Genomic DNA, 112573 nt, shown 5'->3' on the forward strand with positions numbered 1-112573 from the left:
CCGCTCTGCGCCGATGGTAGTGTGGGGCCTCCCCATGCGAGAGTAGGTCATCGTCAGGCACTTATACCGAGAAAACCCCGGGCATTCAGTTGCTCGGGGTTTTTTCATGTTGGAGGCTTGCCGAGATGACGGTGCAGTCCGAGCGGGGAATAGGAGAGGCTGGTAGAATCAGTGCTCGTTCCGTATCGCAGCAGGTCGTCATGCAAGCCACCTCTCGCCGCATCGTTACCAATCAGGCGGGTCCTCACCAGGGCCTCGAGACACGCGTGGCGCGTGCCCTGGAGTATCCCTGGCGCAAGCCTGTCGCCGAGCATACTCGAGAAGCCTTTGCCTCCGCCGCTCGATGGAGGGAGGCACGCAGCGACATGCCGTTGATCCTGGATGCCGGCTGTGGTGTAGGTCTTTCGACCCGTCGGCTGGCGGAGGCCTTCCCCGATCATGCCGTCATCGGGGTAGATCGCAGCGAGAGCCGGCTGAGTCGAGATCATGGCCCCTTGCCGACGAATGCCATGCTGGTCAGGGCCGACCTGGCTGACTTCTGGCGGCTTGCCTTCCAGGCCGGCTGGCGGCCGGCACGTCACTACCTGCTCTATCCAAACCCTTACCCCAAGGCGTCACTTCTCAAGCTGCGCTGGCATGGCCATCCGGTCTTCCCGTTTATTCTGGCGCTGGGTGGACGGCTGGAGTTGCGCTCCAATTGGCGGCTGTATGTCGAGGAGTTTTTGCTGGGGTTAGGGTATGCAACCGGTACTGCCGCCGAGATCGAGGCGTTGGATCCAGCGGGAGAGTATCTGACGCCCTTCGAGCAGAAATATCATCTCAGTGGTCAGCCACTATGGCGCCTGGCGCTCGAGCTATCATATCGCCCGGAGCTGATTGCGAAGGCCTGGGCGGTGCGATAGCCCTGCAAGTGCTGGCCCCGAAAGCAATGTGTTGATGGCAAGGAGAGACCGATGCGTTCTTGGCGAGAGCGCCTGACTCATATGGTGCTGTTCGAAGCATTAGGACTGGCGATCGTGATCCCGGCAAGCAGCGCGCTGACCGGTCACGATAGTGGCGCCATCGGGGTGCTGGCCGTGGGCCTGGCCAGTGCGGCGATGCTGTGGAACCTGATCTGGAATCGGCTGTTCGATAGCTGGGTGCCGACTCGGCGTCGCAGCGTGTGGCAGCGAATCGCCCAGGCGGGCGGGTTTGAGCTGGGGCTGTTGATCATGACACTGCCGGTGGTGGCGTGGTGGCTTCAGATCGGACTGGTCGAGGCATTCTGGCTGGATCTTGGTTTTATGTTGTTCTTCTTATGCTATGCGCTGGTCTTCAATACGGCCTTCGACCGCATCATGCACCGCCGGCTGACTCAGGAGAGGTGTCGATGAGCTATCTGTACCTGGCCCTGGCCATCGTCGCCGAGGTGGTGGGGACTACCGCTCTCAAGGCCTCTGAGGGTTTCACCCGATTGGGACCGAGTGTGGCCGTGGTGGTGGGCTATGGCCTCGCCTTCTACCTGCTAGCCCTTGTCCTGCGCACTGTGCCGGTGGGGATCGCCTACGCCATCTGGGCGGGGCTAGGCATTGTGCTGGTGACCATGGCAGGCGTTCTGCTCTATGGTGAGAAGCCGGATCTACCGGCACTGTTGGGGATCGCCATGATCATTGGCGGTGTCGCGGTGATTCAGATTTTCTCTACCGTCTCTGCCCATTGAAGGCCCACATTCACCCGCCAATGAGCCCTGTCATGCGCTGTTGCCTGCGTTCTGCCGTTGCCCTGCTGTTGCTGTGTCTCATCCTGCCTGTCCACGCTTCCGACTTCGAGACTCTCTCACGTTTACTCGACAAGGGGTTCCGGATCAGTGCCGAAGCCAGGCTGCTGGATGAGGATCGTGTACTGGCCGCCATCGAACCGCAGCGCCTGCTGTCCCCCGCGTCGGTCAGCAAGAACTACCTCGCCGCGGCCGCGCTGGATCGCTGGGGACCACAGCACCGCTTCACCACTCGACTGGTCAGTACACGGGAGCCAGATAGCCATGGAGTTCTGCAGGGCGATCTAATTCTCGATGGCGGTGGTGACCCGGCGTTGACCAGTGAAGATCTGTGGCGTCTGGTGCAGCGTCTCTATCAGGCGGGAGTGCGCAGGGTAAACGGCAGACTGTTGGTCAGCCAGTGGCGTTTCGGTCCCGTGGAGTGCCTCACCTACGACCGTTGTGAGGCGCGAGAGCGCACGCGCCATGCCTACAGTGCGCTGCTCTCCTCGGCCGGGGTCAACTACGGCAACTGGTGTGTCAATGTGGCTCCCGCGGATACACCAGGAGAGCCGGCGATTGTCACCGGTTGTGATAGCCAGGTGGCCATTCTGGCCATCGACAATGGGGTGGTGACCCGACCGGACAACAGCGGCACCGAGATCAGCGCGGTGCGTATCACCCGCGATGGCCGCGACGTGATGCGGCTGAGCGGCCAGATCTCCACCAATGCCCATCCTCGCGATATCTATCGGGCCAGCGCCGATCCGGCCGACCAGATGGCGTTGACGCTGCTGGCGATGCTCGACCAAGCCGGCATCGCCGTGAGTGGCGGGGCGGATACGACCCAGCAGGCTCCATCATCCGAAGCGACTACGCTGGCCGCCGTGGATGGCAAGCCGCTGCAGGAACTGCTGCTTCGCACCATGAACTACTCCAACAACTATATGGCCGATATGCTGGCCCTTAACCTGGTCGAGGCGCCACGTGCTGACCTGCGCTCGGCTGGGGCCGCCATCGAAGCCTTCGTGGCCGGCATTCCCGAACATGGGCCGGTGACCCTGTTCAGCGGGAGTGGACTGACCCCGGAGAATCGCACCTCGGCGCGTGGCGCCAATGCCCTGCTGGATAGCCTTTACCACCGCCCCTCCCTGTTCCCCAGCTTCGTGGCCACCCTGCAGTCGCCGGCCAATGGTGTCATGCGCTTTATTCGGCGTGGCTCCGATACCTTCCAGCGGCACGTGATGCTCAAGACCGGCACCCTCAACCAGCCGGTGACGGTGAGGGCCGTGAGTGGCTACTTTCGCACCGCCCGCGGTCGCTGGGGCGCCTTCAGCGTGCTGATCAACGGTACCGACAGCACTCCCTACCTGAGCTGGTCCGAAGTGCTGGATCCCCTGGCGGTGGACCTCGAACGCATGATCGACAATCACTGAATGAGCTGATCAACGCTCCAAGCAAGATACAAGGAAGAGACGATGAAACCCGGACATACCGGCTGGCGTCACCTGGTGCACTCCACCCGATACTCGATAAAGGGGATGAAGGCTGCCTGGTTTCACGAGGCGGCATTTCGACAGGAGCTGGTCCTGTTCCTGCTGCTGCTGCCGCTGGCCGGATGGCTCGGCGATGGGCCGGTGGAGTGGATCCTGCTGCTGGGTAGCGGCCTGGTCGTGCTGGCCGTGGAGCTGCTCAACAGCGCGATCGAGAGCATCGTGGACCGTATCGGCCCCGAGCATCACGAGCTCTCCGGGCGTGCCAAGGATCTGGGATCTGCCGCGGTCATGGTGTCGCTGCTGCTGGCCGGCCTGACCTGGTTGCTGCTGCTGGGTCAGAAACTCTTCGGCTGATACATCGACCAGGCGGGTGCCAGCGGGGGCCTCGCTTCGCTATGCTGGGGGTATTCGCCACCCTGGACGCGAGACGCCGATGCCTCTGCCCGAAGACTTCCTGCCACTGAACGACATTCCCGAACCCCTCAGGGCGCCGCTGGAGCACACTCGGGAGCGGCTCGCCGAGGCGCTGGGGGAGGCCGAACACCTGGCGGAGATGACCGACCGCGACTCCCCTCTGGAAGACTGGCTCGGCCTCGCCGAGCCGCGCCGCGAGCAACTGGCCCGGGTGCTGGCCATATCGGATTTCGTGGCCGAGACGCTGGTGCGCTATCCCGACTGGCTCATGCACCTGGACGCCAGTGGCGAACTTGACGCCTCCCCGGATCCCGACGCCCTGCACGGCTGGCTCGAGGAGCGCCTCGAGGAGGTCGAGGATGAAGCCTCCATGCATGCTGTCATTCGGCGCTTCCGTCGCGCGCGCATGGTGGGCATCGTCTGGCGTGACCTGACACGACCCGTGGATACCGACATGTGGACCACCTCGGCGGCGGTGTCACGGCTGGCCGAGACCTGTCTGGAGGCAGCGTTGACCTGGCTGGAGACGTTCCTGACGCCGCGCTGGGGTCGTCCCGCCCCGCGCCGCGATGGCAATGAGCAGCGCCTGGTGGTGCTGGGCATGGGCAAGCTGGGGGCCGGCGAGCTCAACCTCTCCTCGGATATCGACCTGATCTTCGCCTTTCCCGAGGGGGGCGATACGCAGGGCGGTCGCAAGTCCCTCGAGCATCAGGAGTATTTCACCAGGCTGGGGCAGCGCTTGATCGGCGCCCTGGATGCGGTCACTGCCGACGGCTTCGCCTTCCGGGTCGATATGCGCCTGCGCCCCCTGGGCGACGGGGGGCCGCTGGTCGGCAGCTTCAACTCGCTCTCGAGCTACTATCAGGACCAGGGGCGCGAGTGGGAGCGCTACGCCATGCTCAAGGCGCGGCCGGTGGCCGGCGATCTGGATGCCGGTGCCGAGCTGCTGGCCGGCCTGCGTCCCTTCGTCTATCGCAGATATCTCGACTTCGGGGCCATCGAGTCGCTGCGCGAACTCAAGGGCATGATCAATCGCGAGGTGCGCCGCAAGGGCATGGAGGGCAACATCAAGCTCGGCCCCGGGGGCATCCGCGAGGTGGAATTCGTGGTTCAGGCCTTTCAGCTGATTCGCGGTGGGCGCGACACTGAACTGCAGGTGACTTCCTTGAAGACCGCCCTGGAGCGCCTGCCCGAGTTGGGACTGCTGCCCGTCGAGGTGGTCGAGGAGCTGATGCCCGACTATGTCTTCCTGCGCGACCTGGAGCATGCGCTGCAGGCCCTGGAGGATCGTCAGACCCAGTGTCTGCCCGACGACGAGCTCGATCGAGAGCGGGTCGCGCTGGCGCTGGACCTGGAGGGGTGGCCGGCACTGATGGCGTGCCTCGACGAGGTGCGCGGCCGGGTGCGTCATCACTTCGATGCGGTGATCGCCGAACCCGAGGAGGAGGTGGAGGAGGTCGCCGACGAGACCGCCGGCGGCATTCCTCTGGAGCAGTGGCGAGCACTGTGGCGGGGCGAGCTCGACGAGGAGGAGAGGACCGTGCTCCTGGAGGAGGCGGGTTTCAACGACCCCGCCGCCGCGGCACGACGACTCGGGGCGCTCTATCACTCGCGGCAGGTGCAGGGCATGCAGCGCATCGGCTATGAGCGCCTTGAGGCCCTGCTGCCGCTGCTGCTCGATGCCGTCGCCGTGAGTGACGCGCCGGATACTGCCCTGGAGCGCGTGCTGCCACTCATCGAGTCGGTACTTCGGCGCACCGCCTATCTGGCGCTGCTGCGCGAGAACCCCGATGCCTTGGGGCACCTGATGACGCTCTGCTCGGCGAGCCCGTGGATCGCCGAGCAGCTGGCCCGTTACCCGATCCTGCTCGACGAGCTGCTGACGCCCGATACCCTTTACACTCCCGCCGACAAGGCAAGGCTCGCCGACGAGCTGCGCCAATCCCTGGGCCGTATCCCCGAGGAGGACGAGGAGGCTCAGCTGGAGGCCCTGCGAGTCTTCAAGCACGCCCAGACGCTGCATGTGGCCGCGTCGGATATCGCCGGGACTCGTCATCTGATGAAAGTGAGCGACTACCTCACCTATATCGCCGAGGTGATCCTCGAGGCGGTGTTGTCCATGGCCTGGAAACATCTCACTCGCAAGCACGGCTTTCCTCTGCTGGCCGATGGCAGCCGCGCCGATGCGACGCCGGCCTTTCTGATCGTGGGTTATGGCAAGCTCGGCGGCATCGAGCTGGGCTACGGCTCCGACCTGGACCTGGTGTTTATCCACGATGGCGCTCCCCAGGGGGAGACCGATGGCAAGCGCGTGCTGGACAATGCGATCTTCTACACGCGACTCGGTCAGCGCATCATCCATCTGCTCACCGCGGTGACGCCCGCGGGTACGCTGTTCGATGTGGATATGCGGCTGCGCCCCTCGGGCAATTCCGGCCTGCTGGTCACCTCGCTCAAGGCTTACGCGGACTACCAGCGCCGCGAGGCCTGGACCTGGGAACACCAGGCGCTGGTGCGTGCTCGGGTCGTGGCCGGGGATGCACGGCTGGCCGAAGGCTTCGACGACGTGCGTCGCGAGATTCTGGGGCGTGAACGTGACGTGGCGCTGCTGCGTGAGGAGGTCACCAAAATGCGTCACAAGATGCGCGATCATCTGGGTGGCAAGAGCGCGGAGGGAGAGTTCGATCTCAAGCACGATCCTGGCGGCATGATCGACCTCGAGTTCCTCTGTCAGTACGCCGTGCTGGCCATGGGGCATGAGACACCGGCACTGCTCGAGTGGAGCGACAACATGCGTATCCTCGAGACGCTGGAGGGCAGCGAGCGACTGCCGGCCGAGGAGTGCCGGCGCCTGCGAGAGGCCTACCTGGCGCTGCGCAGCGCCGCCCATCGTGCCTCGCTTACCCGCGAGCCGGCACGCGGTCGCGACGAGGCCTTCCAGGATCATCGCCGGGCGGTCATCGAGGTGTGGCAGCGGCTGCTCGAACCGAACGAATAGATGGAACAGCCCAAGGGTTTATTACCAAGGATATCTAGCAATGAACAAGGCACTGGTCCTGCATGGCCCCAACCTCAACCTGCTGGGCACTCGCCAGCCCGAGGTCTATGGCCATGAGACCCTGGACGACATAAATAACACGCTTCATGAGCAGGCGGCCCTGGGTGGTTGGGAGATCACCTGTCGGCAGAGCAATCACGAGGGGGAGCTGATCGACTGGATCCAGGCGGCGCGCCTGGACGGGACCGCGGCGATCATCATCAACCCGGCGGCCTATACCCACACCTCGGTGGCGATCCTCGATGCCCTCAACGCCTTCGACGGCCGGGTCATCGAGGTTCACCTCTCCAACGTGCACCGGCGCGAGAGCTTCCGCCACCACTCCTATGTCTCGCTGCGTGCCGATGGTGTCATTGCGGGGCTGGGCAGCCAGGGCTATCGTGCCGCCCTGGAGGCGGTGATGCGGTCGAACTAGGTGGCTAGATGGGCAGCAGGCCGACCTGGGTCAGCAGCCAGATCGACAGGCTGATGGTAAGGAAGGAGGCCAGGGTGCCTACCATCAGTGCGGCGGCACTGGTGTCGCCCTGGTCGAACTGCTTGCCGAATAGTGGATAGACGCTGATCATCGGCGCGCAGGCGAACAGCAGGCCGCCTGCAATCATCATCGGGTCTGGCTCGGGAAGCAGAAGCAAGAAGGCCAGCACCGCCAGGGGGTGTAGCAGTAGCTTGCCGATCACTATCTGCCCCATATCGGCCGCCATGCCACGCGCCTTCAGGCCATGCAGCATGCCACCGATGGTGAAAAGGGCGGCCGGCCCGGCCGCCTCGGCGAGCATATCGATGGCCTTGTTCAGTGGGGTAGGCAGCTGCCAGCCGGTCAGGGCCAGGGTCACGCCGGTCAGCAGGCCGATCAGCACCGGATTACGCGAGAGCCTGGCGAATGTCTTGCGGACGACTCGTGAAAGCCCGCCGCCGTTGTGGCGGCTGGCCTCGGCCAGGGTGAGGGCCATGGGGATGATCAGCAGGGTTTCCACGACCATGTTAAGCGCCATGAATATCGCCGCCGGTGCGCCGATAACCATCACCGCTACCGGGTAGCCGATAAAGCCGCTATTGGCCGCCGACATGCCCAGGGCGTGAATGGCCGCGGCGTCCAGCGCATGGCCGCGCCAGCGCGACAGGGCGAGTCCCGCGGCGAATACCAGCATCGAGCCAAGCCCATAGGCCAGCAGGTAGCCGATATTCAAGGCTTCTTCTAGCGGGGTGGCGGTCAGGGCCCGAATCAACAGCGAGGGCAGGGCGAAGAACATCACGAAGGTCGCGATGCCCTGCATATTGTCGCGACACAGCAGCCCGCAAAACGCCGCCAGGAAGCCGACGCCGATCAAGACGAAGATCGGTAGTGTGATCGTCAGAATTTCCAGCATGGGGCCTTCCTTGGCAGATCAGCTGATGGTGGTGCGAATCACCTGGGCCTTCTGCTTCAGCAGTGGCAGATATTCCTCTATCAGAGTGTCGTGATCGATCCGGGCGGCATTGGTACTGATATTGATGGCGCCCAACAGCTTGCCATTGGCATCGAAGGCGGGGACCGCCAGTGAGCGCAGTCCGGAGTCGAGCTCCTGATCGGCGATGGCGTAGCCCTGGCGGCGAACCTCGAGGATGCAGCGCTTCAGCTCACCCTTGTCGGTGATGGTCTTGTCGGTATGCTTCTCCAGCGTGACGCGGGCGAGCCAAGCATCCAGCTCCGCCTCGGGCAACTGGGCCAGCAGCACGCGCCCCATGGAGGTATGGGCCGCTGGCAGGCGGGTACCGACCGAGAGTGTGATGGCCATCAGGCGATGTGGTGAAGAGGAGCGGGCCACGTAAGTTATCGCCTCCCCGTCGAGGACCCCCAGCGAGGAGGACTCACCGCACTGCTGGGTGATATCTTCGAGCACCTGCTGGATCACGCTGCGATAGTTGTTGCTGGACAGGAAGGCGTAGCCGAGCTGCAGTACCCTAGGGGCCAGTTCGAAGTTTCGCCCCTGCTTGCTGACATAGCCCAGGGCATGGAGGGTCAGCAGGAAGCGCCGGGCGCGGGCGCGGTTCATGCCGGTACGCGCGGCGACCTCGCTGAGCGTCATGCGAGGGTGGGCTTCGTCGAAGGCCAGGATCACCTCCAGCCCGCTAGCCAGGGCGGTGACAAAATCGCGGTCGTCGGGGGTTAGCACGTCTTCCTTGGGTGTCATATTCGCTCCATCCATGCGGCATGCTGGGTTGCTCGGGGTCGATCTCCAATCTAGCATGATGTTCGAATCGCGAACATGTGTGCGTGGTTGGGCTTTAGTCGATTGGCCAGGCCAAATCGCCCAGGGCCGATTCCGAACAGACCCGATCCGAACGATATCGAGAGACCACTATGCCTGCCTCACTGCTGCAGCATCCCTTTATGAGCCAAACCGCACTGAGCCAGTGCACTTCCCAGGCCATGGTGGAGGCCATGCTGGCCTTCGAGCTGGGCCTCGCCGAGGTTCAGGAAGCCCGCGGCGCCGTGCCAGCCGGTGCCAGTCGTTCCATGCGCGAGAGCCTCGAGGCGCATGTCTTCGATAGCGAGGCGATCGTTGCCGGCATCGGCAGCGGTGGCAATGCGGCCATTCCCTTCGTCAAGCAGGCACGGGCGGCACTGCCCGATGAGCTCAAGCGTTACTTCCACCAGGGAGCCACCAGCCAGGACGTGGTGGACTCGGCATTGATGCTGCTGCTCAAGCCCCGCCTGGCGGCACTGGATCTCCTGCTGGTGCGATGCCGCAGTGCCGCCATCTCGCTGATGGAGACCCATGCCGGCACGGTGATGGTGGGGCGAACGCTGATGCAACAGGCGCTGCCGATCACCTTCGGGGTCAAGGTGGCACACTGGGCGGTCGGACTGGAGCAGGCGCGTCGCCGTTTGGCGTCAGTCGAACTGCCGGTACAGTTCGGTGGGGCAGTGGGCGTGCACTCTGGTTTGGAAGGGGCTGGGGGGGACAACCTGGGGCTCGCCTTCATGGACGCCCTCGCCGTACGGTTGGGGCTCGATGTTCCGATACTGCCCTGGCATACCGACCGCCAGCCAGTCCACGCCTTGGGGTCAGCCCTGGATGCGGTGGCCGGAGCCGCCGAGAAACTTGCCCTGGATGTGTCGCTGCTGACCCAGACGGAGGTCGGCGAGGTCGCCGAGCCTTCGGCTCCAGGCATGGGGGAGTCCTCCTCCATGCCCCACAAGCGCAATCCAGTGCGCTGCGCGCTAATTCGCGGTGCGGCCCGCCAGGTACATGGCCATACCACGGTGCTGCTCAACGCCGCTGCCCAGCCGCTGGAACGGGGTTTGGGAGAGTGGCATGCCGAATGGTCACCGCTGATCGATAGCACCCTGTTGCTGGAAGGGGCGCTGGAGCAGGCGGCAGTGCTGCTCGAGGGCCTGGAGGTGCATCCCGAGGCGATGCGTCGCAATCTGGCGGTAACGGGCGGGGGCATCATGGCGGAATCGGTCGCCAAGCTGCTGGCGCCGGCTTTGGGGCCCGATGTTGCCAAGCGGATCAGCGCCGAGGCCGCCGAAACAGCGCGTCTTCAAGACATTGCCTACGCCGAGGCCATCAACTGCCACCCCGAAGTGCAGGGACGACTGGAAGCCGAGACGGTCGCCCGGGCAACGAATCCCGCCTTGTACCTTGGTAGCAGCAGGGATCAGGTGCAGCGTGCCAGGAACTGGTTGCTTGGTAGTTAAAATATTAGAAAATAAAAGGAAGTTAACCGTTTGGTACGAGGGAGGCAGAGCCTCCCTCGTGTGATTTCAGAGGCAGTCAAATTGACGATGGGGGCAATGGCGGAGTAGATTGTTCGTATCACAAATCAAAGTTCGCTAAGCGAACTTTGGCAAGAGCAACCGCCAGGAGATAGACCCATGGCTGAGTTCCTGAGCCTGCATGATGCGGTGGCGCGCTACGTCGAGGACGGTGCTACCGTGGCCATGGAGGGCTTTACCCATCTGATTCCCTTCGCCGCGGGCCACGAAGTGATCCGCCAGAAGAAGCGTGACCTGACCCTGATCCGCATGACGCCCGACCTGGTGTATGACCAGCTGATCGGCGCCGGCTGCGCCAAGAAGGTGATCTTCTCCTGGGGCGGTAACCCCGGGGTGGGCTCCTTGCATCGCCTGCGCGACGCAGTAGAAAAGGGTTGGCCTCATAAGGTCGAGATTCTCGAGCATAGCCATGCCGCCATGGCCTGCGCCTTCGAAGCCGGTGCGGCGGGGCTGCCACTGGCCGTGTTGCGTGGCTATGTAGGCAGTGAACTGCCGAGCGTTAATGACCAGATCAAGTTTATCGAGTGCCCCTTTACCGGCGAGCGACTGGCCGCGGTACCCTCGGTGCGTCCGGACGTCTCCATCGTCCATGCTCAGAAGGCCGATCGCGCCGGCAACGTGCTGGTGGAAGGCATCGTCGGCGTCCAGAAGGAGGCGGTACTGGCCGCCAGAAAGAGTATCGTTACGGTCGAGGAGGTCGTGGAGGATCTGCGCAGCGAGCCGGGCTACCACCCCAACGCTTGCATCCTCCCCGGCTGGGCCATCGACGCCATCGCCGTGGCCGAGCAGGGCTCGCTGCCCTCCTATGCCCATGGTTACTACCCGCGCAACAACGCCTTCTACAAGGAGTGGGATGCCATCGCCAGGGATCGCGACACCTTCACGGCCTGGATCGAAGAGAATGTCATGAACGCAGGAGGAAACGCCTGATGAGTGCCGCCGATAAGCGTCTGGACTACACCTCTTCCGAGATGATGACAGTGACTGCGGCCCGTGCCCTGGAGAACGGCACCACCTGCTTCGTTGGTATCGGCCTGCCCTCAGAGGCAGCCAACCTGGCGCGCCTGACCCACGCCCCTGACGTGGTGCTGATCTATGAGTCCGGGACCCTGCAGACCAAGCCCGATGTGTTGCCGCTCTCCATCGGCGACGGCGAGCTGGCCGAGACGGCCCTGACCACCGTGGCGGTGCCGGAGATGTTTCGCTACTGGCTGCAGGGCGGCAAGATCGATGTGGGTTTTCTAGGCACCGCCCAGATCGATCGCTACTGCAACCTCAACACTACCCTGATCGGCGACTACCGAGAGCCGAAGGTACGCCTGCCGGGTGGCGGGGGAGCGCCGGAGATCGCAACGAATGCCGGTGAAGTGTTTATCACCCTGAAGCACTCCAGGCGTGCCTTCGTGGACGAGGTCGACTTCGTCACCACGCTGGGCTTCGGTCGCGACGGCAAGGGCCGTGAGGGCGTACCCAATATCGGCAAGGGGCCGACCCGGGTGATTACCGACCTCTGTGTGATGAAGCCCGACCCCGAGACCAGAGAATTGGTCGTGGTCTCGCTCCATCCGGGAGTCACCCCCGAGCAGGTCCAGGAGGCCACTGGATGGGAGATTCGCTTCGCCGAGGTGCTTGAGAATACCCCCGAGCCCAGCGAGAAGGAGCTTGAGATCCTGCGCGAGCTGAAAGCGCGTACCGAACGAGCCCATGCCGGCCAGTAAGCCGATCAGGAGAGTCACATGACCGACGTATTCCTCTGCCATCCACGCCGCACCGCCGTGGGCCGCTTCGGCGGTACCCTGGCAAGCGTGCGCCCCGACGACATGGCCGCCACCATCTTCAAGGCGGTATTGGCCGAGGCGCCGGGCCTTGAGCCTGCCGCCATAGAAGAGATTTTCATGGGTTGTGCCAACCAGGCCGGTGAGGACAACCGCAATGTGGCACGCATGTCCGCGTTGCTGGCGGGCCTGCCGACCTCGGTGCCGGGTACCACCCTGAACCGCCTGTGCGGCTCCGGCATGGATGCCGTGGGCACGGCCTTCCGTGCCATCAAGGCCGGCGAGATGGACCTGGCCCTGGCCGGTGGCGTGGAGTCCATGTCCCGCGCCCCCTATGTGATGGGCAAGGCCGATAGCGCCTTCTCCCGGGGGCAGAAGATCGAGGACACCACCATCGGCTGGCGCTTCATCAACCCTCAGATGAAGAAGGCCTATGGCGTGGACTCCATGCCCGAGACCGCCGAGAACGTGGCCGAGCAGTTCAGCATCTCCCGTGAGGACCAGGACGCCTTCGCCCTGCGCTCCCAGCAGAAGGCCGCCGCGGCACAGCAGGCCGGGCGGTTCCAGGAAGAGATTACCGCCATCGAGATCCCGCGCCGCAAGCAGGAGCCGCTGATCTTCGACCAGGATGAGCATCTGCGCGCGACCAGCCTCGAGAAGCTTTCCGGCCTGCCGACTCCCTTTCGTGAGGATGGCAGCGTTACCGCCGGCAATGCCTCCGGTGTCAACGACGGCGCCGCCGCCATGCTGGTGGCAAGTGCCGCCGCGGTCGAGCGGCATGGGCTGACCCCCATGGCGAAGATTCTCGGCATGGCCACCGCCGGTGTCGAGCCGCGCATCATGGGCTATGGTCCGGTGCCGGCGGTCAACCGCCTGCTCGACCGCACCGGCGTGTCCCTCGATGAGATCGAGGTGATCGAGCTCAACGAGGCCTTCGCCGCCCAGGCGTTGGCCTGCATGCGCGACCTGGGAATTGCCGACGACGACCCGCGGGTCAATCCCAACGGCGGCGCCATCGCCCTGGGGCACCCGCTGGGCATGTCCGGTGCGCGCCTGTTGCTGACCGCCGCCCATGAGCTGCAGAAGAGCGGCAAGCGCTACGCGCTATGCACCATGTGCGTGGGCGTGGGCCAGGGCATCGCGACTCTGATCGAACGGGTATGACAGGAGACTTCTTATGGCATTTCTGACTATCAACGGGCGCAGCGTCGCCTATCGTCTGCTCGGTGCCGAGGCCAATCCTCTGGTTGTACTGGCGCATCCGCTGGGCATGAGTCAGGCGGTATGGGATGACGTGCTGCCGATGCTGCTGCCGCGCTATCGCGTGCTGACCTGGGACCTGCCCGGCCATGGCGCCAGCCAGGCCTGGGGAGAAGGGGCCATCACGCCTGCCGCACTCGCCGAAGAGGTTCTGGCTCTGGCTAGCCATGCCGGCGCCGAGCGTTTCCACTATGCCGGCACCTCCATCGGAGGTGCGGTGGGCCAGCAGCTGATCGCCGAACATGCAGAGCGCCTGCTTACCGCCACCCTGACCAACACCGGAGCCGTGATCGGCAACGCCGAGCTGTGGAACACCCGAGCTGGCCGGGTGCGCCAGGAGGGACTGGCGGCGATGTCCGAGGAGATCGTCCCGCGCTGGTTCGCCCCCGCCTGCTTCGAGGCAGAGCCGGCCCTCAAGGCGGGCTGGTGCACCCAGATGGGGCGCGGTGACGACGAGGCCTACGCCAAGCTCTGCGAGATGCTGGGTCGCGACACCTTCACCGGCAAGCTGTCGGGGAAGGGGGTCAAGGTACAGCTGCTGGGTGGAAGCGAGGACCTGGCCACCCCGCCGGCGACTCTCGAGGCCCTGGCCGAAGAGCTCGATGGCGCTCCTCTGGAGATCCTCGATGGTGTGGGTCATGTGCCCTCCGTGGAGGTTCCGGAGCTGTTTGCCGAGAAGCTGCTGGCGGTGCTGGCCGTGGACCTGGGGGACGTGGGTGCCAGAGGCGTCGACTATGCCACCGGTCTCGCTACTCGCAAACAGGTACTGGGCGAGGAGCATGTGGCACGCTCCACCGCGAATGCCAACAGCCTGGACGCCCCCTTCCAGCAGATGATCACCCGCCTGGCCTGGGGGGAGTTGTGGAGCAACGAGGACCTGACCCGTCGCGAGCGCAGCATGATCACCACCGGCATCCTTGCTGCCCTGGGGCGTGAAGAACTGACCCTGCACCTCAAGACGGCGAAGCGTATCGGACTATCCGAGTCGGAGTTGCGCCAGGTGCTGATGCATGTGGCCATCTATGGCGGCGTGCCGGCGGCCAACCACGCCTTCGCACTGGCCAAGGAGCTGGGGTGGGGCGAAACGGCGGAGTGACCCCCGGTCTGCTTCGATATCAGGCCAGCGTGTTGCCCAGCGTATGGCATGTGGCAATACCGTAAGGTCGCCATCTCGATAACAGGAGGTCTGATGTGCTCAATGCGCGGATCAAGCTCCGTCATATCCAGGCCTTCCTGGAGGTGGCTCGCCAGCGAAGCTTTGCCCGGGCCGCCGAGCGGATGTCGATCACTCAGCCGGGAGTCTCCAAGACCATTCGGGAGCTCGAGGAGATCACCGATGCCAGCCTCTTCGAACGGACCCCCCGTGGCGTCTCCCTGACAGAGGCCGGCCTGACCCTGTTGAGGCATGCCGGCCCGGCGCTGCGTGCCCTGGAAGAGGGAGTGGGTGCGCTAGGCGAGGAACATGCCGGCAGCTGGTTGCGTGTCGGGGCTCTCTCCACGGTGGAGAGCCGGTTGCTACCGGAGGCGATCCTGCGTTGGCAGGCGAGCATGGAGGGTGAGAGCGGGGTCAGTGTAGTCACCGGCCCCAGCGCCTTCCTGCTCTCTCGGTTGCGCCGTGGTGAGCTGGACCTGGTGGTGGGGCGCATGACCGAGGCGCGGGAGATCCTCGATCTCTCCTTCGAGCACCTCTTCTACCAACGCCTGGTTCTGGTGGTACGAAGCGGACACCCGCTCGCCGACAAGGCTCATCTGGAACCACATCAGTTGATGCGCTTCCCCTGGGTGCTGCCGCCCCCTCAGACCACGCTACGCCAGCGGGTGGACAGCTTCTTCGTGCGTCATGGTTTGGAGCTGCCGACGAGCCAACTCGAGACGCTTTCCCTTCCAATCGGCCAACACTACGTTCAGGGGAGCGATGCCGTCTGGGTGGCACCGGAGGAGGCCGCATGTGAGGCGGTCGACGCGGGAGTGCTTGCCGAGCTGGCCCTGCCCCTGGAGGAGCGAGGGGGATCGGTGGGGTTATGCATCAATACCAGCCTGGCGCCCTCGCTGGCGCTGGAGACATTCTGTGAGACGCTGCGAGGAGTGGCATCGGGCACCCCATAACTCCTGGGTTATGGGTGGGGCCCAAGGTGTCAATTGGCAGCCCGTGTGACTACCGTCAGACTGATCTGGGTCAATGTAATCTCCCCTGAGAGGAATGAAATGCAATACGACAGCAAGCGATTCGTCGAGCGCGACCGCAACTGGCACCCGCCGGCCTATGCCCCGGGGTACAAGACCTCCGTTGCCCGGTCACCACAGCAGGCTCTGGTCAGCATGCAGAAGCCCACGGTATCGGAGCTTTCCGGCCCCGACTTTCGTCAACTGCGAATGGGCCCACACGATAATGACCTGCTGCTGAACTTTCGTCAGGACCAGAACCAGGGGCTACCCCAGGGCGAGCGCATCATCATGTTCGGCCGCGTGGTCGACCAGTTCGGCAAGCCGGTTCCTCATACTCTGGTGGAGATGTGGCAGGCCAACGCCGGTGGTCGCTATCGCCACAGAAATGATAGCTACCTGGCGCCGCTGGACCCCAGCTTCGGTGGTGTGGGGCGCACCCTGACCGATGAGCAGGGCTGGTATCGCTTTCGCACCATCAAGCCGGGCCCCTACCCCTGGCCCAACGATCCCAACAGCTGGCGCCCCTCGCATATTCACGTGTCGGTGATGGGCCCCTCGATCTCCACACGCCTCATCACCCAGATGTACTTCGAGGGCGACCCGCTGATCCCGCTGTGTCCCATCGTCCACACCCTCAAGGACCCCGAAGCCGTGGAGACCATGATAGGTCGCTTGGACATGGCCCGCAGCAAGCCCATGGACTGCCTGGCCTATCGCTTCGACCTGGTGGTACGCGGCGAACTGCAGACCTACTTCGAAAATCAGTAACAGGGGTGACGAGATGAACCAGCCGAATTCCCGACCCACCAGCGAACTGATGCTGCGTGAGACCGCCTCCCAGACCGCCGGCCCCTACGTGCATATCGGCCTGGCCCTGGCCGCTGCCGGCAACCCGACCCGCGACGAGGAAATCTGGAACGAGATGGCTCGCCCCGAGGCCGAGGGTGAGCATATCGAGGTGGTCGGCACCGTGATCGATGGCAATGGCGACCTGGTCCGCGATGCCTTTATCGAGGCCTGGCAGGCCGATAGCAACGGCGAGTATCAGCCGGAATTCGACCTCGAGAAGCCGTTCAACAGCTTCGGAAGAACCGCCACCACCTTTGATCATGGCAGCGAGTGGTCACTGACTACCGTCAAGCCGGGCCCCGTGGCCCACGCCAGTGGTCAGTCCCAGGCGCCGCACATCAACCTGGCGATCTTTGCCCGCGGCATCAATATCCAGCTGCAGACTCGCCTCTACTTCGATGATGAGGCCGAGGCTAATGCCGCGTGTCCGGTGCTGTCGCGCATCGAGTCGCCGGTACGTCGCCAGACCCTTATTGCCAAGCGTGAAGAGGTCGATGGCAAGGTGCGCTATCGCCTCGACATTCGCCTGCAGGGTGAGGGTGAAACGGTCTTCTTCGACTTCTGACCCGGCGCCCTGGACCTCCAGGGTTCCGGTCATCCGCGCCGCCCACCGGGGCGGCGTTCGGCGTCTTCGGCGTCGAGCACACGCCACGGGGGGAGACGCCCCCTGATGATAATGAGCCATGGTACCGCTTCGGTACCAAGAGAGGTCGCCATGTCCAACCCCTGCATCATCTGTGTCGCCATCACCGGCAGCCTACCGCGCAAGGAAAACAACCCGGCCGTGCCGATTACCGTCGAGGAGCAGATCGAAAGTACCCAGGCGGCCTTCGAGGCTGGGGCGACCATCGCCCACTGTCATGTGCGCAACGATGACCAGACGCCCAGCTCCGACCCGGAGAAGTTCGTTCGCCTGCTGGAAGGCTTGAACAAGCACTGCCCCGGCATGATCGTGCAGCTTTCCACCGGCGGTCGCTCCGGGGCGGGCGAGGAGCGTGGCGGCATGCTGCCGCTCAGGCCCGACATGGCCAGTCTCTCGGTGGGCTCCAACAACTTCCCCAACCGCGTCTACGAGAATTCGCCCCAGCTGGTCGACTGGCTGGCCGAAGAGATGCTCAAGTATGGCGTCAAGCCCGAGATCGAGGCCTTCGACCTGTCACACATCCACCAGGCGGTGAACCTCTCCAGGCAGGGCAAACTCAAGGCGCCACTCTATGTGCAGTTCGTGATGGGGGTGAAGAACGCCATGCCAGCGGACAAGCCCACCTTCGATTTTTATATCGAGACCCTCAAGCGACTGGCGCCCGACGCCCAGTGGTGCGGTGCCGGTGTCGGTTCCAACCAGCTCAAGCTCAACGAGTGGTCCATCGCCGCCGGCGGTCATACTCGCACCGGCCTCGAGGACAACGTGCGCCTCGATCGCGACACCCTGGCGCCCTCCAACGCGGCCCTGGTCGAGCGTGCGGTGGCGCTGTGCGAGAAGTACGAGCGCCCGGTGGCGACCTGGCAGCAGGCCCGCAAAATACTCGATCTTTCAATGACTTAAACAGTTAAGGGTTCAGGTTGATATGGCCGATGTGCGTCAGCGGCAAGGCTACCTTTGCTATTCGCCCGGGCGGCTATCGGCCTATCGTGCTTGATACACTCGAAGCGAACCGAACCTGGCATCCGATAGAAACCCTTTTCCGAGATGGCTTTTTAGGAGAGTGATATATGGGCACTGCATACTGTGACTTGCAGCTTCAGCCTATCGCGGGTGAGTGGCGCGAGGGCTCAAGCGAACGTCGTGTCGAGGTGACCAATCCCTATGATGGCAGCGCGCTGCTCGATATCCGACTGGCGGACCATAGCGATCTCGATGCCGCCTACCTGGCGGCCGAGAGGGCCCAGAGCGAGTGGGCGGCAACGTCTCCAACCGAGCGTAGCGCCCTGCTGCAGCGAGTGGTAGGGATCTTCGATGCGCGCAAGGAGGAGATTATCGACTGGTTGATTCGCGAGTCGGGCAGCACCCGCCTCAAGGCCAACGTGGAGTGGGGTGCGGCCCGCGGCATCACCCAGGAGGCCGCCAGCATGCCGGGCCGCGTTCATGGCATGACGCTGGCCTCCAACGTGCCGGGCAAGGAGAACCGCATCTACCGCAAGCCGCTGGGCGTGGTTGGCGTGATCAGCCCTTGGAATTTCCCACTGCACCTCTCCCAGCGCTCCGTTGCCCCGGCGCTGGCGCTGGGCAACGCCGTGGTCATCAAGCCGGCAAGCGATACTCCGGTCACCGGTGGCCTGCTGCTGGCCAGGATCTTCGAGGAGGCCGGGCTGCCCAGGGGGCTGCTCAGCGTGGTGGTGGGCGCCGGCAGCGAGATCGGCGACGCCTTCGTCGAGCATCGGGTGCCGCGGATGATCTCCTTCACCGGCTCGACCCCGGTGGGGCGACGCATCGGCAGGATCTGCAGCGGCGGCGAGCATATCAAGAAGGTGGCCCTGGAGCTGGGCGGTAACAGCCCCTTCGTGGTGCTGGATGACGCCGATCTCGATCAGGCAGTGAATGCCGCGGCAATGGGCAAGTTTCTGCATCAGGGGCAGATCTGCATGGCCGTCAATCGCATCATCGTCGACGAGAGCCGCTACGACGACTTCGTGGAGCGCTTCGTGGCCAAGGTCAAGGGGCTTGCGGTCGGTGACCCGGACGACATGGCCACCGTGGTCGGCCCGGTGATCAATGACAAGCAGCGCGAGGGCCTCGAGGCGAAGATCGCCACCGCCAGGGAGGAGGGTGCCACGGTGCTGCTGGAGGGCGAGATCGATGGTCAACTGGTCCCCCCCCATGTGTTCGGCGATGTGACTCCCGACATGGAGATCAGCCGCGAGGAGATCTTCGGGCCGCTTGTGGGCATCCAGAAGGCCCGCGACGAGGCCCACGCCCTGACGCTCGCCAACTCAAGCGAGTACGGCCTCTCCAGCGCGGTGTTCACGGCCGACCTGGCCCGCGGGGCACGCTTCGCCCAGGGCATCCAGGCCGGGATGACGCACGTCAATGATATGCCGGTGAACGATGAGGCCCACGTGGCATTCGGCGGCGAGAAGAACTCGGGGCTGGGACGCTTCAATGGCGACTGGGCCATCGAGGAGTACACCACCGATCAATGGGTCAGCGTCCAGCATACGCCGCGTGGCTATCCCTTCTAGTCCAAGTTGTCTTTGTCCGGCCACTTCTTGCGGCCGGACTTCCCGCGTATCACTGTAAGGAGATGGAACGATGCAGATTCAAGCGGCCGTGACCCAGGGGTTGGGAAGTGACTTCGAGTGGCAGTCGGTCGAGCTGGCCGCTCCAGCCCTGGGCGAGATCCGTGTGCGTATCGTGGCCACCGGTGTTTGCCATACCGACGCGGTGGCCCGTGACCTCGGCATCGCACCGTTCCCCATCGTGCTGGGACACGAGGGTGCTGGGGTGGTGGAGGCCCTTGGTGAGGGGGTAAGCGGTCTCGAGGTGGGCGATCATGTGGTGCTGTCGTTTTCCCACTGCGGTAACTGTGGGCACTGCCTGACCGGGCATCCTACGGTCTGCGATACCTTCAATGAGCTGAACTTCGGTGGCGCCATGGACGATGGCAGCCAGCGTATCACCCGAGGTGATGAGACGCTGGCCACCTTCTTCGGCCAGTCGTCGTTTGCCAGTCACGCCGTGGTCAGCGCTCGCAATGCGGTCAAGGTGGATCCGGAGGTGGACCTGGCGCTGCTCGGCCCTCTGGGCTGTGGCATCCAGACTGGTGCCGGTACCGTGCTCAATCGGCTCAAGCCTGAGTTCGGTGCCAGCCTGATCGTCTACGGCTGTGGTGCCGTGGGGTTGTCCGCCATCATGGCGGCGCGTATTGCCGGCTGCCGTCACATAATCGCGGTTGATGTCCACGACAGCCGCCTCGAACTGGCACGGGAGCTGGGGGCGACTCATGCCATCAATGGCCAGGGTGAGGATACCGTCGCGCGGGTACGCGAGATCACCGGTGGCGGCAGCGAGTTCGCGGTCGAGACCACCGGGGTGCCGGCAGTGGTGCGCCAGTCGCTGCAGGCGCTGCGTCCACTGGGTATCTCGGCCATCGTCGGCGTCACCCCCGAGGTGACGCTTGATGTGCATCACGACCTGATGGCCGAGGGCAAGTCGATGATCGGGGTGATCGAGGGTGACTCGGTACCGCGGGTGTTTATCCCGCAGCTGGTGGCCTACTTCAAGGAGGGGCGCTTCCCCTTCGACCGCCTGGTGAAGTTCTATGGCCCCGAGCAGATCAACGAAGCCTTCGCGGACTCGAAGAACGGCACCACCGTCAAGCCGGTGCTAAGAATTGGCTGATCCAAAAGTACGCTTATGATCATATCTCCTTGATAGCGTTCATTATGGACTCGCAAAACCAACGCTGGGCAGGTGAGCGGCTGTAGCCGGCGTGCCAATAGAGAGTCACGTCAAACTCTGGAACGGAGAAGGGGAGTTCGTGATAGTCCAGCTTACAGTCGTGAATGAATTCCTTGGCAATTTGCATTGGAACAATGGCTAACAAATCGCTGGCGAGTAGCAACCGGGGCAGTACCGAAAAATGCGGAACTTCCAAGCTGACTTTCCGTTGATAGCCGTTGCGTCGCATTACATCCTCGGCCAGACCGTGGCCAGAAGAGCTGGCTACCAGTGCATGGCGTATGGCTAAAAATTTCTTCAGCGAGATTGGCTTTGGGCCCAAAAGCTCGGTACGCCCCAGGCACACATAGCGGTCACGCAGTATCACACACTGCTCCAGGCTCTCGGTCATGATGGGGCGGCTGCAGATGACCGCATTCACCCTGCTGCTGAGTAACCACTCCTCCACACGGTCGATCTCCAGAGGCACCACCTCGAGTTCGATGCATGGTGCTTGTTTCTGAAGCTTCTGATAAATAGCAGGAAGCAAGGCCATTTCGCCAAGGTCGGTCAATGCCAGGCGGAAGCGCTGTGAACAGCTGGCTGGGTCGAACACCTGCATGCTTTCAAGTGTCGCTTCAAGCTGACCCAGAGCATCACGTAGTGGCGGGTAGAGTTGCCGGGCTGTCATCGTAGGGCTCATTCCGTGCCGGGCGCGAATGAAGAGTCGATCGTCGAACTGCTGCCGTAGGCGAGCCAGAGCGTAGCTGATGGAGGGTTGCGTCACATTGAGGCGTTCTGCAGTTGACGTGACGCTTGCCGTCTCGTATAGCAGGACGAAGACACGAATCAGATTGAGGTCAGGAAGAGACATAGATACCATTTATTTTTTATAGAAACAGCATTGATTTGATCAATTATTGTAGAGCAGCTAGCGTAAAGGTGTTAACCGATTGCGGAGCTGTCAATGTCTACCGTCCATTCCATATCCTATTCGCTGCTTCGTCACCAGGGTATGACCACCATTTTTGGCAATCCCGGCTCCAATGAGCTGCCTTTCCTTAGAAATTTTCCGGATGATTTCCGCTATATCCTTGGCCTCCATGAAGGTGTGGTCGTAGGAATGGCGGATGGTTATGCGCTAGCCAGCGGCAAGCCTGTACTCGTTAACCTGCATGCTGCAGCGGGGACAGGAAACGCCATGGGGGCACTGACTAACGCGTGGTATTCCCATTCCCCCTTGGTGCTGACTGCTGGCCAACAGGCGCGTCCGCTGATAGGTGTAGAATCGATGTTGGCCAACGTCGATGCGACACAGCTACCTAAGCCTCTGGTCAAGTGGAGTTATGAGCCGGCCTGCCCTGGGGATGTGCCACGGGCTCTCAGCCAAGCAATTCATATGGCAAGTCTACCGGCTCGCGGCCCTGTCTATGTTTCGATTCCTTACGATGACTGGGGGCATGACGTCGATGCCGATGCTGAACTCCTGGTAGAGCGTGACGTGCGGTCCGCCGGTGCCCCCTCGGACTCACAACTTGAGTGGTTCAAAGAGCGACTCTCCCAAGCGGAAAATCCTGTTCTGGTACTTGGGCCGGAGGTTGATGCATGCCGAGCTAACCACCTGGCAGTATCACTTGCCGAGCGATTGAGTATGCCTGCGTGGATTGCACCTTCCGCGCCACGCTGTCCTTTTCCCACGCGACACCCATGTTTCCGCGGAGTGTTGCCGGCCTCTATTTCGGGAGTATCTGCAAAGCTAGAAGGCCACGATCTTATTCTGGTCATTGGTGCTCCGGTCTTTCGCTATCATCAGAATTCGCCAGGTCGTTACTTGCCGGCCGGTGCGCGTCTCATGCACTTGACCAGTGACGTTCAGGAAGCGGCAAGATGTCCTGTGGGGGATGCATTAGTAGGGGAACTGGAGGTGACACTCCAAGCATTGCTTTCGCTGTTGAATCAGAGTGACCGAAAACTACCTGAAGCATTGCCGGTACCGACGCCAATGCTGGACTCACCGGGACGCCTTGCGCCAGAGGTCATTTTCGATGTGTTAAATGCTTTAGCACCTGAAGACACTATTTATGTCAAGGAGTCGACCTCGACGGTAACTGCATTTTGGGAGCGTGTGGAAATGCGCCACCCAGGTAGTTATTACTTTCCAGCCTCTGGAGGGCTTGGGTTTGGTTTGCCGGCAGCGATAGGTGTTAAGCTCGCCGAGCCTGAGCGGCCTGTGGTTGCAGTTATTGGAGATGGTTCTGCGAACTATGCAATAAGCGCACTGTGGAGCGCTGTCCAATACAGACTTCCAGTGATATTTATCATACTGAAAAATGATACTTATGGAGCCTTGCAGTGGTTCTCACGGATGCTGGACGTCGATGATGCTCCAGGGCTAGATATCCCGGGTATGGATTTTTGTGCCTTGGCGAAGGGCTATGGTCTTGACGCTGTGCTGGCTGATACTCGTGAAGCCTTTGAGAGGGCCTTAGTAAAGGGGTTTTCTGCGGATAAGCCGCTGCTGGTTGAGGTCCCAACTACTACCATTGAGCCCTGATTTCGAGCCTTTCTAAAGAAGTATTGATCACTAATAGTATAATGATAAGAGGTTTTTGGATATGAAGATTGCTGTGTCTCCCTTAATGTGCGCGCTGTCAACGATCGCGCTGTCTGTGCCGGCTCTGGCGGAGGCCCAAACGTTACGTATGGCACATCTCTGGCCATCGGGGTCGACCGTTAACCAAGAGATCTATCAGGCTTGGGCCGACCGAATCGAACAAGAGTCTGAAGGTCAGCTACAGGTTGAAATCTATCCCTCGCAGACCTTGAGTAAAGCTGACCAATCCTACGAAGCGGCTGTGAATGGAATCGCTGATGTCGCAGTAACGCTACAGGGGTATACGGCAGGACGGTTTCCGTTAACAGAGATTGTGCAACTCCCCGGTGTTGTAAATGATGCATCACAGGGAAGCTGTATTCTGCAATCTCTCTATGATGAGGGAGACATTGCGGCGGAATATGATGATAGCCATGTTCTCTTCATGTTCACGACGGGGCCGGCTTACATACACACCAAGGCAACGGAAATCAAGTCGCCCGAGGACCTTGCAGGGTTGCGTATTCGCCGACCCAGCGACGTAGCGGGTGAGATGCTGTCCAGTATGGGGGCCCAGCCCGTTGGGATGCCCGCACCGGATATCTATACCTCTCTGCAGCGCGGCGTCATGGATGGGCTCAGCTTTCCTTGGGAAGCCATGAGCGTTTTTCGCATCAATGAACTGGTGAACTATCATCTTCAGGTGCCTTACTACGCTGGTGCGATAGTGGCCACGATGAACAAGTCGGCCTATGAGCAGCTTTCTCCAGACATGCAGGCCGTCATCGATCGGAACAGTGGCATGGAGTGGGCGCAGATTGCTGGTGATGTTTTCGATAAACTGGACAAACGAGGGCGTCAGGAGGCCCTCGAACAGGGTGATATCATTCATACCGTAGAAAACCCACTCGATGACTCCGAGTGGGCTCCCCCTTTGAAAAAAGGGACAAAAAACTACCTCGAACGTCTCGAAGAGCGCGGTCTTGATAATGCCAGTGAGGTCTATCAAAAGGCACTCTCGCTGCAAGAGCGCTGCTCCTCCTGATGCTATTTCACTCTAGGAATATGGAAGTGTTATGAATACGTTGGATTTGCTGATAGGCGGTGAGAGCCGTCCTGCCACCGGGGGCCGGATTTTCAAGCGCGCGAATCCTTTCGCTCAACATGATGTAACTCAAGCCGCTGCAGCGTCTGTTGAGGATGCGCGTGAGGCTGCGAAGGCTGCCCATCTGGCCTTCGTTAATTATTCTCAAACTGGCCCTAGTATGCGGCGCCTCAAGCTGCTCAAGGCGGCGGACTTGATGGAGGACCGTCAATCCGACTTCATCGAACGAATGATGGATGAGACCGGTGCGACCTCCGGCTGGGCCGGATTTAATGTGAAAGTTGCTGCCGCCACGCTGCGTGAAGCTGCCGCTTTGACGACTCAGGTCCAGGGAAAATTAATTCCTTCCGATGTGCCTGATAGTCTCGCCATGGGAGTACGAGCCCCCTGTGGAGTCGTAGTAGGCATCGCACCTTGGAATGCTCCCATAATCCTCGGCACTCGTGCCATTGCAACCCCTTTGGCTTGCGGTAATAGCGTGATTCTCAAGGCCTCGGAGCAGTGTCCAGCTACTCACCATCTGATCATCGACGTACTGCAAGAAGCTGGATTCATGGAAGGAGTGGTCAACCTTATCACCAATGCCCCGGAGGATGCAGCAGAGGTGGTGGAAACTTTGATCGCTGATCCGGCAGTGCGCCGAATCAACTTTACTGGGTCTACCGGTGTAGGGAAGATTATTGCAGAAAAAGCAGCGCGTTATCTTAAGCCTGTACTGCTTGAGCTCGGTGGGAAAGCGCCTTTTTTAGTGCTTGAAGATGCGGATATTGATGCTGCAGTGGACGCAGCGATATTCGGCGCCTTCTTCAATCAAGGACAAATTTGTATGTCCACCGAGCGGCTTATCGTGGACTCCACAGTAGCAGATACTTTTGTCGAGAAGCTGGTGGCGCGTGCAGAAGAGCTCGAGGTTGGTAATCCGCGAGATGGTGATTTTCAGCTTGGCACTCTTATCGATTCGAAATCCGGAGAAAAACTTAATTCCCTGATTGATGATGCTTTAGATAAGGGCGGCCGACTTGCCTGCGGCGGCAGGGCTGAAGGTGTCATGATGCCCGCTACCGTAATCGACGAGGTGACACCAACCATGCGGCTATACACAGAGGAGTCTTTCGGGCCTTTGGTGTCCGTGATTCGTGTCGACGGTGAAGAAGAGGCTCTGGCGATTGCCAATGACAGCGAGTACGGCTTGTCTGCAGCGGTGTTCAGTCGTGATACCGCTCGAGCCATCAAGCTGGCAGGACGCGTTCGTTCTGGTATCTGCCATGTCAATGCGCCAACCGTGCATGACGAGCCTCAGATGCCTTTCGGCGGAGTTCAGGCTAGCGGCTATGGACGGTTTGGAGGTAACGCGGGAGTCGAGGAGTTTACTGAGCTACGCTGGGTGACGGTGCAGCTCGGTCCGAGGCACTATCCTATCTGAATACCTTCTCCACTCGGTGGTTGTCAGGCCCATCGAGAGCGGTTTGTCTTTCCTCGTGCCTGATATAGATGCGTCCCCTCCACAACAGTACGGGCTAATGTGAAGCTTCGGAGGGACGTTTCATCTTGAGTGTGGTTCATATCATGGGCCACCGGGATCTTGGAGCATGTGCTCAAAATAAGACTAAAGTCGCTTTTCGCGTCCCGGGTCGATGGTATATTTTTGCACTATTCTGCGAACTGATGTTCACTATGCGAACTTGGCGTGCAGAGACAATAACTCCCGGAGGATTACCATGAAGACAAAGCTCATCGCCTGCCTGCTGGCTGCGTCCATTGCTGGCCTGACCGCGACTTCTGCCCAGTCGGCCACCACGCTTCGCATGGCCCACTTTTGGCCGGGTGCTTCCGGTATCAACAACGACATCTTCAAGGAGTGGGCGGCTACCCTCGAGGAGGAGTCGGGGGGCGAGCTTAAGGTGGAGATGTTCCCTTCCGGGACACTGGCCAAGCCAGACTCTCTCTATGAAGCGGCGTCCAAGGGAATCGCCGATATCAGTGCGACAGCGCAGGGCTATACCGCCGGTCGCTTCCCGCTGTCGCAGATCGTGGAGTTGCCCGGGGTAGCGACCAACGCCACTCAGGGGGCCTGTGTACTGCAGACGCTCTACGAGGATGGGCACCTCGACGATGAATACGCCGATACCCGCCCGCTGTTCTTCTTTACCACCGGCCCCGGGGGGATTCACACCATCGACACCGATGTGAAGGTGCCGGCTGACCTTGAAGGTCTACGTATCCGTCGTCCTACTGCAGTGGCGGGGGAGATGCTCGAGAACATGGGGGCAACTCCCGTGGGTATGCCGGCACCGGATATCTATACCTCCATGCAGCGTGGCGTCATCGATGGCCTGAGCTTTCCGTGGGAGGGGCTCAAGGGGTTCCGTATCAATGAACTGGTCGAGTACCACACCGAGGTGCCGTTCTACACCCTTATCTTCGTGGCGACCATGAACCAGCGCGCCTACGACCGCCTTAGCCCCGAGCAGCAGGCGGTAATCGATGCCAACTCCGGAATGAAGTGGGCGGAGAATGCCGGTGCGGTATTCGACCGTCTCGATGTGGAGGGCAAGCAGGAAGCCAAGGAAGCGGGGCATACCATCCGCGAGATCGAAAATCCTCTGGAGAATGCGGACTGGCAGAAGCCGCTGCAGGACGGTATCGAGAGTTATCTGGCCGAGCTCGAGGAGCGTGGCCTGCCTGGACGCGAGGTCTATGAGGCGGCCCTCGCCGCCAGTGACTCCTGCGCGACCGACCAGGAGTAAGCGAGGATGCAGTCGACTCTCGAGAGGGCCAGCCACTGGCTGGCCCTGTTGTGCAAGTTGGTCGCTGGCATCGCCCTGCTGGGGCTGCTGGGGGTCACCATCGTTGATGTCACTACCCGCTATCTAGCGCGGCTCACCGACGGGAGCGTGGCGTTGAGCGTGACCGGTAGTGTGGAGCTGGTGAGCTATCTGATGCTGTTCTCGCTGCTGGCGGCCATGGCCGCCAATGTGGAGAAGAGCCAGGTGGTGGTGGAGGCCTTCTCCCATGGCCTGTCACCCACCATCAAGAACCGCCTGCACGGCGTCTACCTTCTGGGTTTCACGGCCCTTGGCCTGGTGCTCTTTTACGGTCTGCTGGAGTCCGGCAGTTCGGCTGCTCGGTATGGTGAGGTGACTCAGGACCTGCGGATTCCCATGGGGCCCATCTATTACGCCGCCGCCGTACTCAGCCTGATGCTGGGACTGCGGAGCCTGGTCCATGCCTTGTTGAGTGCCATCTTCGGCGTCGAAGGGGAGGTCTCTCATGGGGAGTGAGATGATCGGGGCCATCGGCCTGGGCCTCTTGTTGGTACTGATGATGCTGCGGGTGCCGGTAGCATTGACCATGTTGATTGTCGGGGTGGTGGGCTTTGCCCAGGTGATCAGCTGGGATGCCGCCATCGCCCAGCTCAAGACCGTGCCGGTAGAAGTGCTATCCAATTACAGCTTCAGTGCGGTACCGATGTTCATCTTCATGGGAGTGCTGGCGGCACACTCCGGCATGGCCGGCAAGCTGTTCCACTCTACCCGGGTGATCTGTGGTGGTTGGAAGGGTGGCCTGGCCATCGCTGCCGTCGGCTCCTGCGGCATCTTCTCGGCGATCTCCGGTTCCTCGCTGGCTACCGCCAGCACCATGACCCGTGTCGCTCTACCCGAGATGGAGCGCTACGGCTACAACCGGGGCCTGGCCACCGGAGCACTGGCGGCCGGGGGAACCCTGGGCATCATGATTCCGCCCTCCATCGCCCTGCTGATCTACGCCATCCTTACCGAGCAATCGGTCGGCGACATGTTCATGGCCGGTCTGGTGCCGGGGCTGATGGGGCTGGTGATGTATGCGCTGACGGTCAGCGTGGTGATGCGGATCAAGCCATCACTGGCGGTGGCCGGCGAGTCGACCACCTGGACCCAGAAGCTGGCTTCGCTCTCTGGCCTGGTGCCCTTCTTCGCGGTCTTTCTGGTAATGATTCTGGGCATCTACTTCGGCGCCTTCACCCCTACCGAGGGGGCCAGTGTCGGCGCCTTCGCTACCCTGCTCTACGCCCTGGTCAAGGGCATGCGCGCCGCCGAATTATGGCGCAGCGTGCAGGAGACCCTGGCGCTCTCGGCAGTGGTGTTCTTCATGCTGGTAGGTGCCGAGACCCTGGGCTACTTCATCTCGGTGTCACGGATCTCCTTCTCGATTACCGATCTGCTCTACGGCATGGAGCTTTCGCCCATGGTCGTGGTGCTCTGCATCCTGCTGCTCTATTTTGTGCTGGGGATGTTCATGGATGCGATCGCCATGCTGGTGATCACGGTGCCGGTGGTATACCCGATTATCCAGGCGTTGGGCATTGACCCCGTGTGGTTCGGCATCATCACCGTGCTGACCGTTGAGCTGGGGCTGATAACTCCGCCGGTGGGCATGAACGTGTTCGTGATCAAGGCCATGGCGCCTCATGTCGGGTTGGGCGAGATCTTCAAGGGGGTAGCACCCTTTATCGTCTCGGACTTCGTACGATTGGCCTTGCTGATCCTCTTCCCGGCGCTGACGGCGCTGTTCCTGATGTGAGCCGCAGAAGGGCCCCTGACCGATCTCTAGACTACCAAGTGCCCCCGAGAGCCATGCTCGCGGGGGCGCTGTCGTTTTTGGGGTACTGCCGCGGGCATGATATCGGGGTCGCGCTTAGGACTGGCGCCTCCGAAACTCACGCGGTGCCAGGCCGGTCAGACGCTTGAAGAAGCGGGTGAAGTAGGCGGGTTCCGAAAACCCAAGGCTATCCGCAACCTGAGCGACCGTCATGTTGGTGTAGGTAAGCTGGCGCTTCGCCTCGAGCAGCAGGCGCTCATGCAGCAGCTGCAGGGCACTGCGGTTGGCGAGACGCCGGCACAGCAGGTTGAGGTGGGCGCTGGTCATGCCGAGCTGCTCGGCGAACCGTTCGACACTAGGCTGCTGACGAAACTGCTTCTCGATCAGTGCCTGATAGTTCTGCAGGTGGATCACCCCTCGCTCCTGGGGCCGAGGAGCACTCGTGCTGCCGGTGTGGTTCGGTCTCGCGATCAGGCGGGAGATCTCGATGAACAGCGCCTCGGTGAACGCTTCCAGGATGCGCTCGCGGCCGGGGGCGGGGTGGCGATACTCGTCTCCCAGCTGGTCCACCAGGGTCGCGATGCGCCGGGCCGGTCGATCGGCCTCGAGAGGGTAGGCGGTGGCCAGTGACATCGCTCCCGCCTGGGCACCCAGCTGCTGCTCCAGCCGTTCGGCCAGGGGGCTGGCCAGGGTGATGATATGGCCCTGGGTATCCGGCGAGAAGTGGAAGCCATGGATGCTCATGGCGGGCACTACGATGATCAGGGGAGCCTTATGGGAGCGCTGGCTTCCCTCCAGCTCAAGGCTGACGCGGCCGGTGCTCAGATGGAGCAGGTGCAGCAGGTCGGTATGGCGGTGAGGCTGGATTTTCCAGTCGTGCAGCCGGCTGCGCTCGGCAATCGATTCCCAGTGGAGTAGATCCGGGGTTGGCCAGTGGCGCGTCTCGCCATACAGCTTGAAGACGGGGACGGCGTTGGTGGACATAAGCTTTTCAGCAGGCATGTGACTAAAGTTGCAGGCTTGTATTGTGATTGTCCATATTTAACTGCCAATATTGCCTTATTCGGGGCAGGTTTTCAGTAAAAAATACAATTCATATAGCGAACATCTGTTCACCATTCCAAACAGTGGAGTCTCCCCGTCATGAAAACTCAGGTCGCGATCATCGGTGCCGGGCCCTCGGGCCTTCTGCTTGGCCAGCTGCTGAGCCGCCAGGGAATCGACAATATTATTCTCGAGCGCAAGAGCGGTGAGTACGTGTTGGGCCGTATTCGTGCGGGTGTACTCGAGCAGGGCATGGTCGATCTGCTGCGCGAGGCGGGTGTCGACAAGCGCATGGATGAAGAGGGTGAGGTTCATGATGGTGTGGAGCTGGCCCTGGACAATCGTCGTGTGCGCGTCGACCTGGCCGGGCTGACAGGGGGCAAGACCGTGATGGTCTACGGCCAGACCGAGGTGACGCGTGATCTGATGGAGGCGCGGGAAGCGATCGGAGGCACGACCATCTACGAGGCCTACAACGTGCAGCCCCACGACCTCGAGAGCGATAGTCCCTATATCACTTTCGAAAAGGATGGCGAGACTCACCGTCTCGATTGCGACTACGTGGCAGGTTGCGACGGCTTCCACGGTATCTCGCGAAAGTCAATCCCGGCGGATCGCATCAAGGAGTTCGAGAAGGTCTATCCCTTCGGCTGGCTGGGCCTGCTCTCCGATACTCCGCCGGTGGCCGACGAGCTGATCTATGCCCGTCACGAACGTGGCTTCGCCCTGTGCAGCATGCGGTCATCGACCCGCAGCCGCTACTATATTCAGGTGGGGCTGGACGAGAAGGTCGAGGACTGGTCCGACGAGCGCTTCTGGGAGGAGCTCAAGCGGCGTGTTCCCGATGATGTCGCCGCCAAGCTGGTCACCGGACCGTCTCTCGAGAAGAGCATTGCCCCGCTGCGCAGCTTCGTGGTCGAGCCGATGCAGTACGGCCGGCTGTTCCTGGTAGGGGATGCGGCACATATCGTGCCGCCCACCGGGGCCAAGGGGCTCAACCTGGCGGCAAGCGACGTCAACACTCTCTATCGGTTGATGGTTCAGGTCTACCAGGAAGGGCGTACCGATCTGATCCCCAACTACTCCGCGACATGCCTCAAGCGGATCTGGAAGGCCGAGCGCTTCTCTTGGTGGATGACTTCGATGTTGCACAAGTTCTCCGAAGAAGAGGACTTTAATACTCGCATGCAGCAGGCCGAGCTCGACTATGTGACAAGCTCCGAGGCGGGGCTGACCACCATCGCCGAGAACTACGTCGGGCTACCCTACGAGTCGCTGGAATAAGCCTGCTCTCTGGCGACCCTTGATGTGGAGCTATCGTGATACGGGCCCGCCTGATGGCGGGCCCGTATGGTTATATGCGCTATTTAGCGCTTCTGCTCCTCGTCTCCCTTCACCTCGTAGTCTCCCTCCAGCACCTGCTGTTCGTGGTGGCTTCCTCTGGAGGAGTGCGTCTCGCGATAGCGGGTCTCGCGGTAGCTGAAGCCGCCGCTGACATCTTCGGCCTGATCGGCGCGCATCTGCTCCATGCGCTTCTTCAAACGGTGGCGCAGCAGCGGCATCAGCGCCCAGCCCAGCAGCATGAAGATCAGGCCGAAGACCATGGCCACGATCATCAGGGTGCCGAACAGCAGCCAGGCGAGCAGCATCTTGAGGCTGTCGAGCAGGCCATTGCCCTGGCGCTGTCGAGCGCGCTGCTGCCACTGCTGGGCGGCACGCCAGGCGGGGTTCTGGCGGGGATCTCGCTGCGGGCCTTGGGAATCGGGCATGTTAACCTCCAGAGGTCGCGTCGGATGTGACGCTAGATGAACTGCCCCTTGGAAAGCCCGGGGACAGGGTTCGTTCCTTATAGACTACCCCCTCCACACGTCGGCAACGATCTCGTAGCTTCTCAGGCGGTCCTCCAGGGCATAGACGTCGGTGTTGAGCATCAGTTCGTCGGCGCCGGTCTGCTCGAGGAAGGCCTCCAGCCCCTGACGCATGGTCTCGGGACCGCCGACGATGGCGGCTCCCAGGAACTGTTGCAGCTGGGCCTCCTCGATGGGCGACATCTCCAGATGCTCCACCGGGGGCTTGGCGCTGGTGCGTCGACCACGAATCATGCCCAGAAACTTCTGGCGCATGGTGGAAGCCAGGTAGTCGGCGTGGGCATCGGTCTCGGCGGCGACCACCGGCAGCCCGACCATGGCGTGGGGACGCTCGAGGACCGCAGAGGGCTGGAAGTTGTCGCGGTAGAGTCGCAGCGCCTCGAACAGATAGCCTGGGGCGAACTGGGCGGCGAAGGCGAAGGGTAGGCCGAGGCGTGCGGCGAGCTGGGCGCTGTAGCCGCTGGAGCCCAGCAGCCAGAGGGGGACATGGGTGCCCTGGCCGGGAACCGCGAGCACCCGCTGGTCGGGTCGCGGGTCGTCGAGAAAGCCTTGCAGCTCCTCCAGGCGTTGCGGGAAGTCGTCCACCCCGGCATAGGGGTCACGGCGCAGCGCCGCCATGGTGGCACCGTCGGAACCCGGTGCGCGGCCCAGCCCCAGGTCGATACGCCCGGGGTAGAGGGTTTCCAGGGTGCCGAACTGCTCGGCGATCACCAGCGGCGGATGGTTGGGCAGCATGATGCCGCCGCTGCCCACACGGATGCGCTGGGTGGCACCGGCCACATGGCCGATCAGCACCGCGGTGGCGGCGCTGGCGATGCCCGCGATGCCGTGATGCTCGGCGAGCCAGAAGCGGGTAAAGCCCAGGCGCTCGGTCAATTGGGCCAGGGCCACGCTTTCACGGTAGCTGTCGGCGGCGCTGCCACCCTCGCGGATGGGGGCCAGGTCGAGAACGGATAGAGGGGTGTCGGCGAGACGGGACATGGCGGCTCCGATTGAGGGGGCGAAAAAAGTTAGCCTGCTGAGAGTATTGATGGGGGCGCAGCGTCTTCGATGCAATGCCGGTCTTTTCGAGGCCGATTCGCCGAGCGGAGAAAAGAAGCCTCGTCAGATCGGTCCCAGTGTGTTCTGTCAGCACATCCCTGACTGTGAGGTCATCTCGTCGCTGGCCTACCGCTGGCCCAGGCCGTAAGCTTTGGGTATCTATGGTGAAATCGGACTTCCGCCATGCCTCCCATCACTGTTACGGGTGAGCGTCGCCGTCGGGGAGCGACTCGAAGGCGACACTCCGCCGCCCGGTATACCCGCTTCGATCGTTGGCTCGATCGCGTGGTCGATATCGCCGTCATCATCGCCTTGCTGGTGGGGGGCGTCGCTCTGTTGCTCTCCTTGCTGCGCTAGGGCGGCTGGCCTTCGCCATCTCGTGCGGTGGATAAGGGGCTGCTATGGTGGGGACCCTTCATCCACAGGGACGCTGCGATGAGCACGACCGACAGCACACCGCTACCAAGAGTCCGCGCCTCTCGCCGCGAAATCTTCGGCTGGGCGATGTTCGACTTCGCTAACCAGGCCTACACCCTGCTGATCATCACCGTGGTCTTCGGTGAACTGTTCACCACGGTGATCGTCGGTGAGCGCGGGGGTGACTACCGGCTGGCCAACTTCCTGTGGAGCCTGGCACTGGCCATCAGTTACCTGCTGGTGGTGGTCACCGGGCCGCTATGCGGAGCGGTGATGGACTACCGTGCCGAGAAGAAGCGCTTCCTGTTTGCCAGCTACCTGGCCACGGTGGCCGCCACCGCAATGCTCTACTTCGTGGCGCCGGGTTACGTGCTGCTAGGCCTCATGTTGATCGTAGTCTCCAACTACGCCTACTCCATGGGCGAGTCATTTATCGCCGCCTTCCTGCCCGATCTGGGGCCACCGGAGGATCTGGGCAAGATCTCCGGGTTCGGCTGGGCGCTGGGCTATGTCGGCGGGCTCTTCGCCGCCGGCTTCACCCTGGTGGCGCTGGGCGAGGCGACGGCGGAGAATTTCGAGCGTATTCGCTGGGTGGGACCCTTCGCTGCCGGCTTCTTCCTTATCACCGCCATTCCTACCTTCCTGTGGGTGAAGGAGCGTGGCACGCCGCAGCCCGCCGGCAAGCGCTACCGGGATATCGCCCGAGAGCGTGTCTCGACTACCCTGCATGAGCTGCGACGTTTTCAGGACCTGGCGACCTTCCTGGTCTCGCTGCTGTTCTCCATGGCCGGGGTCTATATCATCATCGCCTTCGCCTTTATCTATGGTGCCCAGGTGATCGGCTGGGACGAGTCGATCCGCAACCTGATGTTCATCATCGTGCAGGTCACCGCGGCGGCCGGTGCCCTGGGCTTCGGCTTTATACAGGATCGTTTCGGTACCAAGCTGACCTACCAGTTCACCCTGGTGCTGTGGGTGGCGGCGATACTTGCCATCTGGGCCACCCCCGAGGTCACGGCCCTGCTCAATGGACGCTTCGGGCTCGGCTGGGAGGCCCAGCACCTGTTTCTCGTCGTCGGCTGCCTGGCGGGGCTCTCGCTGGGCTCCAGCCAATCCGCCAGCCGTGCCCTGGTGGGTCTCTTCTCGCCGACCCGCAAGGCCGCCGAGTTCTTCGGTTTCTGGGGGCTAGCCAACAAGCTGGCCGGTGTCTTCGGCATCATCGCCCTGGGGCTGCTGCAATCAGTGGTGGGGCTGCAGGCCTCCATACTGCTGTGTGCGGCGCTGTTTATCGTTGCCATCCTGATCTGTCTGTTCGTCGATCAGACCCGAGGACAGCGCGTTGCTGAGGCCTGGGAGACACGCAATGGTCGTTGAAGGGGGGGAGGGCCGGTCCGTTCCGGCCCCCAGGGCAGTAAAGATCAGCGGGCCAGGAAATCGCTTAGCTCGTTCCCGGCCTGGTCGATAGCGAGCACGCCGTCGAGGTGACCACGGGTTCCCTCAAGCGGCAATAGCTTCACCGGCGTGCCGTCAGCCGCTATTAGCTCGGCGGTGCGCTTGACGCTTTGAGGGGCGAAGACCAGGTCATCTTCGCTGTAGAGCATCAGCGTTGGTGCCTCGATGGCCGCCAGTCCAGCTTCCAGGCTCTCCCCATGGCCTGCCATGAACGTCTGATTGGCTCTGACCAGATAGAGTAGATGATTGGCATCGGCCACTTGCGCGCGAGCGGTTGCGATATCATCCAGTGTTTGTTCGATAGCGTAACGAGCCTCCAGACTACGGGAAGGGTCGGCGTTCTCCTCGGCCCAGCTGCGGTCGAAGGTCTCGTTGGCCCACTGCCAATGGTTGGCATTTAGGGTAACCAGCTTTAGCGATTCACGAAGGCCATCCAGCGGCGGTGTATCCGAATAGTAAGCCCCGTCATTCCAGTTGGCATCTAGACGGATAGGAGCCGCCCAAGCACTGAGTGTGGCGAGTAGCCAGGGGTCGGTCATTCCGGAGCCAATCACCGGAATCAGTCGCTCTACCTGCTCCGGGTAGCGGCTCGCCCACTCATAGGCTTGCAGCGCCCCCATGGAGGCGCCCATCACGGCATGCAGACGCTCGATGCCCTGACTCTCCAGTAGCGCCTTCTGAACGTCGACAAAATCACCAATGGTGACCACCGGGAAGTCGAGGCCCCATGGCTCTCCGGTTTCGGGACGAATGGATGCCGGGCCTGTCGTTGTTACGTTGGGGGCATGAGCATTGAGATTGACCAGGGTATCGGAAGCGATGATGTAATATTTATCCGTATCCAGTGGCTTGCCGGGACCGATGATACTGTCCCAATACCCCCTGGCGCCGTCTTCGTCATAACGACCGGCTGCCTGGCTGGTGCCCGAGAAGAAGTGGGTGATCAAGATAGCGTTGTCCTTCTCCTCGTTAAGGGTGCCATAGGCTTCCCAGCCCACCCTGACCGGAGCGATGGTGTCACCTCCACGGGTGGTGTACTCCTCCATCAAGAATTCCTGCTTCTCTACCAGGCCGTCCCAGGCCTGAGCGCTAAGCGTCAGCAACAGGGCGGTGACTGTGCACAGGCCGGTGGCGAAGGGGCGGTACGAACGTATAGGGCGCGAGAGACGGCGACTGTCCTGCATGGCGCGTTATCCTTGTGATTATCTTGTTGTCGAGATGAAGCTCAACCATTGGAGCCGCCGGCGTTCAGAGTGTCAATGTAACCACAATTTTCACCATCGTTTCCGGAGGCCGGGCATGACTAACGACAAGCAGTCTGTACGCCGTACCGGGCTTGGCATGATGCTGCTGTTCTGGGTGCTGTTCATCGCAACCGGTACCTGGTGGTTCCAGGGCCTTGTGGAGCGCCAGCGCAACCCCAACAGCCATCTGGTCAGCGCCGTGGAGGAGGGGGCGCCGGTGGTGCTCGAGCGCAATCGCGGTGGCCACTTCGTGGCCACCGGGCGAATCAACGGCGAACCGGTGGAGTTCCTGGTGGATACCGGTGCCACCTACGTGGCACTGCCGCGGCAGATGGCCGAGCGGCTGGGGCTCGAGGCGACCGGTAGCGCCTGGTTCAATACCGCCAACGGCCGGGTACGCGGTGACCTCACCCTCCTCGATGAGGTCAGCCTGGGCGGCTACGTGGCCCGTGATGTGCGTGGCTCCGTCAGCCTGGGGCTGGAGGGCGATACCGCCCTGCTGGGCATGAGCTTCCTCGACCATTTCGACATCCGCATCCGGGGTGCCCAGATGGTGCTGGAACCAGCCGCAGACTGAGGCGTTAACCATCTCGCAACAGCCACCGCGCCGACCTTTGCTGAAGAGGCTGCGCTGTGCCCAATGTCGTCTTGCCGCGAACAAGAGGGGGCACGCAGACTGTAGCGACACTCATCCCCGTGACGGAGCCTGACATGACCCTGTCGCCATCTCTGCATCAGCGTCTCGGCATCGAGCTGCCTATCCTCCAGGCACCCATGGCCGGTGCCCAGGACAGCGCCCTGGCCATCGCCGTGTCGCGAGCCGGAGGGCTGGGGGCACTACCCTGTGCCATGCTCTCGCTCGAGGCCATGGGCGAGGAGCTCGCGGCGTTCCGCGCCGCCACCTCGATGCCACTCAACGTCAACTTCTTCTGCCATGTTCCTCCCGAGCCGGACCCTGGCGTCCAGGCGCGCTGGCATAAGGCGCTCGCGCCCTTTTTCGCCGAGTTCGGCCTGGATATCGATGCCGTGACCCAGGGGCCAGGGCGTTGCCCCTTCGACCATCAAGCCTGTGATGTCCTTGAACCCTTTCGGCCCGAGGTAGTGAGCTTTCATTTCGGTCTGCCCGGCGACGCCCTGCTCGAGCGGGTCAAGGCCTGGGGCGCCACGGTGCTCTCCACGGCCACCACGGTGGAGGAGGCTCGCTGGCTCGAGGCTCAGGGTGCCGATGCGCTGATCGTCCAGGGGCTGGAGGCTGGAGGGCATCGCGGCATGTTCCTTAGCGAGGAGATCACGACCCAGATGGGTACCCTTGCCCTGTTGCCTCAGGTGCGTGATGCCGTTGACCTGCCCCTGATCGCCGCCGGGGGGATCGCCGATGCCAGCGGGGTAGCGGCGGCCCGGGCGTTGGGTGCCGATGCCGTGCAGATAGGCACCGCTCTGCTGTGCTGCCCCGAGACCACGATCTCGGCAATCCACCGTCGCGCGCTTCAATCGGAGGCGGCGCGTCATACGGCGCTGACCAACCTTTATAGCGGTCGTCCGGCCCGAGGCATCGTCACCCGGCTGATGCGAGAGCTGGGACCCATGGCCGAGGTGGCCCCGGCCTTTCCCCTGGCCACCTCGGCAATCGCGCCGCTACGCGCCGCCGCCGAGGCCACGGGCAGCGGCGACTTCTCGCCACTCTGGGCCGGGCAGAACGCCAGTCGCTGTCGTGCCATTCCCGCCGCCGATGTCATCGCCGAGCTTGCCGTCGGGATGTGAATCTGCCGATAGCAACTGACAACATCGATAAACGAGCAACATCAATAAACGAGCAAGGCAAGGAGAGTGCTGCGGCTTACCCAACGCAACGGAGGTGGCTATGGCCAAGCAGACACATGGGCGTTGCGCCAGCAAGCCCGGTCAGATCCCCGCGGGTGGCTGGCTGGATATCCTGTGGCGCGTCAAGCAGGAGGTCGCCCAGGATCTTGTCGCCATGATGGCTGCCGGTATTGCCTTCAATGCCATGCTGGCGCTCTTCCCGATGATCGCGGCCATCATCTCGATCTGGGCGCTGGTGATGGATCCTCAGGACCTGGCGGGTCAGATCATTCAGCTGAGCCGTTACCTGCCGCCCGAGGCCTCCAGCCTGATCAACGATCAGGCACGCAAGATCGGCGAGAGCACCAGTACCGGCCTCAGTCTCACGGCACTGGGCAGCGTGCTGTTAGCGATGTTTATCGGCTCCAAGGGCGTGCTGTGGATGGTGATGGGGCTGAATGTGGTATATGGAGAAGACGACAGGCGCGGAGCGTTGCACCGCGGCTTGATCGTCGCGGCCCTGACGCTGGGGCTGATCCTCATGCTGCTGGTCACCGTTGTCTTTATCGCCTTCTTCCCGCTGGCCATTGGCATGCTGGGGCTCGATACCCTGCTGGTATGGGCTGTCGCCTGGCTGCGCTGGCCGGCACTCCTGGTGGTGATGATGCTGGTGATCGCCGTTTTCTACCGCTTCGGGCCCTATCGGCGGTCACCACGCTGGAGGTGGCTCAGCATCGGTTCTGTCGTCGCCACCTTGATGTGGCTGATCGGCTCCATTGGACTGTCGCTCTACTTCGGTCGCGTGGTCAGCGTAAGCGAAATCTATGGGTCACTGGGCGCGGTGGTGGTGCTGATGCTGTGGCTCTGGCTCTCGGCCTTCGTCGTGCTGCTCGGGGCAGAGTTCAACGCGGAAATGGAGCGCCAGACCTATCGTGATACCACCGTCGGTGAGCCTCGCCCTCTCGGGGAGCGCGATGCCTATGCTGCCGACACCGTGGGCCATGGGGGGCCGTGGCGTGGAGTCAGTCCTGGGGAGTGCAAGAAGGCCTCCGATCCGGATGATTCCTTGTGACGCTGCCCCGCCATCGATATTACTGCCTTGAGCTGTCGCAGATGACAGTACCGCCCAAGACTTTTCCGGCGACTGGCCGTCGTTGGAGGAGTGAGTCTGCCCCTTTCGGCTGATATCATGGATATATGAACAGTAATCAAGCCGTCGCCGCCCCCCTCGAAGACCCGCTGTACTACCTGGCAAACTTCGAGCATGTGCTGGCCTGGGTGGCCGAGCGCCACGGCGACCTGCTCAGCGACGTTGAACACAACTTCCTGGCTCTGTTTGCCGGCCTGCCGCTTGGTTCACGGGCGCTGCTGGTGCGCATGGTCATGCGCAAGGGCGAGCACTTTCGCCCCTCGCGGCTGGTCTATCCCGAGATCGGCAATACCGAGTCGGCGCTGGCGCCGCTGGTGGCGGCCGGGCTGGTGGAGGAGGCGCCGGTGCTCGATGTGGCGACGCTCTTCACCCAGCTGCGACTTGCCGAGCTGCGTCAGGCCCTGGCGACAGAGATCGCCGAGGCGGGCCTGCCTGCGACCGTAGGCAAGGGAGCCCTGCGCGAGGCGCTGCTGGCGCGAGGGCTGATGCCGCGACCGCTGAGCGCCTGGTGGCCAGAGGCCCCCGAGCGGGTGGTGCGGGTGTGCATCATGGCGAGCTGTGATCGTCTGCGGTTGATGTTCTTCGGCAACCTGCGCCAGGACTGGTCGGAATTCGTGCTTGCCGAGCTTGGGCATCAGCGCTTCGAAGCGGTGGCATTCGGTGCCGACTCCCGGGCCTTTCACCGGCGTGACGAGGTCGATGCCTATCTGGCACTGCATGATCTGCGGCGGCGGCTGGAGGAGGGCGAGGCGCCTGCGGATCTGGCCGAGGCGCTGCCCGCCAGACCCGATAACCCCTGGCTGGCGTCGCGACATGCGCGGCTGTGCCTCGCGCTGGGGCGTCGGGCGGAGCGTGACGGGATGGCCGAACTGGCATTGACGCTCTACCGCCGAGCCGGCTGGCCGGCACCCGAGGCCAGTGGAGAGGGGCGAATTCGCTACCTGCGTCTGGCCGAGCGTCAGGGGCGCTGGCGTCAGGCGCTGATCCTGGCCGAGCCGCTGGCGCGTGTCACCCGCGACGATGTGGAGGCCCAGGCCCTGGGTCGGCTGCTGACGCGGCTGCGCCGCCGCCTGAGTCTGGTGCCGGAGACGCCTGCTCCCGAACCCGCCCCCGAGCGCTTCACGCTGCGCCTGCCAGGCCCCGGCCGTGTCGAGCAAACGGTACGAGAGCATCTGCATCGCGAGGCGGCACCGGTCCATTATGTGGAGAACACCCTGCTGACCGGCCTGTTCGGCCTGCTGTGCTGGGAGGCGCTCTTCACGCCGTTGCCCGGTGCCTTCTTTCATCCCTTCCAATCCGGCCCCGCGGATCTCTATCGAGACGACTTCGTGACCCGTCGCCGTGACCATTTCAAGGCGTGTCTGGCCCGGCTGGATGATGGTCGATATCGCCGGACGATCCTGGCTACCTGGCGCGACAAGCAGGGGATCGCCAATCCCTTCGTGCACTGGGAAGCGCTCGATGAGGCGCTGCTCACCCAGGCACTGGCCTGTATTCCCCCCGCCCATCTACGTATCTGCTTCGACCATCTGCTGAGCAACCTGCGAGCCAACCGGGCGGGCCTGCCGGATCTGATACAGCTGTTTCTCGAGGCCTCGCCGGGTGGGCCGCGCTACCGACTGATCGAGGTCAAGGGCCCGGGGGATCGGCTGCAGGACAACCAGCGGCGCTGGATGACCCTCTTCCATCGCCATGAGATCCCGGCAGCGGTGTGCCATCTGGAGTGGGTGAGAGAGAGATGAGTGACCCGCAGCCGCTGCGCGTCGGGGTGCGCACCCTGTGCGATGTCACCGCCCGGGAGGGAGACCTCGACCATCGCTTCACACCCTCGCCCAGTGCCCGGGAGGGACTCGAGGGGCAGCGCGAAATCGCCAGGCGTCGGGGCGCGGACTACCTCACGGAAGTGGCACTGGCCGGCGAGGTGGCGGGGCTCGTGGTGCGTGGGCGCGCCGATGGTTACGATCCGCTAGCCAATCGTCTGGAGGAGATCAAGACCCATCGCGGTGATGTCGCGCGACTGGCAAGCAACCAGCGCGCCCTGCATCGTGCCCAGCTGCGCAGCTACGGCGCCCTGCTATGCGCCGAGCGTCATCTCGAGTCGGTCGAGCTGACACTGGTTTACCTGGAGGTGGGCAGCGGGCGCGAAACGCGGGTCAGCGAGCATGTCACCGCCGACGCCCTGTGGCAGGAGCTGGCCGAGCGCTGCCGATGCTATCGCGCCTGGGCGAAACGGGAAGCGCAGCATCGCCGCCAGCGTGACGCCGCGCTGTGCGAGCTCGGCTTTCCCTTCGCCGACTTCCGCCCCGGACAGCGTCATCTGGCCGAGGAGAGCTACAAGGCCGCCGCCACCGGTCGGGTGCTGATGGCTCAGGCCCCTACCGGTATCGGCAAGACGCTGGGTACGCTCTTCCCGTTGCTCAAGGCGATGCCGCGGCACGGACTGGACCGACTCGCCTACCTGACCATGAAGACGCCGGGGCGACGCCTGGCTCTCGAGGCGCTGACACGGCTGGGCGCCCACCCGAAGCAGGACGGCCTGGCCCTGCGTGTGCTGGAGCTGACCGCGCGGGAGAAGGCCTGTGAGTATCCGGGGCGCGCCTGTCATGGCGAGGCCTGTCCGCTGGCCGCCGGCTTCTATGACCGCCTGCCGGCGGTACGCGAGGCGGCGGCCGAGCGCCGCTGGCTCGACCGCGAGTCATTGCGTGAGCTGGCCGTCGAGCATGAGGTCTGCCCCTACTATCTCGGACAGGAGATGGCGCGCTGGAGTGATGTGGTCGTCGGCGATGTCAATCACTGGTTCGATGATCATGCGCTGCTCCACGGTTTGGCGCGTGAGCAGGGCTGGCGCGTCGGGGTGCTGGTGGACGAGGCCCACAACCTGATAGCCCGGGCGCGAGGCATGTACAGCGTGTCCCTCGCTCAGCACGACCAGGGAAGGCTCAAGCGCAGCGCCCCGGAGCGGCTCAAGGCCCCGCTGGGGAGGCTGCAGCGGCAGTGGCAGGTTCTGGTGCGTGAGGCGGGACTCGGAGAAGGCGGAGGGCCTGGTCGTCCCGCGGTACGGCATCTGGAGTCCCTGTCGTCCTCGCTGCTGGGTAGCCTCCAGGCGCTGGCCTCCGCACTCGCCGAGGCCCTGGGAGAGCATCCTGCACTGGGGGCCGAGTGGCAGGAGCTGCTGTTCGAGTCCCTGGCGTTCCTGCGCCTGGCCGAACGCCTTGGCGATCACACGCTGTGTGAGCTGACCCGTGAGGGGCGGGGACGCGCGCGGCTGGCACTTCACAACCTGATTCCGGCGGACTTTCTCGCGGCGCGCTTTGCCGCGGCGCACTGTGTGGTGCTGTTCTCGGCGACCCTGGGGCCGGCCGATTACCAGCGCGATCTGCTGGGGCTGCCAAAGGGGAGTGTCTGGCGAGAGGTGCCATCTCCTTTTGCCGCCAGCCAGCTGGAGGTCTCCGTTCGCGCCGATATCTCGACGCGACTACGCGACCGCGGAGCCTCGCTTGCCCCTATCGTCGCCGAGATCGCCGCGCAGCATGCGCGGCGCCCCGGCCACTATCTGGCCTTCTTCAGCAGCTTCGCCTATCTGGAGGCGGTGTTTGCCCACTTTGTCGCCTGTCATCCGCAGATCCCCGCCTGGGCCCAGGAGCGTCGCATGAGCGAGGCGGCACGCGATGCCTTCCTGTCACGCTTCACCGCCGATGGGCATGGCATCGGGTTTGCGGTGCTGGGAGGCGCCTTCGGTGAGGGCATCGACCTGCCCGGTGAGCGGCTGGTGGGGGCCTTTGTCGCGACCCTGGGGCTCCCACCGGCGGACCCCATCAATGAGGCACTCAGAACGCGGCTGCAGGCGCGCTACGGACGTGGCGACGAGTATGCCTATCGAGTCCCGGGGATGGTCAAGGTGGTGCAGGCGGCGGGGCGGGTGATTCGCGACCCCGCGGACAGTGGCACGGTGGTGCTGATGGATGATCGCTTCGCTCGCAACGAGGTACGCCAGCACCTGCCTCGCTGGTGGGGGGAGCCGCTCGTCAGGACGGCCGGGCCGACAGGGCATGCGCCGACCTGATGCCGGTGCAGGAAAAACTTAACAAGGGGTTACTGTACCCCCTGCCAGGGCTGTGCTAACCCTAAAGGTGTCAATTCACATCAATGGAAGTGACAAGGAGGTACAGGCATGGGTATCGAAGTGACCGGTCTATTGGGTCTTGTCTGGCTGATCATCGTGATCTGGGCCATCGTCAAGGTGGCCAAGAGTGCGGCCAGTGGCCTGGCCAAGGTGATCTGGATCATCGTGCTGCTGGTCTTCCCGCTGGTGGGATTGATCGTCTGGTTCCTGTTTGGCCCCAAGGGATAGCCATGCCAGGAACCCAGTGACTTATCGGGCCGCCTTCGGGCGGCCCGACTTCATTCTGGCTCAGGCGGGGGGCGGGTTGTCACGTGGTTCGCTACGGTCGCACTTGACGCATTCGAGCGGCAGACCGAGACGCGAGCGTCGCCCCGCCGCGGTGATGACCCAGGGGCGCTCCACCCAGGGCGGCTGGTGGCGTACATGCTGGTTGTGGCCACAGGCCAACTCGGCCACCCAGTGACCCTCCGAGTCGCGATGGTAGCCGATGATAGGCTGTTGCATGGTGTCAATACGGTTCCGGTGGCGCCTTGTAGTGGCCCGGAACCGTGACGCGTTCGCCGCTTGGCAGGGTACGCACATGGGTGGGAACGTAGATCCGCTTGATGACACTCTTGCTCATGCTGGACTCCCTGTGTCGAGTCTTGTGCTGTCGAGACACTTTCAGTGTGTGCTTCAGGGCCATGGCAGGCAATACCTCTCTAGGGCTATACCTCACCGGGGCTAAGCCGCGAGTCCCGTGCCGCTGCATTCATGCAGGCGCGAGTTGTAATTTCAGGTATCCTTTGACTAAAGGCGGCTGGACACTTTGGCAAGGCTGCTACCCAGCAATCAATGGAGCGTATACGAGAATGGTTGATAGCCTGCAGCCCAGGGAGCAGGATCACGTGCTGATCGTCGAGGATGATGAGCGCCTGGCGAGTCTGACCCGCGACTATCTGGAGGCCAACGGCTTTCGCGTGACACTGGAGGCCGATGGCGCGCGCGGGGTCGACAGTATTCTTTCCCTGCAGCCGGATCTGGTAATTCTCGATCTGATGCTGCCCGGTGAGGACGGCCTGTCGATCTGCCGGCGTGTGCGCGACGACTATCCCGGACCGATCCTGATGCTCACCGCCCGCACCGATGACATGGATCAGGTGCTCGGGCTGGAGATGGGGGCCGATGACTATGTCGCCAAGCCGGTGCAGCCGCGAGTCCTGCTGGCGCGCATGCGTGCCCTGTTGCGGCGCTCCGAGCCCGTCGAGGAGAGCGGAGAAATGCGCCTAGCCTTCGGCGATCTGGAGATCGACAACGCGACTCGTGAGGCGTGGCTGACGGGCGAGCGCATCGAGTTGACCAGCGCCGAGTTTGACCTGCTGTGGCTGCTGGCCAGCAATGCGGGCAAGGTGTTGACGCGCGAAGAGATATTCTCTCAGCTGCGCGGCATCAAGTATGACGGTCAGGACCGTTCCATCGACGTGCGTGTCTCGCGTATTCGCCCCAAGATCGGCGATGACCCCAATCAGCCGCACCGCATCAAGACCGTGCGTAGCAAGGGCTACCTGTTTGTCAAGGATGCTTGAGCCATGCGCCGAGTCCTGGCCGACAGCACTTTTCTGCGTGTTTACCTGCTGCTGGCGCTGGCGCTGCTGCTGACCTTTGGGCTTGGCCTGCTGGGCGTGGCGCTGGTGGATCAGGTACGCCGAGAAGCTCATCGCGAGCAGTTGGCCGAGGCGCCGATGCATTTGCTGACCGAACAGCTCTCGAGGCTGCCGACCTCGGCGCATCAGACCTGGCTGGAAGCTCAAGGGAGGCGGCTGGATATGCAGGCCAGCATCGGGCTGCTGGAGGAGACCTCGCTGGGCTACTTCTCCCAGCGTCGCCTGGTTAATGGCAAGGTGCTGGTTCAAGCGCGCGACGATCAAGGCTGGCGGCTATATTCGCTGCTGCCCGGCGGTGAGCGCCTGCTGTGTGTCGAGCTCGTCAATCTGAGCGAGCATCAGCTGCGTGGCCTGACCGAGCTGTTTGGTGAATGGTTGATGGCGTTGCCGCCCTCCGAACGTCATTCGAGTCTCGAAGACATGACCCGCGGTAGCCTGTCGGTCTCTCTGCAGGAAGCGCCTCCCCAAGGGCTGGATGACTACCAGCTGCGCCGACTTACCGCCGGTGAGGTAGTGATCGAGTTGCTGCCTGGGCGCTGGTCGGTCGCGATCTATCTGGCCCTTCAAGAGCTTAGCGGCGATGCCAGTTGGCTGATGATCGGCCCGGTCCAGGCCTTTGAACCGATGCCGGGATCGCTGCAGCTCCTGCTCGTGCTGATCATGCTGGCGGTTCTGGGGGTGACCATCTATCTGATCGTGCGCGGCGTGGAAGCACGCATGGTGCGTCTGGAGCTGGCCGCGTCGCGCATCGCCGCCGGACGACTGGATACCCGGGTCAAGGTGGAGAGTGCTGACTTTATTGGACGTCTCGGCATGGCACTCAACGGCATGGCGGCTCAGGTGCAGTCGCTGCTGCGCGCCCAGCAGGACATGATTCGTGCGGTTTCCCACGAGTTGCGTACCCCGGTGGCTCGTATTCGCTTCGCCGTGCAGATGGTCGAGGACATGACCGATGACTCGGCGGTGCGTCGGCAGCTTCAGGGAGTCGATGGAGATATCCAGGAGCTCGATGATCTGATCGACGAGATTCTCACCTATGCTCGACTTGGCAGCGAGGCCATCAATGGTCGCGATATGAGTGCCGTGCCGGTGGAGTGTCGCGAGATGGCCGAGCGTGTCATCGAGGCGTTGGGCCTTCTTCATGACCGGCTGGCGCTCGACCTTGCCGAGGGGCCGAGAGTGGAGGTGCTGGCCGAGCCACGCTATTTACAGCGCGCGCTGCAAAATCTGGTGGCCAACGCCTGCCGCCATGCTCGCTCTCGCGTGCTGATCCGGCTGCAGCGTGAACCTGCCCTGGTCAGAATCGATGTGGAGGATGATGGGCCTGGCGTGCCGGTGGTCGAGCGTCAGTCGATCTTCAAGCCTTTCGCGCGTCTCGATGACAGTCGCACACGCAGCGCCGGCGGCTATGGCCTAGGGCTGTCCATCGTGCACAAGGTGATGAGCTGGCACGGTGGCAGTGTAAGCGTTGACGATAGCCCTGAGCTTGGCGGGGCGCGCTTCACCCTGCTGCTGCCCCAGCGAAGTGAGTTCGATTAGCCTCAGGCCGGCTTGATGCCATCGAGCACCGCGAAAGACGTTTCGCGAGCGGTTCGCAGGAAATCCTCCATCCATGGCGCCTGACGCGTCTCTTCGCGAATCGCCGCAAACAGCGTGCTCCAGACGCCCTTCTCGCCGAGTGTCACGGCCTTCACGTAGTCGCGCTCCAGGTACTCGGTCAGTGCCCAGTTGGGTAGTGCACAGACACCGCGGCCGCTGGCCACCAGTTGCATCATCATGATGGTCAGCTCGGCGGTGCGTACCTCCCTGGGCTGTATGCCTGCCGGGTCGAGGAACTGGGTGAAGACATCCAGACGCGAGTGTTCCACCGGGTAGGTGATCAGGGTCTCATCGCCGAGGGCCTCGGGGGTGACGAAGCCCTTGCCAGCTAGACGGTGTTGACGAGCGACTGCCAACAGACCCTCGTAGCGAAACAGCGGTTCGTAATGCACCCCGGGGAGCGGCTGGGGATCGGCGGTGATCACCAGGTCGAGCTGCTCTCGGGTCAGAGCCGGAAGTGGGTCGAAGTGGTGCCCGCCGGGGATATCGATCTCCACCTCCGGCCAGTGATCCCGGAAGTGGTCGATGGTGGGCATCAGCCACTGAAAGCAGCTATGGCACTCGATGGCCATATGCAGGCGCCCCTGTTCGTTGCCGGCGAGTCGTGCCAGGTCGCGCTCGGCCATTCGCACCTGGGGCAGCACCTGTTCGGCCAGGGTCAGCAACCGCTGCCCGGCTCGGGTGAACTCCACGGGACGCGTCTTGCGCACGAACAGCGGGCTGCCCAGGCGCTCCTCCAGATCCTTGATCTGGTGAGAGAGGGCCGACTGGGTCAGGTGCACCCGTTCGGCCGCCTCCACCAGGGAGCCGGCGTCGCGCAGGGCGATCAGTGTGCGGAGGTGTCGCAGCTCGAGCATGGGTGAGTCGCTTTCATTTTAAAGACTTGGAAGCTTAGTTTGATTCACTGTTAATGGCCAGTCGGAATCCCTCATATGCGCCATGTGAATCGATGTAGTCATGATAAAGGGCCATGCCCCTGGCCATCATGGAGGAGCGGCCGCTGAACGGCGGCGTCGCCAGGGCCGAGATCATCACCCGGGCCGTGATGGAGGCCGGGGGTTGTGGGGGCTGTTATGCTTGGCTCCGTCATGAAATCCTGATTCTCGCGAGGAGATGCCGTGTTCCGCCTTCACGTATTCGCCGCCCTGGGCCTGTCACTGCTGCTGACAGGTTGTGCCACCGCCCCGGCGCCGATCACCACCGATGCGCATGCACCGCTGTTGCCCTCGACCCTCTTTCCCGGCGATGCCGAGGCCTTTACCGCCTGGCGGTGTTCGCCGGACCAGGGAGTGGTAACCGCCGCCGCCGAGGACGAGTTGAGAGTGTGGTCGACCCATGGCGCCTGGCGGCTCACGCCTGCGGTGGTCGCCGGTGGGGAGCGCTACGAGCAGGGGGAGTTGAGCTTCTGGCGCACGGCCGATGGTGCCGTCGTCGAGTCGCCGCATGGGCGGCTGATGTGCCAGGCGAGCATGCGCCGCCTGGCGCTGACTCGCGAACAGCGCCCCGGAGTGATGTTCCATGCCCGCGGCAATGAACCGGGCTGGATGGCAAGCCTTGCCCACGACCGACCCGAAGTGCTCCTCAGCCTCGATTACGGCAGTCGTGAGCAACGCCTTCCCTACCGTGTCATCCAGATGGATAACGAAGCGGGGAGGGTGGTCCTCGCCAGCGGTCGTGGTGATACCCCCTTCGAACTGCGAATCGAGGCGCGGGCCTGCTTCGATGATATGAGCGGCGAGCCCTTCCCGTCCCGTGTCACCCTGAGCGTGGGGGGCGAGCAGTATCGAGGCTGTGGTCAGGGTATTGCCCCTTGAGCGAGGAGACCCCTGGGGGCGAGGCTTGTCTGTTCCGGCCAGACCACTGGCCGGCTGGACGAGGGTGCCCCCGATAATAGCCTTTTGTTCGTTTATTTCGAACATATCGCGCGTTTTTATGCGCTTTTTATTTCACTTCGTTCATCTATCATGGTGGTCATTCACTTTCATCTGATCCAGGGAGACCTCCATGACCACTCGTGTCCTAATGCTTACCGCCTCCATTCTCGCCGAAAATGGTCAGTCGAAGGCCCTCGCCGACCACTTCATCGCCAGGACCGAGGCGCGTGATGGAGTGGAGGTCACCCATCGCGACCTGGTGGCCGAGGAGCTGCCGCATCTGGGGCTGGCCGAGCTGGGTAGCTGGCAGGTCCCCGCGGAAGAGCGCAGCGATGAACAGCGTGAGCTGGTCGCTCGCTCCGACGCCCTGATCGCCGAGCTTCACGACCACGACGTGATCGTCCTGGCGGTACCGATGTACAACCTTGGCATCCCCAGCCAGCTCAAGTCCTGGTTCGACCGCGTGATGCGCGCCGGGGTAACCTTCCGCTACACCGAGAATGGCCCCCAGGGTCTGGTGGAGGGCAAACGGGCGGTGATCCTGGCGGCGCGGGGCGGTCAGTATGCCGGCACCGAGAAGGATACCCAGACACCGCATCTCAAGCTGATGCTGGGCATGATGGGCATCACCGAGGTGGACAGCGTGTTTGCAGAGGGGCTCAACATGGGTGGGAATCATCGCGAGAACGCGCTCAGGGAGGCCCGTCAGGCCATCGATGGCCTGGTGGATCGCCTGTAACTCCAGTTACCGGCCCTTGAGCTGGAGCACTCGGACACAACACAGCGGGGCGGCCATCGGGCCGCCCCGCTGTGTGTCGGCTGTTCATTGGCGGCGTGGGCAAGCGGACCGGCTCAGCTGCGGGTCCAGGGTGGGGCGGCTGCGAGGATGCGCGCCTGCACCGGGCAGTCATCACGGTGGGCGCCGGGCAGGTAGCCGGTACTCATCAGGAATTCGCCGGTGATCTCCGGACCGGTGAACTTGAAGGTGCGCTTGAAGAGCCTGACCCAGTCGCCATGACTCAGTGGGTGGTGCTGATCGAGCCAGCCACGAAAGTCGCCGTGGCGAGCCTGCAGGGTCTGGATAACGCCGGCGTTGTGGATGACCGCCTCGATCTTGAGGCGGTTGCGGATGATGCCGACATCGTCGAGCAGCCGCCGGCGTTCCGTCTCCCCGTAGCGCGCCACCCGATCGATGGAAAAATCCTCGAAGGCGAGCCGGAAGGCCTCGCGCTTCTTCAGTACGGTGAGCCAGGAGAGCCCTGCCTGGTTGATCTCCAGCGCCAGGCGCTCGAAGAGGGCATCATCGTCGCCCACCGGGAAGCCGTACTCGTGGTCGTGGTAGGGGCCGTGGAAGGGGTGCCCTGGGGCCAGATCACAGTACTCGCTCATGGACGGGGTCCCCTCTCTGAGTAATCCATCGAGTCATTACACCTCCCTTCTGTTGGGGTTTACACTGGGTGCTTACGCTACACGACAAGGAGTCTCACATGCAGTACCTGCATACCATGGTGCGCGTCAGCGACCTCGATGCGTCGCTGCGTTTCTATTGTGACCTGCTGGGCCTCAAGGAGGTGCGTCGCAAGGAGAACGACAAGGGGCGCTTCACCCTGGTCTTCCTGGCCGCCCCCGAGGATGAGGCCCGCTCGGCGGAGCTCAAGGCGCCGGAGCTGGAGCTGACCTACAACTGGGACCCCGAGGAGTACGATGGTGGGCGCAACTTCGGCCACCTGGCCTACCGCGTGGATGATATCTACGCGCTCTGCGAGAAGCTGCAGGAGGCCGGCGTGACCATCAATCGCCCGCCCCGAGATGGCCATATGGCCTTCGTGCGAAGCCCCGACGGCATTTCGGTGGAGCTGTTGCAGAAGGGCGAGGCACTGCCGCCCCGCGAGCCCTGGGCATCCATGGAGAACACCGGCACATGGTAACCGTGACGCGCATGACCCGGGCGCGCATGATCCGGGCGGTGGCATCACTGTCGGCGCTCTCTGCGCTGGTCCTGCTGGCCGGCTGTAGCAGTCATGCACCGGCGCCTGGCGAGCCGGTCGACGGTGAGCTGAGCGGCCCGGTGGTGGAGCAGCGCTGGAATCTGCTGCTGGTGGGCACCAGCGAGCGGCTGTCGATGCCCGAGACCCCCTGGTTCGAGATCGGCCGTGACGGTCGCCTGGTCGGCAGCGACGGCTGCAACGAGATGCATGGCCAGGTGCGTCTCGGGGATAGCCAACGCATCGAGGTCACCGAACTTGCCACCACCCGTCGTGGCTGCCCCCAGCTGGATGACGCCGCACGGGTCACCACCATGCTGGAGAGCGCCTACCGCTACCTGATCGATCACGATCGCCTGGTGTTCTTCGGTCCCGACCAGCGGGTGCTGGGGGGCTGGCGAGAGGCCAACTGAGACGGTTCCGGGGCCTGTGTTCCGGCCTATGGGAAACGGAAAAGGGAAGCTGAAAAGAGAAGCGCCCCGCCGAGCTGACGTTCAACTGCTTGGCGGGGCGCTTGCGTTGCGGCTTGTCGGCATGTTGCCTACGGCAGCTCTTCGGCCTCCGGGTCCTCCTTCTGTGCCGGGATCAGATCCTCGCGATTCAGCTTGATCGCGATCAGCAGTGCCGAGGCTACATAGATGGAGGAGAAGGTGCCGATTACCACGCCGATGATCAGGGCGATGGCGAAGCCCTCGATCATGTCGCCACCCAGCAGCAGCAGGGCGACCAGCACCAGCAGGGTAGTGCCGGAGGTGGCGAGGGTGCGCGACAGGGTCTGGTTGAGCGAGTCGTTGAAGATCGCCGGCATGTCGTCGATGCGTGACTTGCGGATGTTCTCGCGGATGCGGTCGTAGACCACGATGGTGTCATTGAGCGAGTAGCCGATCACCGCCAGCACGGCAGCCAGCACGGTCAGGTCAAACTCGATCTGGAACAGCGAGAAGGCACCGACCACGATGATCACGTCATGCATCAGGGCCAGCAGTGCGCCGACCGCGAACTTGTACTGGAAGCGGAAGGCCACGTAGAGCATCACGATGCCCAGCGCCACCAGCAGCCCGAGACCGGACTGGTCGCGCAGCTGGTCACCCACCTGGGCGCCGACGAACTCGGCGCGAACCAGGCTGACCTCCTCGCCGCCATGGCGCAGCAGCTCCACCACACGGTCGCCGACGTCGGCATCGAAGGCCTGCTGCAGACGAATCAGTACCTCATTGGCGGCGCCGAAGGTCTGCACCGAGACGTCGCGGAACTCGGCGGATTCCAGCGTCTGGCGTACTGCATCCAGGGAGGGCGCCACGGCGTAGCGCACCTCCACCAGAGTGCCGCCGGTGAAGTCCAGGCCCAGGCTGAGCTGCTGGAACAGCAGCGAGACGAGGGATGCCAAAATCAGCAGGGCGGAGATCCCGAAGGCGATCTTCCGCTTGCTCATGAAGTCAATCTGTCGATTGGGCAGGCTTTTCATGATCACCTCTTATATCCAGAGCTTCTTGACCGGCTTGCCGCCATAGACGAGATTCACCATGGCGCGGGTCACCATCAGGGCGGTGAACAGCGAGGTGAGAATACCCAGCGACAGGGTCACGGCGAAGCCCTTGACCGGTCCGGTGCCGATCGAGAATAGAATCACCGCCACCAGCAGGGTGGTGATGTTGGCGTCGACGATGGAGGTGAAGGCGCGCTCGTAGCCTGCGTGTATCGCCTGCTGTACCGAGAGGCCCGTGCGCAGTTCCTCGCGTATTCGCTCGAAGATCAGCACGTTGGCGTCCACAGCCATGCCCAGGGTCAGCACGATGCCGGCGATGCCGGGCAGGGTCAGGGTGGCGCCGAGCATCGACATCGCCGCCACCAGCAGGGTCAGGTTGAGGGCCAGGGCCAGATTGGCGAAGATGCCGAACACCTTGTAGCGGATCAGCATGAACAGCACCACCAGCAGCAGGCCAATCTGCACCGACATCACCCCGCGCTTGATGTTCTCCGCCCCGAGGCTTGGGCCGATGGTACGTTCCTGCACGAAGTAGATCGGCGCGGCCAGCGAACCCGAGCGCAGCAGCAGCGAGAGCTCCGCCGCCTCGGTGGGCGAGTCGAGCCCGGTGATGCGAAAGCTGTTGCCCAGGGCGCTCTGGATGGTGGCCAGACTGATGATGCCGCGTTCGGTATAGGGGTCGCGCACCACCGTCTTCTCGCCATCGACCACCTTCACGCTATCGCGGGTCTTGTGTTCGATATAGACCACCGCCATGTTGCGGCCGATGTTGGTGCGGGTGGCGCGGTTCATCAGGGTGCCGCCGGTGCCGTCCAGGTTGATGTTGACCTGGGGGCGGCCGTTCTCGTCGAAGCTGCGGTTGGCGTTGGAGACCTGGTCACCGGTGATGATCACGTCGCGCATCAGATCGGCACTGCGCGAAGGCGTATTCCGAAACGCCAGGGTCTCTATCTCGCTGTCGGGCGTATCGGGACGTGCCTCGAGGCGGAACTCCAGGTTGGCGGTGGCACCGACGATGCGCTTGGCCTCCGCCGTGTCCTGAACCCCGGGTAGCTCGACCACGATGCGATCCGGCCCCTGGCGCTGTACCAGCGGCTCTGCCACGCCCAGTTCGTTTACCCGGTTACGCAGGGTGGTCAGGTTCTGGTTGATGGCGTAGTCCTGAATCGCGTTGACCGCCTGGTCTGTCAGGGTCATGGCCAGGGCGGCACCGCGCCCATCCCCGAGGTTCTCGTACTGGAAATCGGGGAACTCGCGGCTGATCAGGCTGCGTGCGGTGTTGCGGTCCTCGGCATCGATGAAGGTGAACGTCAGGGTTCGCCCATCGATCCGGGTATCACGGTAACGAATGCGCTCGTCGCGTAGTTGTTCGCGTATGGCGCTGGCATTGACTTCCAGGCGCTGATTCACGGCGGCCGCCATGTCCACTTCCAGCAGGAAGTGCACGCCACCACGCAGGTCGAGCCCCAGGGTCATGGGGGAGGCGGAGAGCGACTGCAGCCACGCCGGGGTCGATTCGGCCAGGTTGAGGGCGACCACATACTCTTCGCCGAGCATCGCGGCGACGCGATCGCGGGCGGCGAGCTGGGCATCGGGGTTGCCCAGACGCAGCAGGGTGCTGGTCGGACTGCGTTCGACGTTCTTGATCTCGATGCCGGCATCGGCCAGGGATGACTGGATGCGCTCGAGCTGGCGCTCATCGACGGTGGCATCACCGCGCTCGCTGCTGATCTGAATCGCCGGATCTTCAGGGAACAGATTGGGTAACGAGTAGACCAGGCCGACGAGCAGGACGATGAGTATCAGCAGATACTTCCACAGGGGATAACGGTTGAGCATGCGGGCCCTGTCCTAGGTTGCTGACGAAGGGGGAGCTGACGCGATCACACTACGGTCGCCACCGGCATGGCCGGCGGCGGTCGAAGGTCGGCGCCGGCGTGCGAGATGCCGGCACCGGGCAGGAAACGGGTCAGATGGACTTGATGGTGCCCTTGGGCAGCACGGCGGCCACGGCGTTCTTCTGCACGTTGACCTGGGTGCCCTCGGCAATCTCCATGGTCAGGAATTCGCTGTCGTCGCTGACCTTGGTGATGCGGCCGAGCATGCCGCCGCCGATGACGATCTCGTCACCCTTGGCGAGGCCGGCGATAAGCTGCTTGTGCTGCTTGGCACGCTTGGCCTGGGGGCGCCACAGCAGGAAGTAGAAGATGGCAACGAAGCCGACCAGCATGACGATCTGGGCGATGCCGCCACCGGCGGGGGCATCCTGGGCATAGGCCGGGGCGATGAAGAAATCCAGCATTGATGAGGGTCTCCTGATTGGGGTAGGTAAGGGGGCTGTCTCTTTCGCGAGGCAGTCGAAACCGGTACCGGGCCCTGAAGAACCGGTACCGGTTGCCGTCAATTCGGGGCGGGAGGCACCGGCAGGCCGCGCCGGGCATAGAAGCCTTCCACGAAGTTCGCCAATGTACCCGCTTCAATGGCACCGCGCAAACCGGCCATCAGTCGCTGGTAGTGGCGCAGGTTATGGATGGTATTGAGCATCGAACCGAGCATTTCACCGCAGCGATCCAGATGGTGCAGATAGGCACGGGAGAAGTGCTGACAGGTATAACAGTCGCACTCTTCATCCAGCGGGCCGGTGTCGTGGCGGTGGCGGGCGTTGCGGATCTTCACGGTGCCCGTGGCGGTAAACAGATGGCCGTTGCGGGCGTTGCGGGTCGGCATCACGCAGTCGAACATGTCGACGCCGCGGCGCACGCCTTCCACCAGGTCCTCGGGCTTGCCCACCCCCATCAGGTAGCGGGGCTTGTCCTCGGGCATCCAGCCGGGCAGGTAGTCGAGTACCCGGATCATCTCCTCCTTGGGTTCGCCCACCGAGAGCCCACCGATGGCCAGGCCATCGAAGCCGATCTTGATCAGCCCCTCGAGGGAGCGTTCGCGGAGTTCGGGATACATGCCGCCCTGGATAATGCCGAACAGGGCCGAGGGGGAGCTGCCATGGGCATCGCGTGAGCGTTCTGCCCAGCGCAGCGAGCGCTCCATGGAGAGCCGTGCTTCCTTCTCGGTAGCCGGGTAGGGGGTGCACTCATCGAAGATCATCACCACGTCGGAGCCCAGCGAGCGCTGCACCGCCATGGACTCCTCGGGGCCCATGAAGACCTTGGCGCCATCCACCGGCGAGCGGAAGTGGACGCCCTGCTCGGTGATCTTGCGCATGGCGCCCAGGGAGAAGACCTGGAAGCCGCCGGAGTCGGTAAGGATCGGCTTGTGCCACTGGGCAAAGTCGTGCAGGTCGCCGTGGCCCTCGATCACCTCCATGCCGGGGCGCAGCCAGAGGTGGAAGGTATTGCCGAGGATGATCTCGGCGCCGATCTCCTCGACCGACTGGGGCGTCATCCCCTTGACGGTGCCATAGGTGCCCACCGGCATGAAGGCAGGGGTCTCGACGCTGCCTCGGGGAAAGGTGAGGCGGCCGCGGCGCGCCCGGCCATCGCTGGCCAGGCGCTCGAAGGTCATGAAGCATTCGTTACGCATGTGAGTCTCGAAATTGGGCGCATCGGGTGCGTTGACGGAGCAGGAGGTTGGGCGAGTCAGGAGCCCTGGCGGGTCAAAAACATGGCATCGCCATAACTAAAGAAGGCGTAGCACTTGGCGACCGCCTCGCGATAGGCCGCGAGGGTGGTGTCGTACCCGGCGAAGGAGGCCACCAGCATCAGCAGGGTGGACTCCGGCAGGTGGAAGTTGGTGATCAGGGCATCGACGCAGCGCCATTCGTAGCCCGGATAGATGAAGATATCGGTCTCGCCGCGATAGGGGGCGATCTCGCCATCCGTGCTCTTGGCGCAGGCACTCTCCAGGCAGCGTACGCTGGTGGTGCCCACGGCGATGACGCGGCGGCCGGACGCGCGGGCGGCCTCTATCTTGGCGCAGGTCTCCTCGCTCACCTCCAGCCACTCGCTGTGCATCTGGTGTTCGCGGATATTATCGACGCGTACCGGCTGGAAGGTGCCGGCCCCCACGTGAAGGGTGACGAAGGCGCGCTCGATACCCTTTTCGGCCAGCCGCTCGAGCAGGGGCTCGTCGAAGTGCAGCCCCGCGGTGGGGGCGGCGACTGCGCCATCGCGTCGTGCATAGACGGTCTGGTAGCGCTCGCGGTCGCTGCGCTCGTCGTCGCGGTCGATATAGGGCGGCAGCGGCATATGGCCATGGCGCTCGAGAAGCTCGATCAGCGGCGTCTCGCCGAGGAAGCGCAGCTCGAACAGGGCGTCGCGGCGACCCTCCACCACGGCCCGGACGTCGCCCTCGAAGACCAGCTCGGTGCCGGGCTTGGGTGACTTGCTGGAGCGCAAGTGGGCCAGGCCGCGGTGAGCATCCAGGAGGCGCTCGAGCAGCATCTCCACCCTGCCTCCGCTGGCCTTGTGACCATGGAGCCGCGCCGGGATCACCCGGGTGTCGTTGAACACCAGCAGATCGCCCGGTTCGAGAATCTCGAGCAGATCCGGGAAGCGGCGGTGGGATAGCTCCCCGCTCGGGCCATCCACGCACAGCAGCCGGCAGTCGGTACGCTGCTCGGAGGGGTAGCGGGCGATAAGCTCGTCGGGAAGCTCGAAATGGAAGTCGGCTCGCTGCATGCGGTTCGGGGTCCGGTGGTGTCTGGCAAGCCGCCTAGGATACCGGCTTGGTCGCCTGAAGTCAGGTCCGCGATTGACCTGCGGCCGGGTGTACGTATAATGCCTCGCGCGTTGCCGGCGTGGCGGAATTGGTAGACGCAGCGGATTCAAAATCCGCCGGGGGCAACCTCTTGTCGGTTCGAGTCCGACCGCCGGTACCACTTCCAGAACAGCCGCCTACGAGCGGCTGTTCGCGTTTCTAGCCCTTCTCTTTCACCTTGCCCCGCCCTCGTGCAGTGTCCTCTTCTGCGCCGACTCGGCCATCGGGTGCTGAGTAGCGTTCACACCCACTCCCGGGGGGGGAGGCGTGCATGAATCAGTCGACGCTGGTGTCCCGAAAGGCGGCGTTGATCAGGCAGTAGAGGCCGTAGCTGAACAGGCCGAGAGCCACTGCACCGAGCAGCCAGGGACCGAAGGGACGGGCGGCCAGCACCGTCAGCGCGCCACCGAGGCCCTGGGCCTGGCTGGGGTCTGTTTGCCAGGCCGCCAGGCACAGGAACAGGCCGATGATCATGAAGACCACGCCCCGTGCCAGGAGGCCCCAGCGGGTAATGCCCTCGAAGAAACGGCGCTGGCCGGTCGACATCTGGCGATGATGCCAGTTGTCGAGGTAGCTTCGGGTGATGGCTCGCCATAGCTGGCGCAGGCCGACTCCCAGGAATGCCAGGCCGACACAGAAGACCAGAATGACACCTCCCTGGTGACTCATCAGCAGGGCCGTACGGTCCTGGGCGGCAGTGTCGCCCGATGACATCGCCGCATTGCGCAGCAGGTCGATGCAGTAGACCCCGAGGCTGGCGTGGGTCAGGCTGCTGACCGTGAAGCCCAGACGCGTGACGACGCCCTTGGCTCCGCGGCCAGCGTCCTCGCTGTCCAGCAGGGCCTGCAGCAGTCGCCAGAGAGCATAGGCGAACAGCCCGGCGCCGAGCAGTCCCACCATGGTGTCCCCGAATGGACGTTGGATCAGCTGGTTGATGGACTCCTTGGTGCCCGCATGCTCACCTCCCAGGCCGGTTGCGGCCAGCACGGCCAGGCCCCCGATCAGCAGATAGACGACTCCCTTGGCGATATAGCCGATGCGCGCCGCCACGGAGAGCCCCCGCTTGAGATGCTTCTTGGGATGAGAGCTGGGAGGTGTCATGGGGACTCCGTATCGCAGGTGTGACTCAGGTCAGGCTGAAGACGACCACGGCCAGGGTGCCACCGGTGAGCAGATAGCCCGCCAGGGCGAACAGGCCATCGTCGGCGAGCAGGGCCAGACCGAACAGGGTCAGCGCGAGACCGGCGCCGTTGGCACTGAAGGGGATGAACTCCATGGGCGGCATGGCCAGTGCGATCACCAGGCAGACCACGGCCACGACAACATGGGCCGGGGGGCGGGTCAAAGCGGTCAGGCGCTGATGCAGCAACCGGTCCGTCCAGCCGGCGGGGTGTTCCAGCCAGCCCAGCAGGCGGTGAAAGCGCTCGCGCGAGATGCGGCGCTCCAGCAGCCATCGCGGTAGCCAGATGCGTCGCCGCCCCAGCAGGAGTTGACCGCCCGCCAGCAACACCAGGCTCGCCATCAGTGTCGGCATGCCCGGGATATCGCCGACCAGGGGAGCCAGCGTTATCAGGCCGGCGAGCAGCAGGAAGGGAGCGAAACTGCGACGCCCGACCGTCTCCAGAATGGCACCAAGGCTGATGCTGCCTTCATGCTGGCCGGCCTGTCTGACCCGTGCCAGCAGGCCGCTCAGACTGGTGGGGCCGCGCTCAGCGTCCACGGCGGGTCACCAGTAACAGGATTCCCAGCAGGATCAGTGCCGGGCCGACGAAACCGGCAGGGCTGGCGACTTGCCAGCCCATGATGGGAAGCAGTATGCCCAGTCCGATCATCAGCCAGGCGAACGGTCGAATTGACATGACATCTTCCGTTTTCAAGTGGGCTTCCATTCTAGTCGGTCGCATAGCAGGCTGCAGCCCGCCATGCGGGGTGAACTGCGCGCGAATGGACTGAATGATGCAAGGACTGTTGCGGCGTCGCGGGATGTCGTATGGTGGAACTTTGCAGTCCTTCGCCCACTCGCGGGTGAGGGACTGTCTTTGTTGGTTTTCTTGGTAAGCGCCAATGATCGTTTATCAGCGTGCAGGAGGTGTCATGCTGTCTCGTCCCCCTATTACCATCAATCGGCTCGATGCCGATCGTCTGCAGCGTCTCATTGATGAGGCCAGCGACAAGGACCGCTTTGTGGCCGATGCTCTCGAGGAAGAGCTCGAGCGTGGCGAGGTGGTAGATCCCGAGGAAATTCCCGAGGATGTGGTCAGCATGAATAGCCGCGTCCAGTTCACCGATCTGAAACGCGACCGTCAGATGACGCGCACCCTGGTCTACCCCCATTCGATGGGTGAGGTGGAGGATGCCATCTCGGTGATGGCGCCGGTAGGTGCCGGTCTGATCGGCCAGCGGGTCGGTGACACCATCGACTGGCCGCTGCCCGACGGTGGTCAGGTGCATCTGCGGATAGATGCCGTTCTGTGGCAGCCCGAACGCGAGAAGCAGTACCACCGCTGAGGCCGCCGCGATGCCTTTCTCTCTATGGCTCTCTCTGGCGGCGGTATGTGCCATGGGGGCCATGTCGCCGGGCCCCAGCCTGGCCATGGTCCTGCGCCATACCCTGGGTGGCGGTCGTGCCCCTGGCGTGGTGGCAGGGCTCTCGCATGCCCTGGGCGTCGGCTTCTATGCACTGCTCACCGTGTGGGGGCTGGGCGCGCTGATCGTGCGTCAGCCGATGCTGTTCCAGATCATTGGCTGGGGCGGTGCGGCGTATCTGGCCTGGATGGGCATACGAGCGCTGCGAGCCGGGCGCCACGGCCCGCTGGAGGCGGGGGTGGTGGCGACCACGCGCCGCCAGGCGGCTCGCGATGGTGTGCTGGTGGCGCTGGGTAACCCCAAGCTGATCCTGTTCTTCATCGCCCTGCTCAGCCAGTTCATCAGCCCGGGCATGAGCCTGATGGCTCAAGGGGTGATCGTGTTCACCGCCATGCTGATCGATGGCGGCTGGTACGTACTGGTGGCCCTGGGGCTTTCCCACTCCCGGGTATTGCCCTGGTTGCAGCGACATGCCCACTGGATCAATCGCGCCACCGGCGTCATGCTCCTGGCCCTGGCGGCGCGGGTCGTCGCCGGAGCGCTGCCGGGCTGAACACTTGGCCTGACTGAACGCCTAGCCTGGCAGGCGTGCGAGTATCTCCGCGATTGGAGCTCCCATGGGCAGCACGCCATAGGCGGGGCTCGCCTCGCTGCCCAGCCGCGTTCGGCAGAAGGTTTCGCCGACCGCGTTCGGGGCATGGCGCAGCAGCAATGCCCCCTGCAGGCACTGAGCCAGGCGCTGGACGAGCCAGCGCGCCCGTAGCTCCCGCTCCGGCGGCGAGGCGTCGAGCAGTCGCTCCAGATCACTCAGGGCGGCGTCCAGCTCGCTCTGTTGTCCACGCACCGGGGCCAGCTCCTGCCATAGCGCCTCCAGCACCTCGGGGTGGCGTGCAAGCGCCCGAAGCACGTCCAGGCAGATGACGTTGCCCGAGCCCTCCCAGATCGAGTTGACCGGTGCCTCGCGGTAGAGGCGCGCCAGCGGTGCCTCCTCCACATAGCCGATGCCACCCAGGCACTCCATGGCCTCGGCGATGAACCCGGGCCCCCGTTTGTTGTGCCAGTACTTGGCCAGTGCCGGCATCAGCCGGGCCAGGGCGCGTTCGCTGGGATCGCCCCGGGCCGCGCCGTCGAAGGCGCGGGCGGTGCGCAGCGAAAGGGCGACACCGGCCTCCACCTCCAGCGCCATGTCGGCGATCACCGTCCGCATCAGCGGTTGCTCGGCCAGCACCCGGCCGAAGACGTGGCGGCCCTGGGCGTGGAGCCAGGCCTCGACCAGGGCCTGGCGCATCATGCCCACCGGGGCGGTAGCGGCATCCAGACGGGTCTGCTGCACCATCTCGAGGAGGGTGGCGATGCCGCGATCGGGTGCCCCGATGGGCTCGGCCCAGGCACCGTGGTACTCGATCTCCGCCGAGGCATTGGCACGATTGCCGCACTTGTCCTTGAGTCGCTGAATCTCGATGGTATTGCGTTCACCATCGGGGGTGAAGCGCGGTACGAGAAAGCAGCCCAGCCCAGCTCCGGTCTGGGCCAGCGTCAGGAAGGCGTCGGACATGGGGGCGCTGCAGAACCACTTGTGGCCGGTCAGTCGCCAGCCGCCCTCGGCGGGCTCTCCCTGAGGGGTGGCGCTGGGCTGGGCCTGGGTTGAATTGCTTCTGACATCGCTGCCGCCCTGCTTCTCGGTCATGGCCATGCCGAAGGTCAGCCCCTGTTTCTGGCTTGCCGGCAGGGCACGAGAATCATAGTGGTTGGCCAGCAGCCCCGGTACCCAGCGGGCCGCCACGCCGGGCGAGTGGCGCAACACCGGCATGGCGGCATGGGTCATGGTCACCGGGCAGCAGAACCCCGGCTCGGCCTGGGTCATCAGATAAAGGGCGGCGACATGGGCCTGGTGGCCGCCACGGCCCTCCTGCTGCCAGGCCACGGCGTGCCAGCCGCCCTCGATGGCCAGGTCCATCAGCTGGTGATAGGCCGGGTGGTAGACCACCTCATCGAGCCGCCGCCCATGGCGGTCGAAGAGCCTCAGCTCGGGGGGGTGACGGTTGGCCTGCTCACCCAGGTCACGAACGCGCTCGCTGCCGATCTCGCGCCCCAGCGGGGCCAGATGCTCGGCGACCCAGGGCGGCGCCTCCCGGGCCAGGGCCTCACGCAGAGGAAGATCATCGATCAGCAGGTCGCGGTCGCCGCCCGGGGGCGGTTGGTTGGCTACCTCGTGGGTAATCAGGTGAATACGGGGGGCGTGATCGGGCATGGCGGCTCTCCGCGTCGGCGGCCTAGCTTGAGCATGGAACTCGCTGGGCGCGCGGTCAACGTGACGTCACGCCCGGGACTGGTTAGGCTGAAGGCATTTTTTCGGGAGCACAGCCATGATCGATGATTCGCGTCTGCCGGCGCCGCATATCGCCCGCGAGCGCATCCAGCTGGTGGATTCCCGCAATCGCCCATGCGGCAGTGCCTGGCGCGCCGAGATGCGTCGTTTCCGCTTCTGGCACCGTGCCACCTATGTGGTGGTGTGCAATGCTCGTGGCGAGCTCTGCGTCCAGCGCCGCACCCTGACCAAGGAGGTCTTCCCCGGCGGGCTCGACCTGGCCGCCGGTGGCGTGGTGGGGGCCGGGGAGGCGGTTCATCTGGCGGCCCGTCGCGAGCTCGAGGAGGAGCTGGGCATCCACGGTGCGACGCTGATGCCGGCGGGAGACTTCGTGCATGCCCGGGATGGCAACCATATCTTCGGGAGTCTCTACCTGGTCGAACATGATGGGCCCCTGGCCCTCCAGGCGGAGGAGGTGGCCGAGGCGTTCTGGCTGCCGCCTGCCGAGGCCCTGGCCCTGGACGGCATTACCCCGGATACCCGACAGGCCGTTGAGGCTCTGCGTGACGCGGGGCTGCTGGAGGGCGCTGCATGAACCGGCCCGTGAACCTCACCGACCTGGACGCCGTGACGGCAGCCCTCGAAAGGGTGGTGCTGGGCAAGTCTCGCGAGGTGCGACTGGCGCTCTGTTGCCTGCTGTGTCGTGGACATCTGCTGATCGAGGACCTGCCGGGCCTGGGCAAGACTACCCTGGCCCAGGCCCTGGCCAGGGTGACTGGACTGGGCATGCAGCGCCTGCAGTTCACCAGTGACCTGCTGCCTGCCGATGTGCTCGGTGTCTCGGTGTTCGATCCGCGTGAGGCGCGTTTCACCTTCCATCCCGGGCCAATCTTCCACGGCGTGGTGCTGGCCGATGAGATCAACCGCGCCACCCCCAAGACCCAGAGTGCTCTGCTCGAGGCCATGGAGGAGGGCAGGGTGACCGTGGAGGGGGAGACCCGCTCGCTGCCGGACCCCTTCTTCGTCATTGCCACCCAGAACCCCCAGGAGCAGGCGGGTACCTTCGCGCTGCCCGAGTCTCAGCTCGACCGCTTCCTGATGCGTCTCTCGTTGGGGTACCCCGATGCCCGGGCAGAGCGCGAGATCCTGAGCGGTCGTGCGGGTCGCGAGCATCTGGCCAGGCTGCCGGCACTGCTGGACGCCGAGCGGCTCCGCGCCTGGCAGGCGAAGCTGGCCGATATCCATGTGGCCGAGCCGCTGCTTGACTATGTGCAGGCGCTGGTTGCCGCCAGCCGCGACCATCCCGAGCTGGCCTGGGGGCTCTCGACTCGCGGCGCCCTGGCACTGCTTCAGGCGGCGCGAGGGTGGGCGTTGCTCGAGGGGCGCGACCACGTGCTGCCCGAGGATGTGCAGGCGGTATGGGGGGCGGTGGTGGGACATCGCCTGAGCAGCGGTCGGCGGGAGGAGGGCGAGGTCCTGGCCAACCATCTACTGGGCCGCGTGGCGGTGATGGGATAGTCGTGCTCACCCGGTCGGCGGGGCGGCGCTGGTGGCGACGCATGGCGATCGCGCCGGGCATGGCGCTGCCCCAGCGTCGCCTCTTTCTGCTCCCCACTCGCTTCGGGGTGGGCTGGGCGGTGCTGGTCCTGCTGTTGCTGTTGCTTGGTATCAATTACCAGAACAGCCTCGCCTACGCTCTCTCCTTCTGGCTGTTTGCCGTGGCGAGCGTGGCGCTGCTGCGGACCTGGCGCAATCTGCTCGGCGTGCGTGCCACCCTGCGCCTGCCCGCCGAGACCTTCGCCGGCGACGAGGTGCGCCTCGGTGTGGTCCTGGAAGGAGGGCGCCCGCGCCATGCCATCGAGGTGCATGCCGCAGGGGGGAGGGTCACAGAAGAGAGTGCCAGGGCAGGGAGTACCACCCTGGATCTTGCCACGGGGCGTGGCGAGGCCACCCTGCGTCTGCCGGCCTGCCCCCGAGGGGAACAACGCCTGCCGCTGCTGCGCCTGGAGAGCGCCTGGCCGCTGGGCCTGGTCCGCGCCGTCGCCTGGCTGGCGAGTGACGAGGCGCTGCTGGTCTACCCGCGCCCCCGGGGCGAGGAGATTAATGAGCACCGCCATGCCGGGCCGGGTCTCGAGTCGGGCGATTTCGCCGGTCTGCGCCGCGCCGTGCCGGGTGACAGCCCGGCGCGACTGGCCTGGAAGCAGTGGAGCCGCACCGGTGTGCTGACGGCCAAGGTCTTCAGCACACCGCCACGCCAGCAGCTCTGGCTGGATTACGATGGCTGTCGTGGTGATCTCGAGACGCGCCTGTCGACCCTCTGTGCACGGGTGCTGACCCATCACCAGGCCGGTGATCGCTTCGGACTGCGCCTGCCGGGGGTGACCCTCGCTCAGGGCGAGGGGGCTTCCCAGCGCCGCCAGGCGCTGACGGCGCTGGCGCGCTTTCGTTCCGGCAGCAACCCGGGAGGCACACCATGAGTCGACGCGCGGCGGGGGCGGTGGTGCTGGCTGATGGTCATACCCTGAGTGCGTCCATGCTGCGCCGGCTGTTTGTCGGTCAGTGTCTGGTGCTGGCCCTGCACCTGACCTACATGCCCGCCTGGCTGGGCGGCCTCGCTGCCCTGGTAGCCGGTTACCGCTATCTTCAGCTGCGTCGTCGCCTGCCTCGTGCCGGGGTCGTGCTGCGCCTGGTCGGCGTCGCGGCCCTGGCCGGTGGCCTGTGGCTGCACTACGGCACCCTCGGGCGCATGGAGGCGATGATCGGCCTGCTGCTCGGGGTCTATCTGCTCAAGCTGCTCGAGACCCACAGCCGCCGTGACGCTCGAGTGGTCGTGCTGATCGGCATGGTCGCCACCACGGTGGCCTTCCTGCACAGCCAGGGCATCGCCATGGCCGCCGTGGCACTGCTGGCGGTGGCCTGGCTGATCTACTCGTTGGTGTGGCTGGCTGGCGCTGCCAATGCGCGGCAGGCGTGGCACGAGAGCGCCTGGCTGCTGGGGCTGGCGGCGCCGCTGATGGTGCTGCTGTTCCTGGGCTTTCCGCGCTTCGGCCCGCTGTGGAACCTTCCCCAGGCCGACCGTGCCGCCACGGGGCTGACCGATGAGATCGCTCCTGGCGATATCGCCGACCTGTCGCGCAGCGACCGCCGTGCCTTCAGGGCGCGCTTCGAGGGGGACGAACCCGCTCCGGGTGAGCGCTACTGGCGGGTCTACACCCTCTCGGAGTTCGATGGTGAGCGATGGCGACGGGCCTCGCCGTCGCGCTTTGCTACGGCGTTGGAACAGGGAGAGTCGCCCTGGGTGGCAGAAGGGAGGCGCTCCCCCTGGTCGTCGGTGACTGCGCCGCACTTCGAGGCCGAGCTGCTGCTCGAGCCTGATAGACGCCCCTGGCGTCCCTCGCTGGGCACTCCTCAAATCAGCGGCGAGCGACTGCGCTGGCTGGCCGACGGTACCGTGGAGGGGCTCACGCCGCTCGCCTCGCGTGGTCTGCTGCACCTTTCGAGCAGCGGCATGGCCCCGAGCTGGCTTGAGCCCCAGGGGATCCATCGGCACACCCGACTGCCCGCCGAGGGCAATCCACGCAGCCGAGAGCTGGCCCAGCGCCTGTGGCAGCAGGCTGGGGGCGAGCCTCGGGCCTTCCTGGCGGCCCTGATGTCGCGTTTCGGCGAGGCGCCGTTCCGCTACACCCTGTCCCCACCGCGGCTGACCTCACGCGATCGGGTCGACGAGTTCCTGTTCGAGAGTCGTGCCGGCTACTGCACCCACTACGCCTCGGCCATGGCGGTAATGGCCCGCTCCGTCGGGTTGCCGGCACGCATCGTGGCGGGCTTCCTGGGCGGTGAGCGCCACCCGGACGGTCACTTCACGGTGCGCGACTACGACGCTCATGCGTGGGTCGAGGTGTGGCTGGACGATAGCTGGCGGCGCCTGGATCCCACTGCCGCCATCGCACCTGAGCGTATCGAGCAGGGCGCGGCGGCGGTGGAGGGGGCTGGCGATGCCTATCTGGCCGACGCCCCCTTCTCGCCGCTCCATCTGCGGGGCGTGGGTTGGGTGAATCGCCTGCGGCTGGACTGGGAGCGTCTGGAATACCGCTGGCAGCGTGGCGTGATCGGCTACCGCGACGAAGCGCGCAGCGCACTGGTGGCTCGGGTGGTCGAACGGCTCCAGGCCTTCTGGAACGCCCTGCAGGAGCAGCTCTCCAGCCGCGCCCCCCTGACGTGGCTGATGGGCTTGGTGCTGGTGGGCGTGGGGCTATGCGGATTGCTGGTCGGGTTACGGGCCGCCTGGCGAAGGCACCGCGAGGGGCGCGACGAGGCGCTCAGGATCCGTCGGCTGCAGGCCTGGCTCACGCGGCGTGGCATGCCGCCCCACGGTGGAGAGTCGCCGGCCGCTCATCTGCGCCGCCTGGCCGGTTCCGCCGAAGCGGCTGGCCCCGCCCTGTGCGACTGTGCCCACCAGTTCGAGCGCCTGCGCTATGCACGTCTGGGGCCCGGCGAGCGCCGCAGCCGCCGCCAGATCCTGGGGCGTCGGGTCGCCGAGGTGAAGCGGCGATTGGCCAGTCAGGGTCGCCCGGGGTAGCGCCGCCGTGGGCGGCGTGGCATCGTGAAGGATATCGACTATCGGGGCCCGCGCATGACCATCCACGATCAACAGTGTCGCACCGCCCAGGGCGAGCCCTTCAACTTCGGCGCGCTGCGTGGCCAGGTGCTGCTTATCGTCAATGTCGCCAGTCGTTGCGGCTTCACGCCCCAGCTGCGTGAGCTGGAGCGACTCTATCGACGTTATCGCCAGCGTGGTTTCATGGTGATTGGCTTCCCCTGCAATCAGTTTGGCCGCCAATCGCCGGAGTCCGCGCAGGAGTTCTGCACCTTGAGTGCGCGCGACTACCAGGTCAGCTTTCCGCTGATGGAGAAGGTGAAGGTCAACGGCGGTGATGCCGACCCGCTGTTTGTCGAGCTCAAGCGCCAGGCACCCGGACTGCTGGGCACCGGCATGATCAAGTGGAACTTCACCAAGTTCCTGGTGGGGCGTGATGGCCGGGTGATCCGTCGCTTCTCGCCCCGTGACGGGGAGGATGAGCTACGCATCGCCATCGAGCTGGCCCTGGATGAGACCTGAGGGGGCTCGAGATCCTCTCGTTCCAGCCTGACGTTGCGAGAGCCTGTTCATCATGGAGGTGTCTCGCCGCGCTCTACCATCAGGCGGCCGATCAGTTCGTTCCAGCGATGCCGCGTCATCATGGTCGTCAGCCCCGAGAAGAGCGCCCAGCTCTTGCGTCGCCACCCCTTGAGCCGCAGATTGTGGGCCACCAGCTGCTTCATCAGCGCATGGTCGTCGAAGCGCCGCCACTCGCCGACCACCGACATCTGGTGGCGCGCCAGGACCGGCGCCAGCTCGATGCGAAACACCCACTCCAGTTCGTTGACCGTAAGCCCGTGGCGTTCGATCACCTCGAGCATCTGCGCATAGTCGCGCTCGCCGGGTTCACGCTCCAGCCATAGCGGTGCAAGCGCCAGCCACAGTTCACCGCGTTCATCGACCAGGGTCTGGGCATCCATCGTTTGCTCCCGGGGGTTAGGCAAGGGTAACCAGCTTCAGGACGGCATCCTGCCCCAGCTACCGGTCGGGCTCAAGGGCGGACAGCGGTGGATGTGAACGGCTAGAATAGAGCGATTACCACTCCATGACAGGGTGGCCGAGGCCGCCCACCACACAAACAGCGAGGTCTGACGTGATCATCAAGCCCAAGGTACGCGGTTTCATCTGCACCACTACCCACCCCGTCGGTTGCGAGAAGAACGTGCTCGAGCAGATCGAGGCGACCCGGGCCCGCGGCCTGGACAAGGCCCTCGGTGACGGAGAGCCGCGCCCCAAGAAGGTGCTGGTGATCGGCGCCTCCAGCGGCTACGGCCTGGCGGCCCGCGTCACCGCCGCCTTCGGCTACGGCGCCGATACCCTGGGAGTGTTCTTCGAGAAGCCCGGCAGCGAGAAGAAGCCGGGCACCGCCGGCTGGTACAACAGCGCCGCCTTCGACAAGTTCGCCAAGGCCGAAGGACTCTACAGCAAGTCGATCAACGGCGATGCGTTCTCCCATGAGGCCCGCGAGAAGGCGATCGAGCTGATCCAGCAGGACCTGGGGCAGGTCGACCTGGTGGTCTACTCGCTGGCTTCACCGGTACGCAAGCTGCCCGACTCGGGCGAGCTCAAGCGTTCCAGCCTCAAGCCGATCGGCGAGACCTATCGCGCCACCGCCATCGATACCAACAAGGACACCATCATCGAGGCCGAGGTCGAGCCCGCCACCGAGCAGGAGATCGAGGATACCCGAGCGGTGATGGGCGGTGAAGACTGGGAACTGTGGATCGATGCCCTGGATCGTGCCGGCGTGCTGGCCCCCGGTGCCCGCAGCGTGGCCTTCAGCTATATCGGTACCGAGATCACCTGGCCGATCTACTGGCATGGTGCCCTGGGCAAGGCCAAGGAGGATCTGGATCGTGCCGCCGGCGAGATCAATCAGCGTCTTATGGCCACCGGCGGTGGCGCCAATGTGGCGGTGCTCAAGTCGGTGGTGACCCAGGCCAGTGCGGCCATTCCAGTCATGCCGCTCTATATCGCCATGGTCTACAAGGTAATGAAGGAGAAGGGGCTGCACGAGGGCACCATCGATCAGCTCAACCGGCTGTTCGGCGAGCGTCTCTACCTGGGCGAGGGGCAGGGCGACAGCGCCGAGACCGATGAGGCCGGCCGTCTGCGCCTGGATGACTGGGAGCTGCGCGATGATGTTCAGCAGGCGTGCAAGGAGCTCTGGCCGCGCGTGACCACCGAGAACCTCTTCGAGATTACCGACTATGCTGGGTACAAGCACGAGTTCCTGAAGCTGTTCGGCTTCGAGCGGGATGATGTCGACTATGATGCCGACGTGGATCCCGTGGCGGAATTCGATGTCGTAACCCTGTAAGGGCAGGGCGCCTCCCGGCGGCCTGCCTGATACTCGCAGACCCGGAGGGCGCATGGATACCCGTCAGAGCCAGACCCCCGAAGAGGAACTGCAGCACCTCAAGGAAGTGAACGAGCCCGAAGACTTCGCCCACCCCGAGCCCGATGAGACGCAGCCCGAGGCGCGCGAGCCCTCCCGGGGCCTGCCTTGGCTGCTGCCGCTGGTCATCGTGCTGGCGGTTGCCGTGCTGGGTTATCTACTGGTGGTGGGCATGAGCGGCTAGCCGTGCGCGACCGGTAGGGCTGCCGCGAGTCGGGGCTTTGGCTACAATGGGCGATCCTGTTGTTTCGAGAGTCCCGCATGCCCGATATGCCAGCCACCTCCACCGCCTCACCCCTGCGTCGGGTAGGGGTGGTGGTAATGCCGGGGTTCTCCCTGCTGTCCGAGGCATGTGCCACCGAGCCGTTGGCGGTGGCCAATCGGCTGGCCGACACTCCTCTCTATTCTCTCGTCACCCTGGGGCTGGATGATCGTCCGGTTCCCAGCGGTTCGCGTCAGGTGCTGACTCCCGATCGCGCCATCGCCAAGGATGACGCCCTCGACCTGCTGTTGGTCTGTGCTCCCTGGGGCGAGGCACCGGAGCCGACGCTGCTTGTCTGGCTACGGCGGCTGGCCGCCCAGGGACGCAGCCTGGCGGGCATCGGTGGTGGTGCCGAGCTGCTGGCCAGTGCCGGCCTGCTCGACGGTTATCGGGCCACGGTGCCCTGGCCTCGGTTCGAGGCGGTGGCGGGCGCTCATCCGAGGGTCCGCCTCTCGCGTCAGCTGTTCGAGATCGACCGCGACCGGTTGACCTGCGGCGGCGGTACCGCGGCCATGGACATGATGATGACCCTGATAGCGACGCATCATGGCAGCGAGCTTGCCGAGCGGGTCTCGGCGCACTTCGTGCTGGAGCGAGTGCGCATGGCCGACGAGCCCCAGCCATCGGCGCCGCTGGCCGGCGCTCCTCAGAGCCTGGTCGATGCCGTGACCCTGATGGAAGCCAATATCGAGGAGCCCCTGACGACCCATGAGCTGGCCGAGCACCTGGGGGTCTCCCGTCGCCAGCTGGAACGCCTGTTCAAGAAGCACCTGCAGGCGGTGCCCAGCCGCTACTACATGGGGCTGCGGCTGCAGCGGGCCCGGCGGCTGCTGCGCGAGAGCGACCGGCCGGCGGGCGAGATCGCCCTGGTGACCGGCTTCTCCTCGGCGGCGCACTTCTCCACCACCTACCGAAATCACTTCGGTCTGACGCCGCGAGAGGAGCGCCTGAGCTGATCAGGCCGGCCTGGCCAACAGGGCGCGAACCAGCGAGCCCATCATCACCGGCGTATCCTGCTCGATAACGAAACCGCCTGCCTCGAGCAGCGGGCGGGCCTGACGGGTAATGTCGGTGGCGATGGCCGAGGTCAGGGCGTTGAGGGCCCGGCGACCCACGCCGGAGGGGCGATCATCGGCCTGAAACTTGTCCAGCACGCAGAGCTGGCCGTCCGGCTTCATCACCCGCCTTGCCTCGGCCAGACCCCGCTGCGGGTCGGGCATCACCGCGAGTATCAGGTGCATCACCACCACATCGAAGTGGTCGTCCGGGTACTCCAGGCACTCGGCATCCATCACCGTGGTCTGGACGTCCATGCCCAGCGACTCGGCGCGGCGCGCGAGACGCCGCACCATGGCCGGTGCGAGATCGCTGGCGTGGAGTTCGACGTCCCGGGGCAGGAAGTAGAGGTCGAGCCCGGTGCCGGCACCCACCACCAGCACCCGCATGCCGCGCTGCCAGTGCACCCGGGAGAGGGCGATGCGGCGTGCACGGCGGAAGGCGCGCCGGGCCACGGCGTCGTAGATGGGGGCGTAGAGGTTATAGCGCCGTCGGTTCCAGGTGGTGGTATTGAACATGCGCGGCTCCTCGCAGGGGAACGTCTCCAGCCTAGCCCAACCAGCCGGAGTGAGGGGCTTTTTCACAAGTTGGCGTCCCAACGCTGAAAGCGGTGGATGGCGCGCCTCTCTATACTCGAGGGCTGGCGCATCCTGAATGCGCTTTCCCGACTTCACAGGAGGATGTCATGAGCCAGACCCCGACCCGCGCCGACTTCGACCACTACATGGTGCCGAACTACTCCCCCCAGCAGGTGATTCCGGTGCGCGGCGAAGGCAGCCGACTGTGGGACCAGCAGGGCCGTGAGTATATCGACTTCGCCGGCGGTATCGCCGTCAACGGGCTTGGGCACTGCCACCCGGTACTGGTCGAGGCCCTCAAGGAGCAGGCCGACCGGCTCTGGCACCTCTCCAATGTCTATACCAACGAACCTGCCCTCAAGCTGGCGCGTACCCTGGTGGAGCGCACCTTCGCCGACAAGGTGTTCCTGTGCTCCTCCGGGGGAGAGGCCAACGAGGCAGCGCTCAAGCTGGCCCGGCGCTGGGCCTTCGACCAGGCCGGTGAGCACAAGCACCGTATCGTCTCCTTCTCCCAGTCCTTTCACGGGCGCACCTTCTTCACCGTCAGCGTGGGCGGCCAGCCCAAGTACGCCCAGGGGTTCGGCCCGGTGCCCGGCGGCATCGTCCATGGCGAGTACAACAATCTCGACAGCGTACGTGACCTGATCAACGACGATACCTGCGCGGTGATGGTGGAGCCGATGCAGGGCGAGGGTGGGGTGCTGCCCGGTCAGCGTGACTTCCTGCAGGGGCTGCGCGACCTGTGCGATGCCCACGACGCCCTGCTGATCTTCGACGAGGTACAGACCGGCGTGGGCCGTACCGGCTCGCTCTATGCCTACCAGCAGCTCGGCGTGACCCCGGATATCCTCACCAGCGCCAAGGCCCTGGGCGGTGGCTTCCCGGTTGGGGCCATGCTGGCCACCGATCGCGTCGCTTCTGCCTTCACCATGGGCACCCATGGCTCCACCTATGGTGGCAACCCGCTGGCCTCGGCGGTGGCACTTGCGGCCATCGAATATATCGATACCCCCGAGGTGCTGGAGGGCGTGAGGCAGCGTCACGACCTCTTCCGTGAGCACCTGGAGGCGATCAACGCCAAGTACGGGGTGTTCCGCGAGGTGCGCGGCATGGGGCTGCTGGTCGGTGCCGAGATGAGCGAGGCGTGGCGTGACCGGGCCAAGGATATCCTGCCGCTGGCCATCGAGGAGGGCGTGATGGCCCTGGTCGCCGGGCCCAATGTGCTGCGCATGGCGCCCTCGCTGGTGATTCCCGAAGCCGATATCGCCGAGGGCATGGCACGCCTGGGGCGAGCCGTGGCACGCCTGGTCGACGCCTCGTGAGCGAGAGAGGAGACGCCACCATGCTCGTCGTGCGTCCTATCGCCGCGGCCGACCTGCCCGCCCTGGAGCGGCTGGCGGGGGGTGCCGTGCCGCGGCTTACCAACCTCCCGGTCCATCGCGACCGTCTCGAGGAGCGTATCGCGCGCTCGCGTCAGGCCTTTGCCAAGTCGGTGGAGTGCCCCGGTGACGAGCACTACACCTTCGTGCTCGAGGACCTGGTTCGTGGCGAGGTAGTGGGTACCGCCACCGTGCGGGCCCAGGCCGGCGCCCAGGATGCCTACTACACCTATCGCCAGGAGACGCTGATCCACGCCTCCCAGCAGCTCAACGTGCGTCGTGAGGTGCAGACCCTGGCGCTATCCCACGAGGTCTCGGAGGCGAGCCTGCTGTGTGCCTACTCGCTGGCGCCGCGCTACCGCGGTACCAGCGCCGAGAGCCTGTTGCGCCGAGCACGCCTGATGCTGATCGCTCAGTATCCCGAGCGTTTCGCCACACTACTGGCCATGGCCTTCCCGGGTTATCTGGACGCGGATGGGGAGTCGCCCTTCTGGAACAGCGTGGGGCGCCACTTCTTCGTGCGGGACTATGAGGAGATCAATACCCTGGCCGGGATTCGCTCGAAGAGTTTTATCGCCGAGGTGATGCCGCAGTTTCCGCTTTATCTGTCGCTGCTCACGCCCCAGGCGCGGGCCGCCATCGGCCGCGAGCATCCCGACCACGAGGTGGCCCTGGCGGAGATGCTGGGCGAGGGATTCCAGCGCTCCCGTCATGTCGATATCTTCGACGCCGGCCCGGTGATCAAGGCCGAGCGGGAGCGCCTGCAGAGCTTTCGGCGCGCCGCCTGGCATCCGGTGCGAATCCGTCCCGCCCACACCCTGCCCGACGCCGAGCCGGCCATGGTCGCCAACCAGCGTCTGGCCGACTTCCGCTGTGTAGTCGCGCGCTATGCGCTATCCCCCACCGGCCAGCTGATGCTCTCGCCGGAGCATGCCGAGGTGCTGGGCGTGGAGGAGGGGCGCGCGGTGCTGGCCGCGCCGCTCTCCCTGCCCGGCGGCGAGGACCCGGCTACCGAGGCTCTTGACCCGGGCTATGACGAGGGGGAGCTGTAATGCGTATTCGACCCATCGCCGAGGGTGATCTGGAGGAGCTTCAGGCACTGGCCCGGGAGACCGGCGTCGGCTTCACGTCGCTGCCCGACAATCGTGACTTTCTGGCCGCGAAGATTGCCGCCACCACCGACACCTTCCTGGAGCGTACGCCCCCCGGGCGTCGCAACTACTTCTTCGTGCTCGAGGATGAGGTCAGCGGTCAACTCGCCGGCTGCTGTGCCATCGAGGGTGAGGTGGGGCGCGAAACGCCCTTCTATCACTACCGTCTGGGCACCCTGGCCCACTCATCGGTGCAGCTCGACCTGCATCGCACCATCGACACCCTGTTCCTGTGTTCGGATCACACCGGTGACGCGGAGGTGGCCTCGCTGTTTCTGCGCCCCGCCTACCGCGGCGGCGACCACCGACACGAGCGTAACGGCGCCCTGCTCTCCATGGTGCGCTGGCTGTTCATGGCGGAGTTCCGTGACCGCTTTCCCGACAAGGTGCTCGCGGAGATGCGCGGGGTCTTCGACGAGCAGGGCAAGAGCCCCTTCTGGCACTGCCTGGGCAGCCACTTCTTCCCCATGGATTTCGACGAGGCCGACCGCCTGACCGGGCTGGGCCAGAAGAGCTTTATCGGTGAGCTGATGCCCAAGTATCCGATCTACACCCCCTTCCTCTCCGACGAGGCGCGGGCCTGCATCGGCAAGGTTCACGAGCAGACCCGGCCGGCCCTGGCCATGCTAAAGAAGGAGGGACTGCGCTGGGAAGGCTACATCGACATCTTCGATGGTGGCCCTACCGTCGAGGCCTATCTCGATGATGTGCGAGGAGTGCGCCTGTCACGACGCTGTGTGGCGGAGATCGACCCTGGCCTGACCGAGCCAAGCGAGCGTCCGCGCTGGCTGGCGGCAACCACCGAGATGGCTCACTTCCGTGCCGCCTGGGTGGGGCGCGGTCCCGATGCGGATGGCACCCTGCACCTTACCGCCGCCGAGGCGGCCCGCCTCGAAGTGGAGACGGGCGCGACTCTGCGAATCCTGGATACCGAGGAGGATGCATCATGAAGCCGACCCAGGCGTTGCTGATCGGTGATCGCTGGCGCGAGGGTGCCGCTGCACCCTTTGCCAAGCTCGATGGGGTAACGAACGAGGCTCTGTGGCAGGGCGGAGGTGCCAGCGCCGAGGACGTCGCCGCCGCGGTGGATGCGGCACGCGAGGCCTTCCCGGCTTGGGCCAGGACCTCCTTCGCCGAGCGCCAGGCGCTGGTGGAGCGTTTCCGGGAGGTGCTGGAGAGCCACCGCGAGGATCTGGCGGCGGCCATCGCCCACGAGACCGGCAAGCCGCTGTGGGAGGCGCGCACCGAGGTGGGTGCCATGATCGGCAAGGTGGCGATCTCGCTGCGTGCCTGTCAGGAACGTACCGGTCAGCGCGAGCGTGACCTGGGAGAGGCGCGTGCCGTGCTGCGTCATCGGCCCCATGGGGTGATGGCGGTGTTCGGTCCCTATAACTTCCCGGGGCATCTGCCCAATGGCCATATGGTGCCGGCGCTGCTGGCCGGCAACAGTGTCGTGTTCAAGCCCAGCGAGCAGTCGCCGCTGACCGCCGACCTGACCCTGCAGTGCTGGCAGGAGGCGGGCCTGCCGGCCGGGGTCATCAACCTGGTGCAGGGCGGAGCGGAGACCGGTCAGGCACTGGCCGCCCACCCCGGTATCGATGGCCTGCTGTTCACCGGCAGCGCCAAGGTGGGGGGGATCCTGCACCGTCAGTTCGCCGGCCAGCTGGACAAGATCCTGGCGCTGGAGCTGGGCGGCAACAATCCGCTGGTGGTCCGGGACGTGCCCGACCAGGATGCCGCGGTGCTGACCATCCTGCAGTCGGCCTTTCTCTCCGGCGGCCAGCGTTGCACCTGCGCGCGTCGCCTGATCGTGCCCGAGGGGGAGGTGGGCGACCGCCTTGTCGAGGCGCTGGTGGATGCCATCTCGCGGTTGCGGGTCGCCGCCCCCTTCAGCGAACCGGCCCCCTTCTACGGCGGCCTGGTCAGCGTGGCCGCCGCCGACGGCCTGCTGGCGGCCCAGGCGGCCCTGGAGGCGCAGGGTGGCACGGTGCTGGCGCGCATGGAGCGACTCGAGGAGGGCACCAGCCTGCTCAGTCCGGCGCTGATCGATGTCACCGGCCTGGAAGTACCCGACGAGGAGCACTTCGGCCCGCTGCTGCGGTTGCACCGTTACCGTAGCTGGGACGAGGCGCTGGAGCTGGCCAATGCCACGCGCTACGGGCTCTCCGCCGGGCTGATCGGTGGCACGCCCGCCGACTGGGATGACTTCCTGCTGCGCATTCGGGCGGGCATCGTCAACTGGAACCGCCAGACCACCGGCGCCTCCGGCGATGCTCCCTTCGGCGGGGTGGGGGATAGCGGCAACCATCGGCCGAGTGCCTACTACGCGGCGGACTACTGTGCCTATCCGGTGGCCTCCATGGAGAGCGAAGACCTGCACCTGCCCGACCAGCTGCCCCCGGGAGTGAGCCTGTGAACGAGAACCTGAAGCCAGAGCAGGGTCTCACGGATTACCGTGAGGTCAATTTCGATGGCCTGGTGGGCCCCACCCACAACTATGCCGGCCTGGCGCTGGGCAATGTGGCATCGATGCGCCATGGAGGCCTGGAGGCCAACCCCAGGGAGGGGGCCCTGCAGGGGCTGGCCAAGATGAAGGCGTTGATGGACGCGGGATACCCCCAGGGAGTGCTGCCGCCCCAGCAGCGCCCGGACCTGGGCGCGTTGCGAACGCTGGGCTTTAGCGGCAGTGATGAGCAGGTGCTGGCTCGGGCCGCCGGCGAGGCGCCGCAGCTACTGCGCGCGGTATGCTCCGCCGCGAGCATGTGGACCGCCAACGCCGCCACCGTGACACCCAGCCGGGATGCCCCCGATGGCCGCGTGCACTTCACCCCGGCCAACCTGCAGTCGAGTTTCCACCGCTATCTCGAGCCCGCCACCACCGGGCGGGTGCTGGCGGCGATCTTCCGCGACCCGGCGCGCTTCGCCCACCATCCGGTGCTGCCCGCCACCCCGGCCTTTTCCGACGAGGGGGCGGCCAACCATACCCGCCTGGCCGGCGAGCATGGCGAGGCGGGAGTGCATCTCTACGTCTATGGCCGCACCGCCTTCGGCTGGGAGAACGAGAAGAGCCCGGCGCCGCGACGTTTCCCGGCGCGCCAGACCCTGGAGGCGAGCCAGGCGGTGGCGCGCCAGCATGGCCTCTCCGCGGCGCAGACGGTATTCGCCCAGCAGCACCCCGAGGCCATCGACGCCGGGGTCTTCCACAACGATGTGATCGCGGTAGGCAACGGCCCGGTGCTGCTCTACCACGAGATGGCCTTCCTGGACGAGGAGGGCACCCTGGAGGCGCTGCGCGAGCGCATGAGCACGCCGCTGATTCCCCTGCGAATCCCCCGAGAGGCGGTGAGTCTCGAGGATGCGGTGGGGTCGTATCTCTTCAACTCCCAGCTGCTCTCCAATGCGGATGGCTCCATGACCCTGGTGGTGCCCGGCGAGTGCCGGGAGAACGAGGGTGTCTGGCGCACCCTGCAGGACCATCTGCTGGCGGGGGCCAACCCCATCGGCGAGGTGGTGGTCAAGGACGTCAAGCAGAGCATGCGCAACGGTGGTGGCCCCGCCTGCCTGCGCCTGCGGGTGGTGCTGGCGGCCGAGGAGCGTGCCGCGCTCTCCGGTCGTGTGCTGCTCGATGACGGACTGCATGCCGAGCTGGTGGGCTGGGTGAAGCGTCACTACCGCGACCGCCTCACCCCCGAGGATCTCGCCGATCCTGCCCTGGCCAGGGAGACACTGACCGCACTCGATGAACTCAGCCAGCTGCTGGGTATCGGCAGCGTCTATCCCTTCCAGCTGGAGGGGGCGTGACGCAACAGAAGCGTGATGAGGCGTTGGCTGATGAGACGCTGAGTGATGGGATGTCCCGCCGGCCTCTCGTGACGAGTACGCCGTTGGCCGCCTATCGTCATGCCCTGGCCCACCAGGGGTTCGTCGAGGACAGGCCCCAGCGGGTCGCCGCCGAGGCCCTCGAGGCCTGCTTCGGTGTCGTGCATGACGCGGCACCGGCGGCCCGGGTGTCGGGCGTCTATCTGTGGGGACCGGTGGGGCGCGGCAAGACCTGGCTGATGGACGCCTTCCATCGGGGCCTTCGCGTGCCCGCTCGACGGCAGCACTTCCACCACTTCATGCGCTGGGTGCATCGTCGACAGTTCCGGCTCGGCGGCACCCCGGACCCGCTGGTCGCCCTGGCCCGGGAGCTGGCGGCCGAGATACGCGTGCTCTGCCTCGACGAGCTTTTCGTCAATGATATCGCCGATGCCATGCTGCTTGGCGGTCTCCTGACGGCACTCTTCGAGCAGGGGGTCGTGCTGGTCTGCACCTCCAATCAGGCGCCTTATCAGCTGTATGCCGACGGCTTCAATCGCGAGCGCTTCCTGCCCGCCATTGCCGCCATCGAGCGCCATATGCGTACCGTCGACCTCGGCGAGGGGCAGGATCATCGTTTGCATCCCGGGCGCCGCCATCAGCGATACTGGGTCGTCGAGAGCGGAAGCCCCAGGGCGCTGCCCACTCTCTTCGACGAGCTGACTGCCGGCGAGCAGACGACCCAGGCTCCCATCGAGCTGGGACATCGCACCATCGCGGTGCGTGGGCGCAGCGACTCGGTCGTCTGGTGCGGCTATACGGAGCTCTGCGAGCAACCCCTGGCGGCGCTGGACTTCATCGAACTGGTCGACCGCTTTGGGCATATCCTGCTCGATGACGTGCCCTGCCTGAGTGAGGCGCCTCCGATAAGAGGCATCGCGAGGGGAACCGAGGATGGGGTCAGTCGTGTCGAGGCGGGAGATCGTGAGCTGCCACCACTGACGCGCCGGGACGATGGCGTGCGGCGTTTCATCGCCCTGGTCGACGAGTGCTATGACCGACGCACGCCGCTCTATCTGGAGGCGGAAGTCGCCATGGAGGCGCTCTATCCCCAGGGGCACCTTTCCTTTCCCTTCCGACGCACCCTCAGCCGATTGCGTGAGATGCAGCTGGCCCGGTTCGGTACAGCAGGGCAGTGATTACGTAGGCGCCACGTGAAATGGTCTATGCTGTGCGGCCATTCGAGGCGCAGCAACGCGAGGAGGCGTGCGGTGAGCGAGTTGATCTACTGGCTGGACATGGCGGGAGTCATCGTCTTTGCGTTGTCGGGGGTGGTGCTGGCTTGCCACTCACGCATGGACCCCTTTGGCATGCTGGTGCTTGCTGCAGTGACCGGCATCGGTGGAGGCACCCTGCGCGACCTTGTGCTCGGCGTAAGACCGGTGTTCTGGGTCACCGATCCTACCTATCTATGGGTCATCCTGATCACGGTGGGGAGCGCTATTCTCGGGTTTCACTATATCCATCGCCTCTCGCGCGGTTTCCTGCCGGTGGCAGATGCCTTTGGGCTGGCGTTGTTCGTGGTGATCGGTGCTCACAAGGCGCTACTGCTGGGTACGGGCAGCCTGGTTGCCGTGCTGATGGGCATGATGACCGGGGTGGCTGGCGGCATGGTGCGTGATGTGCTGGCGCGCCGTGTGCCGATGGTGCTGCGTGAAGAGATCTATGCCACCGCAGCGATCGCCGGTGGCGTCGCCTATGTGAGTCTGGATGCGTTCGGGGCTCCCGGCCCCCTGGCCATTGCCCTGTCGCTGCTGACGACCCTCGGCATCCGTCTGGCCGCCATTCACTGGCGGCTGGCACTGCCGACCTTCGCCTGGGTGGAGATCCCTAGAACTCCCGAGCCACCTCCGCCGGTCGCCCAGGGCGAGCCGCCGGCACCGCCTGCCGAGCCACCGCGGCCCAAGGTAAGAGTCCGCATGATTCGGCCCGAGCAGTCACGGCGCAGGAAGAATCGCTCATGAGCCTGCCCAGCCTCCACGCGCGGCTGCTGACATGGCTTGCCCTCTGTGGGCTGGTGTTGCAGCTTTCGGCCTGTGCCGTGCAGCAGCCCGATGCCGGCCCGGCCGAACACCACCGGCTGGCGGCGGAGCGAATCCGGGCGACCTATGAAGCCGTGCTCCCCGAACTCTCCAGCGGCAAACGCCGCCACTTCGCCCAGCGCCTCTACCGGGTGACCGGCGAGGAGCGCTATCTGCCGGCCAACCGCGAGTACATGCTGCACCTGGCGGGGCGCCTCGAGGCCGAGATTGCCGAGCTCACAGTGCCAGGAAAGATCGAACGGCTCGCCAGAGAGAGCGTCGGGGGGTACCCGCGGCGCACCGCAAAGCAGCGTGCCCGGGCCGAGATGTTCTCCCGGTGGGGCGAGTTCGCCTATGCCAAGGGGCTGCTGTTCCGACTGGTGCAGGCCCACTACCACGGCCTGCTCGAGACCATTCCCGGTCACCAGTGGGCGCTGGACTATCTGGAAGATCTACCCTGGGAGGCGTTCCTGACCGACCCGGAAGTGCTGGAAGTCTATGCCGCCCAGGTCGCCAATCAGGTGCACTTCCTTCACCAGCTCGGTGTGATGGATCTGCGTCGGGAGGTGGAGGCCGCGTTTCGTCGGCGTTATCCCCCTGAGAGGCTGGAGGATCTGTCGACGGCCGAGTATCGCAACTGGCTCTACGGGCTGACTCACTTCATCATTGCCGCGAGCCGTTACTACCAGCAGAAAGTGGATGACGAGGAGTATGCCTGGATACTCGAAGCATTCTCGGAACAGTCCGAGCGGATCATGCGCGACGCCACCGAGGATATCCAGGCGGAGGTGGCGTTGAGCTTCCTGCTCGCCGGCCAGGAGGAGCATCCGCTGGTCAGGCAGATTCGTGACCTCCTGGCCGCGGCGGTGGAACCCGCCAGCGGCATGATTCCCTCGCCGGACCGCAGCACCAACCTGGAGGAGGGCGAGCACCGCAATGTGTTGGCGATCATGGTGCTGGGGTGGCAGGGGCGGTTGTATCCGGGGCCTGCCTGGCCGGCTCTCTAAAGATTGGTCGCCGCTGTTTGCGGTAGTCGGCTTGTTGATTCGAGCTGTTCAGACAGCTGCTTCTGTATGTGCTGGTATAACGGGACGAGTTGAGGGGTCATGCCGGCTTCGGCCTGTTTCCGGCTAATGCAGTAGGCGCGTCTCTTGCCGTGGAGATCGATCTCTCCCCCCACCTGGGTGAAGTGGAACCCCGACATGGAAAGAAGACGGTGCAACCGTGGCTCCATCATGGCGTAGGCCAGGTGGGTGCCGGTCAATCGGCCAACGGCACACCCCGAAAGGAAGAGAGCGTTGGCCAGAAAGGAGAAGGTTCGCCTGTCCCTGAAGCGGGCCTGGTCAGGCGAGGATGAGTGCCCGCAGGCCTGCTTGCCCTTCAGTGTCGGCCTGAAGTGTGGCGATATCGCCAGCCGTGAAATTTCATAGAAGCTTCCTCTTGTCGCCTGGTCAGGATGCAGGGGTGAGTCGTACAGGCTCTCCGCCGCATAGGATTGCAGAGGAAGCCTGTCGAGGGGAGCGTCGGCTCCGGATAAGGGGGTGACGAGTCGGGTGCAGGCGGCAGTCAGACCGGTGGGGCGATGACGAACCAGGCAGTGCAGTGCCTCATTATCGAAGATGTCGTATTCCAGACGGCGCACGGGATCCGTGGGTGGAATGCCTTTGATTTCTTCGCAATACACGTCATGGCGCAGTCGAAAAGCCTGCTCCCTCTCTGCTTCACTGCGGGCGATCTGGAAGCTGAACTCTGTCATGAAACGTGCCAGCAAGAGGGTCGTGTCCTTTGCGGCTTGGTTATCAGGTGGCAGGCTCTTCATTCAGGCTGCTTAGTAGTGATGGGGAGTGTCTGAGCGGGGGGGAGTGTCTGAGGCAAAGTCATGGTTCTCGTTGAGTGCAAAGGCTGTGCTGGCTTTTATCGGGCTACCGAGATAGTAACCTTGGCCATAGGAAATTCCATAGGAGGCCAGGATTGGCAGCTGAGCTTCCTGTTCGACGAATTCTGCTACGACCTGCTTGTCGAAGCCGTTGGCGATATCGGCAATAGCCTTGACGATAACACGGCTTTCGTTGTCGTCCAGCAGCTGACGGATAAAGCTACCGTCAATCTTGATATAATCGACCGGCAGCCGGCTCAGATAGTGGAAGTTACTGAAGCCTACGCCAAAGTCATCCAATGCAGTACGACACCCCAAATCGCGCAGCGACTGCAATACACCGCGAGCGGTGGCGAAATCAGTGACTGCGGCCGTCTCGGTAACCTCCAGGATCAGCTGCTCGGGAGCAACACCACTGGTGATGATCTCTTCGGCAAGATATTGCTTCAGATCTTCATCGTGGAGCGAGGGACCGGAAAGGTTGATGGCCAGGCTGATCTCCTTGCCCTTCAGCTTGGCCAGCACGTCAAGGGCCTGATGGATGACCCATCGATCGATCTGAAGGATCTGACCGCTATGTTCGGCCACCGAGATAAACGCGCCCGGAGAGATCAACTCGCCGCTATCGTCCTGCATCCGGATCAGCACTTCATAGTGGCGGATATCGCGATCCCTAAGCCGCACGATGGGCTGCACCATCAGTACAAAGGCGTTCTCTTCCAGGGCGCGATGAATGCGCTCCTCCCAGTAGACGCGTTCCTTGAGCTCACCGCGGGCATCCTCGAGCGTCGATAGCAGGTGCCAGCGCTGACTGCTCGACTCCTTGGCCTTGTACATCGCCATGTCGGCACTGGCCAGCAGGTCGGTCGCGTTGTCGCCATGCGTCGGGAAGAGGGCAATACCCGTGCTTGCCGCGATCCGGTGGCGTCGCTCGCCCAGCTCGAGCGTCACGGTGGCGAGGAGCTGATTGATCTGCTGCGCGATACGGGTCGCCAGGGTTCTGTCGGCACCACCCACCAGCAGGGCAAACTCGTCGCCGCCGAGGCGTGCCAGAGTACCGCGGTGCCCCAGCTCCTCCTGCATTACCCTGGCTACCTGGCGCAGAAGCTGGTCGCCGGCCTGGTGGCCGCTGAGCTCATTGACATCCTTGAACTGGTCAAGGTCCAGCAGCAGCAGGGCACCCGGATGGCCCTGTCTTATCGCCTTGTCGAGGGCTTCCTTGAGGTAGCGGCGATTGTAGAGCCCGGTCAGCGGGTCGCGCTCGGCCAGCCAGGTCAGCCTGGCCTCGGCCATCTTGCGTTCGGTGATGTCGAGTCCGACGGAGATCCTGCCTGCCGGCTCCCCGGCAATGCCGGGCAAGGGGGCGTGATACCAGGCGATGGTGTGTTGGTGCCCATTGGGAGTGACCAGCAGACGCTCCTCCTGGCCCCTGCCGTCGATGCCGACTAGCGGCTGGCTATGGGGGCCGAACACATCGTCGAAGAGTCGCTTGAGCAGCAGCTTCTCGTTTACCCCCATGACGGATAGCGCATAGTCGTTGACCAGGGTGATGCGGTCGTCGGCATCCAGCGTGATGATAAAGACTCGAGCGGTATCGAGCAGACTGCCGATGAAGTCACGCTCCTTGGCGAGCTCCTCCACACGTGCCGCCAGCTCGTCGCCACGAATGCCGACCTCCTCTTCGAGATCCTCCAGCTGGTTGGCCAGATGCAGGGTCGCGCCTTCGAGAATGTCGATCTCGTCCGGGAACCGGCTGTCAGGGCGAGGAATGGACCTCCTGGCGCTGGCGAACTCTCCCTGGGCCAGGCTCGGCAGGATGCCCGAGATGCGGCGCAACCGTGCCATGGGGCTGAGCAGGATGGCCAGCAGCAGCAGTTCGGCGGCCAGCCAGCCGCCGAGGCCGATGGTCGCCAGGATGCGGGTGTCCTGGCGGATGGCTCCGACCTGCTCGGTGATGTCGTTGGTGAAGAGGATATAGCCGGCACCCTGCTGGTCGCCGTCTCCGCCCATGGGCACGGCACTCACCTCGATCTCGCGACCTGCATGACGAAAGCGGTAGGGGCGGTCAATGAGGCTCTCGAGGTCTGTCTCGCGGGAGGCTAGACGCAGAGCCGGCAGGCTCTCCTCCTGCCCGGTCAGGGCGATCAGCTGCCCCTGCCAGTCAGGCAGTCGGCGCGCCTCGGGTAGCTCGCCATCCTGCCCCCCTTCGACCAGCAGCAGACCGACATCGCCCTGAGTGATCTGGTGGGCCTGACGCATGACGTCGGCCAGGGAGCGTGACAGGACCACCACCCCGACGCTTCTGCCTTCGACCAGCACCGGTACCGCCGCATACTGTCGGCAATCGCTGCTGCAGCGCAGGGAGGTCAGGGGCATGTCGGTATCGATGACCCGCTGGACCCAGCGCTTTACCGGTCGTTCATGCGATGACTGAGTGGAGCCCCAGCTGGCCGTCTGTGCGCCTCTGGCGTCGAAGAGGAGAATCTCGTCGATCCCCGACTCCAGCTGGAGGGTCGGCCATTGGGGCTCCAGGGTCTCCGGCAGGGTCTCACCCCCGTGATCGGGGAGGGCATCGCCGAGCCCCTGGGTAGCGGCCACCAGCGAGGCGAGTTGGCGAACGCTCTCCTCTGAACGCTGAATGGCCTGATGCATTTCACTGGCCTGACGTTGAGCGTTTTTCAGCCTGCTCTGCTCGAACTGTCGCGACAGATTGGCATGGCCGATCCATGAGAACGCCAGTACAAGACCCAGCACCAGCAGACTGCTCAAGGCGATGACTCGCCAGGTCAGGCTGAGGCGTTGACGGCGTGCTGGGGGTTGGTTCGCTGATCTCATTCTGCCGGGGCGTCCTGATTGGGTTCAGGCGCCTAGAAGCGCAGGGAGAGCTGGAAGAGCAGCATGTTCCAGCGCCGGGTGGTGGCGGATGGGTCCGGGTTGTCCTGCGCGGGTAGCCACCCCGTGCCATCCACGTGGTGGTACTCGGCCGCCAGCTTCAGGCGGTGGCTTACATTCCACTGCAGCCCCAGTGTGATGTCATCGGCAAACTGGCTGTGGGCAGGACCGGCTCCACTCGACTCATAGGCTTGACCGGAGCGATCATCGCGATTGCTGATCAGGCTGTCATAACGAACCAGCCACTGCCAGTCGTCATGAAAGCGGCGAGCATACTGCAGGTACCAGCTCTCGCCGGTCACGTCGAAGTTCAGGAAGGGATTGGCGAAACCCTCGAGTGTCGATTGGCGAATCGCATATTCCCCGGTGAGACTCCAGAGTTCCGCGTTGTACTGCAGCGACAGGATCCAGGGTTGGAAATGAAAGTCGCCACTGTTCATCCCGGAGGTTCGTGGTTCGAACCTGGCCTTGGCACTCGCTGCACTGAGTGCGGCGATGATTCTGCCACCATCATGTTCGTACTTGATCTGGGCGATGGTGGACTCACGCGGCTCAAGCTCACCTGGCGTGTCCTCCAGGCGCATGGTTCGGCGCAGATCGTCCTCAGCCTGGGGCTTGCCAAAGCCTATCTGTGTTCTCAGTGTGCCGTGTGGCAGGCTCTCTTCGTGATAGAGCGTGACGCCGTCACCGGAGAGTGCCAACGAGCGTGTCCTGTCGAAATAGATGGACTGGGGCAGCAGGATGCTCGGACGTGTAAAGGCGACATCACGTGTCTGGTTGTAGAAACCGAAAGGATTCTTGCTGCGCCCGAGCTGAATGCCGAAGGTCCGTTGCTGACTGGATACCATCTGATAGTCGAGCACCCCGTAGTCCAGGACTGGCCTGGCGTCTCTGCCGTCGCCGCCAGCCCGTCGACTGAGTACCTGGGCGGCAAGCAGCAGATCCTGATGGGGGCGAAGCGAGACATTGGCTCCGATCTCGGTATATTTAAGGCTGCCTCCGTCCTCGCTGCTGGGACCAAAGACATTATTGTCATCGGTGATCACCAGCGCCTGGCTAAGGAAGCCATGCATCTGCAGGGTATCCAGCACGCCATTGCCGGCCAGAGCCTGTCCCGACAGGCTCGTCAGGGCCGTCACCAGCAGGGGCGCGAGGCGTCTTTCAATCCATTGAAATGACTTGGACACGTTCATCCAGGTACTCCCTTTCCAGATAGCCTATTGCGCCGGGTGTGGTGGCGATGCGCTCGAGCATCTCGGTCTGGTGCCTCACGCGGTCCGGCGCCTGGCCGGTGCCGGAGAAGACCATGCGATCCCAAGCCAGCTGCAGTTGATGGGGATAGACAGTCAGGCGCTCCTTGACGAAGCGTTCATGGACCGGATGGCCGTTGGGCAGCACGAACACTCGAACAGCCTGACCATCCGGCCAGGTACGCTGGCGCATGGCAAAAATGGCTCGCGTGGTATCCCGCGTAAGGTGCTGAGTGGTGACATCGGCATGAGCGACAAGCAGTAACGTCTGATCGCTGGCAACGCTTCTTCCCCCCGCCAGGGCAATCAGACAGAACAGCAGGGCAGCCTTCAGCCACGCCATGTCACACCCTCGGATCGAGTGGCATCGCGAAACGGCAGCGAGGCGAGATGGCTGAGGAGTGTCATCTGCAAGGGAACTCTTGTCACGTCATGGGGCGGGTAGGGCGCTGAATGCCGCGGAGGTCCGGGGCAGGCTTCGGCTCATAAGCTACATGACGCGAAGGAGATGTAAAGCGGGACCTTCAACGTGGCTGCCCGGCGACGGTGCCGCCGGGCAGTGCGCTCAGCCGAGGACCTGAAAGCTTCCGGCATTGATCCACAGGTGCACGGCAATGCTGGCGGCATAGCCCAGCGCGATCACCGGGGCCCAGCGCAGATGGCCCATGAAGGTGTAGTTGCCGCGAGCCTGGCCCATCAGCGCCACGCCGGCAGCCGAGCCAATGGAGAGCAGGCTGCCGCCGACACCGGCGGTGAGAGTGATCAGTAGCCAGTGGCCCTGGGACATCTCCGGCTCCATGGTCAGCACCGCGAACATTACCGGGATGTTATCGACCACCGCCGAGATCAACCCCAGGGCGATGTTGGCCCAGGTGGCATCCCAGCCGGTGTAAAGCGCCTCGGAGAGCATCCCCAGATAGCCCATGTAGCCCAGACCGCCGACACACATCACCACGCCGTAGAAGAACAGCAGGGTATCCCACTCCGCGCGGGCGACACGATTGAAGACATCGAAAGGCACCACGCTCCCCAGCTGGGCGAGCTTCTTGTCGTCGCCGCGGCGAGCGTAGCGGGTACGCTTCTTCTCCAGCGAGCGGGGCAGGGTGCGACGCAGGAAGTAACCGAAGAACTGCAGATAGCCAAGCCCCGTCATCATTCCCAGGACCGGCGGCAGATGCAGGAAGGTGTGACAGGCCACCGCGGTGGCCACGGTGAACAGGAACAGCAGCACGATGCGGCGTGCACCGCGCTTGAGCCAGACCTCTTCCTCGAGGCTGTCCGGCTTGCGGTTCTTGATGAACAGGGTCATCACCACCGCCGGGATCAGGAAGTTGACCAGCGAGGGGGCCAGCAGCACGAAGAACTCCTGAAACTGGATCATGCCGGCCTGCCATACCATTAGGGTGGTGATATCGCCGAAGGGGCTGAAGGCACCGCCGGCGTTGGCCGCCACCACGATGTTGACGCAGGCCAGGTTGATAAAGCGCTTGTCACCCTCGGCAACCTTGGTCACCACGGCACACATCAGCAGCGCGGTGGTCAGGTTGTCGGCGATGGGCGAGATCACGAAGGCCAGGCCGCCGGTGATCCAGAACAGCTGACGATAGGTGAAGCCCTTGCGTACCATCCAGCTGCGCAGCACGTCGAAGGCGCGGCGCTCATCCAGGGCGTTGATATAGGTCATCGCCACCAGCAGGAAGAGCATCAGCTCGGTGAACTCGAGCAGGGTCTCGCGGAAGGCGTGCTCGGCCTCTGTGGGCATGCCGGCCTGCACATAGACCCAGCCGATCAGCGCCCAGATGATACCGGCGGCGACCAGTACCGGCTTGGACTTGCGCATGTGCAGCTTCTCCTCGCCCATGACGAGCGCATAGGCGAGGACGAAGATGCTCACGGCGACAAGGCCGACCACGGAGCTGGTGAGATCCAGCTCGCCGGTCACCGCGAAGGCGGCGGGGCTGAACAGTAGACAGACAAGCACGAGACATCCCGACCACCAGGCGGTTTGCCGGGGCCGTAGGGTGGGGTATCCGTAGGATGACATGGCGTTGGGTTCCGAAAACGAGGTTCGTGGGAAGGGTGAGAAAGCGCGCCCATTCTAACACCTGTAGTGCAGCGCAATATAGGCGCAAAGCCTTACCACCAAAGGAGTAGCGGTGCGGTCAGATGACCTCGGTCTCCCCCCGAGGCCGTTTTATGGCATCATCTGCCCTCCGGCAGCCGCCGGCCGCTTTCGGATCGCCAACGACGCAGGCAAGTCACGCATGTTTCTCGATGAATTTCATACGCTGGCAGGAGACCGCATCACCATCTCGGCGGAGCAGGCCAGCCGATTCGCCAAGGGAGTCGCCGGCGACTACAACCCCATTCATAACCCCGAGGCACGCCGCTTCTGCGTCCCCGGAGACCTGCTGTTCGCGCTGGTACTGGCGCGCTTCGGCCTCTCCCAGCGCATGGAGTTTCGTTTCCTCAATATGGTCGGCGATGGCACACCGCTCGGCTTCCAGGAGGGGGAGGATGGGCTGATTCGTGTCTGCGATGACGCCGGCAAGTGTTATCTGGAGGTCTCGCGCGGCGGGGCGACTACCCACGACGAGGCGGTCGTGGAGGCCTTTACGCGCTGCTATGTCTCGTTCTCGGGCAAGAACTTTCCACACTACCTCAAGCCGCTGATGGAAGAGCAGGGCGTGATGTTCAATCCGCGCCGACCGCTGGTGATCTACGACAGCATGGGCTTCTGCCTGGAGCGCCTCGAGGGTCTGGCACCATCACTGGAGCTGCTCGACTCCTCGCTGGAGGTCAATGGCAAGCGTGGCGACACCCTGCTCGAGTTCAGCATCCAGTCGGGAGACGAGCAGGTGGGCACGGGTTCCAAGAAGCTGGTGGTCAGCGGCCTGTGTGACTACGACGCCGAGGCCATGGACGAGATCGTCGCCGAATTCTATCGTCTCAAGGCCGCCTACGAGTCCTGAACAGGGCCGTAACATTACACCTTCACCTTGCCCCGCAGGGCCTTGGTCTTGCCCTTGCGGGTCTTGCTGTCCACCCGGCGACGCTGGGAACCGCGGGTCGGGCGGGTGGGCTTGCGCACCTTGTGCTGTTTCACCGCCTCACGGATCAGTTCGCGCAGCCGAGCCAGGGCATCCTCGCGGTTCTGCTCCTGGGTGCGAAAGCGCTGGGCCTTGATGACCACCACACCCTCCTGGCTGATGCGCTGGTCGCCGAGCGCCATCAGCCGCTCCTTGTAGAAGGCGGGCAGGCTGGAGCGCTGGATATCGAAGCGCAGATGGATCGCCGTGGCCACCTTGTTGACGTTCTGGCCGCCGGCACCCTGGGAGCGGATCGCATTCAGCTCGATCTCCCAGTCGCCAAGCTCCACGCTGTTGGAAATTTTAAGCATAAGTGTTCTCTGCAGGTCAGGCGCCGCGCAGCGGCTCGAGCAAGCCGCCCAGGCCGTTGTGATCGATCTCGTGCATCAGCGCAAGCAGGCGCCCCAGCTCGCTGTCCGGGAAGCCCTCCCGGGCAAACCACGCCAGGTAGGGCCCCGGCAGGTCGGCGAGCAGCCAGCCCTGGTACTTGCCGAAGGGCATGCGCAGCCTGACCAGGGTCAGCAGGTCCTCGGGGTTCACGTTGTCTCCTCGTCGATGGTGGGGTTGCGGCCATGCTACCGGGGTCGGGTCGCCTTGCCCATGGCCGGCAGCTCCACCAGCAGGGCCTCTCCCGAACGTCCCTGGGCCACGCGGCTGGCGAGTATCTCGAGGATGCCGGCGTGCTCACCCACCAGGCGTGTGGTGGCCACGCGCAGGCCGGGAGAGGCGGCCATGGCCTGTTCACAGATCTCGGCGATATCGCCGCCCTCGCCGGCATGGCGCCCCGGGGAGAGAAACAGCATGGCCAGAATCACCTCGCGCCCGGCCAACACCTTCGAGGCGAGCAGGTCGGCCAGCAGCGGCTCATTGAAGCGATACGCATCGCCATCCCGGCGCTCCATGGAGGCGTAGGTCACGCAGCCGACCTCGTCGGCCAGCAGCACGCCGAGCTGCCCGGCCACATAGTTGCGCACCGCGGCGACCTCGGGAACCGGGCTGCCATGGTCGACCAGCACCACCGTCGGTGGCTGCCTTTCGCTCATCTTGCGGCGCGCCATGACCTCACGCACGTTATCGGCCAGCAGCCTGGCCAGGCGCAGGTCGAGTCCTGTGAGGGTGTCCACCAGTGGCGCCGTTACCTTGATGCCGAGGTTCGGGTACCTTTCCTGCACTTGTGCCAGGCGCTCCGGCAGATAGCGGGTCAGTGCCTGGCTGGGACCGAAGAAGAAGGGCACGATCACCAGTTCGGTTACCCCCTCCGCCGCCAGGCGCTCGGCCAGCGGGCCCAGCGTCACCGCCGACTCGCCCTCCAGTTGCTCGGCCGGAATCTTGTGGGAGTGCAGCAGCGAGGCGGCTTGCACCGGTTCTCCGGTTGCCCTGGCCAGGGCTTTGGCCAGGCGGCGCAGATTGAGTGTGGCCTGGGGGCGCAGTGAGCCGTTGTCGACGAGCAGGATGCGTGGCATGGGAGCCTCGAAGTGATGGCACAAGAGGCTTCACCCTAGCCGTTGACGCTGGTGCTGGAAAGCATGCTGGAGCGAGACGGTACAAGAGGAGCCTGCATCGTGGAACAATGAGTCCGTTAAGCAACATCATGTGATGCGATGGCACACCAAGAGAGTGAGTGCGTCAACAGAAAGGCACATCAACCCAGAGGTCCCATGAATCCTACAATCGAGTTGCTCAAGTCCCACCGCTCCATCCGCAAGTTCACCGACCAGCCGGTCTCCCGGGAGCTGCTGGAGGAGCTGGTGAGTGCCGGCCAGGCCGCGGCCACCTCGAGCCATGTGCAGGCCTACAGCATTATCCATGTGAAGAAGCCCGAGAATCGCGAGGCGATCGCCGAACTGGCCGGTGGTCAGCGCTATGTGGCTACCTGCGGGGCCTTCCTGGTGTTCTGTGCCGACATGAAGCGTCCCACCGAGGCGGCCGAGCGCACCGGGGCGCGGGTGGTGCGCGGCATGACCGAGCAGCTGCTGGTGGCCAGCGTGGATACCGCGCTGATGGCCCAGAACATGGCCGTGGCCGCCGAGTCGGAAGGGCTGGGCATCTGCTATATCGGCGGCATTCGCAACAACCCTCAGCAGATCAGCGATCTATTGGGTCTGCCCGAGCATGTCTATCCGGTGTTCGGCATGTGCCTCGGCTACCCGGCCCACGACCCCGACGTGAAGCCGCGCCTGCCGGTGGAGGCGATCCTCAAGGAGGATAGCTACCAGGACGACAGCGAGCTGGTGGCGGCCTACGACGATGCCATGCACGCGTATTACCAGTCGCGAAGGGGCGGTCCCAAGGACTCCACCTGGTCACAGAACCTGACTCCACTGTTCGATACCAAGCTGCGTCCCCATATGCGTGACTTCCTGGTCAAGCGCGGCTTCGAGATGAGGTGACCACCATGCAAACGCTGCTCGATACCCGCACGGAAGTGACCCAGGCGGCGCTGGCCGCCATCGCCCATATGCCCACCGCCAGCCTGCCGGCGCTGATGGATGAGGACTTCGCCCGCCGCCTCACCGATGCCGACTTCATGCGTATCGCCGTGCTGCTGGCGCAGAAGAGCTTCGATGAGGGGGGCTGCCCCATCGGGGCGCTGATCATCGACAACGCCACCCGGCGCATCGTCGGCAAGGGCCACAATACCCTGGTGCAGGAGAATCACCCCTACCACCATGGCGAGACCTCCGCCATCCGCGATGCCGGGCGGATCGATTTCAGCCAAACCACGCTCTTCACCTCGCTGAGTCCCTGTGAGATCTGTGCCACGCTGGTCAGCATGCGCGGCTTCAGCCGGGTCGTGGTGGGCGATGTCACCAACGCCTCGGGCACCGAGCCGCTGCTCCAGAGCCGGGGTGTGCGGGTCGATATCCTCGAGGATTCACAAGGCATCGAGCTCTACGCGCGCTTCCGCGCCGAACGCCCCGAGCTCGATATCGAGGACTGGAAAGGGGTTGGTGCGGTCCGCTGCTGAAGACGACGATGGCCATGAGGGAGCAAGCCGTGCAGAGGCCTGGCACGGCTCATCCCGGGCCACATTTCCAGCTATCCGTTCACTCGAGGAGGACCAAGGCATGGAGATCCAGGACGCTACCGACCTCGCTCCGCGTCTGAGGGCGTTGCTCGAGTGCCTGCCCGCCGAGCAGCTGCCGATTACCTACCAGCAGGCCGCCGAGGCGCTGGGTCTTTCGCCGCCGCGCACCATCCAGCGCGTCGCCCTGGGCCTCGAGGCACTGATGCGCGAGGACGTGGCCGCCGGTCGCCCGCTGATCGCCGCCCTGGTGATCAGCCGCCGCGGTGACATGCCCCGGCAGGGATTTTTCGAGCTGGCCGTCGAGCTCGGCCGTCTTCCCGCTGACCCGGCCGAGCATGAGGCCGCCTATCGTGAGGAGCTCGAAGCGTTATTGGGCGAGAAGCGATAGCCCAGCAGCCGCATGGCATTCAGGGTCACCAGCACGGTGGCACCGGTATCCGCCATCACGGCAATCCACATGCCGGTGAAGCCCAGCGCCGTGGTGGCCAGGAAGATGGCCTTGAGTCCCAGGGCCAGAGCGACGTTCGTCTTCACGTTGTTGAGAGTGGCGCGAGACAGGTCGATCAGCTCGGCGATGCCGGTCACGCGGTTCTTGAGCAGGGCTGCATCGGCGGTCTCCAGCGCCACATCCGTGCCACCGCCCATGGCGATGCCCACGTCAGCCGAGGCCAGGGCCGGCGCATCGTTGATGCCGTCGCCCACCTTGCCGATGGGGCCCCGGCCGGCGGCCTGCCAGTCGCGAATATGGCGCGCCTTGTCTTCTGGCATCAACTTGCCGTGGGCCTCGATGCCCAGGCTGTCGCCGATGGCCCTGGCGGTGCGCACGTTGTCACCGCTGAGCATCACCGCCTGTACGCCGAGGCGCGAGAGGGCCGCGAGGCCCTCGCGGGCATCGGCGCGGGGCTCATCGCGTACGGCGATCAGGCCGAGCGGGCGCTCGCCCTCCATCAGCACGGCGAGGCTCTTGCCGGCCTCCTCCAGTGCGTTGACCTGTTCGCTCTGCCTATCGTCGAGGAGCCCCCGGTCGAGGAGGTGATGGGGTGGTACCAGGCCAAGCTCACGCCCCTCGACCCGGGCGGCAATCCCGCGACCCGCCACGGCGCGGCTCTCGCTAACCCGGGGAAGCGTGAGACCCTGCTGCTGGGCATGCTCCAGAATGGCCCGAGCGATCGGGTGGCTGGAGTCCTGCTCCATCGCCGCCGCCAGGCGCAGCACCTCGTGTTCGCCATGTTCGCCAGTCCAGTCAGCCACATCGGTGACACGAGGTGCACCGACGGTGAGCGTGCCGGTCTTGTCCAGCGCCACCAGGCGTAGCTTGCCCAGCTGTTCGAGCACGGCGCCGCCCTTGATCAGCAGCCCACGACGCGCCCCCGCCGAGAGGCCGGCCGCGATCGCCGCCGGGGTCGAGATCACCAGGGCACAGGGGCAGGCGATCAACAGCAGCGCCAGGGCGCGATAGATCGACTCCGACCAGGCCATGCTCGAGGCCAGCGGCGGCACCACCGCCATCAGCAGGGCCAGCCCGACCACCGCCGGCATGTAGTAGTAGGCGAAGCGGTCGATGAAGCGTGCCACCGGCGCCTTGGCGGCCTGGGCCTCCTCGACCAGGCGAATGACCCGCGCGATGGTATTGTCCTCGGCACCACGGGTCACCTCCACCTCGAGGGCGGCGTTCAGGTTCACCGTGCCCGCCAGGACCTCGTCGTCGACCGAGCGCGTGCGGGGCACGGACTCGCCATTGACCGGTGACTCGTCCAGCTCGGAGGTTCCCGCCAGGATGCGACCATCGCAGGGAACGCGGTCACCCGGCCGAATCATGACGCGCTGGCCCGGTGTGAGGGAGGAGGCCGACACCTCGCGAGTTCCCTGCTCATCGATCAGCCTCGCCGTCGACGGCGCCAGGTCGGCCAGGGCCGAGATGCTGCGTCGCGCGCGGGAGGCGGCCACGCCTTCCAGAAGCTCTCCCACGGCAAACAGGAACACCACCACGGCGGCCTCGGCGGCGGCATCGATCGCCAGCGCGCCCAGGGCGGCGATGCTCATCAGCATCTCGATGGTGAAGGGGTTGCGCATCTTCAGCGCCCCCCAGGCGCCCTTGATGATGGGCACCAGGCCCACCACGGTGGCCGCCACGAAGGGCCAGTTGCCCAGGGCCGGAAAGGTCATGCGCAGGATAAAGGCCAGCGCCAGCAGGCCACCCGTGACCAGCACCAGCCGCCCCTTGGCGGTTTGCCACCAGGGGGCTGGCGAGTCACTCGCCTGATGTCGCTGGTCACCGGGGACGACCCGATAGCCCAGCTCGTCGAGGGTACGCTCGATTGTCTCGTGGTTCGGAGAGCCCTGCGATGCCGGGACAATCTTCACCGAGCCGGTGACCGAGCTTGCCTGCACCTGCTCGATGCCCTCCAGGCGCCCCAGGGCGGACTCGACCTTGCGCTCGCAGCCGCCGCAGTCCATGCCTTCGACCCGGAGCGTCAGCGCCGAGGAGGCTTGCATAGCGGGTGAATGTTCCATGGTGGCACTCCTGCTGGTAGGTTACTGTCTCCAGCATAAACCTTGTAGCAACTATAGGTTCAAGGTGTAGGCTCAAGGCATAGGTTCAAATGACAGGTTCAAGCCGTTTGGAAGGAGCGTCATCATGTCGGAGACCAGGGCCGCCATCGGCATCGGAGAGCTGGCGCGGTGTGCCGGCTGCAAACCTGAAACGGTGCGCTACTACGAACGTGTCGGACTGATGAGTGGTGCGGTGCGTACCGAAGGTGGCCAGCGCCGCTATGGTGAGGAGGCCGTGAGGCGGCTGACCTTCATTCGTCATGCCCGGGACTTCGGGTTCTCGGTGGAGGCGGTGCGTGAACTGCTGACGATGTCGGATCGGCCCGACATGTCCTGTCAGGAGGTGGATGCCATCGCCAAGCATCACCTCGAGGAGGTGGAGTCGCGGTTGCAGCGCCTCGCGGCACTGCGCGACGAGCTGCGGCGGATGCTGGGCCAGTGTGCCGGCGGCAAGGTCGAAAGCTGTCGTATCATCGAGGTGCTGAGCGATCACCAGCTATGCATCAGTGAGCAGGCCCATGGTGGGGCCGGTGATCTGAAACAGGGCCCTCATTCGTAGCGCTGTCGCCACTCCTTCACCGCGATCTGCTCCTTGAGCAGCTCCAGCATGTCGACCAGCACCTGCTCGGTGACCTGTTCGGTGTGCGGGTCGGTGCGCAGCCAGGCATCGAGGCCGCTTTCGGCCAGATGCTCCACCAGGGTGGAGAACTCCGGCGACTGCAGCCCTGCCAGGGCCTCGTTGACCAGGCGGCAGGCCAGATCCGAGAGCGAGGCCTCGAGCCCCCGGGTCAACTGGCCGCCCATCGGCAGGCGCGAGAGTCGCTGGATCTCGGGACTCTCCGTCAGGGTACGGCCGACCAGACCCCGCACATAACGCAGGATATCGGGTCGGTTGTGGGTGTAGGCACTGCCGGCCATGGCCTCCAGGCGCTGGCTGATCTCCTGGATCAGTGCCTGCTGGCGAGGCCGCACCACCCGCTCCACCACGCCACCGGTGAGGGAGTCGCGAGAACGTACCTGGGCCTGGATGTTGCCCAGCATGCGGATGGCGATGCGGTCGGTAAGCTCCTCCATCAGAATGTCGTAGTACTTGGCGAGAACGGCATAGAGGTACCAGCGGCGTACATCGATCATCCCCAGCCGCTGCAGACGGTGCAGCAGCGAGATGACCCGCAGGACGCGCAGCAGACGGAAGCCACCCAGCGGAATGCAGCCGAGCACGTCGTACCAGTGCACGAAGGGGTAGAAGAACCAGCGGTGATAGCGCCGCTCGGCGATGGCCACCGCCCAGCCCAGCAGTACATCGAGAATAAATACCGCCACGAACGCCAGGTCGATGGTGAGAAAGTTGGCATGGACATGGCGCTCGTAGGCGCCGTGAAGGCCTGGCGTCACGGCCTCGAAGGCGCTGTTCAGCGGCGGCAGCAGAAAGAGGCTGTCGAACAGCAGCAGGGCCAGGTTGGCGATGACCAGCGCAATGATCAGCAGGTCCCAGGCCAGATGAACGCGTTCCCCTAGTGGGCCGAGAGAGGTGTTGCGGGCATCTGACATGGCGCCTCCTGGCGGCGGCATCGTCGTCCGGGGCGGTTACTTGAAGCGTGAGCGAGCCTTCTCGAAGGAGTCGCTCATCGACTTCCAGGCGCGCTCGGCACCCTCCTTGAGGTCATCCCAGGCGTCATCGCCGGATGCACGCATCTCCTCCAGCTTCTGGAGCAGCTCTTCACGCTTCTGCTCCAGCTGCTCGGCCTCCTGCTCCCGCTCCTCCTTGAGTCTGGCATCGGCCTCGGAGTGACGGGCCTGTGCCTTCAGCTTGTCGATCTCGGCCTGCCACTCGTCAAGCTTGGCGCGCAGCTTCTGCTCGTAGGCGTCTCGCGTGCTCATCTGTCGTTCTCCTCGTTGTGACGGTCTGGATAACCTCGCCCCCTTCGAAGCGCGGTGGGTCCAGGGAGAGCCCCAGCGCGGCAGGGGCGACACTCTTGATGACATGCTCCTTCGAAGATGACATCTCTCCGTCGGCGGGACAAGAGCATGCCGGGCCATGGTCAGTGAAGGGCGGGTCGATAGCTGCGGTGCTACCTTGAATAAAGGACAGGGAAGAAAGGACAGGCAGGCAAGAGGCGGGCCGATTCGCGGCAAACGCTGCCCGCAGCACTCTGCAGGGTCCTGCCATCCCCCTCCCTTGGCAACACTCGTGAGGATTCTTCCGACCACACCAGGAGTCACCGATACGCAGCCGTTTATCATCGAGCGTTTATCACCGAGCGTTCATCATCGAACGTTTATCTCTGAACAAGGAGACAAGACAATGAGCGATCAGCCTTCTGTCGTGCCAATTGAGGTGAAAACGGCGCCAGAGGCGGGAAAGGATCCCTTGACGAAGATGATCGAAATTGCCAAGGATGACAAGCTGTCGGACCGCGACAAGGCCGCCTTGATCACCTATTCCCAGCAACGTTTTACCAATCGGCGGCGCATGGCCTACATGGCACTCACCGCCTTGATCGGTTCACTGGCCTTTATTCTGGTTGCCGCGCTTGTCGATGGGCTCAACTGTCCGCCGGGCCAGACCTGCCAGGGCATCCTCGGTTCCATCGAGAATAGTCAGACCCTGATCGCCTGGATCATGGGCTTTCTGACGGCGATCGTCGGGGCGTACTACGGGGTTTCCGCCTGGCGCCCCGCCAGCTGACAAGCGCCCCACGACGACCGGCCCCCGCGCACTCGTCCTGAATAGCGGAGGCCGTGCTGAGGTCAGAAGGCGCCGAACAGGCTGCCCAGGGTGATGACGCTGATCAGCGCCAGCATCGGAATGATGATGGTGACCATGGCGATGTTGAGGTAGGACTGGCGGTGGGTCAACCCGCAGATGGAGAGCAGGGTGATCACCGCACCGCAGTGGGGCAGGGTGTCGAAGCCGCCGGCGGCGAGCACCGCCACCCGGTGCATCAGCTCCGGGGCGATGCCGGCCTGCTCGGCCAGCGACAGGTAGTCGCTGCCCAGGGTCTGCAGGGCGATGCTGAGGCCGCCGGAGGAGGAGCCGGTGATGCCTGCCAGTGTGGTCATGGCCACTGCCTCGGAGACCAGCGGATTGCCAGGCGCCACGCCGAGCACCGCGTCGCGCAGGATGGCGAAGCCCGCCAGCGAGGCGATCACCGCGCCGTAGCCCACCTCCGAGGCGGTATTGAAGATCGGCAGCATCGAACCCAGGGCACCCCGGTTGAGGGTGTCCTGCAGGCTTTGCCAGTGGCGTAGCCGGGTCAGTACCAGCCAGGCGCAGGCCGTCAGCAGGGCGATGATGATCGCCCACAGGCCGGTCTGGTTGGCCACCTGCAGCTCCGGATAGGCGGCACTCAGTGCACTCATGTCCAGACGGGGGAAGATCGCGTAGGTGAACAGCGCGTTGATTCCGATCACCAGCACCAGCGGTGTTATGGCCAGCATGAAGGGCATGCCATCGACAGGGCGACTGTCGCCCTCGGGAGTCAGGTTCGCCTCGCGGCTTTCGTCATGCTCGCCGTAGCCTTCACCTGCGGTCTGGGCGCGCAGGGCGCGACCGTTCAGCCACCACCAGCCGACCCCGAACATGATCAGCGCCGCGATGATGCCAAGGCCAGGCGCGGCGAAGGCGTTGGTGCCGAAGTAGGGAATCGGAATGGCGTTCTGGATCGCCGGAGTCCCCGGCAGGGCGGTCATGGTGAAGGTGAACGAGCCAAGGGCGATGGCGGCCGGAATCAGCCGCTTGGGAATCGCGGCGGCGCGAAACAGCTCCCGGGCGATGGGGTAGATGGCGAATGCCACCACGAACAGTGATACCCCGCCGTAGGTCAGCAGGCCACAGGCCAGCACCACGGTCAGGATGGCGTGGCGCACGCCGAGCACGCGGGTGATCCAGCTGGCGATGGCGCTGGCCGCGCCGGAGTCGGCCATCAGTTGGCCGAACAGCGCCCCGAGCAGGAAGATCGGGAAGAACTTCAGCAGGTAGCCGCCGAGCGCGCTCATGAAGGTCTCGGTGTAGATCGGCAGCATCAGGGCGATATCACCGGAGAGCAGCACCGCCAGGGTGGCCATCAGCGGTGCCAGCAGCAGCACCGAGTAGCCGCGGTAGGCCAGATACATCAACAGCAGTAGCGAGATGACGATCGCCAGGGTACTGAACAACATGCAGACGTCCTTGTAGTCGGAAAGCGGGACAGGCGGACCCCGTCGGGGTGGCGTGGTCCGGGCGGGCGCCCTCGGCGCGCCGCGGCGGCCGAAAGCAAGGCGGCGAATAGTTGCATATTTAACGATAAATGCAAGGCGTCCGGCGGGAAGGGCCCGGTGGGCGAATCAGGCCTGGTCGGGGGGCAGGTCGGCGACCGGGGTGCCTCGGCACTTGTCGAGGGGCATGCGTTGGCGCACCGGGTCCTCGGGGGTCACGGTCCTGGTGTCGGCGGCGTGTCGACGTTGAACACGCTTCTCAGGTAGTGGACATACTCCGGGTCGCGGGTGGTGGCCTTGCCCGGGGCGTCGGAGATCTTGGCCACCGGCTGGCCGTTGCACGAGACCATCTTGATCACGATATTCATCGGCGTCACCCCGGGCAGGTCGCAGGTGAGGCTGGTGCCGATGCCGAAGCTGGTGCGAATGCGCCCCTCCAGCGCCTGCTTGATGGCCATGGCCGAATCGAAGGTCAGCGCATCGCTGAAGATCAGGGTCTTGCCCCTGGGGTCGATGCCCAGGCGCTCGTAGTGGCGGATGCACTTCTCGGCGAACACCAGCGGGTCGCCGCTATCGTGGCGCAGGCCGTCGAACAGTTTGGCGAAGTAGAGATCGAAGTCGGCCAGGAAGGCGTCCAGGGTGATGGTGTCGGTCAGTGCCACGCCAAGGTGGCCGCGATACTCCTGGACCCAGGCCTCCAGCGCGGCGCGCTGGCTGTCCACCAGCCGGCTGCCCAACTGCTGGTGGGCCATCACCCACTCGTGGGCCATGGTGCCCATGGGCGCCAGGCCGTGGCGGCGGGCGATATCGACGTTGCTGGTGCCGACGAACTGGCCCGGAAACTCCTCGGCCAGCACGCCGATAATCGCCTCCTGCACCGGTTGCGACAGCCGCCTTCGGGTGCCGAAGTCGGCCAGGCGGAAGTCGGCCAGCTGGGCCGATGTGTAGTCGCGACGCAGCGTCCCCAGCTTGTCGCGCAGCCGGCTCACCGCCTGGTCGATGCTGGCGTCGGGGTGCAGTACCCGATTGCGCACCTCGCTGATGATCGCCAGGATCACGATCTCGAACAGGATGCTGTGCGACCAGGGGCCGTCGATGACGATGCACAGCTCACTGCCTTCCATGTAGGTGGCCACGTACTCGGGGCGAAAGCGGTAGAGCTCCAGGAAGCGAATGAAGTCGGGGGACAGGTAGGGAAAACCGCTCAGGTAGGCCGACTCGTCGCGGCTCAGGGCCAGGCTGGCCAGCCGATCGATCTGGTCGCGAATCTCGCCCAGGTAGGGCGCCAGGTTCTCGGCGTTGCGGCAGCGAAACTCCCAGGCCACGTTGGCGTTGGGGTACTTGTGGTGCACCCCCTGCATCATGGTCAGCTTGTACCAGTCAGTATCGAGCAGTGAGGTGATGATCTGGCCTGGTGCGCGGTACGCGGCCGCCATGGAGTGCTCCCTGTGTGGTGATGGCATCGATGGTCATCGTATCGCTCGGGGGCGGTCATGCGTTGCGTCCGGGGGCTGTATGGCGAGGCCCGCCGCCACCGACCTGCCACCACCCTGGCGGGCGTTCGATGGTAACGTGTTTGCCGCGGGTTCGCGAGTTGACACTCTACCCGGAGCGCAGCTACTCAGCTCAGAAAAAGGGGGGAGAGCCGCTGAAAGATTCCCCCAGAGTGGAGGGCGTGTCACCTACAGTCTCCTCGTGACTGATGACTACCCGGTTCCTGCCGCCGTGCTTGCCATCGTAGAGCGCGCGGTCGGCCCGCTGGATCAGCTCGTCCAGATCGGTTTCCTCGTCGAGAACTTCGGCGATACCGATGGTGACGGTGAGGAGGTGGTCGGGCATGGCCTCCATCACCGTCAGCTCTCTGACCTTGCTCCGCAGGCGCTCCGCCACCATTTGCGCGTCCTGCAGATGGGTCTTCGGCAGGGCCACGATGAACTCCTCGCCCCCGAAACGCCCGATTACATCCTGGGGTCGGAGGGATCGCCGGCAGGCTTCCGCGATCGCGGCCAGCACTCGATCTCCCTGGCTATGTCCCCAGGTATCGTTGATGGCCTTGAAGTGATCCACGTCGATCATGAACAGGCAGAAGGGCGCCTGGTCGCGCCGCGTGCGCCGTAGCAGCGTCTTGGCGCGTGTCATGAAGTGGCGGCGAGAGTCCAGGCCGGTCAGCGCGTCCTGCTCGGCGACCCTGCGCAGCTGTGCCTCCAGCGACTTGCGGTGTGCGATCTCCTCGACCAGCTGGCGGTTCTGTACACGCTCCTCCTGCAGGAGCGCGAACTGCTTGCGCTGCAGCTTCTCCAGGCGTAGCAGGGTGAAGAAGCCTACACCATTGGTCATGATAAGCAGCAGGGTGGTGCGCATCACGACCACGGCAGAGGCGTCCGCCGCCATCACGGAAGCAATCAGAAAGCCGATGCCCAGATAGAGGCTGGCGACTGCCGCGACGGGCAGCAGATTTGGGATGAGCAGATAGAAGGCCATGGTGGCGACCACGACTGCCGGCACCTGGGTTGTAAGGCTCTCGGGTCGCAAGGGAACGATCAGGATGATACCGGTTGCCAGTATCCAGAGTGGCAGGGCGTGCAGCCAGGCTGGGCGAGTATCGCTGCCTCGGCGTCTGATCATGAAGGCGAGGGTCAGGCATGAGACGACCACCAGGATGCGCATGGTGATCAATAGCGTGAACTCCAGGGTCAAGCCGGTATAAAAATAGTCCGAGATGGCAAACATGCCGAAGATCAGGGCCGCCACGCTTAGCGCCAGGCCGGTTTCCGTTCGAACTCGCGGCTGGATGCTTCGGCGATACAGCGCTTCCCTGCTCTGCTCGTGGAACTGACCGGTCAACCGGTGCAAGTGATGTGTGGTTCCTGGTGCAGGCAAGGCCAGGTTCTCCCCGTCCAGTTTGGGTTGAAGGGCATTGCGTCTCCCGTCGGGCATGGTGGACCCGAAGGCGACTGGATCCCGGGTCAGGATATCGGAACCGGGCGTTGCCAGACGTTTAATCGGCCTACGCGGTATTCGCTGACGCGGAGCCTTGTTGGGGCAGTGAGGCCGGCAACGCCACACAGACGCGATTGCGACCGCTGCGCTTGGCCCGGTAGAGTGCCTCGTCGGCATTCTTGAGCAGCAGCGGTAGTCGGTCTTGTTCGGGACGAGGGTGTGTGGCCACGCCGATGGAAACCGTGTAGTGAATGGCCTCACCCGAGGTGAGGGTTACCGGCTTTTCGGCCAGTGCCTGACGCAGTGCTTCCGCTCGGCGATGACCCTGAGCCAGATCGGCATTGGGCAGCAGCACGACAAACTCCTCGCCACCGAAGCGAGCCAGAATATCGGTGCCACGCAGCAGATGCTGGCAGGTTTTTGCCAGCTCTTTCAGTACCTCATCGCCTGCATCATGCCCATAGCGATCATTGACCGCCTTGAAGTGGTCAATATCCAGTGCCAGTGCGGTTAGGGGGTTGCCCTCGCGCTGGAGGCGCTTGACCTCGTTGCTGGCCAGCTCGTCGAAGTAACGTCGGTTGGCCAGCCCCGTCAGCGCATCACGGTAAGCCAGGTCCTCGAGGGAGCGTTCGAGTCTCGCCTGCTCACTGATGTCCTGCACGCTGCAGCGACCCACCATCAGCGTGCTGAAAGGGGAGAGTCGTGATGACACGCTGCACAGCACGGTCAGCCGCTCGCCATTTCGGCACACCAGGTCGGCACGATGCTGCTGTTGTTGACCACTGGCCAGGGAGCCCATCAATGCGTGGATGGTCTCCCGTGACTCCTCGTCCATCAGATCACTGATACGCAGGCGATCCACGATATCGTCGCGTTCATAACCCAGGTAGTCCAGGAGGGCACGGTTGACGTTGGTAATCAGCCCATCCGCCGCCACGGTCACATAGCCGATGGGAGCGTTCTCATAGAGATCCTTGAAGTCCGCCAGCTGCTGGCGCTGTGCCGCGCGCGCCGCACGTCGCTCTTCGCGACTGGTGATGATGAAGTGAACCAGTACCCCGGCCATCGCAAACAGGCCGGCCAGGAACGCCTTGAACCAGTTCTTGAGATACAACGCGCCTGCCTGCCACTGAGCCTTTTCGGTTTGTACCAGCATCGTCCACTCGGCGGCATAGGTATCGTTGATAAGCCCCCTATTGATCGCATAGTCACCATGAAAGAGGCCATTGCGGAAGTTGGCGATATCGAAGCGAGTGAAGCTGAAGAGGTCGTCGTTCAACTCCAGCTGCCCTGTCGGTTCTGCCTGCAGGCGCTCCCACAACCTCGGTTGCCATGCGGAGAGGGTGCGTCCGGGCTGCCCCAACATCCAGCTCCACTCATTTTCGCGCCGGTGGTTGAGCAACCAGTAGCCCTCCGAGTTCAGCAGCATGGCGCGGTCGACAGCGGGGAAGTGTGCGCGATACTGGTTGAGCAATCCGCCCGCCAGGTAGTTCAGCACCAGCAGGCCAGCGGGCCCCCCTTCGCCGTCGCCGATCATGCGCACCAGACGCAGCACCGGTTTGTGGGGCGTCTCGATCTTGCCCTGTTCGACGTTGAGGTCGAGCGGCGAGAGATAGACCTGGCCCACTTCCAGGTTCAGCCCTTCCTGGACATAGTAGCGTCCAGACTTGTCTTGCAGTGCCTCCTCGGGCACGGCATGGGAGGCGCCAGGTGCATGGTTGATGCGCACCCGCTCATGGCCCTGCAGGTCGATAAACCGGATCTGGTCGTAGCGTCCATACACATCGCTGGTATCGATCAGGGTGCGTTCCATCCTGGCCCGGTTGACGGCAGACGGGGTCGCCACGAAGTCTCTTACGCTGTCGAGCAGCGCGAGCTGGTGGGCATCCTGTACCGCCTTGAGCAGATGTTCCTGTAGCTGAGTCCTGGCCGTTCTCAGCAGCTGGGTGTGACGCTCGAGGGCTCGCTCCTTGAGGTTGGCGTCGTAGAGCGCCTTGCCGCCCCACAGCAGACCTGCCAGCACCACGAACACTACCGCGGTGGTATATGCCTGTGTCTTGAGTATCTTTTTATCCATCGTGTTTCCCGAGAGCGGCTCGCAAGGCTAGACCCGGTTTGCAGGGCTTTCGTAACGTTGTGCTTGAGCCACCGGTAATGGCTTGGTGAAGATTGCAGGCGATGATCATGCCTTCCCGGACGCCACCAATCCACCGCTTCGCATCACCTGCCTTGCCATCCGCTAGCGTGGCTGCGCGCCTCGTGAACATATCCTTCGTGCAATGTGGGCATGACTGAGGCTGGTCAGGAAAGCCCTTCAGGCATGGCGAGTCAGGTGGGGGGCTCAGCTCGGGCTTCAGTGGCTGGGCGCAGGAGGCTCGTCAATCAAGTGCTGGTAGATTCGAAAAATCTTGATGATGGTCAAGAAGGTGGCGAGAGGGTGTTATAGGATTATGGCTTTTTGACCGTGTTGCCTACTCTGTTGAGCCGGCTAATGTTCTGCACATTAACCGTAGCTCTGGACGTCAATCATAAGAGGAGTGCAGTGTGCTGAACCGACAGCTGGGCCGGCATGGGAGGTGGTATGACTGTCAAAAATAACCGTGCAGGAGTGAACCCGGTTCAGTCGGCCGGTAATGCGGGGGCGGAAGGCGCTACCTGTCACTGCAGCACGATGTCAGCCTTGCGCCAGCGCCTCAATCAACTCTCTACCGCGGTCGAGCAAAGCCCGGTCGCCATCGCGATCACGAACACCGAGGGGCAGATCGAGTATGTCAATCAACGCTTTGTCGATGTGACGGGCTACAGCCGCGAGGAGTTGCTGGGCAAGACGCCAGCCGTGATTCAGTCAGGAGAGACGGCACCCTCGGTCTACCGGGATCTCTGGGAAACGCTGAAGGCCGGTGAGGTGTGGCGCGGTGAAATGCTCAACCGGCGCAAGAACGGGGAGTGTTACTGGGAAGCCGAGGTGATCACTCCGGTGCGCGATGATCAGGGCCAGGTGGTCAACTATGTCGCTGTCAAGGAGGATGTTACCGAGCGCCGTCGCCAGAAGCGTGAACTCGAACTGTTGGCAACGGTCTTCAAGACCGGTCAGGCGACCATGATTACCGACGCCGAGATGCGGATCGAGCGTGCCAACCAGGCATTCACCGATGTCACCGGGTATCGCGAGGATGAAGTGCTGGGCAAGACACCCAAGATCTTCAAGTCGGGCAGGCATGGCACGGCATTCTATCGGCGGCTGTGGGACTCGCTTTTCGACACCGGCCATTGGCAGGGGGAGATCTGGAATCGCAACAAGTTCGGTGAGGTTTATCCGTTGTGGCAGTCGATCACCGCGGTATACGACGACGAGGGCGAGATTCGACATTTCGTCGCGGTTTTCCATAGTATCGCCGAGCGAAAGCGCATGGAAAACGAGCTGGAGCGCCAGGCAACACGGGATCACCTCACTGGCGCCTTAAATCGCCGCGCCTTCGATGACTCCCTGCGCCAGGCCCTGGAACAAGCCGAACGCGACAGCATGCCCTTCACTCTGCTGCTCTTCGATATCGACCACTTCAAGCAGGTCAACGATCGATACGGCCATGATGTCGGCGATGCCATCCTCAAGCGGCTTACCGAACGGGTGGCCAGCACGCTGCGTACCACCGATATCCTGTGCCGCTGGGGGGGTGAAGAGTTTACCATCCTGCTGCAGGGTACCTGCCTCAAGGGGGCTGCCAGTTTCGCCGAGCGCCTGCGATATCAGATCGCGGGTGCACGCCTCAACGGCCTGGAAGTGACGATCAGCACCGGTATCGCCCAGTATCGACCTGGAGATGGCATGAACTCGCTGTTGGCGCGGGCCGATGACGCCCTCTATCGTGCCAAGCGGATGGGGCGCAACTGCATCGTGGTGAAAGACGAATGACGGCCGCCCTGGTACATGCCGCCTTCCAGCAGGCGGGCGAGGCGATGGTGGTTGCCGATGCCGATCTCAAGGTGCTGGTCGCCAATACCGCCTTCGCAGAGTTGGCTCGCCTGGAGGCAGCGCAGCTACAGGGGCTTTGCCTGTACAAGCTGGTTGACGAGAGCTGCATGGCCATGGATCTTCGGGAGATGCTGCGCACCAGTGATCAAGTGAAGACCGAGTTCATGTTTCGGAACCATCTGGGTCAGAGTGCACCGGTGCTTCTCTCCCTGTCAGGGGTTCGTGATGCCGATGGCAAGCTGAGCCATTACATGATGGTGATCTCCGATCTGATGGCATTGACCGCTTCTGGCCGCAAGACTGGTCGGGAGGTGTGCTTTGATGCCCTGACAGGTCTGCCCAATCGAGAACTGCTCGGTCAGCTGATGAATGAGTCCATCGAACATGCCAGGCGGCGAGGCGCCCAGCTGGCGCTATGTGTTCTCGATGTTGACCACTTCAAGACCATCAACGACACCCATGGCCAGGAGATGGGCGACCAGCTGATTACCCAGCTGGCCCATCGCATCAGCCATCTTGTGCAGGGTGACGATATCCTGGCTCGTATCGGTGGTGATGAGTTTGCTCTGCTGCTTCAGCAGGGCGCTGACGAGGAGACGTTGGCGTGGCTGCTCAACAGCATCGCGGCGCCGCTATTTCTCAAGGGGATCATGCTAAAGGTGACCGTCAGCCTGGGGGTTGCCCTCTATCCACAGGATGATGTGGAGGGCGACGTCTTGTTGCGTCACGCCACTCAGGCGATGCATCGTGCCAAGCAGCAAGGCCGAAATATCTTCCATGTCTTCGACTCGCGGTTCGACCGTGAACTGCAGGCCAGGGAGGAACAGCGTCGTCGCTTTCAGCGTGCTATCACCGACAATGAACTCCGCCTGCACTATCAGCCCCAGGTCGATATGCTCGATGGCCGGGTAATAGGTCTGGAGGCGCTGGTGCGGTGGCAGCATCCCGAGAGGGGGCTTTTGCCACCGGGGGCCTTTCTTCCTTTGATCGAAGGCAGCAGCCTCGATGACCGGCTCGGTGAATGGGTGCTGGAGGCAGCATTGCAGCAGCTGGAGGCGTGGGGGCAGGAAGGCGTTAACCTACCGATCAACGTCAATATCAGCCCCTCCCACCTGCTGTCAGAAGACTTCGTGGAGCGCCTTACGCTGATGCTGTCACGCCATCCGGAGGTGCCAGTTACGCGCCTGAAGTTGGAAATACTCGAAAGTACCGCCCTGAGCGACTTGCCAGCGGCCCTGGAGACAATGCGTCGCTGTCAAGAATTAGGCATCGATTTCGCCATTGACGATTTTGGTACCGGCTACTCATCGTTGACCCATATGCGACAGTTGCCGGTCGACTTGATCAAGATCGACCAGAGCTTTGTGCGCGATATGCTTGATGACCCTGGCGATCTGGCCATCGTCGAGAGCGTTATCTTCATGGCCAACCGGTTCAAGCGACCGATGCTGGCAGAAGGTGTCGAGACCATCGAGCATGCCAGGCGGCTGTTGGCACTCGGTTGCACCCAGGCTCAGGGCTATGGCATCGCCAAGCCCATGCCCAGCAATGATTTGCCGGCCTGGCTCAGCGAGTGGTCCGAACGACATGATTGGACAGCGCTGGCCATGCAGGTCATGCCGCCTCCAGGAGAGAGCCCGACCAGCTCCGCGGCTTGCCGGCTCGGCAATTGACACAGTCACGGCACATGCCGGGCTCATGCAAGCAGGATATTGGCACTCAGCCTGCCATCCCGTGCGCTCCCAGCCCGCTCACCCGCATCACCCGCCTCTCCACCGCGTCCAGCAGTTGGCCGCGGCCGGTTTCGACAAGGCTGAGCCAGTGCCTGGCGCGGGTGATGCCGGTGTAGACCAGCTCCCGGGTCAGGATCGGGTTGGGGGCGTCGGGGAGCAGCAGGGCGGTGTGGGTAAATTCCGAGCCCTGGGACTTGTGCACCGTCATGGCGTAGACCGTCTCCACCGCCTGCAGGCGGCTGGGCAGCACCCACTTGATCCGGTCGCTGCCGTCCCCGGCCGGGAAGGCGACGCGCAGTGCCGAGGTGCCGTGGCTGGGCCCCGCGGATGGGGCCGCCGGCCGCGGCAGCGCCAGGGTGATGCCGATATCGCCGTTCATCAGTCCCAGGCCGTAGTCGTTGCGGGTCACCAGCACCGGCCGTCCGGGGTACCAGAGCCGTCGTCCGTTGCCGGTGTCGATCAACCCCTCCTTCTCCAGCGCGGTGCGGATGCGCTCGTTGAGCCCCTCCACGCCCCAGGGGCCGCGGCGCAGGGCACAGAGCAGCTGAAACTGGCCGTGGGCGGCCAGCACCGCGCGGGCCCAGTCATCCAGTGCCTCGACGTCTGCCCCTGCCGTTGGCGCGGCGTCTCTTATCGTCTCCAGATAGTGGCGATAACCCACCGGTGGCGGCAGCGGCTGGCCGCGTAGCCGGCGACCCTCGCCGGCGCCGGGGAAGCCTTCGGCGTGACCCGAGACCACCAGCCGTTCCAGGCGGTGGTCGTGGTCGGTGTCGAGCCTGAGATGCGAGAGGTCGGCGTAGCCGTGCTCAAGCACGCGGCGAATGTCGGCGCGCTTCTGCCGGCCCGGTACATCTCGATTGACCGCACCGGCGAGCTGGCCGATGCCGCTCTCGGCATCGAAGCGGTGACTGACCCGCAGCATGGCGATGGCCTGGTCCAGTGGCGCCCCAGCGGGGTCGAGCATCTCCTTAGGCAGCACCTGGCCGGTGGCCTCGCCGAGCCAGTCGGCGGTGGCCGGCGTGTAGTGGCCACCCTCGGCCCGGGCACACAGATCGCCCAGCACCGAGCCGGCCTCGACCGAGGCGAGCTGGTCCTTGTCACCGAGCAGCACCAGGCGGGCACGGCGCGGCAGGGCGTCGAGCAGCGCGGCCATCATCTCCACATCGACCATGGAGGCCTCGTCCACCACCAGCACATCCAGTGGCAAGGGGTTGCGCGCGTTGTGGCGGAAATGGCGGGTATCGGGGCGCGAACCCAGCAGGCGGTGCAGGGTGGTGACCTCGGTGGGGACCGCTTGGCGAAGTCGCTCGCTGTTGTCCTGGGAGGACTGATGAGTCGCCGATAAATCGGGCTCCCACAGGGTGGCCAGGCCTTCCAGTCTCAGGGAGCTGACCTGCCCGGCGATGGACTCGTTGAGTCGCGCGGCGGCCTTGCCGGTGGGGGCGGCCAGGCGAATACGCAGCGGGCGCTGGCCTTCGCTCAGGGCCAGGGCCTGCAGCAGGGTCAGCAGCTTGACCACGGTGGTGGTCTTGCCGGTGCCGGGCCCGCCGGTGATCACCGCGAAGGGCGAGCGGATGGCCAGGGCGCAGGCGGCCTTCTGCCAGTCCAGGGTATCGCTGGTGGGGAAGAGGGCGGCAAGCGCCTGGGAGAGTGTATTGGTCTCTGCTGCATGGGGAGCATGATCGGTGGCCCCTCCGGCGTCGCCCTCCAGCCGGGCGGCGATATGCTGCTGGATCGAGCGCTCATGATGCCAGTAGCGGCGTAGATAGAGCCGGGTGCCCTCGAGCACCAGCGGGGTGTTGCCGGGGCCGTCGCCGATGATCGCCGGGTGAGCGAGCGCCGTCAGCCAGTCGGCGAGGCTGAGCTCGGTGAGCAGCTGGCTGGGTCGAGGCGGTGGATCCTCCAGGCTGTCGCCCTCCGGTGGCAGCGAGAGGGCCAGGTCAGGCTCGGCCAGGGTCTGGGCCAGGTCCAGGCAGACATGGCCACGTCCGAGCTGGTGGCTGGCGAGTGCGGCAGCCAGCAGCAGCGGGGCGGGGGTGCCGGCCACCTCCCGGGCCAGGAAGTCGGCGAAGGCTCGGTCCAGGGCGCGCAGCCAGCCGCGCTCCACCCAGCGGTCGAGCAGGGCGAACAGCGCTGCGGTGTCGTGCAGGGCCTCGGTAGTGGGTGAGAAATCGCTCACGGTGGACTCGCGGTGACTCATGGTTATGCCTCCAGAGCGGTAGCGTCGGCGTCACGAAACAGGGCGTCGAGCGCCTCGATCAGCTGGCGTGGCGGGCGTTCGCGATGCACGCCGCGAGAGGGGGCGTGCTGGCCGCGCAGGAAGACGTAGAGCGCCCCGCCCAGATGACGGTCGATATCGTAGTTGGGCAGCCGCGCCCTGAGCAGGCGGTGCAGGGCCAGCAGGTAGAGACAGTACTGCAGGTCGTAGCGTCGCTCGCGCACCGCATCGCGCATGGCCGCCTCGGAGTAGGCCTCGTCGTCACGCCCCAGGTGGTTGGACTTCCAGTCCAGCACGTAGAAGCGCCCCTCGTGTTCCACCACCAGATCGATAAAGCCCTTGAGCATGCCGTTGAGACGGTCGCGCTCCAGGGCAGGGCGTGCCGCGCCGCCCAGGGTGTGAGTGCTGACCAGCGCATCCAGACGTGTGGTATCGACCCTGTGCGCGGCGAACCAGAACTCCAGCTCCACCTGGTAGCGAGTGCTCTCCAGCCGGTCGAGGCGCAGCGGCGCCACCGGACCTTCGGGGGCATTCGGCACCGGCAGCTCGCTTGCCAATAGACCGCGCAGCCAGGCCTGTAGCGCCGGGATGCGTTCGCGCCAGCCACGCAGGTTGGCGCGCCGTGCCAGGGTATCGTCCAGCCGCTCTGGCTCGGCGGCCAGCCGCGAGAAGCCCTCCTGGCCGGCCCACTCCAGCAGGCCGTGGAGGAAGGTCCCGGCCGCCGGGCCACGCGGGAAACGGTGAATGGAACGATCTTCGCTCGGCCATACATCGTTGATATCTTGCTCGAAATGCTCATTTAACGGCTTGTAAACACCGCCTTCTCGCAAGATATCGCCTTGTCTGGCCTTCGCTCGATGGCGTTCCATGTCTGGTGCCACCCTGTCACTGGGCTCGTCGCGCAACTCCCGGGCGGTGGCCTCCAGGGCGGTTTCGGGCTCTATCAACGGTGCCTTTTGGGGCTCTTCCGGAAGAGCGAACACTTCCCCCTCATCCCCGATGCGCCCACCGCTTGTCTGCAGTGCCGAATAGCTGGCGATCCACCAATGCTCCCGGGCGCGACGAACGGGGCTCAGCGCCTCACGAAGGGGCTGGTCGCTGGTCTCGAGAGCCACCACCAGGTTGTCGGCCTCGGGGGCCGGCAGCACCTTTAGCTCTGATTCCTCCGCCCCCTGGGCAAGGGGAAAGAGGGCCTCGAGCAGGCCATCCGTAGAGGGGGGCGAGAGTGGCGCCCCGGCGGTCAGTACCTGGCCGATGGCGCTGCGCTCCAGCTCCTTGAGCGGCGCGAGACCCAGCCAGGTGGCGTGGCGGGCACGGGTCAGGGCCACATAGAGCTTGCGCAGGTCCTCGCCCAGACGCTCGTCGTCGGTGCGGGCCAGCACGGTGTCGTCGGGCTTCAGGGAGAGCCGGCGGCGCCCCGCCTCATCATGCCAGGTCAGTGGCAGGTCGCTGGCCTTCTTCGCCCGGAAGGCGCAGATAAAGGGCAGGAAGACCAGCGGGTACTCCAGCCCCTTGGACTTGTGGATGGTGATCACCTGTACCAGGTCGGCGTCACTCTCCAGGCGCAGCCGGTGGCTATCTGCCTGGGCCGGCGGCTGAGCGCGGGCCTCGCCGAGGTGGCGGAGCAGGGCGTGCTCGCCGTCCAGTTCGGCACTGGCTTGCTGGAGCAGTTCGCCCAGATGGAGAAGGTCGGTGAGGTGGCGCTCGCCGCTGGTACTCTTCAATAGCCGGGTGGGCACGCCGAAATCGGCCAGCAATCGGTGCAGCATGGGCAGCACCCCCTGGCGCTGCCACTGGCGTTGATAGGCCCGGAACTGCATGACGCGCTCCTCCCAGGCCAGCTCGTCATGCTGCAGGGCATCGAGCGCGGCGAGGCTCATGCCCAGGCTGGGCATGGCGAGCGCCGCATGCAGGCGGCGCTCGCTGTCGGGCTCGGCGCAGGCGGCCAGCCATATCTCCAGCTCCAGGGCCGCGGGCGTCTCGAACACGCCCTCCTTGTCGGAGAGATAGACGCTCTTGATGCCGCGCTCGAGCAAGGCGTCGCGGATCGCCCTGGCCTCGCCGGCGTTGTTGACCAGCACCGCCAGATCCGAGGGCGCCAGCGCTCTGAATGGCTCGCCGGGTTCGCTGAAACCGGTGCGACCGTCCTGTCCCTCGCGCAGCAGCTCGGCCATATGGGTGGCACAGCGCGCCGCCATCTCCTCGAAGTAGGCCCCCTTGGCAATGCCCTCTTCGGAGGCACCGTGCTCGGTGGGGAGATGCCAGAGCGTCATCGCGGGCACCGGGGCCCCCTCGCGGATCAGTGTGTCCTTCCTGCCCTTGGCGGCGACCGGCAGGAACGGCACGGGGTTGTCGCCTTCGCTCGAGCGAAACAGGAAGGCACCGCGTCCGGCCGGGTGCGACTCGGCGAACCGAAACACCCGGTTGACGGCCGACACCATGGCCTCGGCCGAGCGGAAGTTGGTGGCCAGGGTGACATGGCGGCCGGCGGTGTCGCGGCGCGCCTGCAGGTAGGTGTGGATATCGGCGCCGCGGAAGGCGTAGATCGCCTGCTTGGGGTCGCCGATCAGCAGGATGCCGCTGGGGTCGTCGGGGTCCGGCGCCGCCGCGAGCCGGTAGACATGATCGAACAGCCGGTACTGCACCGGGTCGGTGTCCTGGAACTCGTCCACCAGCGCCACCGGGAACTGGCGCCGCACATGGGCGGCCAGGGCCTCGCCGGAGGGGCCGGCGAAGGCGGCATCGAGGCGCTCGAGCAGGTCATCGGGGCCGAGTTCGGCGCGACGCTGCTGTGCCCGCCGACGGCGCTCGTTCATCCAGCGTACGGCGTGGGCCAGCAGGTCGGCATGGGCATCGGGCAGGGCCTGGAGCCGATCCGGCAGTTCGGCGATGGCCTGCAGGGCAGGGTGGTCCAGGGGCGCGCCGCTCTTCCAGATCTCGGCGATGCCCTCGGGGGTCAGGCGCTTCCAGGCGGTGTCGGTCAGGGCCGGGGTATCGAGTTCGGGGTCGTTGACCCAGTCGCGCAGGGCGCCCAGCCAGCTGGCGCGGCTTCTGCTGTTGAGCTTGCGCTGATCGAAGGCCTTGCCGGCAGCGGCCGTCTCCAGGGCCTCGTCGAGCTCATCGAGCCATACGGGCCAGGGCGCCTTGAGCTCGCTCAGCACTCGCCTGCGTTCTGCCTGCATGCTGGCCAGCGCTCCGGCGGGGGGCGGGGCGTCGTGGAGCAGGTCGGCGTCACCCTGCAGGCGGCGTACGTCCTCGGCCAGGGCGTCGGGGCTCTCCCAGTAGCGGCCGACGACCGCCAGGGCCTCGCTGTCCAGGGCGTAGTAGAAGCTGCGCCAGTAGTCCCGGGCGACCTCGAGCTCGAGTTCCGACTGGTCGAGGTTCATCTCCAGGGAGAAGAGGCTGCCGCTCTCGAAGGCGTGCTCGCGCAGCATGCGGTGGCACCAGGAGTGGATGGTGGAGACGGCGGCCTCGTCCATCCACTCGGCGGCCAGCTGCAGGCGCCGGGCGCAGGCGGGCCAACGCTCCCGGGGGTAGCTGTCGCGCAGGGCCAGCAGCGGGTCGCTGGAGAGAGCGGAGCCAGCGGCGGAATTATCCACTGCCGGTTCGTCGAAAAGATCCCTTGCCATGGACGGGGCTTTCCCTGGGGCAGGCCTCTGCGGAGGCGCTGTGAACCCCTCCCTGGGCGCTACCGATGCCGTCCCTGGCATAGGACCTCCGCGACGACCTGCCCCAGGCGCCCCTTCGGTGGCCTCTTCTACTGCCTTACTGAAATTGGACGGAGCTTCCGATTGAAACGCCTCGGCGGCCTCCACCAGTCGCGCCCGGATGCGGTCGCGCAGCTCCCGGGTGGCGGCGTTGGTAAAGGTGACCACCAGGATCTCCGGCGGGGTGAGGGCGCGTGGAAAGCTCCCGGTATCGGCCTCGTCCCGCGGACCCAGTACCAGGCGCACGTAGAGCAGGGCGATGGTGAAGGTCT

General features: G+C 64.4%; 103 protein-coding genes and 1 tRNA gene (1 of these 104 cut by a window edge). 66 read left to right on the forward strand and 38 right to left on the reverse strand.

Annotation, left to right across the window (positions count from 1 at the left end):
• The first annotated feature begins 200 nt into the window (after positions 1-200).
• The 7 genes from trmB to aroQ all read left to right on the forward strand — a co-directional run bounded on the left by trmB (position 201) and on the right by aroQ (position 7118).
• Entirely contained in the window at positions 201-902 is a 702-nt protein-coding gene (gene trmB / locus E0702_RS05360) for a tRNA (guanine(46)-N(7))-methyltransferase TrmB (protein ID WP_132041953.1), read from the forward strand.
• 51 nt (positions 903-953) lie between these two features.
• Positions 954-1373 (forward strand): PACE efflux transporter, encoded by a 420-nt coding sequence (locus tag E0702_RS05365; protein WP_132041954.1) that lies wholly within the window; start codon positions 954-956, stop codon positions 1371-1373.
• A complete protein-coding gene (locus E0702_RS05370; protein ID WP_132041955.1) occupies positions 1370-1699 on the forward strand; it encodes a DMT family transporter in 330 nt (109 codons plus the stop codon). Before E0702_RS05365 ends, E0702_RS05370 begins: the two co-directional genes overlap by 4 nt.
• 32 nt (positions 1700-1731) lie before the next feature.
• Positions 1732-3171, forward strand: coding sequence for a D-alanyl-D-alanine carboxypeptidase/D-alanyl-D-alanine endopeptidase (dacB, locus tag E0702_RS05375; RefSeq protein ID WP_165927487.1), 1440 nt, complete (start codon positions 1732-1734; stop codon positions 3169-3171).
• Between the two features lie 42 nt (positions 3172-3213).
• A complete protein-coding gene (locus E0702_RS05380) occupies positions 3214-3585 on the forward strand; it encodes a diacylglycerol kinase (protein WP_132041957.1) in 372 nt (123 codons plus the stop codon).
• A gap of 79 nt (positions 3586-3664) precedes the next feature.
• Complete coding sequence (glnE, locus tag E0702_RS05385) at positions 3665-6643, forward strand: bifunctional [glutamate--ammonia ligase]-adenylyl-L-tyrosine phosphorylase/[glutamate--ammonia-ligase] adenylyltransferase (RefSeq protein ID WP_132041958.1); 2979 nt, start codon at positions 3665-3667, stop codon at positions 6641-6643.
• 40 nt (positions 6644-6683) lie between these two features.
• Positions 6684-7118, forward strand: a complete 435-nt coding sequence (gene aroQ, locus E0702_RS05390) for a type II 3-dehydroquinate dehydratase (protein WP_132041959.1) — start codon at positions 6684-6686, stop codon at positions 7116-7118.
• A gap of 4 nt (positions 7119-7122) precedes the next feature.
• On the opposite strand, the gene E0702_RS05395 is transcribed toward aroQ, so the two are convergent.
• Positions 7123-8070 carry an AEC family transporter gene (locus E0702_RS05395; protein WP_132041960.1) on the reverse strand — a complete coding sequence of 316 codons (948 nt, stop codon included), beginning with the start codon at positions 8068-8070 and terminating at the stop codon, positions 7123-7125.
• Between the two features lie 18 nt (positions 8071-8088).
• Entirely contained in the window at positions 8089-8874 is a 786-nt protein-coding gene (locus E0702_RS05400; protein ID WP_132041961.1) for an IclR family transcriptional regulator domain-containing protein, read from the reverse strand.
• 200 nt (positions 8875-9074) lie between these two features.
• Here E0702_RS05400 and E0702_RS05405 point away from each other — a divergent pair, with 200 nt between their 5' ends.
• The 11 genes from E0702_RS05405 (at position 9075) to E0702_RS05455 (ending at position 20855) form a co-directional block, all read left to right on the forward strand.
• Positions 9075-10388, forward strand: a complete 1314-nt coding sequence (locus E0702_RS05405; protein ID WP_306766905.1) for a class-II fumarase/aspartase family protein — start codon at positions 9075-9077, stop codon at positions 10386-10388.
• Positions 10389-10565: 177 nt separating this feature from the next.
• Positions 10566-11396, forward strand: a complete 831-nt coding sequence (locus tag E0702_RS05410; RefSeq protein WP_132041963.1) for a CoA transferase subunit A — start codon at positions 10566-10568, stop codon at positions 11394-11396.
• Complete coding sequence (locus tag E0702_RS05415; RefSeq protein WP_132041964.1) at positions 11396-12184, forward strand: CoA-transferase subunit beta; 789 nt, start codon at positions 11396-11398, stop codon at positions 12182-12184. Before E0702_RS05410 ends, E0702_RS05415 begins: the two co-directional genes overlap by 1 nt.
• Positions 12185-12202: 18 nt before the next feature.
• Positions 12203-13405 (forward strand): 3-oxoadipyl-CoA thiolase, encoded by a 1203-nt coding sequence (gene pcaF / locus E0702_RS05420; protein ID WP_132041965.1) that lies wholly within the window; start codon positions 12203-12205, stop codon positions 13403-13405.
• A 13-nt stretch (positions 13406-13418) separates the two neighbouring features.
• Positions 13419-14597 carry an alpha/beta fold hydrolase gene (locus tag E0702_RS05425; protein WP_132041966.1) on the forward strand — a complete coding sequence of 393 codons (1179 nt, stop codon included), beginning with the start codon at positions 13419-13421 and terminating at the stop codon, positions 14595-14597.
• 95 nt (positions 14598-14692) lie between these two features.
• Entirely contained in the window at positions 14693-15607 is a 915-nt protein-coding gene (gene pcaQ / locus E0702_RS05430) for a pca operon transcription factor PcaQ (protein ID WP_132041967.1), read from the forward strand.
• Between the two features lie 99 nt (positions 15608-15706).
• Positions 15707-16435, forward strand: a complete 729-nt coding sequence (gene pcaH, locus E0702_RS05435; RefSeq protein ID WP_132041968.1) for a protocatechuate 3,4-dioxygenase subunit beta — start codon at positions 15707-15709, stop codon at positions 16433-16435.
• Positions 16436-16448: 13 nt separating this feature from the next.
• A complete protein-coding gene (pcaG, locus tag E0702_RS05440; RefSeq protein WP_205741889.1) occupies positions 16449-17081 on the forward strand; it encodes a protocatechuate 3,4-dioxygenase subunit alpha in 633 nt (210 codons plus the stop codon).
• 150 nt (positions 17082-17231) lie between these two features.
• Positions 17232-18062, forward strand: a complete 831-nt coding sequence (locus E0702_RS05445) for a 3-keto-5-aminohexanoate cleavage protein (protein WP_132041969.1) — start codon at positions 17232-17234, stop codon at positions 18060-18062.
• Positions 18063-18229: 167 nt separating this feature from the next.
• Positions 18230-19696 (forward strand): aldehyde dehydrogenase family protein, encoded by a 1467-nt coding sequence (locus E0702_RS05450; RefSeq protein WP_132041970.1) that lies wholly within the window; start codon positions 18230-18232, stop codon positions 19694-19696.
• Between the two features lie 70 nt (positions 19697-19766).
• Positions 19767-20855: an NAD(P)-dependent alcohol dehydrogenase gene (locus tag E0702_RS05455; protein WP_132041971.1), complete on the forward strand. Its 1089-nt coding sequence runs from the start codon at positions 19767-19769 to the stop codon at positions 20853-20855.
• Positions 20856-20874: 19 nt separating this feature from the next.
• Here E0702_RS05455 and E0702_RS05460 read toward each other — a convergent pair whose 3' ends face one another.
• Entirely contained in the window at positions 20875-21768 is an 894-nt protein-coding gene (locus E0702_RS05460) for a LysR family transcriptional regulator (RefSeq protein WP_132041972.1), read from the reverse strand.
• Between the two features lie 93 nt (positions 21769-21861).
• Here E0702_RS05460 and mdlC point away from each other — a divergent pair, with 93 nt between their 5' ends.
• From mdlC to E0702_RS05490, 6 genes are all read left to right on the forward strand, one after another.
• Complete coding sequence (gene mdlC / locus E0702_RS05465) at positions 21862-23448, forward strand: benzoylformate decarboxylase (RefSeq protein WP_132041973.1); 1587 nt, start codon at positions 21862-21864, stop codon at positions 23446-23448.
• Between the two features lie 61 nt (positions 23449-23509).
• On the forward strand, positions 23510-24532 hold the full coding sequence (locus E0702_RS05470) for a TRAP transporter substrate-binding protein (RefSeq protein ID WP_132041974.1): 1023 nt from the start codon (positions 23510-23512) through the stop codon (positions 24530-24532).
• Positions 24533-24563: 31 nt separating this feature from the next.
• Positions 24564-26015: an aldehyde dehydrogenase gene (locus tag E0702_RS05475; protein WP_132041975.1), complete on the forward strand. Its 1452-nt coding sequence runs from the start codon at positions 24564-24566 to the stop codon at positions 26013-26015.
• 295 nt (positions 26016-26310) lie between these two features.
• On the forward strand, positions 26311-27339 hold the full coding sequence (locus E0702_RS05480) for a TRAP transporter substrate-binding protein (protein WP_132041976.1): 1029 nt from the start codon (positions 26311-26313) through the stop codon (positions 27337-27339).
• 6 nt (positions 27340-27345) lie between these two features.
• Positions 27346-27873, forward strand: a complete 528-nt coding sequence (locus tag E0702_RS05485; RefSeq protein ID WP_132041977.1) for a TRAP transporter small permease — start codon at positions 27346-27348, stop codon at positions 27871-27873.
• Entirely contained in the window at positions 27863-29152 is a 1290-nt protein-coding gene (locus E0702_RS05490) for a TRAP transporter large permease (RefSeq protein ID WP_132041978.1), read from the forward strand. Before E0702_RS05485 ends, E0702_RS05490 begins: the two co-directional genes overlap by 11 nt.
• Positions 29153-29266: 114 nt before the next feature.
• Here the strand turns inward: E0702_RS05490 and E0702_RS05495 are convergent, their stop codons facing one another.
• Complete coding sequence (locus E0702_RS05495; RefSeq protein WP_132041979.1) at positions 29267-30154, reverse strand: helix-turn-helix domain-containing protein; 888 nt, start codon at positions 30152-30154, stop codon at positions 29267-29269.
• A gap of 159 nt (positions 30155-30313) precedes the next feature.
• Here E0702_RS05495 and pobA point away from each other — a divergent pair, with 159 nt between their 5' ends.
• A complete protein-coding gene (pobA, locus tag E0702_RS05500) occupies positions 30314-31498 on the forward strand; it encodes a 4-hydroxybenzoate 3-monooxygenase (protein WP_132041980.1) in 1185 nt (394 codons plus the stop codon).
• 83 nt (positions 31499-31581) lie between these two features.
• Here pobA and E0702_RS05505 read toward each other — a convergent pair whose 3' ends face one another.
• Positions 31582-31983: a hypothetical protein gene (locus E0702_RS05505; protein ID WP_132041981.1), complete on the reverse strand. Its 402-nt coding sequence runs from the start codon at positions 31981-31983 to the stop codon at positions 31582-31584.
• 84 nt (positions 31984-32067) lie between these two features.
• Positions 32068-33063 (reverse strand): LLM class flavin-dependent oxidoreductase, encoded by a 996-nt coding sequence (locus E0702_RS05510; RefSeq protein ID WP_132041982.1) that lies wholly within the window; start codon positions 33061-33063, stop codon positions 32068-32070.
• 243 nt (positions 33064-33306) lie between these two features.
• Here E0702_RS05510 and E0702_RS19025 point away from each other — a divergent pair, with 243 nt between their 5' ends.
• Complete coding sequence (locus E0702_RS19025) at positions 33307-33480, forward strand: hypothetical protein (RefSeq protein ID WP_165927488.1); 174 nt, start codon at positions 33307-33309, stop codon at positions 33478-33480.
• A 78-nt stretch (positions 33481-33558) separates the two neighbouring features.
• Positions 33559-34914: an MFS transporter gene (locus tag E0702_RS05515; RefSeq protein ID WP_132041983.1), complete on the forward strand. Its 1356-nt coding sequence runs from the start codon at positions 33559-33561 to the stop codon at positions 34912-34914.
• A gap of 44 nt (positions 34915-34958) precedes the next feature.
• On the opposite strand, the gene E0702_RS05520 is transcribed toward E0702_RS05515, so the two are convergent.
• On the reverse strand, positions 34959-36176 hold the full coding sequence (locus E0702_RS05520) for an E22 family MetX-like putative esterase (RefSeq protein ID WP_132041984.1): 1218 nt from the start codon (positions 36174-36176) through the stop codon (positions 34959-34961).
• A 115-nt stretch (positions 36177-36291) separates the two neighbouring features.
• Between E0702_RS05520 and E0702_RS05525 the strand changes: the two genes are divergently transcribed.
• The 6 genes from E0702_RS05525 (at position 36292) to E0702_RS05550 (ending at position 43537) form a co-directional block, all read left to right on the forward strand.
• Positions 36292-36813 (forward strand): retropepsin-like aspartic protease family protein, encoded by a 522-nt coding sequence (locus tag E0702_RS05525; protein WP_132041985.1) that lies wholly within the window; start codon positions 36292-36294, stop codon positions 36811-36813.
• Positions 36814-36947: 134 nt separating this feature from the next.
• Positions 36948-37997 carry an NAD(P)H-dependent flavin oxidoreductase gene (locus E0702_RS05530; protein WP_205741890.1) on the forward strand — a complete coding sequence of 350 codons (1050 nt, stop codon included), beginning with the start codon at positions 36948-36950 and terminating at the stop codon, positions 37995-37997.
• Positions 37998-38097: 100 nt separating this feature from the next.
• Positions 38098-39108: a YihY/virulence factor BrkB family protein gene (locus E0702_RS05535; protein ID WP_132041986.1), complete on the forward strand. Its 1011-nt coding sequence runs from the start codon at positions 38098-38100 to the stop codon at positions 39106-39108.
• Between the two features lie 125 nt (positions 39109-39233).
• The gene (locus E0702_RS05540; protein WP_132041987.1) at positions 39234-40928 is read left to right on the forward strand and encodes a VRR-NUC domain-containing protein; all 1695 of its coding nucleotides are present in this window, start codon (positions 39234-39236) and stop codon (positions 40926-40928) included.
• Positions 40925-43249 carry an ATP-dependent DNA helicase gene (locus tag E0702_RS05545; protein WP_132041988.1) on the forward strand — a complete coding sequence of 775 codons (2325 nt, stop codon included), beginning with the start codon at positions 40925-40927 and terminating at the stop codon, positions 43247-43249. The genes E0702_RS05540 and E0702_RS05545 overlap by 4 nt, the downstream gene beginning before the upstream one ends.
• A 108-nt stretch (positions 43250-43357) precedes the next feature.
• Positions 43358-43537 carry a PLDc N-terminal domain-containing protein gene (locus E0702_RS05550; protein ID WP_132041989.1) on the forward strand — a complete coding sequence of 60 codons (180 nt, stop codon included), beginning with the start codon at positions 43358-43360 and terminating at the stop codon, positions 43535-43537.
• 60 nt (positions 43538-43597) lie between these two features.
• On the opposite strand, the gene E0702_RS05555 is transcribed toward E0702_RS05550, so the two are convergent.
• Positions 43598-43813, reverse strand: coding sequence for a DUF3565 domain-containing protein (locus E0702_RS05555; protein ID WP_132041990.1), 216 nt, complete (start codon positions 43811-43813; stop codon positions 43598-43600).
• 347 nt (positions 43814-44160) lie between these two features.
• On the opposite strand from E0702_RS05555, the gene E0702_RS05560 reads away from it, so the two are divergent.
• Both E0702_RS05560 and E0702_RS05565 read left to right on the forward strand, forming a co-directional pair.
• Positions 44161-44874: a winged helix-turn-helix domain-containing protein gene (locus tag E0702_RS05560; RefSeq protein WP_132041991.1), complete on the forward strand. Its 714-nt coding sequence runs from the start codon at positions 44161-44163 to the stop codon at positions 44872-44874.
• Between the two features lie 3 nt (positions 44875-44877).
• Positions 44878-46491, forward strand: a complete 1614-nt coding sequence (locus E0702_RS05565; protein WP_132041992.1) for an ATP-binding protein — start codon at positions 44878-44880, stop codon at positions 46489-46491.
• A gap of 2 nt (positions 46492-46493) precedes the next feature.
• Here the strand turns inward: E0702_RS05565 and E0702_RS05570 are convergent, their stop codons facing one another.
• Positions 46494-47408: a LysR family transcriptional regulator gene (locus tag E0702_RS05570; RefSeq protein ID WP_132041993.1), complete on the reverse strand. Its 915-nt coding sequence runs from the start codon at positions 47406-47408 to the stop codon at positions 46494-46496.
• 261 nt (positions 47409-47669) lie between these two features.
• On the opposite strand from E0702_RS05570, the gene E0702_RS05575 reads away from it, so the two are divergent.
• Complete coding sequence (locus E0702_RS05575) at positions 47670-48365, forward strand: C-type lysozyme, inhibitor (protein ID WP_132041994.1); 696 nt, start codon at positions 47670-47672, stop codon at positions 48363-48365.
• Positions 48366-48555: 190 nt separating this feature from the next.
• Positions 48556-49164 carry an FMN-dependent NADH-azoreductase gene (locus E0702_RS05580; RefSeq protein WP_132041995.1) on the forward strand — a complete coding sequence of 203 codons (609 nt, stop codon included), beginning with the start codon at positions 48556-48558 and terminating at the stop codon, positions 49162-49164.
• 113 nt (positions 49165-49277) lie between these two features.
• On the opposite strand, the gene E0702_RS05585 is transcribed toward E0702_RS05580, so the two are convergent.
• Positions 49278-49814: a DNA-3-methyladenine glycosylase I gene (locus tag E0702_RS05585; RefSeq protein WP_132041996.1), complete on the reverse strand. Its 537-nt coding sequence runs from the start codon at positions 49812-49814 to the stop codon at positions 49278-49280.
• Positions 49815-49912: 98 nt separating this feature from the next.
• Between E0702_RS05585 and gloA the strand changes: the two genes are divergently transcribed.
• Both gloA and E0702_RS05595 read left to right on the forward strand, forming a co-directional pair.
• The gene (gloA, locus tag E0702_RS05590; protein ID WP_132041997.1) at positions 49913-50353 is read left to right on the forward strand and encodes a lactoylglutathione lyase; all 441 of its coding nucleotides are present in this window, start codon (positions 49913-49915) and stop codon (positions 50351-50353) included.
• Between the two features lie 26 nt (positions 50354-50379).
• Positions 50380-50823, forward strand: a complete 444-nt coding sequence (locus E0702_RS05595; protein ID WP_132042082.1) for an META domain-containing protein — start codon at positions 50380-50382, stop codon at positions 50821-50823.
• Between the two features lie 128 nt (positions 50824-50951).
• Here the strand turns inward: E0702_RS05595 and secF are convergent, their stop codons facing one another.
• The 5 genes from secF to queA form a co-directional block, all read right to left on the reverse strand.
• Positions 50952-51875, reverse strand: a complete 924-nt coding sequence (secF, locus tag E0702_RS05600; RefSeq protein ID WP_132041998.1) for a protein translocase subunit SecF — start codon at positions 51873-51875, stop codon at positions 50952-50954.
• 9 nt (positions 51876-51884) lie between these two features.
• The gene (gene secD, locus E0702_RS05605; RefSeq protein ID WP_132041999.1) at positions 51885-53735 is read right to left on the reverse strand and encodes a protein translocase subunit SecD; all 1851 of its coding nucleotides are present in this window, start codon (positions 53733-53735) and stop codon (positions 51885-51887) included.
• 130 nt (positions 53736-53865) lie between these two features.
• Positions 53866-54198, reverse strand: a complete 333-nt coding sequence (gene yajC, locus E0702_RS05610) for a preprotein translocase subunit YajC (protein ID WP_132042000.1) — start codon at positions 54196-54198, stop codon at positions 53866-53868.
• A gap of 98 nt (positions 54199-54296) precedes the next feature.
• Positions 54297-55415, reverse strand: coding sequence for a tRNA guanosine(34) transglycosylase Tgt (gene tgt, locus E0702_RS05615; protein WP_205741893.1), 1119 nt, complete (start codon positions 55413-55415; stop codon positions 54297-54299).
• A gap of 74 nt (positions 55416-55489) precedes the next feature.
• Complete coding sequence (gene queA / locus E0702_RS05620) at positions 55490-56530, reverse strand: tRNA preQ1(34) S-adenosylmethionine ribosyltransferase-isomerase QueA (protein ID WP_132042002.1); 1041 nt, start codon at positions 56528-56530, stop codon at positions 55490-55492.
• Positions 56531-56643: 113 nt separating this feature from the next.
• On the opposite strand from queA, the gene E0702_RS05625 reads away from it, so the two are divergent.
• Positions 56644-56730: transfer RNA gene (locus E0702_RS05625), tRNA-Leu, on the forward strand.
• A gap of 155 nt (positions 56731-56885) precedes the next feature.
• On the opposite strand, the gene E0702_RS05630 is transcribed toward E0702_RS05625, so the two are convergent.
• The 3 genes from E0702_RS05630 to E0702_RS19030 are packed head-to-tail and all read right to left on the reverse strand — an operon-like array spanning position 56886 to position 58468.
• Positions 56886-57710, reverse strand: a complete 825-nt coding sequence (locus E0702_RS05630) for a DUF1206 domain-containing protein (protein ID WP_132042003.1) — start codon at positions 57708-57710, stop codon at positions 56886-56888.
• A 25-nt stretch (positions 57711-57735) separates the two neighbouring features.
• A complete protein-coding gene (locus E0702_RS05635) occupies positions 57736-58329 on the reverse strand; it encodes an exopolysaccharide biosynthesis protein (protein WP_132042004.1) in 594 nt (197 codons plus the stop codon).
• Positions 58319-58468, reverse strand: a complete 150-nt coding sequence (locus E0702_RS19030) for a hypothetical protein (RefSeq protein ID WP_165927489.1) — start codon at positions 58466-58468, stop codon at positions 58319-58321. Before E0702_RS19030 ends, E0702_RS05635 begins: the two co-directional genes overlap by 11 nt.
• A gap of 235 nt (positions 58469-58703) precedes the next feature.
• Between E0702_RS19030 and rnk the strand changes: the two genes are divergently transcribed.
• Positions 58704-59117 carry a nucleoside diphosphate kinase regulator gene (gene rnk / locus E0702_RS05640; protein WP_132042005.1) on the forward strand — a complete coding sequence of 138 codons (414 nt, stop codon included), beginning with the start codon at positions 58704-58706 and terminating at the stop codon, positions 59115-59117.
• Between the two features lie 10 nt (positions 59118-59127).
• Positions 59128-59748 carry a LysE family translocator gene (locus tag E0702_RS05645; protein WP_132042006.1) on the forward strand — a complete coding sequence of 207 codons (621 nt, stop codon included), beginning with the start codon at positions 59128-59130 and terminating at the stop codon, positions 59746-59748.
• Between the two features lie 21 nt (positions 59749-59769).
• Here E0702_RS05645 and E0702_RS05650 read toward each other — a convergent pair whose 3' ends face one another.
• Complete coding sequence (locus tag E0702_RS05650) at positions 59770-61446, reverse strand: acyl-CoA dehydrogenase family protein (RefSeq protein WP_132042007.1); 1677 nt, start codon at positions 61444-61446, stop codon at positions 59770-59772.
• Between the two features lie 115 nt (positions 61447-61561).
• On the opposite strand from E0702_RS05650, the gene E0702_RS05655 reads away from it, so the two are divergent.
• Genes E0702_RS05655 through E0702_RS05675 form a run of 5 tightly spaced genes read left to right on the forward strand, consistent with a single transcriptional unit; the run spans position 61562 to position 66622 of the window.
• Positions 61562-62098 (forward strand): NUDIX hydrolase, encoded by a 537-nt coding sequence (locus E0702_RS05655; protein ID WP_132042008.1) that lies wholly within the window; start codon positions 61562-61564, stop codon positions 62096-62098.
• Entirely contained in the window at positions 62095-63021 is a 927-nt protein-coding gene (locus E0702_RS05660) for an AAA family ATPase (RefSeq protein WP_132042009.1), read from the forward strand. The genes E0702_RS05655 and E0702_RS05660 overlap by 4 nt, the downstream gene beginning before the upstream one ends.
• Positions 63022-63023: 2 nt before the next feature.
• The gene (locus E0702_RS05665) at positions 63024-63980 is read left to right on the forward strand and encodes a DUF58 domain-containing protein (protein WP_165927490.1); all 957 of its coding nucleotides are present in this window, start codon (positions 63024-63026) and stop codon (positions 63978-63980) included.
• A complete protein-coding gene (locus E0702_RS05670; RefSeq protein WP_132042011.1) occupies positions 63977-66082 on the forward strand; it encodes a transglutaminase TgpA family protein in 2106 nt (701 codons plus the stop codon). The genes E0702_RS05665 and E0702_RS05670 overlap by 4 nt, the downstream gene beginning before the upstream one ends.
• A gap of 54 nt (positions 66083-66136) precedes the next feature.
• Entirely contained in the window at positions 66137-66622 is a 486-nt protein-coding gene (locus tag E0702_RS05675) for a glutathione peroxidase (protein WP_132042083.1), read from the forward strand.
• 50 nt (positions 66623-66672) lie between these two features.
• On the opposite strand, the gene E0702_RS05680 is transcribed toward E0702_RS05675, so the two are convergent.
• Entirely contained in the window at positions 66673-67062 is a 390-nt protein-coding gene (locus E0702_RS05680; protein ID WP_132042012.1) for a DUF7079 family protein, read from the reverse strand.
• Between the two features lie 173 nt (positions 67063-67235).
• Here E0702_RS05680 and fabV point away from each other — a divergent pair, with 173 nt between their 5' ends.
• The 3 genes from fabV to E0702_RS05695 all read left to right on the forward strand — a co-directional run bounded on the left by fabV (position 67236) and on the right by E0702_RS05695 (position 69758).
• A complete protein-coding gene (gene fabV, locus E0702_RS05685; RefSeq protein WP_132042013.1) occupies positions 67236-68462 on the forward strand; it encodes an enoyl-ACP reductase FabV in 1227 nt (408 codons plus the stop codon).
• A gap of 52 nt (positions 68463-68514) precedes the next feature.
• On the forward strand, positions 68515-68724 hold the full coding sequence (locus E0702_RS05690; RefSeq protein WP_132042014.1) for a hypothetical protein: 210 nt from the start codon (positions 68515-68517) through the stop codon (positions 68722-68724).
• A 77-nt stretch (positions 68725-68801) separates the two neighbouring features.
• Positions 68802-69758, forward strand: a complete 957-nt coding sequence (locus E0702_RS05695; protein ID WP_205741891.1) for a GlxA family transcriptional regulator — start codon at positions 68802-68804, stop codon at positions 69756-69758.
• Here E0702_RS05695 and E0702_RS05700 read toward each other — a convergent pair whose 3' ends face one another.
• The gene (locus E0702_RS05700; protein WP_132042015.1) at positions 69759-70376 is read right to left on the reverse strand and encodes a class I SAM-dependent methyltransferase; all 618 of its coding nucleotides are present in this window, start codon (positions 70374-70376) and stop codon (positions 69759-69761) included. It lies immediately after the preceding gene.
• Positions 70377-70543: 167 nt separating this feature from the next.
• On the opposite strand from E0702_RS05700, the gene E0702_RS05705 reads away from it, so the two are divergent.
• The 8 genes from E0702_RS05705 (at position 70544) to E0702_RS05740 (ending at position 79852) form a co-directional block, all read left to right on the forward strand.
• Positions 70544-71758 (forward strand): aspartate aminotransferase family protein, encoded by a 1215-nt coding sequence (locus E0702_RS05705; RefSeq protein WP_132042016.1) that lies wholly within the window; start codon positions 70544-70546, stop codon positions 71756-71758.
• Between the two features lie 20 nt (positions 71759-71778).
• Positions 71779-72867: an arginine N-succinyltransferase gene (locus tag E0702_RS05710; RefSeq protein ID WP_132042017.1), complete on the forward strand. Its 1089-nt coding sequence runs from the start codon at positions 71779-71781 to the stop codon at positions 72865-72867.
• Positions 72867-73916, forward strand: coding sequence for an arginine N-succinyltransferase (gene astA / locus E0702_RS05715; protein ID WP_132042018.1), 1050 nt, complete (start codon positions 72867-72869; stop codon positions 73914-73916). Before E0702_RS05710 ends, astA begins: the two co-directional genes overlap by 1 nt.
• Positions 73913-75382 (forward strand): succinylglutamate-semialdehyde dehydrogenase, encoded by a 1470-nt coding sequence (astD, locus tag E0702_RS05720; protein WP_132042019.1) that lies wholly within the window; start codon positions 73913-73915, stop codon positions 75380-75382. The genes astA and astD overlap by 4 nt, the downstream gene beginning before the upstream one ends.
• A complete protein-coding gene (gene astB, locus E0702_RS05725) occupies positions 75379-76767 on the forward strand; it encodes an N-succinylarginine dihydrolase (protein WP_240721679.1) in 1389 nt (462 codons plus the stop codon). The genes astD and astB overlap by 4 nt, the downstream gene beginning before the upstream one ends.
• The gene (gene zapE, locus E0702_RS05730; protein ID WP_240721680.1) at positions 76764-77963 is read left to right on the forward strand and encodes a cell division protein ZapE; all 1200 of its coding nucleotides are present in this window, start codon (positions 76764-76766) and stop codon (positions 77961-77963) included. Before astB ends, zapE begins: the two co-directional genes overlap by 4 nt.
• A 72-nt stretch (positions 77964-78035) precedes the next feature.
• Positions 78036-78788 carry a trimeric intracellular cation channel family protein gene (locus E0702_RS05735; RefSeq protein ID WP_132042020.1) on the forward strand — a complete coding sequence of 251 codons (753 nt, stop codon included), beginning with the start codon at positions 78036-78038 and terminating at the stop codon, positions 78786-78788.
• Positions 78785-79852: a DUF3541 domain-containing protein gene (locus E0702_RS05740; RefSeq protein ID WP_132042021.1), complete on the forward strand. Its 1068-nt coding sequence runs from the start codon at positions 78785-78787 to the stop codon at positions 79850-79852. Before E0702_RS05735 ends, E0702_RS05740 begins: the two co-directional genes overlap by 4 nt.
• On the opposite strand, the gene E0702_RS05745 is transcribed toward E0702_RS05740, so the two are convergent.
• The 5 genes from E0702_RS05745 to nhaD form a co-directional block, all read right to left on the reverse strand.
• Positions 79849-80664 (reverse strand): PEP-CTERM/exosortase system-associated acyltransferase, encoded by an 816-nt coding sequence (locus tag E0702_RS05745; RefSeq protein ID WP_132042022.1) that lies wholly within the window; start codon positions 80662-80664, stop codon positions 79849-79851. The genes E0702_RS05740 and E0702_RS05745 overlap by 4 nt on opposite strands.
• 9 nt (positions 80665-80673) lie before the next feature.
• Positions 80674-83556 (reverse strand): bifunctional diguanylate cyclase/phosphodiesterase, encoded by a 2883-nt coding sequence (locus E0702_RS05750; RefSeq protein WP_132042023.1) that lies wholly within the window; start codon positions 83554-83556, stop codon positions 80674-80676.
• A 32-nt stretch (positions 83557-83588) separates the two neighbouring features.
• Positions 83589-84806, reverse strand: a complete 1218-nt coding sequence (locus E0702_RS05755; RefSeq protein ID WP_240721681.1) for a hypothetical protein — start codon at positions 84804-84806, stop codon at positions 83589-83591.
• Positions 84775-85206 (reverse strand): hypothetical protein, encoded by a 432-nt coding sequence (locus E0702_RS05760; RefSeq protein WP_132042024.1) that lies wholly within the window; start codon positions 85204-85206, stop codon positions 84775-84777. The genes E0702_RS05755 and E0702_RS05760 overlap by 32 nt, the downstream gene beginning before the upstream one ends.
• A 222-nt stretch (positions 85207-85428) precedes the next feature.
• Complete coding sequence (gene nhaD, locus E0702_RS05765) at positions 85429-86907, reverse strand: sodium:proton antiporter NhaD (RefSeq protein ID WP_132042025.1); 1479 nt, start codon at positions 86905-86907, stop codon at positions 85429-85431.
• Positions 86908-87127: 220 nt separating this feature from the next.
• On the opposite strand from nhaD, the gene E0702_RS05770 reads away from it, so the two are divergent.
• Entirely contained in the window at positions 87128-87835 is a 708-nt protein-coding gene (locus E0702_RS05770) for a DUF3581 family protein (RefSeq protein WP_132042088.1), read from the forward strand.
• 14 nt (positions 87836-87849) lie between these two features.
• Here the strand turns inward: E0702_RS05770 and arfB are convergent, their stop codons facing one another.
• Genes arfB through E0702_RS05785 form a run of 3 tightly spaced genes read right to left on the reverse strand, consistent with a single transcriptional unit; the run spans position 87850 to position 89415 of the window.
• On the reverse strand, positions 87850-88263 hold the full coding sequence (arfB, locus tag E0702_RS05775) for an alternative ribosome rescue aminoacyl-tRNA hydrolase ArfB (protein WP_132042026.1): 414 nt from the start codon (positions 88261-88263) through the stop codon (positions 87850-87852).
• Between the two features lie 16 nt (positions 88264-88279).
• Entirely contained in the window at positions 88280-88492 is a 213-nt protein-coding gene (locus E0702_RS05780; RefSeq protein WP_132042027.1) for a DUF3820 family protein, read from the reverse strand.
• A 35-nt stretch (positions 88493-88527) separates the two neighbouring features.
• Positions 88528-89415, reverse strand: a complete 888-nt coding sequence (locus E0702_RS05785; protein ID WP_132042028.1) for a sirohydrochlorin chelatase — start codon at positions 89413-89415, stop codon at positions 88528-88530.
• 195 nt (positions 89416-89610) lie between these two features.
• Here E0702_RS05785 and nfsA point away from each other — a divergent pair, with 195 nt between their 5' ends.
• The 3 genes from nfsA to E0702_RS05800 all read left to right on the forward strand — a co-directional run bounded on the left by nfsA (position 89611) and on the right by E0702_RS05800 (position 91368).
• Entirely contained in the window at positions 89611-90342 is a 732-nt protein-coding gene (gene nfsA, locus E0702_RS05790) for an oxygen-insensitive NADPH nitroreductase (RefSeq protein ID WP_132042029.1), read from the forward strand.
• A 5-nt stretch (positions 90343-90347) separates the two neighbouring features.
• Entirely contained in the window at positions 90348-90920 is a 573-nt protein-coding gene (locus E0702_RS05795) for a nucleoside deaminase (protein WP_132042030.1), read from the forward strand.
• Between the two features lie 100 nt (positions 90921-91020).
• Positions 91021-91368 (forward strand): hypothetical protein, encoded by a 348-nt coding sequence (locus E0702_RS05800; protein ID WP_132042031.1) that lies wholly within the window; start codon positions 91021-91023, stop codon positions 91366-91368.
• Here the strand turns inward: E0702_RS05800 and E0702_RS05805 are convergent.
• Positions 91326-93494 carry a heavy metal translocating P-type ATPase gene (locus tag E0702_RS05805; protein WP_132042032.1) on the reverse strand — a complete coding sequence of 723 codons (2169 nt, stop codon included), beginning with the start codon at positions 93492-93494 and terminating at the stop codon, positions 91326-91328. The genes E0702_RS05800 and E0702_RS05805 overlap by 43 nt on opposite strands.
• A gap of 124 nt (positions 93495-93618) precedes the next feature.
• On the opposite strand from E0702_RS05805, the gene E0702_RS05810 reads away from it, so the two are divergent.
• Positions 93619-94092 carry a MerR family transcriptional regulator gene (locus E0702_RS05810; protein ID WP_132042033.1) on the forward strand — a complete coding sequence of 158 codons (474 nt, stop codon included), beginning with the start codon at positions 93619-93621 and terminating at the stop codon, positions 94090-94092.
• On the opposite strand, the gene E0702_RS05815 is transcribed toward E0702_RS05810, so the two are convergent.
• Together E0702_RS05815 and E0702_RS05820 are read right to left on the reverse strand one after the other, a co-directional pair.
• Positions 94083-95084 carry an ion transporter gene (locus E0702_RS05815; RefSeq protein ID WP_132042034.1) on the reverse strand — a complete coding sequence of 334 codons (1002 nt, stop codon included), beginning with the start codon at positions 95082-95084 and terminating at the stop codon, positions 94083-94085. The genes E0702_RS05810 and E0702_RS05815 overlap by 10 nt on opposite strands.
• 36 nt (positions 95085-95120) lie before the next feature.
• Positions 95121-95414, reverse strand: a complete 294-nt coding sequence (locus E0702_RS05820; protein ID WP_132042035.1) for a coiled coil domain-containing protein — start codon at positions 95412-95414, stop codon at positions 95121-95123.
• Between the two features lie 424 nt (positions 95415-95838).
• On the opposite strand from E0702_RS05820, the gene E0702_RS05825 reads away from it, so the two are divergent.
• Positions 95839-96222: a hypothetical protein gene (locus tag E0702_RS05825; protein WP_132042036.1), complete on the forward strand. Its 384-nt coding sequence runs from the start codon at positions 95839-95841 to the stop codon at positions 96220-96222.
• A gap of 62 nt (positions 96223-96284) precedes the next feature.
• Here E0702_RS05825 and E0702_RS05830 read toward each other — a convergent pair whose 3' ends face one another.
• From E0702_RS05830 to E0702_RS05845, 4 genes are all read right to left on the reverse strand, one after another.
• Positions 96285-97694, reverse strand: coding sequence for a GntP family permease (locus tag E0702_RS05830; RefSeq protein WP_132042037.1), 1410 nt, complete (start codon positions 97692-97694; stop codon positions 96285-96287).
• Between the two features lie 251 nt (positions 97695-97945).
• Positions 97946-99166, reverse strand: coding sequence for a nicotinate phosphoribosyltransferase (pncB, locus tag E0702_RS05835; RefSeq protein WP_132042038.1), 1221 nt, complete (start codon positions 99164-99166; stop codon positions 97946-97948).
• A gap of 190 nt (positions 99167-99356) precedes the next feature.
• Positions 99357-100583, reverse strand: coding sequence for a GGDEF domain-containing protein (locus tag E0702_RS05840; RefSeq protein ID WP_240721682.1), 1227 nt, complete (start codon positions 100581-100583; stop codon positions 99357-99359).
• Between the two features lie 154 nt (positions 100584-100737).
• Positions 100738-102747, reverse strand: coding sequence for a sensor domain-containing diguanylate cyclase (locus tag E0702_RS05845; protein ID WP_132042040.1), 2010 nt, complete (start codon positions 102745-102747; stop codon positions 100738-100740).
• A gap of 594 nt (positions 102748-103341) precedes the next feature.
• On the opposite strand from E0702_RS05845, the gene E0702_RS05850 reads away from it, so the two are divergent.
• Together E0702_RS05850 and E0702_RS05855 are read left to right on the forward strand one after the other, a co-directional pair.
• Positions 103342-104583: a sensor domain-containing diguanylate cyclase gene (locus E0702_RS05850; protein ID WP_132042041.1), complete on the forward strand. Its 1242-nt coding sequence runs from the start codon at positions 103342-103344 to the stop codon at positions 104581-104583.
• On the forward strand, positions 104580-106316 hold the full coding sequence (locus E0702_RS05855; RefSeq protein ID WP_132042042.1) for a putative bifunctional diguanylate cyclase/phosphodiesterase: 1737 nt from the start codon (positions 104580-104582) through the stop codon (positions 106314-106316). Before E0702_RS05850 ends, E0702_RS05855 begins: the two co-directional genes overlap by 4 nt.
• A gap of 46 nt (positions 106317-106362) precedes the next feature.
• Here the strand turns inward: E0702_RS05855 and recD are convergent, their stop codons facing one another.
• Positions 106363-108576 carry an exodeoxyribonuclease V subunit alpha gene (gene recD / locus E0702_RS05860; RefSeq protein WP_132042043.1) on the reverse strand — a complete coding sequence of 738 codons (2214 nt, stop codon included), beginning with the start codon at positions 108574-108576 and terminating at the stop codon, positions 106363-106365.
• A gap of 2 nt (positions 108577-108578) precedes the next feature.
• On the reverse strand, positions 108579-112573 hold the 3' portion of the coding sequence (gene recB, locus E0702_RS05865) for an exodeoxyribonuclease V subunit beta (RefSeq protein WP_132042044.1). 94 nt of this gene lie beyond the right edge of the window; 3995 of the gene's 4089 nt are visible here — the last part of the coding sequence; its start codon lies beyond the right edge, outside the window; the stop codon is at positions 108579-108581.

Origin of the sequence: Halomonas marinisediminis (assembly GCF_004347715.1) — a bacterium.
In the GTDB taxonomy this organism is placed as follows: Bacteria; Pseudomonadota; Gammaproteobacteria; order Pseudomonadales; family Halomonadaceae; genus Halomonas; species Halomonas icarae.

What these genes read in the sequence shown, in the direction of transcription:
- trmB (WP_132041953.1), top strand. Translation starts at nt 201, where the DNA reads ATGCAAGCCACCTCTCGCCGCATCGTTACCAATCAGGCGGGTCCTCAC.
- E0702_RS05365 (WP_132041954.1), top strand. Translation starts at nt 954, where the DNA reads ATGCGTTCTTGGCGAGAGCGCCTGACTCATATGGTGCTGTTCGAAGCA.
- E0702_RS05370 (WP_132041955.1), top strand. Translation starts at nt 1,370, where the DNA reads ATGAGCTATCTGTACCTGGCCCTGGCCATCGTCGCCGAGGTGGTGGGG.
- dacB (WP_165927487.1), top strand. Translation starts at nt 1,732, where the DNA reads ATGCGCTGTTGCCTGCGTTCTGCCGTTGCCCTGCTGTTGCTGTGTCTC.
- E0702_RS05380 (WP_132041957.1), top strand. Translation starts at nt 3,214, where the DNA reads ATGAAACCCGGACATACCGGCTGGCGTCACCTGGTGCACTCCACCCGA.
- glnE (WP_132041958.1), top strand. Translation starts at nt 3,665, where the DNA reads ATGCCTCTGCCCGAAGACTTCCTGCCACTGAACGACATTCCCGAACCC.
- aroQ (WP_132041959.1), top strand. Translation starts at nt 6,684, where the DNA reads ATGAACAAGGCACTGGTCCTGCATGGCCCCAACCTCAACCTGCTGGGC.
- E0702_RS05395 (WP_132041960.1), bottom strand. Translation starts at nt 8,070, where the DNA reads ATGCTGGAAATTCTGACGATCACACTACCGATCTTCGTCTTGATCGGC.
- E0702_RS05400 (WP_132041961.1), bottom strand. Translation starts at nt 8,874, where the DNA reads ATGACACCCAAGGAAGACGTGCTAACCCCCGACGACCGCGATTTTGTC.
- E0702_RS05405 (WP_306766905.1), top strand. Translation starts at nt 9,075, where the DNA reads ATGAGCCAAACCGCACTGAGCCAGTGCACTTCCCAGGCCATGGTGGAG.
- E0702_RS05410 (WP_132041963.1), top strand. Translation starts at nt 10,566, where the DNA reads ATGGCTGAGTTCCTGAGCCTGCATGATGCGGTGGCGCGCTACGTCGAG.
- E0702_RS05415 (WP_132041964.1), top strand. Translation starts at nt 11,396, where the DNA reads ATGAGTGCCGCCGATAAGCGTCTGGACTACACCTCTTCCGAGATGATG.
- pcaF (WP_132041965.1), top strand. Translation starts at nt 12,203, where the DNA reads ATGACCGACGTATTCCTCTGCCATCCACGCCGCACCGCCGTGGGCCGC.
- E0702_RS05425 (WP_132041966.1), top strand. Translation starts at nt 13,419, where the DNA reads ATGGCATTTCTGACTATCAACGGGCGCAGCGTCGCCTATCGTCTGCTC.
- pcaH (WP_132041968.1), top strand. Translation starts at nt 15,707, where the DNA reads ATGCAATACGACAGCAAGCGATTCGTCGAGCGCGACCGCAACTGGCAC.
- pcaG (WP_205741889.1), top strand. Translation starts at nt 16,449, where the DNA reads ATGAACCAGCCGAATTCCCGACCCACCAGCGAACTGATGCTGCGTGAG.
- E0702_RS05445 (WP_132041969.1), top strand. Translation starts at nt 17,232, where the DNA reads ATGTCCAACCCCTGCATCATCTGTGTCGCCATCACCGGCAGCCTACCG.
- E0702_RS05450 (WP_132041970.1), top strand. Translation starts at nt 18,230, where the DNA reads ATGGGCACTGCATACTGTGACTTGCAGCTTCAGCCTATCGCGGGTGAG.
- E0702_RS05455 (WP_132041971.1), top strand. Translation starts at nt 19,767, where the DNA reads ATGCAGATTCAAGCGGCCGTGACCCAGGGGTTGGGAAGTGACTTCGAG.
- E0702_RS05460 (WP_132041972.1), bottom strand. Translation starts at nt 21,768, where the DNA reads ATGTCTCTTCCTGACCTCAATCTGATTCGTGTCTTCGTCCTGCTATAC.
- mdlC (WP_132041973.1), top strand. Translation starts at nt 21,862, where the DNA reads ATGTCTACCGTCCATTCCATATCCTATTCGCTGCTTCGTCACCAGGGT.
- E0702_RS05470 (WP_132041974.1), top strand. Translation starts at nt 23,510, where the DNA reads ATGAAGATTGCTGTGTCTCCCTTAATGTGCGCGCTGTCAACGATCGCG.
- E0702_RS05475 (WP_132041975.1), top strand. Translation starts at nt 24,564, where the DNA reads ATGAATACGTTGGATTTGCTGATAGGCGGTGAGAGCCGTCCTGCCACC.
- E0702_RS05480 (WP_132041976.1), top strand. Translation starts at nt 26,311, where the DNA reads ATGAAGACAAAGCTCATCGCCTGCCTGCTGGCTGCGTCCATTGCTGGC.
- E0702_RS05485 (WP_132041977.1), top strand. Translation starts at nt 27,346, where the DNA reads ATGCAGTCGACTCTCGAGAGGGCCAGCCACTGGCTGGCCCTGTTGTGC.
- E0702_RS05490 (WP_132041978.1), top strand. Translation starts at nt 27,863, where the DNA reads ATGGGGAGTGAGATGATCGGGGCCATCGGCCTGGGCCTCTTGTTGGTA.
- E0702_RS05495 (WP_132041979.1), bottom strand. Translation starts at nt 30,154, where the DNA reads ATGTCCACCAACGCCGTCCCCGTCTTCAAGCTGTATGGCGAGACGCGC.
- pobA (WP_132041980.1), top strand. Translation starts at nt 30,314, where the DNA reads ATGAAAACTCAGGTCGCGATCATCGGTGCCGGGCCCTCGGGCCTTCTG.
- E0702_RS05505 (WP_132041981.1), bottom strand. Translation starts at nt 31,983, where the DNA reads ATGCCCGATTCCCAAGGCCCGCAGCGAGATCCCCGCCAGAACCCCGCC.
- E0702_RS05510 (WP_132041982.1), bottom strand. Translation starts at nt 33,063, where the DNA reads ATGTCCCGTCTCGCCGACACCCCTCTATCCGTTCTCGACCTGGCCCCC.
- E0702_RS19025 (WP_165927488.1), top strand. Translation starts at nt 33,307, where the DNA reads ATGCCTCCCATCACTGTTACGGGTGAGCGTCGCCGTCGGGGAGCGACT.
- E0702_RS05515 (WP_132041983.1), top strand. Translation starts at nt 33,559, where the DNA reads ATGAGCACGACCGACAGCACACCGCTACCAAGAGTCCGCGCCTCTCGC.
- E0702_RS05520 (WP_132041984.1), bottom strand. Translation starts at nt 36,176, where the DNA reads ATGCAGGACAGTCGCCGTCTCTCGCGCCCTATACGTTCGTACCGCCCC.
- E0702_RS05525 (WP_132041985.1), top strand. Translation starts at nt 36,292, where the DNA reads ATGACTAACGACAAGCAGTCTGTACGCCGTACCGGGCTTGGCATGATG.
- E0702_RS05530 (WP_205741890.1), top strand. Translation starts at nt 36,948, where the DNA reads ATGACCCTGTCGCCATCTCTGCATCAGCGTCTCGGCATCGAGCTGCCT.
- E0702_RS05535 (WP_132041986.1), top strand. Translation starts at nt 38,098, where the DNA reads ATGGCCAAGCAGACACATGGGCGTTGCGCCAGCAAGCCCGGTCAGATC.
- E0702_RS05540 (WP_132041987.1), top strand. Translation starts at nt 39,234, where the DNA reads ATGAACAGTAATCAAGCCGTCGCCGCCCCCCTCGAAGACCCGCTGTAC.
- E0702_RS05545 (WP_132041988.1), top strand. Translation starts at nt 40,925, where the DNA reads ATGAGTGACCCGCAGCCGCTGCGCGTCGGGGTGCGCACCCTGTGCGAT.
- E0702_RS05550 (WP_132041989.1), top strand. Translation starts at nt 43,358, where the DNA reads ATGGGTATCGAAGTGACCGGTCTATTGGGTCTTGTCTGGCTGATCATC.
- E0702_RS05555 (WP_132041990.1), bottom strand. Translation starts at nt 43,813, where the DNA reads ATGCAACAGCCTATCATCGGCTACCATCGCGACTCGGAGGGTCACTGG.
- E0702_RS05560 (WP_132041991.1), top strand. Translation starts at nt 44,161, where the DNA reads ATGGTTGATAGCCTGCAGCCCAGGGAGCAGGATCACGTGCTGATCGTC.
- E0702_RS05565 (WP_132041992.1), top strand. Translation starts at nt 44,878, where the DNA reads ATGCGCCGAGTCCTGGCCGACAGCACTTTTCTGCGTGTTTACCTGCTG.
- E0702_RS05570 (WP_132041993.1), bottom strand. Translation starts at nt 47,408, where the DNA reads ATGCTCGAGCTGCGACACCTCCGCACACTGATCGCCCTGCGCGACGCC.
- E0702_RS05580 (WP_132041995.1), top strand. Translation starts at nt 48,556, where the DNA reads ATGACCACTCGTGTCCTAATGCTTACCGCCTCCATTCTCGCCGAAAAT.
- E0702_RS05585 (WP_132041996.1), bottom strand. Translation starts at nt 49,814, where the DNA reads ATGAGCGAGTACTGTGATCTGGCCCCAGGGCACCCCTTCCACGGCCCC.
- gloA (WP_132041997.1), top strand. Translation starts at nt 49,913, where the DNA reads ATGCAGTACCTGCATACCATGGTGCGCGTCAGCGACCTCGATGCGTCG.
- E0702_RS05595 (WP_132042082.1), top strand. Translation starts at nt 50,380, where the DNA reads ATGATCCGGGCGGTGGCATCACTGTCGGCGCTCTCTGCGCTGGTCCTG.
- secF (WP_132041998.1), bottom strand. Translation starts at nt 51,875, where the DNA reads ATGAAAAGCCTGCCCAATCGACAGATTGACTTCATGAGCAAGCGGAAG.
- secD (WP_132041999.1), bottom strand. Translation starts at nt 53,735, where the DNA reads ATGCTCAACCGTTATCCCCTGTGGAAGTATCTGCTGATACTCATCGTC.
- yajC (WP_132042000.1), bottom strand. Translation starts at nt 54,198, where the DNA reads ATGCTGGATTTCTTCATCGCCCCGGCCTATGCCCAGGATGCCCCCGCC.
- tgt (WP_205741893.1), bottom strand. Translation starts at nt 55,415, where the DNA reads ATGACCTTCGAGCGCCTGGCCAGCGATGGCCGGGCGCGCCGCGGCCGC.
- queA (WP_132042002.1), bottom strand. Translation starts at nt 56,530, where the DNA reads ATGCAGCGAGCCGACTTCCATTTCGAGCTTCCCGACGAGCTTATCGCC.
- E0702_RS05630 (WP_132042003.1), bottom strand. Translation starts at nt 57,710, where the DNA reads ATGACACCTCCCAGCTCTCATCCCAAGAAGCATCTCAAGCGGGGGCTC.
- E0702_RS19030 (WP_165927489.1), bottom strand. Translation starts at nt 58,468, where the DNA reads ATGTCAATTCGACCGTTCGCCTGGCTGATGATCGGACTGGGCATACTG.
- rnk (WP_132042005.1), top strand. Translation starts at nt 58,704, where the DNA reads ATGCTGTCTCGTCCCCCTATTACCATCAATCGGCTCGATGCCGATCGT.
- E0702_RS05645 (WP_132042006.1), top strand. Translation starts at nt 59,128, where the DNA reads ATGCCTTTCTCTCTATGGCTCTCTCTGGCGGCGGTATGTGCCATGGGG.
- E0702_RS05650 (WP_132042007.1), bottom strand. Translation starts at nt 61,446, where the DNA reads ATGCCCGATCACGCCCCCCGTATTCACCTGATTACCCACGAGGTAGCC.
- E0702_RS05655 (WP_132042008.1), top strand. Translation starts at nt 61,562, where the DNA reads ATGATCGATGATTCGCGTCTGCCGGCGCCGCATATCGCCCGCGAGCGC.
- E0702_RS05660 (WP_132042009.1), top strand. Translation starts at nt 62,095, where the DNA reads ATGAACCGGCCCGTGAACCTCACCGACCTGGACGCCGTGACGGCAGCC.
- E0702_RS05670 (WP_132042011.1), top strand. Translation starts at nt 63,977, where the DNA reads ATGAGTCGACGCGCGGCGGGGGCGGTGGTGCTGGCTGATGGTCATACC.
- E0702_RS05675 (WP_132042083.1), top strand. Translation starts at nt 66,137, where the DNA reads ATGACCATCCACGATCAACAGTGTCGCACCGCCCAGGGCGAGCCCTTC.
- E0702_RS05680 (WP_132042012.1), bottom strand. Translation starts at nt 67,062, where the DNA reads ATGGATGCCCAGACCCTGGTCGATGAACGCGGTGAACTGTGGCTGGCG.
- E0702_RS05690 (WP_132042014.1), top strand. Translation starts at nt 68,515, where the DNA reads ATGGATACCCGTCAGAGCCAGACCCCCGAAGAGGAACTGCAGCACCTC.
- E0702_RS05695 (WP_205741891.1), top strand. Translation starts at nt 68,802, where the DNA reads ATGCCCGATATGCCAGCCACCTCCACCGCCTCACCCCTGCGTCGGGTA.
- E0702_RS05700 (WP_132042015.1), bottom strand. Translation starts at nt 70,376, where the DNA reads ATGTTCAATACCACCACCTGGAACCGACGGCGCTATAACCTCTACGCC.
- E0702_RS05705 (WP_132042016.1), top strand. Translation starts at nt 70,544, where the DNA reads ATGAGCCAGACCCCGACCCGCGCCGACTTCGACCACTACATGGTGCCG.
- E0702_RS05710 (WP_132042017.1), top strand. Translation starts at nt 71,779, where the DNA reads ATGCTCGTCGTGCGTCCTATCGCCGCGGCCGACCTGCCCGCCCTGGAG.
- astA (WP_132042018.1), top strand. Translation starts at nt 72,867, where the DNA reads ATGCGTATTCGACCCATCGCCGAGGGTGATCTGGAGGAGCTTCAGGCA.
- astD (WP_132042019.1), top strand. Translation starts at nt 73,913, where the DNA reads ATGAAGCCGACCCAGGCGTTGCTGATCGGTGATCGCTGGCGCGAGGGT.
- E0702_RS05740 (WP_132042021.1), top strand. Translation starts at nt 78,785, where the DNA reads ATGAGCCTGCCCAGCCTCCACGCGCGGCTGCTGACATGGCTTGCCCTC.
- E0702_RS05745 (WP_132042022.1), bottom strand. Translation starts at nt 80,664, where the DNA reads ATGAAGAGCCTGCCACCTGATAACCAAGCCGCAAAGGACACGACCCTC.
- E0702_RS05750 (WP_132042023.1), bottom strand. Translation starts at nt 83,556, where the DNA reads ATGAGATCAGCGAACCAACCCCCAGCACGCCGTCAACGCCTCAGCCTG.
- E0702_RS05755 (WP_240721681.1), bottom strand. Translation starts at nt 84,806, where the DNA reads ATGAACGTGTCCAAGTCATTTCAATGGATTGAAAGACGCCTCGCGCCC.
- E0702_RS05760 (WP_132042024.1), bottom strand. Translation starts at nt 85,206, where the DNA reads ATGGCGTGGCTGAAGGCTGCCCTGCTGTTCTGTCTGATTGCCCTGGCG.
- nhaD (WP_132042025.1), bottom strand. Translation starts at nt 86,907, where the DNA reads ATGTCATCCTACGGATACCCCACCCTACGGCCCCGGCAAACCGCCTGG.
- E0702_RS05770 (WP_132042088.1), top strand. Translation starts at nt 87,128, where the DNA reads ATGTTTCTCGATGAATTTCATACGCTGGCAGGAGACCGCATCACCATC.
- arfB (WP_132042026.1), bottom strand. Translation starts at nt 88,263, where the DNA reads ATGCTTAAAATTTCCAACAGCGTGGAGCTTGGCGACTGGGAGATCGAG.
- E0702_RS05785 (WP_132042028.1), bottom strand. Translation starts at nt 89,415, where the DNA reads ATGCCACGCATCCTGCTCGTCGACAACGGCTCACTGCGCCCCCAGGCC.
- nfsA (WP_132042029.1), top strand. Translation starts at nt 89,611, where the DNA reads ATGAATCCTACAATCGAGTTGCTCAAGTCCCACCGCTCCATCCGCAAG.
- E0702_RS05795 (WP_132042030.1), top strand. Translation starts at nt 90,348, where the DNA reads ATGCAAACGCTGCTCGATACCCGCACGGAAGTGACCCAGGCGGCGCTG.
- E0702_RS05800 (WP_132042031.1), top strand. Translation starts at nt 91,021, where the DNA reads ATGGAGATCCAGGACGCTACCGACCTCGCTCCGCGTCTGAGGGCGTTG.
- E0702_RS05805 (WP_132042032.1), bottom strand. Translation starts at nt 93,494, where the DNA reads ATGGAACATTCACCCGCTATGCAAGCCTCCTCGGCGCTGACGCTCCGG.
- E0702_RS05810 (WP_132042033.1), top strand. Translation starts at nt 93,619, where the DNA reads ATGTCGGAGACCAGGGCCGCCATCGGCATCGGAGAGCTGGCGCGGTGT.
- E0702_RS05815 (WP_132042034.1), bottom strand. Translation starts at nt 95,084, where the DNA reads ATGTCAGATGCCCGCAACACCTCTCTCGGCCCACTAGGGGAACGCGTT.
- E0702_RS05820 (WP_132042035.1), bottom strand. Translation starts at nt 95,414, where the DNA reads ATGAGCACGCGAGACGCCTACGAGCAGAAGCTGCGCGCCAAGCTTGAC.
- E0702_RS05825 (WP_132042036.1), top strand. Translation starts at nt 95,839, where the DNA reads ATGAGCGATCAGCCTTCTGTCGTGCCAATTGAGGTGAAAACGGCGCCA.
- E0702_RS05830 (WP_132042037.1), bottom strand. Translation starts at nt 97,694, where the DNA reads ATGTTGTTCAGTACCCTGGCGATCGTCATCTCGCTACTGCTGTTGATG.
- pncB (WP_132042038.1), bottom strand. Translation starts at nt 99,166, where the DNA reads ATGGCGGCCGCGTACCGCGCACCAGGCCAGATCATCACCTCACTGCTC.
- E0702_RS05845 (WP_132042040.1), bottom strand. Translation starts at nt 102,747, where the DNA reads ATGGATAAAAAGATACTCAAGACACAGGCATATACCACCGCGGTAGTG.
- E0702_RS05850 (WP_132042041.1), top strand. Translation starts at nt 103,342, where the DNA reads ATGTCAGCCTTGCGCCAGCGCCTCAATCAACTCTCTACCGCGGTCGAG.
- E0702_RS05855 (WP_132042042.1), top strand. Translation starts at nt 104,580, where the DNA reads ATGACGGCCGCCCTGGTACATGCCGCCTTCCAGCAGGCGGGCGAGGCG.
- recD (WP_132042043.1), bottom strand. Translation starts at nt 108,576, where the DNA reads ATGAGTCACCGCGAGTCCACCGTGAGCGATTTCTCACCCACTACCGAG.